The sequence below is a fragment of the Streptomyces sp. NPDC015661 genome (assembly GCF_043077765.1).
In the GTDB taxonomy this organism is placed as follows: Bacteria; Actinomycetota; Actinomycetes; order Streptomycetales; family Streptomycetaceae; genus Streptomyces.
This window is the reverse complement of record NZ_JBIBST010000001.1, coordinates 55758-170212: the sequence shown is the minus strand read 5'-3', so window position 1 is coordinate 170212 and position 114455 is coordinate 55758. Positions and strand designations below refer to the sequence as shown.

Annotated in this window: 103 protein-coding genes, 1 tRNA gene and 3 pseudogenes (2 of these 107 cut by a window edge); 73 read left to right on the top strand and 34 right to left on the bottom strand. The window is 72.4% G+C overall.

What is annotated here, in order from left to right; translation table 11 throughout:
* On the top strand, positions 1–445 hold the final stretch of the coding sequence (locus ACF07V_RS00805) for a SpoIIE family protein phosphatase (protein ID WP_392150743.1). The gene continues 2126 nt to the left of window position 1, outside the view; the window shows 445 of its 2571 coding nt (coding positions 2127–2571); its start codon lies off the left edge, out of view; its stop codon occupies positions 443–445.
* Between the two features lie 48 nt (positions 446–493).
* Here the strand turns inward: ACF07V_RS00805 and ACF07V_RS00800 are convergent, their stop codons facing one another.
* Both ACF07V_RS00800 and ACF07V_RS00795 read right to left on the bottom strand, forming a co-directional pair.
* Entirely contained in the window at positions 494–1201 is a 708-nt protein-coding gene (locus ACF07V_RS00800) for a PspA/IM30 family protein (RefSeq protein WP_392150742.1), read from the bottom strand.
* 29 nt (positions 1202–1230) lie between these two features.
* Positions 1231–3333, bottom strand: a complete 2103-nt coding sequence (locus ACF07V_RS00795) for a TPM domain-containing protein (RefSeq protein WP_392150741.1) — start codon at positions 3331–3333, stop codon at positions 1231–1233.
* A gap of 139 nt (positions 3334–3472) precedes the next feature.
* Here ACF07V_RS00795 and ACF07V_RS00790 point away from each other — a divergent pair, with 139 nt between their 5' ends.
* Both ACF07V_RS00790 and ACF07V_RS00785 read left to right on the top strand, forming a co-directional pair.
* Positions 3473–4498: a hypothetical protein gene (locus ACF07V_RS00790; protein ID WP_392150740.1), complete on the top strand. Its 1026-nt coding sequence runs from the start codon at positions 3473–3475 to the stop codon at positions 4496–4498.
* A gap of 60 nt (positions 4499–4558) precedes the next feature.
* Positions 4559–5314, top strand: a complete 756-nt coding sequence (locus ACF07V_RS00785; protein WP_392150739.1) for a transglutaminase domain-containing protein — start codon at positions 4559–4561, stop codon at positions 5312–5314.
* 63 nt (positions 5315–5377) lie between these two features.
* Here ACF07V_RS00785 and ACF07V_RS00780 read toward each other — a convergent pair whose 3' ends face one another.
* The 4 genes from ACF07V_RS00780 to ACF07V_RS00765 are packed head-to-tail and all read right to left on the bottom strand — an operon-like array spanning position 5378 to position 9107.
* Positions 5378–6148: a succinate dehydrogenase/fumarate reductase iron-sulfur subunit gene (locus ACF07V_RS00780; RefSeq protein ID WP_392150738.1), complete on the bottom strand. Its 771-nt coding sequence runs from the start codon at positions 6146–6148 to the stop codon at positions 5378–5380.
* Complete coding sequence (locus tag ACF07V_RS00775; protein ID WP_392151349.1) at positions 6145–8022, bottom strand: fumarate reductase/succinate dehydrogenase flavoprotein subunit; 1878 nt, start codon at positions 8020–8022, stop codon at positions 6145–6147. Before ACF07V_RS00775 ends, ACF07V_RS00780 begins: the two co-directional genes overlap by 4 nt.
* A 10-nt stretch (positions 8023–8032) precedes the next feature.
* Positions 8033–8863: a hypothetical protein gene (locus ACF07V_RS00770; protein WP_392150737.1), complete on the bottom strand. Its 831-nt coding sequence runs from the start codon at positions 8861–8863 to the stop codon at positions 8033–8035.
* 16 nt (positions 8864–8879) lie between these two features.
* The gene (locus ACF07V_RS00765; RefSeq protein WP_392150736.1) at positions 8880–9107 is read right to left on the bottom strand and encodes a hypothetical protein; all 228 of its coding nucleotides are present in this window, start codon (positions 9105–9107) and stop codon (positions 8880–8882) included.
* Positions 9108–9307: 200 nt separating this feature from the next.
* Here ACF07V_RS00765 and ACF07V_RS00760 point away from each other — a divergent pair, with 200 nt between their 5' ends.
* The 16 genes and pseudogenes from ACF07V_RS00760 (at position 9308) to ACF07V_RS00685 (ending at position 27209) form a co-directional block, all read left to right on the top strand.
* A complete protein-coding gene (locus ACF07V_RS00760) occupies positions 9308–11722 on the top strand; it encodes an ABC transporter family substrate-binding protein (RefSeq protein ID WP_392150735.1) in 2415 nt (804 codons plus the stop codon).
* A gap of 262 nt (positions 11723–11984) precedes the next feature.
* Positions 11985–13886 carry a translational GTPase TypA gene (gene typA, locus ACF07V_RS00755; RefSeq protein WP_392150734.1) on the top strand — a complete coding sequence of 634 codons (1902 nt, stop codon included), beginning with the start codon at positions 11985–11987 and terminating at the stop codon, positions 13884–13886.
* Between the two features lie 482 nt (positions 13887–14368).
* Positions 14369–16012: an ABC transporter substrate-binding protein gene (locus ACF07V_RS00750; protein WP_392150733.1), complete on the top strand. Its 1644-nt coding sequence runs from the start codon at positions 14369–14371 to the stop codon at positions 16010–16012.
* Between the two features lie 170 nt (positions 16013–16182).
* Positions 16183–17115, top strand: a complete 933-nt coding sequence (locus ACF07V_RS00745; RefSeq protein ID WP_392151348.1) for an ABC transporter permease — start codon at positions 16183–16185, stop codon at positions 17113–17115.
* A complete protein-coding gene (locus ACF07V_RS00740) occupies positions 17108–18061 on the top strand; it encodes an ABC transporter permease (RefSeq protein WP_392150732.1) in 954 nt (317 codons plus the stop codon). Before ACF07V_RS00745 ends, ACF07V_RS00740 begins: the two co-directional genes overlap by 8 nt.
* 14 nt (positions 18062–18075) lie before the next feature.
* Positions 18076–19134 (top strand): ABC transporter ATP-binding protein, encoded by a 1059-nt coding sequence (locus tag ACF07V_RS00735; RefSeq protein ID WP_392150731.1) that lies wholly within the window; start codon positions 18076–18078, stop codon positions 19132–19134.
* A complete protein-coding gene (locus tag ACF07V_RS00730) occupies positions 19127–20206 on the top strand; it encodes an ABC transporter ATP-binding protein (RefSeq protein WP_392150730.1) in 1080 nt (359 codons plus the stop codon). The genes ACF07V_RS00735 and ACF07V_RS00730 overlap by 8 nt, the downstream gene beginning before the upstream one ends.
* 363 nt (positions 20207–20569) lie before the next feature.
* Positions 20570–20989 carry a DUF2690 domain-containing protein gene (locus ACF07V_RS00725; protein ID WP_392150729.1) on the top strand — a complete coding sequence of 140 codons (420 nt, stop codon included), beginning with the start codon at positions 20570–20572 and terminating at the stop codon, positions 20987–20989.
* Between the two features lie 94 nt (positions 20990–21083).
* A complete protein-coding gene (locus ACF07V_RS00720) occupies positions 21084–21494 on the top strand; it encodes a DUF2690 domain-containing protein (protein ID WP_392150727.1) in 411 nt (136 codons plus the stop codon).
* 23 nt (positions 21495–21517) lie between these two features.
* Positions 21518–21949, top strand: coding sequence for a DUF2690 domain-containing protein (locus ACF07V_RS00715; protein WP_392150726.1), 432 nt, complete (start codon positions 21518–21520; stop codon positions 21947–21949).
* Positions 21931–22236, top strand: a pseudogene (locus ACF07V_RS00710) (DUF2690 domain-containing protein); the annotation flags it as partial. The gene ACF07V_RS00715 and the pseudogene ACF07V_RS00710, both read left to right, overlap by 19 nt.
* A 174-nt stretch (positions 22237–22410) precedes the next feature.
* Complete coding sequence (locus ACF07V_RS00705) at positions 22411–23484, top strand: N-acetylmuramoyl-L-alanine amidase (RefSeq protein WP_392151347.1); 1074 nt, start codon at positions 22411–22413, stop codon at positions 23482–23484.
* A 35-nt stretch (positions 23485–23519) separates the two neighbouring features.
* Positions 23520–24524 (top strand): penicillin-insensitive murein endopeptidase, encoded by a 1005-nt coding sequence (locus tag ACF07V_RS00700; RefSeq protein WP_392150725.1) that lies wholly within the window; start codon positions 23520–23522, stop codon positions 24522–24524.
* Between the two features lie 23 nt (positions 24525–24547).
* A pseudogene (locus ACF07V_RS00695) lies at positions 24548–24835 on the top strand (peptidoglycan-binding protein); the annotation flags it as partial.
* Positions 24836–24883: 48 nt separating this feature from the next.
* Positions 24884–25471 (top strand): peptidoglycan-binding protein, encoded by a 588-nt coding sequence (locus ACF07V_RS00690; RefSeq protein ID WP_392151346.1) that lies wholly within the window; start codon positions 24884–24886, stop codon positions 25469–25471.
* 109 nt (positions 25472–25580) lie between these two features.
* Complete coding sequence (locus ACF07V_RS00685) at positions 25581–27209, top strand: ABC transporter substrate-binding protein (RefSeq protein WP_392150724.1); 1629 nt, start codon at positions 25581–25583, stop codon at positions 27207–27209.
* Positions 27210–27317: 108 nt separating this feature from the next.
* On the opposite strand, the gene ACF07V_RS00680 is transcribed toward ACF07V_RS00685, so the two are convergent.
* Both ACF07V_RS00680 and ACF07V_RS00675 read right to left on the bottom strand, forming a co-directional pair.
* Positions 27318–27875 (bottom strand): hypothetical protein, encoded by a 558-nt coding sequence (locus ACF07V_RS00680; protein WP_392150723.1) that lies wholly within the window; start codon positions 27873–27875, stop codon positions 27318–27320.
* A gap of 29 nt (positions 27876–27904) precedes the next feature.
* Positions 27905–28360, bottom strand: coding sequence for a hypothetical protein (locus ACF07V_RS00675; RefSeq protein WP_392150722.1), 456 nt, complete (start codon positions 28358–28360; stop codon positions 27905–27907).
* A gap of 140 nt (positions 28361–28500) precedes the next feature.
* Here ACF07V_RS00675 and ACF07V_RS00670 point away from each other — a divergent pair, with 140 nt between their 5' ends.
* The 5 genes from ACF07V_RS00670 to ACF07V_RS00650 all read left to right on the top strand — a co-directional run bounded on the left by ACF07V_RS00670 (position 28501) and on the right by ACF07V_RS00650 (position 33580).
* A complete protein-coding gene (locus tag ACF07V_RS00670) occupies positions 28501–29424 on the top strand; it encodes an ABC transporter permease (RefSeq protein ID WP_392150721.1) in 924 nt (307 codons plus the stop codon).
* The gene (locus tag ACF07V_RS00665; protein ID WP_392150720.1) at positions 29417–30427 is read left to right on the top strand and encodes an ABC transporter permease; all 1011 of its coding nucleotides are present in this window, start codon (positions 29417–29419) and stop codon (positions 30425–30427) included. Before ACF07V_RS00670 ends, ACF07V_RS00665 begins: the two co-directional genes overlap by 8 nt.
* A gap of 6 nt (positions 30428–30433) precedes the next feature.
* Positions 30434–31417, top strand: a complete 984-nt coding sequence (locus ACF07V_RS00660; protein ID WP_392150719.1) for an ABC transporter ATP-binding protein — start codon at positions 30434–30436, stop codon at positions 31415–31417.
* Positions 31410–32465 carry an ABC transporter ATP-binding protein gene (locus tag ACF07V_RS00655; RefSeq protein WP_392150718.1) on the top strand — a complete coding sequence of 352 codons (1056 nt, stop codon included), beginning with the start codon at positions 31410–31412 and terminating at the stop codon, positions 32463–32465. The genes ACF07V_RS00660 and ACF07V_RS00655 overlap by 8 nt, the downstream gene beginning before the upstream one ends.
* A 176-nt stretch (positions 32466–32641) precedes the next feature.
* A complete protein-coding gene (locus ACF07V_RS00650) occupies positions 32642–33580 on the top strand; it encodes a hypothetical protein (protein ID WP_392150717.1) in 939 nt (312 codons plus the stop codon).
* A gap of 46 nt (positions 33581–33626) precedes the next feature.
* Here the strand turns inward: ACF07V_RS00650 and ACF07V_RS00645 are convergent, their stop codons facing one another.
* Complete coding sequence (locus ACF07V_RS00645) at positions 33627–35795, bottom strand: prolyl oligopeptidase family serine peptidase (RefSeq protein ID WP_392150716.1); 2169 nt, start codon at positions 35793–35795, stop codon at positions 33627–33629.
* Positions 35796–35972: 177 nt separating this feature from the next.
* On the opposite strand from ACF07V_RS00645, the gene ACF07V_RS00640 reads away from it, so the two are divergent.
* The 6 genes from ACF07V_RS00640 (at position 35973) to ACF07V_RS00615 (ending at position 40291) form a co-directional block, all read left to right on the top strand.
* Positions 35973–36167, top strand: a complete 195-nt coding sequence (locus tag ACF07V_RS00640) for a hypothetical protein (RefSeq protein WP_015035959.1) — start codon at positions 35973–35975, stop codon at positions 36165–36167.
* A 26-nt stretch (positions 36168–36193) separates the two neighbouring features.
* Positions 36194–37084, top strand: a complete 891-nt coding sequence (gene mshB / locus ACF07V_RS00635; protein WP_392150715.1) for an N-acetyl-1-D-myo-inositol-2-amino-2-deoxy-alpha-D-glucopyranoside deacetylase — start codon at positions 36194–36196, stop codon at positions 37082–37084.
* Positions 37081–37446: a DUF6113 family protein gene (locus ACF07V_RS00630; protein WP_392150714.1), complete on the top strand. Its 366-nt coding sequence runs from the start codon at positions 37081–37083 to the stop codon at positions 37444–37446. The genes mshB and ACF07V_RS00630 overlap by 4 nt, the downstream gene beginning before the upstream one ends.
* Before the next feature lie 176 nt (positions 37447–37622).
* Positions 37623–39782 (top strand): hypothetical protein, encoded by a 2160-nt coding sequence (locus ACF07V_RS00625; RefSeq protein WP_392150713.1) that lies wholly within the window; start codon positions 37623–37625, stop codon positions 39780–39782.
* Positions 39783–39869: 87 nt separating this feature from the next.
* Positions 39870–40202: a hypothetical protein gene (locus ACF07V_RS00620; RefSeq protein WP_392150712.1), complete on the top strand. Its 333-nt coding sequence runs from the start codon at positions 39870–39872 to the stop codon at positions 40200–40202.
* Between the two features lie 14 nt (positions 40203–40216).
* Positions 40217–40291, top strand: a tRNA-Pro gene (locus ACF07V_RS00615).
* Positions 40292–40302: 11 nt separating this feature from the next.
* Here ACF07V_RS00615 and ACF07V_RS00610 read toward each other — a convergent pair.
* Both ACF07V_RS00610 and ACF07V_RS00605 read right to left on the bottom strand, forming a co-directional pair.
* A complete protein-coding gene (locus ACF07V_RS00610) occupies positions 40303–41160 on the bottom strand; it encodes a tetratricopeptide repeat protein (protein ID WP_392150711.1) in 858 nt (285 codons plus the stop codon).
* Positions 41145–42155: a GNAT family N-acetyltransferase gene (locus ACF07V_RS00605; protein WP_392150710.1), complete on the bottom strand. Its 1011-nt coding sequence runs from the start codon at positions 42153–42155 to the stop codon at positions 41145–41147. The genes ACF07V_RS00610 and ACF07V_RS00605 overlap by 16 nt, the downstream gene beginning before the upstream one ends.
* A 112-nt stretch (positions 42156–42267) precedes the next feature.
* On the opposite strand from ACF07V_RS00605, the gene fdxA reads away from it, so the two are divergent.
* Entirely contained in the window at positions 42268–42588 is a 321-nt protein-coding gene (gene fdxA, locus ACF07V_RS00600; RefSeq protein ID WP_015035968.1) for a ferredoxin, read from the top strand.
* A gap of 82 nt (positions 42589–42670) precedes the next feature.
* Positions 42671–43768, top strand: a complete 1098-nt coding sequence (locus ACF07V_RS00595) for a bifunctional succinyldiaminopimelate transaminase/glutamate-prephenate aminotransferase (protein ID WP_392150709.1) — start codon at positions 42671–42673, stop codon at positions 43766–43768.
* Positions 43769–43832: 64 nt separating this feature from the next.
* Here the strand turns inward: ACF07V_RS00595 and ACF07V_RS00590 are convergent, their stop codons facing one another.
* Positions 43833–44294, bottom strand: a complete 462-nt coding sequence (locus ACF07V_RS00590) for an ATP-binding protein (RefSeq protein ID WP_392150708.1) — start codon at positions 44292–44294, stop codon at positions 43833–43835.
* Positions 44295–44587: 293 nt separating this feature from the next.
* Entirely contained in the window at positions 44588–45535 is a 948-nt protein-coding gene (locus tag ACF07V_RS00585) for a hypothetical protein (protein WP_392150707.1), read from the bottom strand.
* A 29-nt stretch (positions 45536–45564) separates the two neighbouring features.
* On the opposite strand from ACF07V_RS00585, the gene dapE reads away from it, so the two are divergent.
* Both dapE and ACF07V_RS00575 read left to right on the top strand, forming a co-directional pair.
* A complete protein-coding gene (dapE, locus tag ACF07V_RS00580) occupies positions 45565–46668 on the top strand; it encodes a succinyl-diaminopimelate desuccinylase (protein WP_392150706.1) in 1104 nt (367 codons plus the stop codon).
* Positions 46669–46743: 75 nt separating this feature from the next.
* Entirely contained in the window at positions 46744–47493 is a 750-nt protein-coding gene (locus ACF07V_RS00575; protein ID WP_392150705.1) for a TIGR00730 family Rossman fold protein, read from the top strand.
* Positions 47494–47518: 25 nt separating this feature from the next.
* On the opposite strand, the gene folP is transcribed toward ACF07V_RS00575, so the two are convergent.
* Positions 47519–48379, bottom strand: coding sequence for a dihydropteroate synthase (gene folP, locus ACF07V_RS00570; protein ID WP_392150704.1), 861 nt, complete (start codon positions 48377–48379; stop codon positions 47519–47521).
* A 54-nt stretch (positions 48380–48433) separates the two neighbouring features.
* Here folP and ACF07V_RS00565 point away from each other — a divergent pair.
* Together ACF07V_RS00565 and ACF07V_RS00560 are read left to right on the top strand one after the other, a co-directional pair.
* Positions 48434–48799: pseudogene (locus tag ACF07V_RS00565) on the top strand (cell division protein DivIVA); the annotation flags it as partial.
* A 17-nt stretch (positions 48800–48816) separates the two neighbouring features.
* Positions 48817–49401 carry a DNA-3-methyladenine glycosylase I gene (locus ACF07V_RS00560; RefSeq protein ID WP_392150703.1) on the top strand — a complete coding sequence of 195 codons (585 nt, stop codon included), beginning with the start codon at positions 48817–48819 and terminating at the stop codon, positions 49399–49401.
* Between the two features lie 22 nt (positions 49402–49423).
* Here the strand turns inward: ACF07V_RS00560 and ACF07V_RS00555 are convergent, their stop codons facing one another.
* The 3 genes from ACF07V_RS00555 to ACF07V_RS00545 form a co-directional block, all read right to left on the bottom strand.
* Positions 49424–50653 carry an FG-GAP-like repeat-containing protein gene (locus tag ACF07V_RS00555; RefSeq protein WP_392150702.1) on the bottom strand — a complete coding sequence of 410 codons (1230 nt, stop codon included), beginning with the start codon at positions 50651–50653 and terminating at the stop codon, positions 49424–49426.
* A gap of 26 nt (positions 50654–50679) precedes the next feature.
* Positions 50680–51855, bottom strand: a complete 1176-nt coding sequence (locus ACF07V_RS00550) for an FG-GAP-like repeat-containing protein (RefSeq protein WP_392151345.1) — start codon at positions 51853–51855, stop codon at positions 50680–50682.
* Between the two features lie 135 nt (positions 51856–51990).
* A complete protein-coding gene (locus tag ACF07V_RS00545; protein WP_392150701.1) occupies positions 51991–52794 on the bottom strand; it encodes an enoyl-CoA hydratase/isomerase family protein in 804 nt (267 codons plus the stop codon).
* Positions 52795–53107: 313 nt separating this feature from the next.
* On the opposite strand from ACF07V_RS00545, the gene ACF07V_RS00540 reads away from it, so the two are divergent.
* Entirely contained in the window at positions 53108–53275 is a 168-nt protein-coding gene (locus ACF07V_RS00540) for a DUF3117 domain-containing protein (RefSeq protein ID WP_009997451.1), read from the top strand.
* Between the two features lie 96 nt (positions 53276–53371).
* On the opposite strand, the gene ACF07V_RS00535 is transcribed toward ACF07V_RS00540, so the two are convergent.
* Positions 53372–54037, bottom strand: a complete 666-nt coding sequence (locus ACF07V_RS00535) for an O-methyltransferase (RefSeq protein WP_392150700.1) — start codon at positions 54035–54037, stop codon at positions 53372–53374.
* A 141-nt stretch (positions 54038–54178) separates the two neighbouring features.
* On the opposite strand from ACF07V_RS00535, the gene sigE reads away from it, so the two are divergent.
* The 5 genes from sigE to ACF07V_RS00510 all read left to right on the top strand — a co-directional run bounded on the left by sigE (position 54179) and on the right by ACF07V_RS00510 (position 59023).
* Complete coding sequence (gene sigE, locus ACF07V_RS00530) at positions 54179–54937, top strand: RNA polymerase sigma factor SigE (protein ID WP_078908486.1); 759 nt, start codon at positions 54179–54181, stop codon at positions 54935–54937.
* Positions 54934–55866: an anti-sigma factor family protein gene (locus tag ACF07V_RS00525; RefSeq protein WP_392150699.1), complete on the top strand. Its 933-nt coding sequence runs from the start codon at positions 54934–54936 to the stop codon at positions 55864–55866. Before sigE ends, ACF07V_RS00525 begins: the two co-directional genes overlap by 4 nt.
* A gap of 76 nt (positions 55867–55942) precedes the next feature.
* Positions 55943–57811 (top strand): trypsin-like peptidase domain-containing protein, encoded by a 1869-nt coding sequence (locus tag ACF07V_RS00520; protein WP_392150698.1) that lies wholly within the window; start codon positions 55943–55945, stop codon positions 57809–57811.
* A gap of 91 nt (positions 57812–57902) precedes the next feature.
* Positions 57903–58343 (top strand): sec-independent translocase, encoded by a 441-nt coding sequence (locus ACF07V_RS00515; protein WP_392150697.1) that lies wholly within the window; start codon positions 57903–57905, stop codon positions 58341–58343.
* A 74-nt stretch (positions 58344–58417) separates the two neighbouring features.
* On the top strand, positions 58418–59023 hold the full coding sequence (locus ACF07V_RS00510) for a hypothetical protein (protein WP_392150696.1): 606 nt from the start codon (positions 58418–58420) through the stop codon (positions 59021–59023).
* Positions 59024–59088: 65 nt separating this feature from the next.
* Here the strand turns inward: ACF07V_RS00510 and ACF07V_RS00505 are convergent, their stop codons facing one another.
* The 3 genes from ACF07V_RS00505 to ACF07V_RS00495 are packed head-to-tail and all read right to left on the bottom strand — an operon-like array spanning position 59089 to position 62085.
* Positions 59089–60222: an Mrp/NBP35 family ATP-binding protein gene (locus ACF07V_RS00505; RefSeq protein WP_392150695.1), complete on the bottom strand. Its 1134-nt coding sequence runs from the start codon at positions 60220–60222 to the stop codon at positions 59089–59091.
* Between the two features lie 44 nt (positions 60223–60266).
* Positions 60267–60824, bottom strand: coding sequence for a DUF1003 domain-containing protein (locus ACF07V_RS00500; protein WP_392150694.1), 558 nt, complete (start codon positions 60822–60824; stop codon positions 60267–60269).
* Positions 60814–62085, bottom strand: coding sequence for a magnesium transporter MgtE N-terminal domain-containing protein (locus ACF07V_RS00495; protein ID WP_392150693.1), 1272 nt, complete (start codon positions 62083–62085; stop codon positions 60814–60816). Before ACF07V_RS00495 ends, ACF07V_RS00500 begins: the two co-directional genes overlap by 11 nt.
* Positions 62086–62418: 333 nt before the next feature.
* Between ACF07V_RS00495 and ACF07V_RS00490 the strand changes: the two genes are divergently transcribed.
* Complete coding sequence (locus tag ACF07V_RS00490; RefSeq protein ID WP_392150692.1) at positions 62419–63177, top strand: hypothetical protein; 759 nt, start codon at positions 62419–62421, stop codon at positions 63175–63177.
* Positions 63178–63181: 4 nt separating this feature from the next.
* On the opposite strand, the gene ACF07V_RS00485 is transcribed toward ACF07V_RS00490, so the two are convergent.
* Positions 63182–63691, bottom strand: a complete 510-nt coding sequence (locus ACF07V_RS00485; protein ID WP_392150691.1) for a hypothetical protein — start codon at positions 63689–63691, stop codon at positions 63182–63184.
* A gap of 25 nt (positions 63692–63716) precedes the next feature.
* Complete coding sequence (locus ACF07V_RS00480) at positions 63717–64844, bottom strand: magnesium and cobalt transport protein CorA (protein ID WP_392150690.1); 1128 nt, start codon at positions 64842–64844, stop codon at positions 63717–63719.
* A gap of 420 nt (positions 64845–65264) precedes the next feature.
* On the opposite strand from ACF07V_RS00480, the gene ACF07V_RS00475 reads away from it, so the two are divergent.
* Entirely contained in the window at positions 65265–65849 is a 585-nt protein-coding gene (locus tag ACF07V_RS00475) for a suppressor of fused domain protein (RefSeq protein ID WP_392150689.1), read from the top strand.
* A 39-nt stretch (positions 65850–65888) separates the two neighbouring features.
* Here ACF07V_RS00475 and ACF07V_RS00470 read toward each other — a convergent pair whose 3' ends face one another.
* Positions 65889–67118 carry an MFS transporter gene (locus tag ACF07V_RS00470; RefSeq protein ID WP_392151344.1) on the bottom strand — a complete coding sequence of 410 codons (1230 nt, stop codon included), beginning with the start codon at positions 67116–67118 and terminating at the stop codon, positions 65889–65891.
* Between ACF07V_RS00470 and ACF07V_RS00465 the strand changes: the two genes are divergently transcribed.
* The 3 genes from ACF07V_RS00465 (at position 67003) to ACF07V_RS00455 (ending at position 69559) form a co-directional block, all read left to right on the top strand.
* Positions 67003–67641, top strand: a complete 639-nt coding sequence (locus ACF07V_RS00465; RefSeq protein WP_392150688.1) for a DUF6758 family protein — start codon at positions 67003–67005, stop codon at positions 67639–67641. The two genes, ACF07V_RS00470 and ACF07V_RS00465, sit on opposite strands and share 116 nt — an antisense overlap.
* Before the next feature lie 128 nt (positions 67642–67769).
* Positions 67770–68633: a PHP domain-containing protein gene (locus ACF07V_RS00460; RefSeq protein WP_392150687.1), complete on the top strand. Its 864-nt coding sequence runs from the start codon at positions 67770–67772 to the stop codon at positions 68631–68633.
* A gap of 320 nt (positions 68634–68953) precedes the next feature.
* Complete coding sequence (locus ACF07V_RS00455) at positions 68954–69559, top strand: MarC family protein (protein WP_351192827.1); 606 nt, start codon at positions 68954–68956, stop codon at positions 69557–69559.
* 88 nt (positions 69560–69647) lie between these two features.
* On the opposite strand, the gene ACF07V_RS00450 is transcribed toward ACF07V_RS00455, so the two are convergent.
* Positions 69648–69800, bottom strand: coding sequence for a hypothetical protein (locus ACF07V_RS00450; protein ID WP_099054331.1), 153 nt, complete (start codon positions 69798–69800; stop codon positions 69648–69650).
* Positions 69801–69976: 176 nt separating this feature from the next.
* Here ACF07V_RS00450 and ACF07V_RS00445 point away from each other — a divergent pair, with 176 nt between their 5' ends.
* On the top strand, positions 69977–70915 hold the full coding sequence (locus tag ACF07V_RS00445) for an NYN domain-containing protein (RefSeq protein ID WP_392150686.1): 939 nt from the start codon (positions 69977–69979) through the stop codon (positions 70913–70915).
* On the opposite strand, the gene ACF07V_RS00440 is transcribed toward ACF07V_RS00445, so the two are convergent.
* Together ACF07V_RS00440 and ACF07V_RS00435 are read right to left on the bottom strand one after the other, a co-directional pair.
* On the bottom strand, positions 70899–71780 hold the full coding sequence (locus ACF07V_RS00440) for an alpha/beta fold hydrolase (RefSeq protein WP_392150685.1): 882 nt from the start codon (positions 71778–71780) through the stop codon (positions 70899–70901). The genes ACF07V_RS00445 and ACF07V_RS00440 overlap by 17 nt on opposite strands.
* A gap of 88 nt (positions 71781–71868) precedes the next feature.
* A complete protein-coding gene (locus tag ACF07V_RS00435) occupies positions 71869–74451 on the bottom strand; it encodes a DEAD/DEAH box helicase (protein WP_392150684.1) in 2583 nt (860 codons plus the stop codon).
* 485 nt (positions 74452–74936) lie between these two features.
* On the opposite strand from ACF07V_RS00435, the gene ACF07V_RS00430 reads away from it, so the two are divergent.
* Entirely contained in the window at positions 74937–75659 is a 723-nt protein-coding gene (locus ACF07V_RS00430; RefSeq protein ID WP_351192584.1) for a ferritin-like fold-containing protein, read from the top strand.
* A gap of 160 nt (positions 75660–75819) precedes the next feature.
* Here the strand turns inward: ACF07V_RS00430 and ACF07V_RS00425 are convergent, their stop codons facing one another.
* The 4 genes from ACF07V_RS00425 to ACF07V_RS00410 all read right to left on the bottom strand — a co-directional run bounded on the left by ACF07V_RS00425 (position 75820) and on the right by ACF07V_RS00410 (position 77652).
* Complete coding sequence (locus tag ACF07V_RS00425) at positions 75820–76089, bottom strand: hypothetical protein (RefSeq protein WP_392150683.1); 270 nt, start codon at positions 76087–76089, stop codon at positions 75820–75822.
* Between the two features lie 167 nt (positions 76090–76256).
* Complete coding sequence (locus ACF07V_RS00420) at positions 76257–76484, bottom strand: DUF3107 domain-containing protein (protein WP_041131116.1); 228 nt, start codon at positions 76482–76484, stop codon at positions 76257–76259.
* Between the two features lie 127 nt (positions 76485–76611).
* Positions 76612–77271, bottom strand: coding sequence for a TetR/AcrR family transcriptional regulator (locus ACF07V_RS00415; RefSeq protein WP_389231652.1), 660 nt, complete (start codon positions 77269–77271; stop codon positions 76612–76614).
* A 165-nt stretch (positions 77272–77436) separates the two neighbouring features.
* A complete protein-coding gene (locus ACF07V_RS00410; RefSeq protein WP_351192590.1) occupies positions 77437–77652 on the bottom strand; it encodes a hypothetical protein in 216 nt (71 codons plus the stop codon).
* Positions 77653–77792: 140 nt separating this feature from the next.
* On the opposite strand from ACF07V_RS00410, the gene ACF07V_RS00405 reads away from it, so the two are divergent.
* From ACF07V_RS00405 to moeZ, 11 genes are all read left to right on the top strand, one after another.
* Positions 77793–78758 (top strand): alpha/beta fold hydrolase, encoded by a 966-nt coding sequence (locus ACF07V_RS00405; protein ID WP_392150681.1) that lies wholly within the window; start codon positions 77793–77795, stop codon positions 78756–78758.
* An 851-nt stretch (positions 78759–79609) separates the two neighbouring features.
* Positions 79610–80602 carry a DUF3152 domain-containing protein gene (locus ACF07V_RS00400; RefSeq protein ID WP_392150680.1) on the top strand — a complete coding sequence of 331 codons (993 nt, stop codon included), beginning with the start codon at positions 79610–79612 and terminating at the stop codon, positions 80600–80602.
* A 361-nt stretch (positions 80603–80963) separates the two neighbouring features.
* Positions 80964–82691 (top strand): ABC transporter substrate-binding protein, encoded by a 1728-nt coding sequence (locus ACF07V_RS00395; protein ID WP_392150679.1) that lies wholly within the window; start codon positions 80964–80966, stop codon positions 82689–82691.
* Positions 82688–83665, top strand: a complete 978-nt coding sequence (locus ACF07V_RS00390; protein ID WP_392150678.1) for an ABC transporter permease — start codon at positions 82688–82690, stop codon at positions 83663–83665. The genes ACF07V_RS00395 and ACF07V_RS00390 overlap by 4 nt, the downstream gene beginning before the upstream one ends.
* Entirely contained in the window at positions 83662–84651 is a 990-nt protein-coding gene (locus tag ACF07V_RS00385) for an ABC transporter permease (RefSeq protein ID WP_392150677.1), read from the top strand. The genes ACF07V_RS00390 and ACF07V_RS00385 overlap by 4 nt, the downstream gene beginning before the upstream one ends.
* Positions 84648–86438 carry a dipeptide ABC transporter ATP-binding protein gene (locus tag ACF07V_RS00380; RefSeq protein WP_392150676.1) on the top strand — a complete coding sequence of 597 codons (1791 nt, stop codon included), beginning with the start codon at positions 84648–84650 and terminating at the stop codon, positions 86436–86438. The genes ACF07V_RS00385 and ACF07V_RS00380 overlap by 4 nt, the downstream gene beginning before the upstream one ends.
* A 190-nt stretch (positions 86439–86628) precedes the next feature.
* Positions 86629–88251 carry a DUF3492 domain-containing protein gene (locus ACF07V_RS00375; RefSeq protein WP_392150675.1) on the top strand — a complete coding sequence of 541 codons (1623 nt, stop codon included), beginning with the start codon at positions 86629–86631 and terminating at the stop codon, positions 88249–88251.
* 13 nt (positions 88252–88264) lie between these two features.
* Positions 88265–89770, top strand: a complete 1506-nt coding sequence (locus ACF07V_RS00370; protein WP_392150674.1) for a hypothetical protein — start codon at positions 88265–88267, stop codon at positions 89768–89770.
* A 201-nt stretch (positions 89771–89971) separates the two neighbouring features.
* A complete protein-coding gene (locus tag ACF07V_RS00365) occupies positions 89972–90943 on the top strand; it encodes an NAD-dependent epimerase/dehydratase family protein (protein ID WP_392150673.1) in 972 nt (323 codons plus the stop codon).
* Positions 90931–91677 (top strand): spherulation-specific family 4 protein, encoded by a 747-nt coding sequence (locus ACF07V_RS00360; protein WP_392150672.1) that lies wholly within the window; start codon positions 90931–90933, stop codon positions 91675–91677. Before ACF07V_RS00365 ends, ACF07V_RS00360 begins: the two co-directional genes overlap by 13 nt.
* A gap of 63 nt (positions 91678–91740) precedes the next feature.
* On the top strand, positions 91741–92919 hold the full coding sequence (moeZ, locus tag ACF07V_RS00355; RefSeq protein WP_392150671.1) for an adenylyltransferase/sulfurtransferase MoeZ: 1179 nt from the start codon (positions 91741–91743) through the stop codon (positions 92917–92919).
* Positions 92920–92980: 61 nt separating this feature from the next.
* Here moeZ and ACF07V_RS00350 read toward each other — a convergent pair whose 3' ends face one another.
* Entirely contained in the window at positions 92981–94555 is a 1575-nt protein-coding gene (locus ACF07V_RS00350; protein WP_392150670.1) for an alpha/beta hydrolase, read from the bottom strand.
* Positions 94556–94617: 62 nt separating this feature from the next.
* Positions 94618–97260 (bottom strand): lysylphosphatidylglycerol synthase domain-containing protein, encoded by a 2643-nt coding sequence (locus ACF07V_RS00345; RefSeq protein WP_392150668.1) that lies wholly within the window; start codon positions 97258–97260, stop codon positions 94618–94620.
* Between the two features lie 162 nt (positions 97261–97422).
* Between ACF07V_RS00345 and ACF07V_RS00340 the strand changes: the two genes are divergently transcribed.
* The 8 genes from ACF07V_RS00340 to ACF07V_RS00305 all read left to right on the top strand — a co-directional run bounded on the left by ACF07V_RS00340 (position 97423) and on the right by ACF07V_RS00305 (position 110068).
* Positions 97423–97827: an MGMT family protein gene (locus ACF07V_RS00340; protein ID WP_392150667.1), complete on the top strand. Its 405-nt coding sequence runs from the start codon at positions 97423–97425 to the stop codon at positions 97825–97827.
* Positions 97828–98003: 176 nt separating this feature from the next.
* Positions 98004–101486: an ATP-dependent helicase gene (locus tag ACF07V_RS00335; RefSeq protein ID WP_392150666.1), complete on the top strand. Its 3483-nt coding sequence runs from the start codon at positions 98004–98006 to the stop codon at positions 101484–101486.
* A gap of 131 nt (positions 101487–101617) precedes the next feature.
* A complete protein-coding gene (locus ACF07V_RS00330) occupies positions 101618–102376 on the top strand; it encodes a hypothetical protein (protein ID WP_392150665.1) in 759 nt (252 codons plus the stop codon).
* A 91-nt stretch (positions 102377–102467) separates the two neighbouring features.
* A complete protein-coding gene (locus ACF07V_RS00325) occupies positions 102468–103283 on the top strand; it encodes a hypothetical protein (RefSeq protein ID WP_392150664.1) in 816 nt (271 codons plus the stop codon).
* Between the two features lie 60 nt (positions 103284–103343).
* The gene (locus tag ACF07V_RS00320; RefSeq protein WP_392150663.1) at positions 103344–106775 is read left to right on the top strand and encodes a UvrD-helicase domain-containing protein; all 3432 of its coding nucleotides are present in this window, start codon (positions 103344–103346) and stop codon (positions 106773–106775) included.
* A 9-nt stretch (positions 106776–106784) separates the two neighbouring features.
* Positions 106785–108203 (top strand): dipeptidase, encoded by a 1419-nt coding sequence (locus ACF07V_RS00315; protein ID WP_392150662.1) that lies wholly within the window; start codon positions 106785–106787, stop codon positions 108201–108203.
* A 35-nt stretch (positions 108204–108238) separates the two neighbouring features.
* A complete protein-coding gene (gene nudC, locus ACF07V_RS00310; RefSeq protein WP_392150661.1) occupies positions 108239–109207 on the top strand; it encodes an NAD(+) diphosphatase in 969 nt (322 codons plus the stop codon).
* Positions 109208–109270: 63 nt separating this feature from the next.
* A complete protein-coding gene (locus ACF07V_RS00305; RefSeq protein WP_392150660.1) occupies positions 109271–110068 on the top strand; it encodes a hypothetical protein in 798 nt (265 codons plus the stop codon).
* 122 nt (positions 110069–110190) lie between these two features.
* Here ACF07V_RS00305 and ACF07V_RS00300 read toward each other — a convergent pair whose 3' ends face one another.
* Positions 110191–110448 carry a mycoredoxin gene (locus tag ACF07V_RS00300; RefSeq protein WP_351192650.1) on the bottom strand — a complete coding sequence of 86 codons (258 nt, stop codon included), beginning with the start codon at positions 110446–110448 and terminating at the stop codon, positions 110191–110193.
* A 169-nt stretch (positions 110449–110617) separates the two neighbouring features.
* On the opposite strand from ACF07V_RS00300, the gene ACF07V_RS00295 reads away from it, so the two are divergent.
* From ACF07V_RS00295 to ACF07V_RS00275, 5 genes are all read left to right on the top strand, one after another.
* Positions 110618–112798 carry an ATP-dependent DNA helicase UvrD2 gene (locus ACF07V_RS00295; protein WP_392150659.1) on the top strand — a complete coding sequence of 727 codons (2181 nt, stop codon included), beginning with the start codon at positions 110618–110620 and terminating at the stop codon, positions 112796–112798.
* A gap of 243 nt (positions 112799–113041) precedes the next feature.
* Positions 113042–113335 (top strand): hypothetical protein, encoded by a 294-nt coding sequence (locus tag ACF07V_RS00290; RefSeq protein ID WP_051844542.1) that lies wholly within the window; start codon positions 113042–113044, stop codon positions 113333–113335.
* 173 nt (positions 113336–113508) lie between these two features.
* The gene (locus ACF07V_RS00285; RefSeq protein ID WP_351192658.1) at positions 113509–113877 is read left to right on the top strand and encodes a WhiB family transcriptional regulator; all 369 of its coding nucleotides are present in this window, start codon (positions 113509–113511) and stop codon (positions 113875–113877) included.
* On the top strand, positions 113874–114197 hold the full coding sequence (locus ACF07V_RS00280; protein WP_392150658.1) for a hypothetical protein: 324 nt from the start codon (positions 113874–113876) through the stop codon (positions 114195–114197). The genes ACF07V_RS00285 and ACF07V_RS00280 overlap by 4 nt, the downstream gene beginning before the upstream one ends.
* A 99-nt stretch (positions 114198–114296) precedes the next feature.
* Positions 114297–114455 carry the 5' portion of a hypothetical protein gene (locus tag ACF07V_RS00275; protein WP_392150657.1) on the top strand. 24 nt of this gene lie beyond the right edge of the window, so only the first 159 of its 183 coding nucleotides appear in the window; its start codon is at positions 114297–114299; its stop codon lies beyond the right edge, outside the window.

Below are 114455 nucleotides of genomic sequence, written 5' to 3'. Positions count from 1 at the left end.
GGCCAGGATCCAGGGGCTGCCCAGCGAGGCGGTCGGCGACTGGCGGCTCCCCAGGGAACCCCGCTCGGTCGGCCGGGCCCGTGAACTCGCCCGCGCCCAGCTCGCGGCCTGGGACCTCGAACCGCTCGTCGACACCGTGGAACTCCTCGTCAGCGAGCTCGTCACCAACGCCCTGCGCTACGGGGAGGGGGAGATCCGGCTCCGCCTGCTCCGCGACCGCACCCTCGTCTGCGAGGTCTGGGACGCCGGGCTTGTCCAGCCGCGCCGCCGCAGGGCCCGGGACACCGACGAGGGCGGCCGTGGTCTCCAGCTCGTCGGACTGCTCTCCTCCTCCTGGGGCTCCCGCCGCACTCCACGCGGCAAGACCGTCTGGTTCGAACTGGCCCTGCCGGACGGCGAGGGAGCAGCGGAGCCCACGGTGGAACAGCTCCTGAGCATGTTCTGACCACCAGGCGCCTGTGCAGTTCCGACCGCCGCCGGAGGAGGCGCCGGTTCAGCTCTTGAGCGCGGCCAGCCGGGCCTCGATCTCGGCGCTGTCGCCGAGCGCGTCCAGCTGCTCGAACTGGGCGTCGAGCGAGGAGGCGGCGAGCTCCTGCTTGCCCAGCGCCCGGGCCTCCTCCCGGCGCACCTTGTCCTCGAAGCGGCTCAGCTCGCTCGTCGGGTCGAGCACGTCGATGCTCTGCACGGCGTCCATCATCCGGTTCTGGGCGTCGGCCGACTTCGACCGGGCGACCAGCTCGTCGCGCTTCGCCTTCAGCTCGCCCAGCTTGGTCCCCATCCGGTCGAGGCCGGTCCTGAGCTTCGCCACCACGTCGGTCTGCGCGGCGATCGTCGGCTCCGCCGTCCGCGCCTCCTTCTCCGACTGCAGCTGGCGGCCCAGCGCCACCTTCGCCAGGTTGTCGAAGCGGTCCGCCTCCGCCGTCTGCCCGCCCGCCCGCAGCTCGTCCGCCTTGCGGCTGGCGGCCAGCGCCTTCTCGCCCCACTCCTTCGCCGCGTCCACGTCCTCCTGATGGTCCTGCTCCATCAGCCGGAGGTTGCCGATGGTCGCCGCCACCGCCTCCTCCGCCTCCGCGATGTTGTTCGCGTAGTCGCGGATGAGCTGGTCCAGCATCTTCTGCGGATCCTCCGCCTGGTCGAGGAGGGCGTTGATGTTCGCCTTCGCCAGCTGGGTGACCCGGCCGAGAATGGTCTGCTTGCTCATGGAACTGCTCCTTGGGGATCCGGTGGAACTCAGAAACGGCCTCCGCCGCCCAGCCGGCCGCGCGTGCCGCCGCCACCGAAGCTGCCGGGCCCGCCGCCGAAACCTCCGCCCCCGAAACCGCCCCCTCCTCCACTGCCGGACCCCCCGCCTCTGCCGCCCCCGCCGAACAGTCCGCCGAGGATGATGCCGCCGAGCACCGCACCGCCGAGCCCCCCGCCACCGCTTCCACCCACCCCTGTTACACCGCCCAGGCCGTTCGGGTTCCCATACGTGCGGACGTCCTGCTCGGCGAGGTCCTGGGCGCGCCGCGCCAGCGCGTCCGCCTGCTGTGCCTCCACCAGGGCCGTCTGCGGGTCGTCCGCCGCCGCGAGCGTCCTCGCCTTCTCCCAGCGGCGCCGGGCCTCGGCGAGGCGCGTACGGGCCTCACTGCCGACCGCGCCCCGGTGCGTGGTGATGTAGTCGGAGGCCGCCCCGATCGCCGAACGGGCCGTCAGCATCACCTGATCGAGGAGCGCGCGGGCCCGGCGCGCACCCGACTCGCGCTCCCGCGCGCCTTCCAGCGTCTCGTCGAGCGCCGCGTCGGCCTCCTCGACCCGGCGCAGGGCGTCGATCGGGTCGTACCGCCCGGCGTCCACGTGCCGCCGTACCTCGGCGGCCACCGACTCGGCGCGGGCGATCCGGCCCTGGAGATCGGCCGTGGACACCCCCTCGGCGGTCCCCTTCAGCAGTCCACGGGCCTCCGCCAGGTCCGCGTCCGTCTCCGCGAGCGCGCCCGTCAGTTTCCCCACGGCCTCGGCCAGCTCGCGCGCCCGCCGGTCCACCGCCTCGATCAGCCGGGCCGCCTGGTCCACCGCGCCTTCGGCGGCCCGGATGTGCAGGGCGGCCCCGCCGTTGTCACCGGCGTCGATCCGCTGGTGGGCCTGGTTGACGTGGGCCGTCGCGAAGACCAGGCGGTCCTTCGCCTGTTCCGCGGCGCCGGCGACCGGTGCGGCCGCCGACTCGGCGTACCGCTCGCGCATCGCGGTGAGCGCCGCCTCGGCGGTCCCGATCCGTCCGGTCTGCTCCCGGAAGGCCGCCTCCACGGTGGCCAGCGCCTCCGGGGCGGTGCGCTCCAGGGCCCGGAGCCGGTCGAAGTCCTCCGTCTCGGCGTCGAGACGCGCGTTCGCCTCGGCACAGCGGCGGAGGATCTCGTCCAGCATGCTCCGGCGGGTGGAGTCGTCCTCGGGGAAGGAGTCGTCGAGCTTCTGCCGCAGCCGGAACGAGGCCGTCAGCTGTTCCTCGGCGAAGTCGACGGCCTCGGTGAAGGGGCGCACCGCCTCCTCGCCGAACTGGGCGGATGCGAAGCCGAGTTCCTCCTGGCTGGTGCGGACGGCGTCGTCGGTGGCGACCAGGGTCCGGCGGGCCTCCCCGTCGAGTTCGGCCAGGGAGGGTGGCGCGGACTCCTTCGGAGGGCCCCAACCCTGCCCGCCGCCCGGCGTGGTGCGGGTCTCGGTGCGCCGCCGCCGTTTGGTGTACGCGTAGGCCGCCACGGCCCCCGCGCCGCCGACGAGCACCAGGGGCAGGACGAGGTCGGCCGCCGAGGTGCCGTCGTCGGCCGGGGCGCCGGGATCGGCGGGGCCGGGGGTGATCGCCGGGGTGGGGACGGGCTGTCCCGCGAGGACGGCGTCGTAGCCGTTCGCCGCGCCGATGGCGGCGCCGGCCCAGTCGTTCTGGCGGAGGGCCGGTTCGATCGCGGTCCTGGCGACCTCGTCGAGCTGGGCCTGGGTGAGGCGCGAGCCGGGGTCGGCCGAGTAGCCGTACTGCCGGTCGTGGGTGGCGACGGCGAGCAGCACGTCGTCGAGGCCGAGCGCGTTGCGTTCCGCGGTGGCGTCGGCCCAGTCCTGGCCCGAGCGCCCGGAGAAGTCCCGTACGTAGACGACGAAGAGCTGGACGCGACGGTCGTCGTAGAGCCGGTCGAGGGCCTGGACCACGGTGGCGCGGCGGTCCCCGAGGGCGTCCACCCGGTCGGTGATCTGCCCGTCCCGGGACAGGGCGACGGGGTCGTCGGCGTGGGCACCGTGTACGGCGGGCACGAGGAGCCACCACGCCGCCACCAGCACCGCGAGGAGGGCTCGGGTGGCTATTCGCGTCACAAAGGGGAGGTTATGTCCGCATATGTTCGCCCGCGACCGGACCTGTACGGGCTGAAACCGTTCCCCTGCCCTGAGCGTCACTGTCGGTAGCCACCGCTACGGTGGTCCCCACTGACACGACGGCTCTTGGGGGGCTCGGGTGGACGGACGGCTGAGGCGTGTGTGGCGGCGGGGGCGCTGGTGGGTCCTGGGCCTCGTCCTGCTGCTCGTGGTGCCCCCGCTCTTCGGCGCCCTGGCCCTGCGCGTCAGCTACACGGGGGACCTCAGGGACGACGCGAGGACCCGTGGCAAGGACGCCTTCTGGATCGGGCACGCCTGGGTCGACGGACGGAAGAAGGACGCCGACCTCGCGGCCCTCGCCGCACGTCTGAAGGACAGCGGCATACGCGACCTGTACGTGCACGCCGGGCCCCTGGAGCACGACGGCACCCTGCCGGCCGCCAAGTACCCCCGCGCCAGGTGGCTGATCGACGGGGTGCACCGGACGATGCCCGGGATCCGGGTGCAGGCCTGGCTCGGGGACGTCCTCGCCACCGAGGGGCCCGTGGGACTGCGCCTGGAGGACGCCGGGTCACGCCGGGCCGTGGTCGGTTCGGCCCGGCAGATCCTCGACGCCGGCTTCGACGGGGTCCACTTCGACCTGGAGCCGCTGCACTCCGACGACCGGGACTACCTCACCCTCCTCGACGGCCTCGGGGAACTGACCCGGGCCCGCAAGGTCCCGCTCTCGGTCGCCGCCCACCAGATCGACCCGCTGCCCGGCGCCCACACGGTGCTCGGCACGGTCAGCTCCAACGGCAGCGAGAAGTGGTGGTCGCAGGAGTTCTTCGGCGAGGTCGCCCGGCGCGTCGACCAGATCGCCGTCATGTCGTACGACACCTGGATGCCGCTGGAGAGCCTGTACGGCGGGTACGTGGCCCAGCAGACGGCCCTCGCCCTCGAAGTGACGCCCGAGACCACGGACCTGCTGATGGGCCTGCCGTTCTTCCACGAGGACGACCTCGGCCACCACGAGAACGCGGAGACGGTCGCCGCGGCCGTCGAGGGCGCGCGCCTCGGCCTCGGCCGCACCGACCCCGGCCGCAAGCGGTTCGGCCTCGCGCTGTACGTCGACTTCGCGGCCGAGGAGGGGGACTGGGCGGCCTACCGCGCGGGCTGGCTCTGAGCTGGTGCAGGATGAGGCCTGACGGCCGGACCAGGCCGTCACCAAGGGGGGAAGTACGCCATGACCAGCCGTCTGCTGATGCCGGTCCGCACGCGTGATCTCGACGCGCCCGCACGGGAGGTGGCCGGGTCCACCCGGGCCACTCCGATCCTGGACCTGGAGCACCCGCTCGTGACCGGGCTCACCGCCCGGGTGCTGCGTGAGGCCGGGGCGCGGGGGGCGGTCACCGACCGCGCCCGGCTCCAGGCGGCGCACGGCATCCTCGTCACCGCCGTGCGGCCCGTGTACTCGGTCGGGGACCGGCGCCGGGTGTCGCGCACGCTGCGGCTCGGCCGCGGCTCGTGCAGCCAGCGGATGGCGGTCCTGGAGGCGGTGGCCCGGTCCCTCGGCGTGGCGACCCGGGTGCGTGGTCTGCTCGTCGACGGCACCTTCTGGTACCCGAGGTTCCCGAAGCTGCGCGCGTTCGTCCCGGAGGAGGTGCTGCTGGCCTGGCCGGAGTTCCTGCTCGACGGCGCCTGGGTCCCGATCGCCGAGCTGTTCACCGGTCTCGGCCCCGCCGAGCACGGCGGCGGTTTCACCAACTCCGGTGCGGAGACGCTCTTCGAGGCCGTCGCCCGGACCACCGTCGACTGGGACGCGCCCGCCGCGTGTGCCGGCTCGGCCCCCTGCGACCTGTCCGCCCACCTCCGGACGGACCTCGGCCGCTTCTCCTCGCGCGACGAGCTGTTCGAACTCCACGGGCAGACCCTGTGCCGAACCGCCCGCACCCTCGCCGAGCCGGTCCTCGGCCGCTGGAGCGCGGGCGCGGCGGCCTGAGGCCCGGTCCGGCGCGGGCGCGGCGGCCTGAGGCGGCTCTGACGAGGGGTGCGGCGTCCGGCGTCAGGTCTTCCGCCGCCGGATCGTCTTCCCGAGCCAGACGAGCGGGTCGTACTTCCGGTCCACGACCCGCTCCTTCAGGGGGATCAGGGCGTTGTCGGTGATCCGGATGGACTCCGGGCAGACCTCGGTGCAGCACTTGGTGATGTTGCAGTAGCCGAGGCCGTGCTCCTCCTGCGCGGTCCGCCGCCGGTCGAGTCCGGCCTCCTCGGCCGCGTCCAGGGGATGCATGTCGAGCTCCGCGACCCGCATGAGGAAGCGGGGCCCGGCGAAGGCCTGCTTGTTCTCCTCGTGGTCGCGCACCACATGGCAGGTGTCCTGGCACAGGAAGCACTCGATGCACTTCCTGAACTCCTGCGAGCGGTCCACGTCCTCCTGTTTCATCCGGTACTCGCCGGGGCCGAGCCCGGCGGGCGGGACGAACGCCGGGATCTCCCGGGCCTTCGTGTAGTTGAAGGAGACGTCCGTGACCAGGTCGCGGACGACGGGAAAGGCCCGCATGGGCGTCACCGTGACGACCTCGTCCCGCGCGAAGACCGACATCCGGGTCATGCACATCAGCCGGGGCCGGCCGTTGATCTCGGCCGAGCACGACCCGCACTTGCCCGCCTTGCAGTTCCAGCGCACGGCCAGGTCGGGGGTCTGGGTGGCCTGGAGCCGGTGGACGATGTCGAGGACCACCTCGCCGTCGTGCACCTCGACGGTGTAGTCGGTCAGTTGCCCGCCGTCGGCGTCGCCCCGCCAGATCCGGAAGTGGGCCTGATACGTGCTCATGCGTCCAGCTCCTCCTCCGCCAGGTACTTCGCCAGCTCCTCCTTGTCGAAGAGGGCGAGCAGATCGGGCCTGATGGGCTCGGTCCGCACCCGCTCCAGCTCGATCCCGCCCCCTCCGGAGGCCCGGCACAGCAGGTTCACGGGGCGCCACGACCGCTCCATCACCGGACGGTCCTCGCGGGTGTGCCCGCCCCGGGACTCGGTGCGCTCCAGGGCGGCCCGGGCCACGCACTCGCTGACCAGGAGCATGTTCCGCAGGTCGAGGGCGAGGTGCCAGCCGGGGTTGAACTGCCGGTGCCCCTCGACCGAGATCCGCCCGGCCCGCTCCCGGAGGGCGGCGATCCGCTCCAGGGCCTCGGCCATCTCGCCCTCCCGCCGGATGATCCCGACGAGGTCGTTCATCGTCTGCTGGAGCTCCTGGTGGAGGGTGTACGGGTTCTCCGCGGTACCGTCCCGGAACGGGGCCAGCGCCTCCGTCCGGGCCGCCGCCACCGCCTCCTCGCCGACCTCGTCGGCCGTGGCCCCGGCCGCGTACTCCGCCGCGTGCAGACCGGCCCGGCGCCCGAAGACGAGGAGGTCGGAGAGGGAGTTCCCGCCGAGCCGGTTGGAGCCGTGCATGCCGCCCGCGACCTCGCCGGCCGCGAAGAGCCCGGGCACCCCGACGGTGGCCGCCGTCTCCGAGTCGACGGCGACACCGCCCATCACGTAGTGACAGGTCGGCCCGACCTCCATCGCCTCGGCCGTGATGTCGACGTCCGCCAGCTCCTTGAACTGGTGGTACATCGAGGGCAGCCGCCGCTTGATGGTCTCCGCCGGCATCCGGGTCGACACGTCCAGGAACACCCCGCCGTGCGGGGAGCCGCGCCCCTCCTTCACCTCGGCGTTGATGGCCCGGGCCACCTCGTCGCGCGGCAGCAGTTCGGGCGGGCGCCGGTTGTGCTCGGGGTCCTCGTACCAGCGGTCGCCCTCCTCCTCCGACTCGGCGTACTTCTCCTTGAAGACGTCGGGGACGTAGTCGAACATGAAGCGCCGGCCCTCGGAGTTCCGCAGCACCCCGCCGTCGCCGCGTACGGACTCGGTGACGAGGATCCCCTTCACGGACGGCGGCCAGACCATGCCCGTCGGGTGGAACTGCACGAACTCCATGTTGACCAGGGGCGCCCCGGCGAGCAGGGCGAGGGCGTGGCCGTCGCCCGTGTACTCCCAGGAGTTCGAGGTCACCTTGAAGGACTTGCCGATCCCGCCGGTCGCCAGGACGACCGCGGGCGCCTCCAGCACGAGGAAGCGCCCGCTCTCCCGCTCGTAACAGAAGACCCCGGCGACCCTCCCCTGACCGTCCTTGAGGATCCGGGTGACGGTGAACTCCTGGAAGACCTTCAGGCGCGCCTCGTGGTCGCCGGTCTCGCGGTGGTCCTCCTGTTGGAGCCCGACCACCTTCTGCTGGAGGGTCCGCAGGAGTTCGAGCCCGGTGCGGTCGCCGACGTGCGCGAGCCGCGGGTACTCGTGGCCGCCGAAGTTGCGCTGGGAGATCCGGCCGTCCGCCGTGCGGTCGAAGAGCGCGCCCCAGGTCTCCAGCTCCCAGACCCGCTCGGGCGCCTCCTGGGCGTGCAGCTCGGCCATCCGCCACTGGTTGAGGAACTTCCCGCCGCGCATGGTGTCCCGGAAGTGCGTCTTCCAGTCGTCGTGCTCGTTGGCGTTCGCCATGGAGGCGGCGATGCCGCCCTCGGCCATCACCGTGTGCGCCTTGCCGAAGAGGGACTTGCAGATGACGGCGGTGCGCGCGCCGGCCCGGCGCGCCTCGATCGCGGCCCGCAGCCCGGCGCCGCCCGCGCCGACCACGACCACGTCCCACCGCTGCCGTTCCACGGAGCTCACAGGACTCATGTCAGAAGAACCTCGGGTCGTCGAAGGCGCCGGTGGCGAGCAGGTACACGTACAGGTCGCAGACGGCGACGCTGATCAGCGACGCCCAGGCGAGTTGCATGTGACGCCGGTTCAGGCGCCCCACCCACGTCCACAGCCGGTAGCGGACGGGATGCTTCGAGAAGTGCCTCAGACGGCCGCCGACGATGTGCCGGCAGGAGTGGCAGGAGAGGGTGTACGCCCAGATGAGGACGATGTTGACGAGGAAGATCAGCGTCCCGAGCCCGGCGTGGCCCCACGCGTAGTCGGCGTTCCGGAAGGTCAGCGCGGTGTCGTACGTGAGGATCCCGGCGACCGGCACCGCCGCGTAGAAGAAGTACCGGTGGAGGTTCTGCAGGAGCAGTGGGAAACGGGTCTCGCCGGTGTACGTGCGATGGGGTTCGGCCACCGCGCAGGCCGGGGGAGCCGCCCAGAACCCCCGGTAGTACGCCTTGCGGTAGTAGTAGCAGGTCAGCCGGAAGCCCAGCGGGAAGACCAGGATCAGCAGGGCGGGGGAGAGCCCCCACCAGCTGCCGAAGAGCGCCCAGTTCGGCCCGCCCCGCATGGGGACGCAGTTCTCCGCGAGGCAGGGCGAGTAGAAGGGGGAGACGTAGGGGGCCGCGTAGTAGTCGGCGTTCGCGAAGGCCCGCCAGGTCGAGTACGCGACGAAGGCGAGCAGTCCGGCCGCGGTGGCGGCGGGGGAGAGCCACCAGCGGTCGGTCCGCAGATGGCGGGCGGCGATGGCGGCGCGCCCCGGGGAGCGCACCCCCGTCGCCGCTCCATGACTCGTCGGGGGTTGAGTACCTGTGGCCAACAGGGCCTCCTCGGCTCTACGGCGCGTGGCGGTCGCGTGCTCCCAGGCCCTCGTCGTCGACGTCGGTCCACTTCCCGGCGTCGTACGGGGCGTCGGGGATGGTCACCATGCTGTCCGCACGGCCGGAGGTCGGCGCGGGAGGCGCGCCCCGCTCCGCCCCGACGCGGCGTTCCAGCTCGTCGACCGTGTGTTCCAGGTCCTGCAAGCGGCGCTTGACGGCCGCCAGGTCGTCCTGAACGGACATGGTTGCCCTCACCTTCGTGAGTGTCGCGCGTCACATCCCGCTTGGGAAGTCGTGTGCACGGGCGGTTGGGCCGCACGAGTGGGCTTTGCCGTTCGTGCCGTCGTGTCGCCGTGGCCGGATCCGCTCCGTCCTTTTCAGTGTATGAGCAATAGGTCTGATCATCTCCAAATGGCATAAATCTGGACGAAGGGGTACAAGTCATGTCCCAGATCGGCGCCCCTCGCGGGAGGACATGCTCCAGGAGCCCCCGCTCCCGCACGCTCCGCTCCGTCGCCACCCTCACCAGCGCGGTCCTCGCGGTCACCGTCCTGGCCGGCTGCAGCTCCGGCGACGAGGCCGACGAGACCCCGGCGGCGGCCCAGGACAACGCGCCCGCGCCACGCGACCGGGTCGCCGACGGGGGCACCCTCCGCTGGGCCGTCGACGCGCTGCCCACCACGCTCAACGCCTTCCAGGCCGACGCCGACGGCACCACCGCGCGCATCGCCGGAGCCGTGCTCCCCTCCCTCTACACGATCGACGAGCGGGGCCGGCCCGAGCTGAACCCCGACTACCTGGAGTCCGCGCAGGTCGTCGAGACCGAGCCCAAGCAGGTCGTCCTCTACAAGCTCAACCAGCAGGCGGTCTGGAGCGACGGGCGCGAGATCGGGGCCGCCGACTTCGTGGCCCAGTGGCGCGCCCTGAGCGGCCGCGACACCGCGTACTGGACCGCCCGCAACTCGGGCTACGAGCGGATCGAGAAGATCGAGCGAGGCAAGAACGACCTGGAGGTCCGGGTCACCTTCGCCAAGCCCTACGCCGACTGGCAGTCCCTCTTCACGCCCCTCTACCCCAAGCAGGTGATGGGCTCCCCGAACTCCTTCAACGACGGGGCGCGCACCACCCTCAAGGCCACTGCAGGACCGTTCCTGCTGAAGGCGGTCGACCGGAAGGGCGGAGACGTCACCCTCGCCCGCAACCCCCGCTGGTGGGGACAGCAGGCCAAGCTCGACAGCGTCGTCCTCAAGGCCGTCCCCCGGGCCGACCGGGCCGCCGCCCTCTCCGCCGGCGACCTCGACCTGGCCGAGATCGACCGGTCCGTGGCCGAGCGGATCTCCCTCGCCGTCCGCGACGCCCGCGCCGGCCGGAACGGCGCCCAGGCCGCCCTCGCCCACGGCCCCGGCTCCACGATCACCCCCTCCAAGGCCCTGAAGTCCTGGGCGCTGGCCCACGGCTCCGACGACGAGAAGGCGGCCGAGGTCAAGGCCGCCCGCAAGGAGAACCAGGAGGCGACCGCCCGGTACGCGAGCGCCCAGGACACCCTCGCGAAGTACGTGGTCCGCAAGTCCCTGGAGCCCGCCTACACCCAGCTCTCGCTGAACGGCGAGTCCGGCCCCCTGGCCGACGAGCGGGTACGGCGCGCGGTGGCCCGCGCCATCGACCGCCAGGAGCTCGCCGAATCCGTCCTCAAGCCGCTGGGCCTCCCCGCGAAGCCCCCCGGCAGCCACCTCGCCCTCGCCGGCCAGGCGGCGTACGCGGACAGCAGCGACGCGCTCGGCGGCCAGGACACCAAGGAGGCCCAGGCGCTCCTCGCCGACGCCGGCTGGGTCCCCGGCGGCGCGCTCCGCAAGCCCGCCGGCACCAAGGCGGGCAGCGAGGCGGAGAAGAAGGAGGCGGAGAAGAAGGAGGCGGAGAAGAAGGAGGCGGAGAAGAAGGCCGCGGAGAAGGCCAAGAAGGGCGAGGGCTCCACCGACGCCAAGAAGCAGGCGAGCGACACCGCCTCCGACGAGGGCCTCTACATCGTCGGCGACGACAAGCCCGGCGACCGCCGAGCGGCCCCCGCCCTCGGCGCGAGCGGCCCCGGGAACGGCACCGACATCCTCGCTCCGGCCCCCGCCGCCGCCCGCCAGAGCGCCGCGCTCCTCGCCCGCGCCGAGGCCCTCGACACCGGCTCCGGCGCCGCCCGCACCGCCCAGTCGGCCCCCAAGCCCGACCAGGGGATGGCCGGGGCCTACGCCCCGCGCGGCACCGCCGCCCCGGTCACGGCCCCCGACGCCGCCCAGGCCAAGGCCCTCGGCAAGGACGGCAAGGCGCTCAGCCTCCGCTTCGTCCTGCCGTCCGGGCCGGGCTCCGAGTCGCTGCGGGCGGTCGGGGACCGCATCGTCCGGATGCTCGACGCGGTCGGGATCCGCACCGAGGTCGTCAAGGTCTCCGACGACAGCTTCTTCAAGGACCACGTGGCCTCCGGCGACTACGACCTGGCCCTCTACTCCTGGCCGGCCTCCGCCTTCCCGGCGACCGACGCCCGGCCGATCTTCGCCAAGCCCGAGCCCGCCTCCGACGGCTCGCTCCTGGTCGAGCAGAACTACTCCCGGGTCGGCACCGACCGCATCGACCAGCTCTTCGACCAGGCGGCCGGGACGCTCGACGAGGAGGAGGCCCGCGAGCTCGTGCGCCAGGCCGACGCCAGGATCTGGGCCGCGGCCGGCTCCATCCCCCTCTACCAGCGCCCGCAGCTCGTCGCCGCCCGCGCCGATCTCGTGAACGCCGGCGCCTGGGGTCTCGCCGCTCCCCGCTACCAGGACATCGGGTTCAAGAAGCCCGAAACGACCAAGGGTACCCAGAGAAACCACTGAATGCGCAGGTCACAACCTCAGAAGCAGCTCAAGTTCCTTGCCCGCCGGAGACCCCGGCGGGCAGGATCGCGTCGGCCCCTTGACCCGGACCGCATGACTTTCCCCACACCCTGAAACCTCCCAGTAGACCCTCTCGGATCCAGCCGGGGAAGCCCCTTGCACGGCAGCCCCGTACCATAGGACATAGCCGTGGCGCGTCCGCCCGGCGGGCGTACGAGGAACTGACGCCGCATCCCACGATCCGAGAGAAGCGCAAGCACCCATGCCCACGCGCCACGACATCCGTAACGTCGCCATCGTCGCCCACGTCGACCATGGCAAGACGACCATCGTCGACGCCATGCTCAAGCAGGCCGGTGCCTTCGCCGCCCACCAGCAGCTCGACGACCGCATGATGGACTCGAACGACCTGGAGCGTGAGAAGGGCATCACGATCCTCGCCAAGAACACGGCGGTGAAGTATCACCCCAAGGACGGCGGGGCCCCGATCACGATCAACATCATCGACACCCCCGGTCACGCCGACTTCGGTGGCGAGGTCGAGCGTGGTCTCTCGATGGTGGACGCGGTCGTCCTCCTCGTCGACGCCTCCGAGGGCCCGCTCCCGCAGACCCGTTTCGTGCTGCGCAAGGCCCTCCAGCAGCGCAAGCCCGTCATCCTCTGCATCAACAAGACGGACCGCCCGGACTCCCGGATCGACGAGGTCGTCAACGAGACCTACGACCTCTTCCTCGACCTGGACGCGGACGAGGACCAGATCGAGTTCCCGATCGTCTACGCCTGCGGCCGCGACGGCATCGCCTCGCTGACCAAGCCGGAGGACGGCACGGTCCCGCAGGACTCCGAGAACCTGGAGCCGTTCTTCTCCACCATCCTGGAGCACGTCCCGGCCCCGGCGTACGACGAGGAGGCCCCCCTCCAGGCGCACGTCACCAACCTGGACGCCGACAACTTCCTCGGCCGCATCGCGCTGCTCCGCGTCGAGCAGGGCGAGCTGCGCAAGGGCCAGACGGTCGCGTGGATCAAGCGGGACGGCACGATCTCCAACGTCCGCATCACCGAGCTGATGATGACCGAGGCGCTCACCCGCAAGCCGGCCGAGGTCGCCGGCCCCGGTGACATCTGCGCCGTCGCCGGTATCCCGGACATCATGATCGGCGAGACCCTGGCCGACCCGGAGAACCCGATCGCGCTTCCGCTGATCACGGTCGACCAGCCGGCCATCTCCATGACCATCGGCACCAACACCTCGCCGCTCGTCGGCCGCGGTGGCACCGGCAAGGGCGCGGACGCCAAGGCCGCCGTCAAGGACCGCAAGGTCACCGCCCGCCAGGTCAAGGACCGCCTGGACCGCGAGTTGATCGGTAACGTCTCGCTCCGCGTCCTCGACACCGAGCGCCCGGACGCCTGGGAGGTCCAGGGCCGTGGTGAGCTCGCGCTCGCCATCCTGGTCGAGCAGATGCGCCGCGAGGGCTTCGAGCTCACCATCGGCAAGCCGCAGGTCGTCACCAAGGAGGTCGACGGCAAGATCCACGAGCCCGTCGAGCGCCTCACGGTCGACGTCCCCGAGGAGCACATGGGCGCGGTCACGCAGCTCATGGGTGTCCGCAAGGGCCGCATGGACAACATGTCGAACCACGGCTCCGGCTGGGTCCGCATGGAGTTCGTCGTTCCGTCCCGTGGCCTCATCGGCTTCCGTACGGAGTTCCTCACCAACACCCGCGGTACGGGTATCGCCCACTCGATCCACGAGGGCCACGAGCCGTGGTTCGGCCAGCTGACGACCCGTAACAACGGCTCGCTGGTCGCCGACCGCGCGGGTGCGGTCACCGCCTTCGCGATGACCAACCTCCAGGAGCGCGGCGTCCTGTTCACCGACCCCGGCACCGAGGTGTACGAGGGCATGATCGTCGGCGAGAACTCCCGCTCCGACGACATGGACGTGAACATCACCAAGGAGAAGAAGCTCACCAACATGCGCTCCTCCTCCGCCGACTCCTTCGAGGCGATCGTCCCGCCGCGGAAGCTCTCCCTGGAGCAGTCCCTGGAGTTCTGCCGCGACGACGAGTGCGTCGAGGTCACCCCGGAGGCCGTGCGCATCCGCAAGGTCGTCCTGGACCAGAAGGAGCGCGGTCGTTCCGCTTCCCGCGCCAAGAACGGCTGAGTAGGGTCGCATACTGCCGAGCGGGGCGGGGTAGATCACGGTCGCCTGTGATCTTCGCCGCTCGCGGCTGACGCGACGTCAGCAACGGAGCCCGGACCCCCACAGATCACTGTGGGGGTCCGGGCTTTTCGTCAAGTTCCGTCAACTCCATTTCGGGGGCGGGGTGTCCGTATATCGGCGATCGCTCTCCGGTACGTGTGTTAACGGTCCGTTTCGGGCGTGTCTGTCTGTGCTCAGTTTGTCCGGATTTCGGTCTTCACGGCCTTGGCGATGTTGTCAAAACGAGACCACTTAAGTGTGGTTTACAGCCCGGACGTACTTAATAGTTGGCTCCATTGAGCTCGGGTCAATGGGTCACGCACTGTGGGGAGTGCCGACTCACGAGCACACTCGGGGCACTTGAGTCCAAAGCCGTCAGGGGTGTCGGCGAAACTCGGAGTGCCCCTCTTGTAGTGACAAAGTGGACTCATGAGGAGGAACCCATGCGCGGTGCCAAGAGCGCCAAGTGGGTAACGGGCGCGATCATCGTTGCCCTTGCTGCGACCGCCTGTGGCGGAGGTAAGAGCGGTTCCGGCACGGATGCCAAGGGCGCTGTTGACCCGAATGGTGTCTTCTCCGTCGAGCTGGGCGAGCCGGAGAAGCCCCTGCTCACCGGTGACACGATGGAGTCCAACGGCTCCGCCGTCATGGCCGGCGTGTTCTCGACCCTGGTCGACTACAAGGCCGACGGCTCCCTGGAGATGATCAACGCCGAGTCGGTCACCACGACGGACTCGAAGACGTGGACCGTCAAGCTCAAGCCGGGCTGGACCTTCCACGACGGCACCCCGGTCACCTCCAAGTCCTTCGTGGACGCGTGGAACTGGAACGCCAGCCTGAAGAACGCCCAGGGCCTCGCTTCCTGGTTCGCGGACATCAAGGGCTACGACAAGGTCCACCCGGACGCCGAGGGCGCCAAGCAGACCGCCGACAAGCTCGAGGGTCTGAAGGTCGTCGACGAGAACACCTTCACGATCGAGCTCTCGAAGGCCGTCCCGTACTTCGCGCACAAGCTCGCGTACATCGTCTTCGCGCCGCTGCCGGAGTCCTTCTACAAGCTCGACGAGAAGGCCCGCGGTGCGGCCCCCGTCGGCAACGGTCCCTACAAGTTCAAGAGCTGGGACCACAAGAAGAAGATCGAGATCACCCGCTACGACGGCTACAAGGGCCCGAACAAGGCGAAGAACGGTGGTGTGATCTTCAAGAACTACACCACCCTCGAGGCCGCGTACGAGGACCTGAAGTCCGGCAACGTCGACGTCCTGCGTCAGATCGCGCCGAAGGACCTCCCGGTCTACCGCCAGGACCTCGGCGACCGCGCCGTGGACCAGCCGTACTCCGCGATCCAGACCATCGCCGTCGCCTTCTACTCCGACCAGTGGAAGAAGCCGAAGCAGGTCGACCCGCGCGTCATCCAGGGTCTGTCCATGGCGATCGACCGTGCCACCATCACCAAGACGGTGCTGAACGGCACGCGTGAGCCCGCGACCGGCTGGGTCGCCAAGGGCGTCCTGGGCTTCCAGGCCGACGGTGGCGCCGGTGTCACCACGTACGACCCGGCCAAGGCCAAGGAGCTCATCAAGGCCGGCGGCGGCGTCCCCGGCGGCAAGATCTCCATCCAGTACAACGCCGACGGTGGCCACAAGGAGTGGGTGGACGCTGTCTGCAACTCCATCCAGCAGGCCACCGACGTCCAGTGCGTCGGCGACGGCAAGCCGGACTTCCAGGCCGACCTGACCGCTCGTAAGACCAAGCAGGTCAAGTCGCTCTACCGCTCCGGCTGGGTGCTCGACTACCCGGTGAACGCCAACTTCATCTCGGACCTGTTCCGCACGGGTGCGGGCGGCAACCAGGGCGACTTCTCCAACAAGGAGCTGGACGCCAAGATCGCGAAGGCCGACTCGGCCGCCACCCTTGACGAGTCCGTCAAGGCCTACCAGGCGATCGAGAAGGACCTCAAGAACTACATGCCGTCCATCCCGCTCTGGTACTACAAGGTCAACGCCGGCTTCTCCGAGAAGGTTTCGGGTGTCGCCTACGGCCAGGACGGCGACCCGATCCTGACCGGCGTCGAGGTCAAGAAGTAATCACCCGAGCGTAGTCCGCACACCGTCACGGGACTGACGGATCGTCAGTCCCGTCTCGGTGCCTTACGCAGCGGCTGGGGGGCCCTTCCACGACATCAGCATGCCCGGATCCGGGCATGCTGTCGGGGGAGGGCCCGTCGGTTGCGCTGACACATCTCAACGGAGGCATGATGGGGCGTTATGTCGCACGACGACTGCTCCAGATGATCCCGGTTTTCCTCGGGACAACCCTGCTGATCTTCCTCATGGTGCACAGCCTGCCCGGCGATCCCGTGCTTGCCATGTTCGGCGACAAGGGCGCCGACCCGGCGACGCTCGCCGCGAAGCGCCATGAGCTGGGTCTCGACAGGTCCTTGCCGGTGCAGTACTTCACGTACATGCGGGACATGGTCCTGCACCTGGACTTCGGCACCCAGATCCGCAACGGACTGCCGGTCACCGAAGTGCTGGGTGACGCGTTCCCCATCACTCTCCAGCTTGCCGCCCTGGCGTTCGCCATCGAGCTGGTCTTCGGCATCGGCCTCGGCATCATCGGTGGCCTGCGCGCCGGCCGCCTGGCCGACAACCTGATCCTGATCTTCACCCTGCTGATCATCTCGATCCCGGTCTTCGTCCTCGGCTACATCATCAAGATGGTGTTCGCCTTCAACCTGGGCTGGATCGCGCCGAACGTCAGCACCGAGCCGGTCCTGAGCGAGATGATCGCTCCGGCCATTGTGCTCGGCGGTCTCTCCCTCGCCTATGTGGCACGGCTCACCCGTACGTCCATGGCGGAGAACCTGCGCGCCGACTACATGCGCACGGCCGTCGCCAAGGGCCTGCCGCGGCGCCGCGTCATCGGTGTCCACCTGATGCGCAACTCGATGATCCCCGTGGTCACCTTCCTCGGCACCGACATCGGCGCCCTCATGGGCGGCGCGGTCGTCACCGAGGCGATCTTCAACATCCACGGAGTCGGCGGCGTCATCGCCGAGTCGATCTCCCGGCGCGAAGGTTCGACCCTGGTGGGCCTCGTCACCATCCTGGTGATCGTCTACCTCGTCACCAGCCTGCTCATCGACCTGCTGTACGCGGTCCTGGACCCGAGGATCCGGTATGCCTGACGTGACCAAGACCGCAGCCGCCGTCGAGGATGCCGTCGCGCCCCCCTCCGTGGACGCGTCCGCGCCGGTGGCCAAGGCGGAGAAGGCCCGTAGCCTCTGGGGCGACGCCTGGGCCGACCTGCGCCGCAACCCGTACTTCATCATCTCGTCGGTCCTGATCGCGCTGCTGCTGCTGATCTCGGCGTGGCCGACGCTCTTCACCAGCGCGTCCCCGACCGCCGGTGACCTGGTCCACCACTTCCTGGGCAAGCCCGAGCTGGGCAAGGTCGGTTCGGCCGAGTGGCTGGGCTACGACCAGCAGGGCCGCTCCGTCTACGCCCGCCTGATCCACGGCACCCGTGCCTCGATCATCGTCGGCATCGCGGTCACCGCGATCGTCACGATCGTCGGCGGCATCATGGGCATGATCTCCGGCTACTTCGGCGGCTGGGTCGACGCGCTGCTCTCCCGGCTCACCGACGTCTTCTTCGGCATCCCCTTCCTGCTCGGCGCCATGGTCGTCCTGCAGGCCTTCGTCGAGCGGACCGTCTGGGTCGTCGTCTTCGCCCTCGCGTTCCTCGGCTGGACCCAGATCACCCGCGTCATGCGCGGTGCCGTGATCACGGTCAAGCAGGCCGACTACGTCCACGCGGCCAAGGCCCTCGGCGCCGGCACCACCCGGATCCTGTTCAAGCACATCCTGCCGAACGCCATGGCCCCCGTGATCGTCGTCGCGACCATCGCGCTCGGCGGCTACATCTCGGCCGAGGCGACCCTGTCCTTCCTCGGACTCGGCCTCGCCGCCCCGACCGTCTCGTGGGGTGTCGACATCTCCGCCGGTGTCGCCCAGATCCGTATCGCGCCGCACGTGCTGCTGTGGCCGTCGATCATGCTGAGCCTCACCGTCCTGGCGTTCATCATGCTCGGCGAAGCCGTCCGCAACGCCCTCGACCCCAAGCTGCGCTGAGGAGGGCGTACCAGATGAGCATCATCGACAAGACCGCGGCCGTCCCCGCGCCGCGCGGCGGCTCCGACCACACGGGTCCGCTGCTCGAAGTCAAGGACCTGCACGTCGAGTTCCACACCCGTGACGGTGTGGCCAAGGCGGTCAACGGCGTCAACTACTCGGTGAACGCCGGCGAGACCCTCGCCGTCCTCGGCGAGTCCGGCTCCGGCAAGTCCGTCACCGCCCAGGCCATCATGGGCATCCTCGACATGCCTCCCGGCAAGATCCCGCAGGGCGAGATCCTGTTCCGCGGCGAGGACATGCTGAAGATGTCCGAGGAGGACCGCCGGAAGATCCGCGGCCGGAAGATCGCGATGATCTTCCAGGACGCGCTGTCCTCCCTCAACCCGGTCCTCACCGTCGGCTACCAGCTCGGCGAGATGTTCCGGGTGCACCACGGCATGTCCAAGAAGGACGCCACGGTCAAGGCCGTCGAGCTGATGGACAAGGTCAAGATTCCCGCCGCCAAGGCCCGGGTCTCCGACTACCCCCACCAGTTCTCCGGCGGTATGCGCCAGCGCATCATGATCGCCATGGCGCTCGCCCTGGAGCCGGACCTGATCATCGCCGACGAGCCCACCACGGCTCTCGACGTGACCGTCCAGGCCCAGGTCATGGACCTCCTCGCGGAGCTCCAGCAGGAATACAACATGGGCCTGATCCTGATCACCCACGACCTCGGCGTCGTCGCCGACGTCGCGGACAAGATCGCCGTGATGTACGCGGGCCGGATCGTCGAGCAGGCGCCGGTGCACGAGCTGTACAAGCGCCCGGCCCACCCGTACACCCGGGGGCTCCTCGACTCGATCCCGCGCCTGGACCAGAAGGGCCAGGAGCTCTACGCGATCAAGGGCCTGCCGCCCAACCTGCTCAAGGTGCCCACCGGCTGCGCCTTCAACCCGCGCTGCCCCAAGGCCGACGACATCTGCCGCACGGAGATCCCGGCCCTCGTGCCGGTCACCGAGCAGAACGGCGCGGATCTTCCGGGCCGCAAGAGCGCCTGCCACTTCTGGAAGGAGACGATCCATGGCTGACCTGAACGACGAGGCCGTGGCCGCCGCCCTCGACGCCCCTGTGGGCCGCGGCGAGCCGATCCTCCAGGTGCGCAACCTGAAGAAGCACTTCCCGCTGACGCAGGGCATCCTCTTCAAGAAGCAGGTCGGCGCGGTCAAGGCCGTGGACGGGGTCTCCTTCGACCTCTACCAGGGCGAGACCCTCGGCATCGTGGGCGAGTCCGGCTGTGGCAAGTCCACGGTCGCCAAGCTCCTGATGAACCTGGAGCGGGCCACCGCCGGCGAGGTCTTCTACAAGGGCCAGGACATCACCAAGCTGTCCGGGCGCGCGCTGAAGGCCGTCCGCCGCAACATCCAGATGGTGTTCCAGGACCCGTACACCTCGCTGAACCCGCGCATGACGGTCGGCGACATCATCGGCGAGCCCTTCGACATCCACCCCGAGGTGGCCCCGAAGGGCGACCGGCGCCGCAAGGTGCAGGAGCTGCTCGACGTCGTCGGTCTGAACCCGGAGTACATCAACCGGTACCCGCACCAGTTCTCCGGCGGTCAGCGCCAGCGCATCGGCATCGCCCGAGGCCTCGCGCTCAACCCGGAGATCATCATCTGCGACGAGCCGGTCTCGGCCCTGGACGTCTCCGTCCAGGCGCAGGTCATCAACCTGATGGGGAAGCTGCAGGACGAGTTCAACCTCTCCTACATCTTCATCGCGCACGACCTGTCGATCGTCCGGCACATCTCGGACCGCGTCGGCGTCATGTACCTCGGCAAGATGGCCGAGATCGGTACGGACGAGCAGATCTACGAGCACCCGACGCACCCGTACACCCAGGCGCTGCTCTCCGCCGTGCCGGTGCCGGACCCGGAGGCCCGCGCGCACCGCGAGCGGATCATCCTCACCGGTGACGTCCCCTCGCCGGCCAACCCGCCGTCGGGCTGCAGCTTCCGCACCCGCTGCTGGAAGGCGCAGGAGAAGTGCTCGCAGGAGGTGCCGGTCCTCGCGATCCCGCAGCGCTTCCAGGGCGCGGACACCCCGGCCGCCCACTTCTCGGCGTGCCACTTCGCCGAGGAGAAGCAGGTCCTCTCCGTCTGACCCGACGGTCTGACCCATTCCGTCTGATCCGATCCTTCTGATCAGCCCGGAGCCGCGAGGCCCCCGGACACCCGCAAGGGTGCCGGGGGCCTTTCGCGTTGCCGCGGGACGTCCCACGGGACGGGCGTACGGGTGTCCCGTTCCCGTCCCGCGTCCCCCGGCCCGTCCCGCGACCCCGACGGGACGCCCCCTCCCGTCCGTCCCCCTGCCTCGACCGTCGACGGCGCACCGTCCCGCCGGGCCCGCGCACGGGACGGACCCGGTCCACCGGGACGGCCCGGACAGCGGGCGGGACTGGCAGCGTGTGCCGAGGAGCAGCCCAACTGCTGCGCACCGCCCACGACTTGAGGACCAGGGGTCATCGTGAACGCACTCACCCGCAAGCTCGCCACCATCGGTTCGGCCCTCGCGATGGCGGGGACGAGCCTCCTGCTCGCCTCGTCGCCCGCGTCGGCCGCGACGTCCTGCTACTCGACGAGCTGCCACGGCCTCGACCCGGCGTACACGATCTGCCAGAACGACGCGCGGACCGTCCTCACCAGCGACACCGGCGTCGAGCTGCGCTACAGCGCCACCTGCCGCGCGGTGTGGGCCCGCAAGACCTCGGCGGTGGCCTGGCACAAGTACATCGTCCAGAACGACCGGCGCGAGACGCAGTTCGTGGTGCCCACCAGCTCGGGCGGCACGGTCTGGACGACCATGGTCGACGACAAGGACATCTACGCCTACGCCGCCGACTACCGCCCCGACGGAACCATGGCGTCGAGCACCCTCTGGTGGTGATCCGTCCCGGGCCGGCCCACAGGACCGGCCCAGGGCGCGGAGTGCCGCGGACCCGCGGTCACTCGACACGAGTCCCCAGAAGGAGTCCTTCCTCATGAAACCGCTCACCCGCAAGCTCGCCGGCGTCGGTTCGGCCCTCGCGACGGCCGGGGCGAGCCTCCTGCTCGCCTCGTCGCCGGCGTCGGCCGCGACGTCCTGCTACGGGCCGGACTGCACGGGCCTGAACCCGGCCACGACCATCTGCCAGAACGACGCGCGCACCGTCGCGACGAACAGCATCGGCACCGAGCTGCGCTACAGCCCCACGTGTCGGGCCGCGTGGGCGCGGCAGAGCAGCAACACCGCGATGACGATCTGGGTGGAGAGCAACACCGGGCTCGCCGAGAACGCGTACTACACCGGCAGCGGCACCGTATGGACCGCGATGGTCGACGACAGGGGGATCATCGCCCGGGCCTGCGGCTACATCATGGGCTTCGGTTCGTCCTGCTCGTCCTGGTACTAGAACACCGGAAGGACTTCCTCTTCGTGAACACGCTCACCCGCAAGCTCGCGACCGCCGGCTCGGCGCTCGCGCTCGCCGCGTCCGGCCTGCTCTTCGCGTCCTCACCGGCGTCCGCCGCGACGAGTTGCTACGCGAGCAGCTGCCAGGGCCTGGACCCGGCGACGACCATCTGCCAGAACGACGCACGCACCGTCGGCACGACCTCGTTCTACGACGTCGAGCTGCGCTACAGCCCCACCTGCCGTGCGGCCTGGGCGCGCTACCCCACGTTCACGCCGAACCGGCTGATCATCTTCGTGCAGCGCCAGGACGGGAACGGGACCTACTCGGTGCACACCAGCGGCAGTTACGCCGTCTGGACCTCGATGGTGAACGACAAGGACCTCCTGTCCCGGGCCTGCGGCTACGTGGACTACAACTCCCCGTCCACCGCCGAATGCACCTCCTGGTACTAGCCGTGACGACCTTCACCCGCAAGCTCGCCACCGCCTCGTCGGCCCTCGCGCTCGCCGCCTCCGGTCTGCTCCTCTCGTCCGGACCGGCCGCCGCGGCCACCTCCTGCTACGGGTCCTCCTGCACCGGACTCGACCCCGCCACCAGCATCTGCCAGAGCGACGCCCGCACCGTGCGGACCAGCGACTGGGGCGTGGAGCTGCGCTACAGCCCCACGTGCCGGGCCGCCTGGGCCCGTAAGACCTCCGGGGCGTCCGCCGACACCGTGTCATCCGGGTCTCCAACTCCGACGGGGACTCCCGGAGCGTCTACTACGGCGGCTACGGAACCGTGTACACCGCGATGGTCGACGACAAGGACATCTACGCCTGGGCGTGCGAGACGCGTGCCCTCGCGACCCTCGAAACCCACTGCACCGGCTCGTACTGAGCCACCGAGTCGCCGAGTTGAGGAACCCCCCATCATGACCTCGGTCAACCAACCGATCCCCAGCCGCCGTTCCCTGCTCACCGGCGGGCTCGCGCTCGGCGCCGCGACCGTGCTGCCCCTGTGGGCGCCCGGCCGGGCGCAGGCCGCGAGCGGGCCCTCCATCGCGGACACCACCGCGTGGGGCGCCCGCCCGTCGAGCAGCCCGGTGCGGGTCCTGTCGACCCCGCCGCAGAAGATCATCGTGCACCACACGGACACGCCCAACACGACCGACTACTCGCAGGCCCAGGCATTCGGGCTCGCCCGCTCCATGCAGAACTGGGCGATGGACGAGCGCCACTGGATCGACACGGGCCAGCACTTCACCGTCTCCCGCGGCGCGTACGTCCTGGAGGGCCGGCACAGCAGCCTGGCCGCGCTCCAGGGCGGCACCCAGACCGTGGAGTCGGCACACTGCACCGGGCAGAACACCGTCGCCATCGGCATCGAGAACGAGGGCACGTACATCACGGTCGACCCGCGCAGCGAGCAGTACGCGAAGCTGGTCGAGCTGTGCGCGTACATCTGCCGCCAGTACGGGCTGCGCGCCTACCAGATCTACGGGCACCGGGACTTCAACGCCACCGAGTGCCCCGGCGACCGCCTGTACGCGATGCTCCCGCAGCTGCGGCGGGACGTCGCCGCCCGCATCGGCGGGGACCCGACGGCGCCCGTGTGGCCGCTGCTGCACAACGGCGACACCGGCGACCGGGTCCGCGCGCTCCAGCACCTGCTCGTCCGGCGCGGCGCCGCGATCACCGTGGACGGCAGCTTCGGCCCGGCCACCGAGCAGGCCGTACGGGACTTCCAGACCCTCGTCACCGCGACCTCCGACGGCTACGCGGGCAACCAGACCTGGCACCAGCTGGTCGTGCCCGTACGGCAGGGCGACACCGGCGAGGCCGTCAAGGCCGTCCAGCTCCTGCTCGCCGCCAAGGGCGTCCCTACCGGCGTCGACGGCGTCTTCGGCCCCGGCACCCTGGCCTCGGTCACCTCCTTCCAGAACGCCGCCGGGCTGCCCGCCGACGGCCTCGCCGACGCGCGCACCTTCAGCCGCCTCCTCGCCTGAAGCCCCCTCCCCCGACCAAGGAGAAACCCGCCATCATGTCGTCGACCATCCGGTCGTTCCGCCCCGTGCGCGGGGCGGTCCCGCTCGCGGCCCTCGCCGCCCTCGCCGCGCTGCTCGTGCTCATCGGCCTGGGCACGCCCGCGCACGCCTTCTCGGGCGCGTTCGTCCCCAGCCAGAGCAAGGGCAACCGGGGCTCGGACGTCACCGCCCTCCAGTACCTGCTCAACGGGCAGGGCGCGCAGCTCACCGCCGACGGCGTCTTCGGCGCCGGCACCGACACCGCCGTCCGCTCCTTCCAGTCCTCCCACGGCCTCGGCGCGGACGGCATCGTCGGCCCCAACACCTGGCGGGCGCTGACCCCGACCGTCCGCGAGGGCAGCCAGGGCGAGGCCGTCAAGGCCGTCCAGTACCTGCTCAACGCCAAGCGCGGCGCGGGCCTGAGCGTGGACGGCGCCTTCGGGCCCGGCACCGCCTCGGCCGTCCGCACCTTCCAGAGCCACGCCGGCCTCGGCGCGGACGGCATCGTCGGCCCGGACACCTGGACCAACCTGCTCTGGCACTACGAGTACGCCGACTACAACGCCGGCACCCTGTGCAACCAGAACCCCGACGGCAACTCCTCCGCCGACTGGGGAACCGCCGCCGCCATCGGCCAGCTGGAGGCCGGCGCCCGCACCTTCGCCGCCCTCGGCCGCGGCAAGGTCCCGGTCGGCGACATCGCCTTCGAGCACGGCGGCACCATCTCCGGCCACGCCACCCACCAGGTCGGCCTGGACGTCGACTTCTGGCCCGTGCGCACCGACTCGGCGCAGTGCACCGGCTCCCGGATCACCTGGGACTCCGCCTCCTACGACCGGGGCGCGACCCGCGAGCTGGTCAAGGCCCTGCGCGCGGCCGCGCCCGGGCACGTGAAGCTCATCTTCTTCAACGACCCGCAGCTGATCGCGGAGGGGCTGACCGTCCAGTACCCCAACCACGACAACCACCTCCACATCCGCTACTGCGAGCCGGTGCACCCGGACGCCAACTACCAGTGCTGACCCGAGAGTTCGAGGAACCCGCCATGACGCACGTGAGAAGACTGCCCGGCCTCGCGGCCGCGCTGCTCGCCGCCCTCGTCACCGCCCTGGTGGCGGGCGTGCTCCAGGCCGCCCCCGCGTTCGCCGCCGACTGGCCGCTGGTCAAGAACGGCAACAGCGGCGTCCAGGTGACCACCGTCCAGCACCTGCTGACCGCCCGCGGCTACGCCACCACCGCCGACGGCGTCTTCGGCTCCGGCACCGAGTCCAAGGTCCGCAGCTTCCAGAGCGCCAACAGCCTGTCCGCGGACGGCGTCGTCGGCGCCGACACCTGGTCCAAGCTGATCGTCACCGTCCGCAAGGGCGACAACGGCTCCGCGGTGAAGGCCGCCCAGACGCAGCTCAACCGGTACGGGGCCGGGCTCGCCGTCGACGGCGCCTTCGGCGACGGCACCGACGCCAAGGTCCGTTCCTTCCAGTCCTCCCACAGCCTCGACGCGGACGGCATCGTCGGCCCGGACACCTGGCGCGCCCTGGTCACCGGCTCCGCCGGCGGCAGCGGCGGCAGCAGCGGCCTGCTGACCCACTCCCAGGCGGCCGCCATCTTCACCGCGGCCGGCATCACCTGGAGCTCCTCGGGCAACTGCTCCGACCGCAACAGCAGCAGCTGCACCTCCTTCGACGGCCTGCGCCAGGCCTCCGCCGACGGCGCCGTCGCCCTGCGCCGGGCGAGCGGCTGCGCCATGAACATCACGGGCGGCACGGAGACGGGCCACGCCAGCGGCACGTACAGCCACTGGAACGGCTACAAGCTCGACTTTGCGATGTCGAGCTGCCTGACCGGCTACATCACCGGGACCTTCCCGTACTCCGGCCAGCGGGGTGACGGCGCGGCCCTCTACACCGCTCCCTCGGGCAACATCTACGCCAACGAGGGCAACCACTGGGACGTGACCTTCCTGAACTGACCCGAAACCGATCCGGCGCAACCCGGACAGCGGTCGCCGAGATGCGGCCCTGTCCGGGTTGCGGTGATATGGGGGCCTAAGTCTCGGCAAGACTATCGGGAGGCACTCCATGCGCGGAGCCACGCACGCCAAGTGGGCCGCACTGGCCACCGCCGTCGCCCTCGCGGCGACGGCCTGTGGTGGCGGCGACAGCGGCGGTGGCGGGGGAGGGGCCGAAGGCATCGTGAGTTCCTCGTGGGGCGACCCGCAGAACCCGCTGGAGCCCGCCAACACCAACGAGGTCCAGGGCGGCAAGGTCCTGTCCATGATCTTCCGGGGGCTCAAGCAGTACGACCCGAAGACCGGCGAGGCCAAGAACATGCTCGCCGAGAAGATCGATACCACCGACTCGCAGAACTTCACCATCACCGTCAAGTCCGGCTGGACCTTCTCCAACGGCGAGAAGGTCACCGCGAAGTCCTTCGTCGACGCCTGGAACTACGCCGCCCAGCTGAAGAACAACCAGAAGAACGCCTCCTTCTTCGGCCAGATCGAGGGCTACGACCAGGTCCACCCCGAGAAGGGCGAGGCCACGGCCGAGACCATGTCCGGTCTCAAGGTCACCGGTGACCAGACCTTCACCGTGAAGCTCACCCAGAAGTTCTCGACCTGGCCGGACACCCTCGGCTATGCCGCTTTCTCCCCGCTGCCCCAGGCCTTCTTCGACGACCACGCCGCCTGGCTCTCCAAGCCCGTCGGCAACGGTCCGTACACCATCGACTCCTACTCCAAGGGCTCGCAGATGGCCCTGAAGAAGTGGGACGCCTACCCGGGCCCCGACAAGGCGCAGAACGGCGGCATCACCCTCAAGGTCTACACCGACAACAACACCGCCTACACGGACCTGACGGCCGGCAACCTCGACCTCGTCGACGACGTGCCGGCCTCGCAGCTCAAGAACGTCCAGGCGGACCTCGGCGGCCGGTACATCAACGTCCCCGCCGGCATCATCCAGACCCTCTCCTTCCCGTTCTACGACCCCGCGTGGAACAAGCCGGGCCAGGAGAAGCTCCGCCAGGGCCTCTCCATGGCGATCAACCGCCAGCAGATCACCGAGACGATCTTCCAGAAGACCCGCACCCCCGCCGTCGACTGGACCTCCCCGGTGCTCGGCGAGGAGGGCGGCTACAAGGACATCTGCGGCGACTTCTGCAAGTACGACGCGGAGCAGGCCAAGAAGCTCGTCGCCGAGGGCGGCGGCATCCCCGGCGGCACGATGACGATCTCGTACAACGCCGACACCGGCTCCCACAAGGAGTGGGTGGACGCCGTGTGCAACTCCATCAACAACGCGCTCGGCAACAACAAGGCCTGCGTCGGCAACCCGATCGGCACCTTCGCCGACTTCCGCAGCCAGGTCAGCACGCAGAAGATGAAGGGCCCGTTCCGTGCCGGCTGGCAGATGGACTACCCGCTCATCCAGAACTTCCTCCAGCCGCTGTACTACACCAACGCCTCCTCCAACGACGGCAAGTACTCCGACCCGGAGTTCGACAAGCTGGTCAACCAGGCCAACGCCGAGTCCGACACCGCCAAGGCCGTCGGACTCTTCCAGCAGGCCGAGGGAGTCCTCCGCGACGACATGGGAGCCATCCCCCTCTGGTACCAGAACGGCAGCGCCGGCTACTCGGACAAGATCGAGAACGTGACCCTGAACCCCTTCAGCGTCCCGGTCTACGACCAGATCAAGGTCAAGTGAACCCTCCCGTCCCTGAACGGGGACGGGATTCCGGCTCGGTCCGCCTCCTGGAGCAGTGCTCCAGGAGGCCTTCCGTCATCGGCGCCGAGGTACCCGATTCCGTAGCCGTCACGTGCAGCGCAGCTCCACCGCCAGGCGGGCGGGCTCGCTGTCGGGGTTCCGGTCCCGCGGGCCGTCGCAATCCACCAGACCGACGGTGAGGGAGGCTTTGTCCCAGGTCAGGACACGGCCGCCGCTCCGGACGTCCTGGTCGCCGGCGCAGTGATAGCGGAACGCGGCGGTCACGAAGCGGAGCGCCGCGTAGGACACGGGCCGTGCGGCGTCCTCGAAGCGGATGTCCGCATGCCGGGCCACCTCGGTCGTCCGCCGCCCCGGCGCGGCGAGCGGCGCTCCCACCTCCGAGCCGAGTGCGTCCATCACGGCGCCGGCGGTGGGCCCTCCGCCACCGGCCGGAAGGGTGACGGTGGCGGTGCGGGGGTGGTACGGCGTCATCCCGGCGCGCACCACGCCGCCCGGCGCGACCGAGACGGGTCCGTCCAGGACGGCGAGGTCCCAGCGGCTGTCCGTCTCCCAGGCGAAGAGGGGATCGCAGGAAGACGGTGGGCCCCCGGCCCCCTGGGGCCGCGGGCCGGGACCCAGGCATCCGGCCGCGGCGCCGGCCAGCACGCAGGTGAGGGCGACCAGATGGCGCCTGCTCAGGTGACGCCACCGTTGTCGACGCAGCCGCCCTTCGAGGGCTGCCAGAGGGTCACATCCAGTTGCACCTTCTGTCCGCGCGGCTGGTCGAAGCGGTACGTGTAGTCGGCCATCCCCTGTTCCAGGTTCCAGTGCCACGTCAGGACGACTCTGTTCCCGGAGTAGAAGCGGCCGTAGTAGTCCGCGGTGTCGTCACTGCGGTTCCACTGCTTGATGCGCTGGTCGGAGGCGGTGAAGTTCATCCCCACCGCATCGCCGTTGTCCGGGTCCGTGTGGGTGACGTACGAGTCGCGGCTGCCGTGGCCGCGGGAGCTGGGGCTGCTTCCGTGGCTGCATCGCCACAGGTCGCCGTCGTCGGCGCGGCCTGTGACGGCAGGGGCCGCGGCCCCCAGCAGGGGCATCACCGCCAGTGCGGCGAGACACCATGCCGTCCTTCGGCGCTTCGGAACCGTCATGTCGGGATCCTCTCGTGCAAGGGAGGCGGCGAACATATCGGCTCTTGGCGTCGATTCACCTGAAACAGCCTCTAAAAGTGCAGCATTGGCCTAAATACGCTCTATTGGGACAAGGTGAATCGTCCAGGGATGGAGGAGATGTGGGCCGGTATGTGATCCGGCGGCTGCTGCAGATGATCCCGGTCTTCTTCGGCGCCACGCTGTTGATCTTCCTGATGGTGAACGTGATGGGCGACCCCATCGCCGGACTCTGCGGCGACCGCGCCTGCGACCCGGCGACCGCCGCCCAGCTGGAGAAGGAGTACGGCCTCGACAAGCCGGTCTGGCAGCAATACCTGACCTACATGGGCAACGTCTTCACCGGGGACTTCGGCACCGCCTTCAACGGCCAGCCCGTCACCGAGCTGATGGCCGACGCCTTCCCGGTCACCATCCGGCTCACCATCGTCGCGATCATCTTCGAGATCGTCATCGGCATCAGCCTCGGGGTCATCACCGGGCTCAAGCGCGGCCGCCCCGTGGACACCAGCGTCCTGCTGCTGACCCTGGTCGTCCTCTCCGTCCCGACCTTCGTCACCGGCCTGCTCATCCAGTGGCTCCTGGGCGTCGAATGGGGCTGGATCGAGCCGGCCGTCTCGCCCGACGCGCCCTTCGGCGAGCTGATCGTCCCCGGCCTCGTCCTCGCCTCGGTCTCGCTCGCGTACGTCACCCGGCTCACCCGGACCTCGATCGCCGAGAACAAGAGCGCCGACTACGTCCGTACCGCCGTCGCCAAGGGTCTGCCCCGCCGCCGGGTCATCAGCCGTCACCTGCTGCGGAACAGCCTCATCCCGGTGGTCACCTTCATCGGCGCCGACGTCGGGGCGCTCATGGGCGGAGCCATCGTCACCGAACGGATCTTCAACATCCACGGAGTCGGCTTCCAGCTCTACAACGGCATCGTGCGCCAGAGCACCCAGACCGTGGTCGGCTTCGTGACCATCCTCGTGCTGGTGTTCCTGTTCGCCAACCTCCTGGTCGACCTCCTGTACGCCGTCCTTGACCCGAGGATCCGCTATGCCTGAGCCCCATGAGCCGCTGGAGTCGTACGGTGAGGAAGGGCGAGCGATCGCCTCGACCGGCGCCGGAGGCGCGGCCGACTTCGGCACCGACGACGCCGAGACGCTGGAGAAGAACCTCGAGAACGGCCCCGACACCGCCCCCGACTCCGGCCCCGACAAGAAGCCCCGCTCCCTCTGGTCCGACGCCTGGCACGACCTGCGCCGCAACCCGATCTTCATCATCTCCGCGCTCGTCATCCTCTTCCTGGTCGTCATCTCCATCTGGCCCTCGCTGATCGCCTCCGGAGACCCGCTCGCCTGCGATCTGTCCAAGGCACAGGAGGGCTCCCAGCCCGGCCACCCCTTCGGCTTCAACGGCCAGGGCTGCGACGTCTACACCCGCACCGTCTACGGCGCCCGGACGTCCGTGACCGTCGGCGTCCTCGCCACCCTCGGCGTCGCCGTCCTCGGCAGCATCCTCGGCGGCTTCGCCGGCTTCTACGGCGGCGCGTGGGACGGCATCCTCTCCCGCCTCACCGACGTCTTCTTCGCCATCCCCGTCGTCCTCGGCGGCCTCGTGCTCCTGTCCGTGGTCACCAGTGCCACCGTCTGGCCCGTCATCGGCTTCATGGTGCTCCTGGGCTGGCCGCAGATCTCCCGCATCGCCCGCGGCTCGGTCATCACCGCCAAACAGAACGACTACGTCCAGGCCGCCCGCGCGCTCGGTGCCTCCAACTCCCGGATGATGCTCCGGCACATCACGCCGAACGCCGTCGCCCCCGTGATCGTCGTCGCCACCATCGCCCTCGGCACGTACATCGCCCTGGAGGCGACCCTGTCGTACCTCGGCGTCGGGCTGAAGCCGCCGACCGTCTCCTGGGGCATCGACATCTCCTCGGCGTCGCTGTACATCCGCAACGCGCCCCACATGCTGCTCTGGCCGGCCGGTGCGCTCGCGATCACGGTGCTCGCCTTCATCATGCTCGGCGACGCGGTGCGCGACGCCCTCGACCCGAAGCTGAGGTAGGGACCCATGCTGCTCGAAGTGCGCGACCTGCACGTGGAGTTCCACACCCGGGACGGGGTGGCCAAGGCCGTCAACGGCGTCAACTACTCCGTCGACGCGGGGGAGACCCTCGCCGTCCTCGGCGAGTCCGGCTCCGGCAAGTCCGTCACCGCCCAGGCCGTCATGGGCATCCTCGACATCCCGCCCGGGAAGATCAGCGGCGGCGAGATCCTCTTCCAGGGCCAGGACCTCCTGAAGCTCAAGGAGGAGGAGCGGCGCAAGGTCCGCGGCGCCAAGATGGCGATGATCTTCCAGGACGCGCTGTCCTCCCTCAACCCCGTCATCAGCGTCGGTGACCAGCTCGGCGAGATGTTCCAGGTCCACCAGGGGATGTCGCGCAAGGACTCCAGGGCCAAGGCCATCGAACTGATGGACAGGGTCCGCATCCCCGCCGCCAGGGAACGCGTCGGCCAGTACCCCCACCAGTTCTCCGGCGGCATGCGCCAGCGCATCATGATCGCGATGGCGCTCGCCCTCGAACCCGAGCTGATCATCGCCGACGAGCCCACCACCGCCCTCGACGTCACCGTCCAGGCCCAGGTCATGGACCTCCTCGCCGAGCTCCAGCGCGAGCTCAACATGGGCCTCATCCTCATCACCCACGACCTCGGCGTCGTCGCCGACGTCGCCGACAAGATCGCCGTCATGTACGCGGGCCGGATCGTCGAACAGGCCCCCGTCCACGAGATCTACAAGGCCCCCGCCCACCCCTACACCCGGGGCCTGCTCGACTCCATCCCGCGCCTGGACCAGAAGGGCCAGGAGCTCTACGCGATCAAGGGCCTCCCGCCCAACCTCCTCGCCATCCCGCCCGGCTGCGCCTTCAACCCGCGCTGCCCCATGGCCCAGGACGTCTGCCGGACCGACGAGCCCCCGCTGTACGACGTGACCGAGTCCCCGGTGCCGCGCGCCAGCGCCTGCCACTTCTGGAAGGAGTGCCTCCATGGCTGAGGCGATTCTCGAAGTCCGGGACCTCCACAAGCACTACCCGCTGACCCAGGGCATCGTCTTCAAGAAGCAGGTCGGCGCCGTCCGGGCCGTCGACGGGGTCGACTTCGACCTCGCCGCCGGGGAGACCCTCGGCATCGTCGGCGAATCCGGCTGCGGCAAGTCCACGGTCGCGAAGATGCTGGTCAACCTGGAACGGCCGACCTCCGGCACCATCCGCTACAAGGGCGAGGACATCACCAAGCTCTCCCCGCGCGCCCTGAAGTCCGTCCGCCGCAACATCCAGATGGTCTTCCAGGACCCGTACACCTCGCTCAACCCGCGCATGACCGTCGGCGACATCATCGGCGAGCCGTACGAGATCCACCCCGAGGTCGCGCCCAAGGGCGACCGGCGCCGCAAGGTCCAGGACCTCCTGGACGTCGTCGGCCTCAACCCCGAGTACATCAACCGCTATCCGCACCAGTTCTCCGGCGGCCAGCGCCAGCGCATCGGCATCGCCCGCGGCCTCGCCCTCCAGCCCGAGGTCATCGTCGCGGACGAGCCGGTCTCCGCGCTCGACGTCTCCGTCCAGGCGCAGGTCGTCAACCTCCTCGACCGCCTCCAGGCGGAGTTCTCCCTGTCGTACGTCTTCATCGCCCACGACCTCTCGATCGTCCGGCACATCTCCGACCGCGTCGGCGTCATGTACCTCGGCCGGATCGTCGAGATCGGCACCGACGCCCAGATCTACGACCACCCCACCCACCCCTACACACAGGCGCTGCTCTCCGCCGTCCCCGTGCCCGACCCCGAGGCGCGCGCCCACCGCGAGCGGATCCTCCTGGCCGGCGACGTCCCCTCCCCGGCCAACATCCCCTCCGGCTGCCGCTTCCGCACCCGCTGCTGGAAGGCCCAGGAGCGCTGCACCCTCGAAGTCCCGCTCCTCGCCGTCCCCGCCGTCTTCCGCCTCACGGACAGCCCCGCGAAACACGACTCGGCCTGCCACTTCGCGGAGGAGAAGCGGGTGGTGCCGCCGGAGAACGGCGAGGAGGAGCCCAAGTCCCTTTAACGTGCGGGCAACCCGGCGGAATCGGATCCGATATACGGACATTGGATATTGGCTCCGTACGGCCGTGCGGGTGCCGTGAGCCGGCCGGGGCGCGCCATGTCGCCCCGGCCGGCTGCCATGTGACGTTCATGCGGAACCGCTTGTTTCGCTCGGTCGCGACCGTGAGTATCGGGGCCGTGACTGTGACACGACCGGCACGTCTCACCGGCGCCGCGCTCTGCGCCGCGCTCGCCCTCATCGCCGCCGTGTGGATCCTCAAGGACCTCGCCGCGCTCGGGTCGCCCGCCGACCTCGCCTGGTACTGGGCCGGGGACCACCACTTCCTGATCCGGGGGCGGTCCACCACCTCCCTGATCGACCCCGTCCTCCTCGCCGTCTACGCCGCCTGCGCCGTCGCCGCGCTCCGCTCACGGCACGCGGCCTCCGCCCTCGCCGCCGCCGGCGCGACCACCCTCGCCCTGCGCCTCCCCGGGCTCTGGGCGCCCGGGAGCGGCGCCCTCGTCACCGCCCTCCTCGAACTGGCCCTCGGTGCCGGACTGGTCCTCACCGCAGCCGTGGGCCGCCGCCCGGCGGACGCCCCGTACGAGCAGGAACCCACCCGCCCCCGCACCGGCCCCGCCGTCACGGCCGGGATCCTCCTCGCGCTCGCCGCGCTCTTCACGACCCTGTGGGAGCTGTACTGGGCCGGCGAACTGCCCCTGGAGATCACCGTCGACCGGTTCACCGGCGGCCGCTCCATCGTGAAACCGGCCCTCGCGCCCCCGCCCGGCTGGCTGTCGGCGATCGCCCTCGGCCTGTACGGCACCGCCGCCGTCTCCTGCTTCGCACGCGCCCGCCACAGCCGGGCCTTCGGGCTCCTCGCCGCCGTCCTCCTGACGGCGGGCGGGCTCGGCGGGGTCGCCCGCGCCGTCCGGTACGAGACCCTCGTCCGGCTCGACGACCTCACCACCCTCGACGCGACGGGCGTCCTCACCTCCGTCTTCGAACTGCTCGCCGGCCTCGTGGTGCTCGTGCTCCTGGCCGGGCGCGGCGCCCCCGCCGCCGCACCCGGTCCGTACCCCGTGGCCGGGGCCCGCCCCCCGGCCCCGCCCCACCCGACACCGCCCGGCTGGTGAACCGGGGCCCGTCCTCCGGGTCATGCCGGGACCCGGAGGACAGGCCCTACCGCGCGAGGCCGAGCGACCGCCTCAGGAAGTCCACCTGGAGCAGCAGCAGGTTCTCCGCCACCTGCTCCTGCGGCGTCATGTGCGTCACCCCGGACAGCGGCAGCACCTCGTGCGGCCGGCCCGCCGCGAGCAGCGCCGACGAGAGCCGCAGCGCGTGCCCCACCACCACGTTGTCGTCCGCGAGACCGTGCACGACCATCATCGGCCGGGCCGGCTCCTCCGGCGCGGACAGACCGTCGTCGGTGAGCAGCGACTGCGCCGCGTACACCTCGGGGTCGTCCTGCGGGGTGCCGAGGTACCGCTCCGTGTAGTGCGTGTCGTACAGCCGCCAGTCCGTCACCGGCGCCCCGACCACCGCCGCGTGGAAGACGTCGGGCCGCCGGAGCACCGCACGCGCCGCCAGATAGCCGCCGTACGACCAGCCGCGGATCGCCACCCGGTCCAGATCGAGCGGGAAACGCCCGGCCAGTGCCCCCAGCGCCTCCACCTGGTCGTCCAGGGTCGGCGAGAGGTCCCGCAGGATCGCCTTCTCCCAGGCGGGGGAGCGGCCCGGCATGCCCCGCCCGTCCGCCACGACCACCGCGAAGCCCTGGTCGGCGAACCACTGCGAGGTCAGGTGCGGGTTGTGCGCGGCGAGCACCCGCTGCCCGTGCGGACCGCCGTACGGATCCATCAGGACCGGCAGCGGCCCGTCCCCCTCCTCGTACCCCGAGGGCAGCAGCACCGCGCACGGGATCCGCCGCGCCCCCGCCTCCGTGAGCCGCACCCGCGCGGAGATCACCGGCCGCTGGGCGTACGAGCCCACCACCGCGGCCCGCTCGCCGTCCCGCAGCACCCGCGCCACGCTCCCCGGCTCCTCCGGCCGCGCCGACACCAGGACCGTCACCGCGCCCGAGCGCACCGCGCCGTGAACCCCGGGACCCTCCGACAGCCGCGTCAGCCGCTCCGCGCCCCGCCCGGTCACCCGGTACACATGGATCTCGCCGGTCTCCGGCTCCGCCGCCGCCTCACCCGCCGAGGCCGACACCAGGACGTCGTCCGCCCCGACGTCCAGGACCGCCCGGACGTGCAGTTCCGGACCCGTCCACGTCTGCTCCCCGACGGCGAGGGCCCGCGCCCCGCCCTCGTCCGTGATCCGTACGAGCCCGCCGCCCGGCCCCCACGCCGGCACCCCGTGGTGCAGCTCCAGCCAGGCCGGGTCCGCCTCCGACCGTACGGTCGCGGTCCTCCCCGACTCCGGGTCCACCGTCAGGAACAGCTGCTCCCGCTGGTCCCGCGTCTGCACCAGGAGCAGCGGCGCCCCGGCCGCCGACCAGTGCACCCGCGCCAGGTACGGATACCGCTCCCGGTCCCACACCACCTCGGTGCGGGACCCGTCGAGGCCGAGGAAGAAGAGCCGCACCTCCGCGTTGGCCGTGCCCGCCGCCGGGTACCCCACCCGCTGCGGCTCCCGCTCCGGGTGCGCCGGGTCCGCGATCCACCAGCGCCGCACCGCCCGGTCGTCCGCGCGCGCCACGAGCAGCCGGTCCGAGTCGGGCGACCACCAGGATCCGCGCTCCCGGCCCATCTCCTCCGAGGCGATGAATTCGGCCAATCCGTAGGAGACGTGATCGTCCTCCGGAACGGCCAGCGCGCGGTCGCCCGAACCGTCCGCGCCGACCACCCGCAGGGCGCCCTCCGCCACGTACGCCACGAACCGCCCGTCCGGCGAGGGACGGGGGTCGATCACCGGCCCCGGCACCGGAAGCTCCCGCGCCGTCCCCGCCCGCAGCTCCGCCGTGAACAGCCGCCCCGACAGCGCGAACGCCGCCAACTCCACGGCCCCGTCCACCGCGTACGCCACGATCCCCGCCGAGCCCTCCCGGCTCCGCTCCCGGCGCGCCCGCTCCTGCGGCGACAACTCCTCCTCCGCGCCCGCGAGCAGCGCCGCCGGGTCCGCGGCCGTCCGCTCCCCGGGCTCGCCGTCCCGGGGCAGGTCCAGCACCCAGAGCCGGTGCGAACGGTCCGTCCCCGAACCGGATCTGACGAACACCACGCGCTCCCCGTCCGGGGAGACCGAGAAACCACGCGGGACCCCCAGGGTGAACCGCTGGGTCCGCGCGTGCTGACGGGGGAAGGACAGCCCGGCCGAGGGTGTGGACGGCTGCTGCGAAGACAAGGTCATGCGGCTGAAACTAGCGCTGTGCGCCCCCCTCGTGCCTCCGTCCGCCGATCGATGCGGCGGCACGGATAGTTATGATCCGTAGCGCTAGGTGGGTATGCATCGGACTGGCATGCCCTCTGGCACATGCTGATCGACCGAACCGCTCGAATATCCGACCGAAGGTGGAGGTGAACCGCCGTGGCACTCTCGATCTCCGTGGTGGTGCTGCTGGCGATCGTCGTCTTCCTGCTGATCCGGAAATCCGGGCTGAAGGCTGGACATGCGGCGGTCTGCGCGCTCCTGGGCTTCTACCTGGCGAGCTCCTCCATCGCCCCGTCCATCAGTACCCTCACGACGAACGTGGCGGGCATGATCGGCGGCCTCAAGTTCTGACCGGCCCGACCTCGTAGGGTGGGGGCATGTCCGATCTCCCCGCCCGCCGTCTGCTGCTCGTGCACGCGCACCCGGACGACGAGTCGATCAACAACGGCGCCACCATGGCCAGGTACGCGGCCGAGGGTGCCCTCGTCACCCTGGTCACCTGCACGCTCGGCGAGGAGGGCGAGGTCATCCCGCCCGACCTCGCCCACCTGGCCCCCGACCGGGAGGACCGGCTCGGCCCGCACCGCGTCGGCGAACTCGCCGCCGCGATGACCGAGCTCGGCGTCACCGACCACCGCTTCCTCGGCGGCCCCGGGCGCTTCCGCGACTCCGGAATGATGGGCGCCGAGCAGAACAAGCGCGCGAACGCCTTCTGGAACACCGACGTCGACACCGCCGCGCCGCACCTCGTCGAGGTGATCCGCGAGACCCGCCCGCAGGTCCTGATCACCTACGACCCCGACGGCGGCTACGGCCACCCCGACCACATCCAGGCCCACCGGGTCGCCACCCGCGCCGCCGAACTCGCGGCGGACGCCTCGTACCGCCCCGACCTCGGCCCGGCCCACACGATCGCCAAGATCTACTGGAACCGCGTCCCGCGCCCCGTCGCCGAGGCCGGATTCGCCCGGCTCCGCGCCGAGGGCTCCGTCTTCCCCGCGATCGCCGACGTCGACGACGTCCCGGGCGTCGTCGGCGAGGACCGGATCACCGCCGAGATCGCCGCCGACCCCGCGTACACGGCCCGCAAGAGCGCCGCGATGGCCGCCCACGCCACCCAAGTCGCCGTCGACGGTCCCTTCTTCGCCCTCTCCAACGACCTAGGCCAGCCGATCTTCACCACCGAGTACTACGAACTCGTCCAGGGCACCTCCGGCGCCCCTGCGGGCGAGCGCGAGACGGACCTCTTCGCGGGAGTGACGGCGTGAGCGACTCTCCGGTCTCCCCGGGCGTCCGGTACGTCTCGTACGCCGTCCTGTTCGTCCTCGGCGCCCTCGTCGGCATCGCCGGAAGCCTCGTCCAAGCCGCCTGGTTCCCCCTCGGCTTGCTCCTCGCGCTCCTGGCCGCCGCCGCCCTCTTCTACGGAGGGCTCCGCGCCACCGGCACCCAGGCCGGCGTCGCCTCCGCCGGCGGCGGCTGGATCGTCGCCGTCATCCTGCTCAGCCTCGGACGGCCCGAGGGCGACGGGGTGTTCGGCGGAGGCGGCGGCGAGCTGCTCTTCCTCTTCGGGGGCATGGCGCTCGCTGTGATGTGCGCCACGTTGCCCCGGCTGTCACGACCGACCCCGTGAACAGGACGACTTGAGACCGGGGACGTCCTGACTTCGGCCGGATTGCCCGTCGTACGTCACCCAGGGGTCGGGTATGAGTCGGCGGCGTTCAGTATGGTGGTGCGCGCCGCCGAACCGCCCGGGTCAACACGAGCATCAGCAAGAGCGGGCGGTGGAGCCAACCGGGAGATCCTGCTTTGAGTCGTGAAACTGGTCGAGAGACTGACAGTTCGTCCTCCGGCGCCCAGGGGCGCGGTGGAGCCGCCTACCCCTCGGGTACCCCGCCGTACGGATCCCGCCAGTATCCGTCGCTCCACCCCACGCAGGACGCGCCGGAGGAGCCCCCCGCCGCGTCCGCGCCGACGGAGGAGCCCAAGACCGAGACGACGCTGACGACCCGGATCCGGATCAACATCCCGGGTTCGCGTCCGATTCCGCCGGTCGTGGTCCGCAAGACGGTCAACGAGGCGTCCGCCCCGGACCCCGAGCCGGAGCCCGCTCCCGCCGCGGAGCCGGAGCCCGAGCCCGTGGCCGCGCCGGAGCCGCCGCGGGCGGCCGAGGAGCCCCCGCAGGCTCCGAAGGCGAAGGAGACGAGCGACTGGTTCGCCCCGCGCAAGGCCGCGGCCCCCGCGCCCGCTCCGGCACCCGCCCCGGCCCCGGCGCCCGCCGCCAAGCCGTCCCCGGCGCCCACCGGACCGGACGCGCAGGGCACGGGCTTCGCGGGCTCGGCGACCTCGGGCGTCCCGACGGTCGGCACCACCCCGTCGAGCCGCCCGGTCACGGCGACCGCGCAGACCCCGCAGGGCAACCCGCTGTACGAGAGCGGGACGCCGGCGGCCGGCACCCCGATGTACGAGGGGACGCCCGCGGGCGGTACGCCGATGTACGAGGGGACGCCCGCCGCGGGCACCCCGATGTACGACGGCACGCCCGCCGCCGGCACCCCGATGTACGACGGCACCCCGGCGGCCGGTACGCCCGCGTACCCCGGTCCCGGCGGCCCGGGTGCTCAGGGCGGCCCGGCGGCGCCGACCGGCCCCACCACGGGCCCGGTCACCGGCACCGCCACCTTCGGCGGCGCGAAGACCGCCCCCCGGCACCCCTTCGGCGGCGGCCCGGGCGCGGCGGGTTCCCCGTTCGCCTCCGCCGGCGGCGCGCCCCGCATGTCGGACGACACCGCCGTCCTGACGCCGCAGCAGCCGGCCCCGGCGCCGCACTCCGGTCCGGGCACGGCGGCCGACGGCGGCGCGCACATCTCCGGGGACACGCTCACCAGTGGCATCCCCGTGGTCCCGCCGACGGCGGCGCGCCCGAACCTGACGCCGCGCATCGAGGAGCACGCGACCCCCGCTCCCGCGCCCGCGCCCGCGCCGCGCCAGGCCCCGGCGGCGAACCGGGCCCCGGCGAAGAAGGGCCGCTCCAAGCTGGTCCTCGTCGCGGTCGGAGTCGTCGGCCTCGCGGGTGTGGCGTACGGCGCCGGACTGCTCCTCAACCACTCCGACGTCCCGAAGGGCACCACGGTGCTCGGCGTGGACATCGGCGGCGGTACGAAGGAGGAGGCCGTCAACAAGCTGGACGCGGCGCTCGGCAAGCGGGCCACGGCCCCGCTCCAGCTGAGCGTCGGCGGCAAGAAGGTCCAGCTGGCCCCGGACAAGGCGGGCCTGGCGCTCGACAGCCAGGAGACGGTCCGCGCGGCGGCGGGCAGCGACTACAACCCGGTCTCGGTGATCGGCTCCCTCTTCGGCGGCGAGCGGGTCGCGAAGCCGGTCTTCCCGGTCGACGAGGAGAAGCTCGCGGTCGCGCTGACCGACCTGGCCGGCTCGTCCGCGTCGGCGACGGAGGGCACGATCCTCTTCGCCCCGAACAAGGTGACCCCGGTCGAGGGCAAGCCCGGCCAGGGCCTGGACGTCCAGCGTTCGATGATCTCGGTACGGGACGCCTTCCGGGCCCAGGTCGAGACGGGCCGGAACACGCTGGTCGAGCTGCCGGTCACCACCCGCGAACCGACGATCACGAAGGCCGAGCTGGACCGGGCGATGAAGGAGTTCGCGACGCCCGCGATGTCCGGCCTGATCAGGATCCAGGCGGGCGGCAAGCACATCGACTTCGGTCCGGCGCGGTCGCTGCCGCAGATCCTGTCGATGAAGGCGGTCGACGGCCGGCTGGTCGAGGTCTACGACAAGAAGGCGATCGACCGGCTCCTCGACGGCGCCTTCGACGGCGTCATGATCACCAAGGGCGACGGCAGCAAGCACCAGGTCTCGGCCGACGACGTGGCCTTCGTGATGCGCGACGCCCTGAAGGGCAAGACCCTCGCGGAACGCACGAAGACGATCAACCTCACGGGCGAGGGCTGACAGTCCCCGCCCCGGCCGCGTGAGCCCCCGCCCCACCGGGGCCGGGGGCTCACGCGCGCGCGTGGGCACGAGACGGAGGAGCCGGAAGTGAGAGGGCACAAGGAGAAGAAGCGCCAGCCGCCCTTCCCGCTGCCCCACGCGCTCGTCCTGCTGTCGACTCCCGACGGCTGGCGTCAGAGCCTCATCGACGTGCGGGGCGGGATGACCTGCGGGGCTCTGCCCGACGTGCCCGCCGACGCCGATCCGCGCGAGGCGCGGGCCGCCGCGGCCCGGATGGTGCGGGAGCTGACCCGGACGTTCCACGAGACCGACGTCGAGGTGGTCTGGGAGCCGGTCCACGGCGACCGTTCGTGGACCGCGCAGGTCCGCGTGCCGGGGGACGCAGAAAAGGCGTCGCGGCCCTGGGCTGTGGCCCCGTAAGGTCTCTCGTAAGGGCGGGGTCGTAGCACAGAGGTAGTGCGCCGCGACGGCATCTCGGAGGACGCCGGTTCGAATCCGGTCGCCCCGCCCCCTCTTCTTCCTAGTTCAGCAGCGCCCTCGCCGCCTGCGCACGGCGGCGGATCGTCGTCGCCGACTCCGGGTCCACCGCGTCCATCACCTGCGCGTACGCCTCCATCTCCACCGCTCCCGTGAGGAAGTCCCCGCGCTGGACGAGCAGCTCCGCCCGTTCGTAGCGGAGTCTCGCCGGGTGGGAGGGGAGCAGCAGGGCGAGTTCCACCGCCCACAGGGCGACGTCGGAGCGTTCGGGGCGGGGGGCCGCCCAGGCGCGGATGTTGTTGAGGATCCGCAGGACGATCGCGCCCGGCTCCGCGGGGCGGAGCATCGAGCGGTCGAGCGCCTCGCCCGTCGCGCTCGCCACCAGGAGCTCGGCGTCCGTGCCCGTCATCGCCCGCCCGCCCGCGAACGGGTCGGCGAGGTTCAGGTCGGCGGGGTCGCCGAAGCCGACGACGAAGTGGCCGGGCAGCCCGAGCCCGTACACGGGGGCGCCGGCCCGCCGGGCGACCTCCATCCAGACGACGGACAGCAGGATGGGCAGGCCCCGGCGGCGCCGCAGCACCTCGTGCAGGAGCGAGGACTCCAGGCGCTGGTAGTCGGACGCCACCCCTTCGAAGCCCTCGTGGACGCCGAGGAGCGCCGCCAGCTCGGTGGCCCAGTCGCCGGTGATCCGGGTCGCGTAGGGGACTAGCCCGGCGAGCCGGTCGAGTTCGATCTCGGCCTCGTCGATCTCGCGCCGGGTGACGGACGGGTCGGCCACCGCGCCGATCAGCAGGCAGAGCCGGGCCAGGTCGGGACGCTCGGCGCGCGCCTCCTCGGCGAACTCCTGCCGCCAGTCGGTGGCGTCGACCGGTGGTTCGTCCTCGCTCACGCCTCCGCCCATCGGTAGTGGTGGTAGTGGTGGTGGGCGGCGAAGCCCATGCCGTCGTACAGCGCCCGCGCGCCGTCGTTGTCCGCCTCCACCTGGAGCCAGGCCGCCGACGCGCCCTCGTCGAGCGCCTGCCGGGCGAGCGCCGTCATGACGGACGTCGCCAGGCCCCGGCGCCGCTGCTCGGGGTCGACCTCGACCGCCATGAAGCCGGCCCAGCGGCCGTCGACCACACAGCGTCCGATCGCCGCCGGTACCCCTCCCGTGCCCGCGACGGACGCGAACCACACACTCGGGCCGGACACGAGGACGGACCGGACGACCGCGCTCGCCTCCTCGTCGCCGGAGAAGCGCTGGTAGCGGCGCAGCCACGGCTCGTCGACCGTCCGGGAGAGGCGCACGGCGGAGACGTCGGCGTCCAGGTCGCCGAGGGGGGCGAGCGCCGCGATCCGTACCTCGGCGGAGACCTCGCGCCGCCAGCCGTGCCGGTCGAGGGCGGCGCACAGCAGCTCCTGGGTGCCCTCGGCGCCGGTGGCGGCCTGGACGTACGCGGGCAGCTTCCGGGCCGCGTACCACGCGCGCACGTGCGTGAGGGCCTCGGCGACGGGCAGTCCGGGATCACCGAGCGGCAGGGCGGAGTTGGCGCGGCGGGTGAATCCGTCGGCCGCCCGGAGGGTCCACTCGCCCAGGGGCTCGCTCTCGACCGGCTGCCACGCGCGCGCGGTGGCGCGGGCGAGCTCGGGGAAGGTGGCCGAGGGGCCCCGGCGGCGGGCCGGGGCGGCGGGGACGACCTTGCCCGCGGCCAGCGCGGATTCCGCGATCCGGACGCTCTCGCCGCTCTTTCGTGTGATCAGCAGCACACCGGCGTCCCATGATGTGAGAACCCCGACCGCGTCGGTGAACCTCTGGCCTGCTTCCGCCGAGTCCGTCACGTACCGAACGGAGACACGTTTTCCCACGTCAGCGCTGGTAATTCGCACTTCAAGGCGCCCTCCGCCGGTGATTTCCACAGCTTCTCCGCCCCTCCTGTTCGGATCGCCCCCAAGAACGGAGATACTAGGTGCGGGCATCGACGACGCCGCGCTCCCGCGCAGACCAGCCCTATCGAGGAGGAACGACAGCGTGACCTACGTCATCGCGCAGCCTTGTGTCGACGTCAAGGACAAGGCGTGCATCGAGGAGTGCCCCGTCGACTGCATCTACGAGGGCAAGCGGTCCTTGTACATCCACCCGGACGAATGCGTCGACTGTGGGGCCTGTGAGCCGGTCTGCCCGGTCGAGGCGATCTTCTACGAGGACGACACCCCGGAGGAGTGGAAGGACTACTACAAGGCGAACGTCGAGTTCTTCGACGAGCTCGGCTCGCCCGGTGGTGCCTCCAAGCTCGGCGAGATCGAGCGCGACCACCCCTTCATCGCCGCCCTGCCGCCGCAGAACGGCTGATTCATTCGCCCTCGGTCCCGTACGGCCTCGCCGCTGTACGGGGCCGAAGCGTTTCCGTACGTACGAGGAAGTGAGCCAACCCGTGAGCGCAGTCTCTTCGCGCCTTCCCGTCTTCCCCTGGGACAAGCTGGAGCCGTACAAGAAGACGGCCGTGGCGCACCCGGACGGAATCGTGGACCTGTCCGTCGGCACGCCCGTGGACCCGGTCCCCGCGCTGATCCAGGAGGCGCTGGTCGCGGCCGCGGACTCGCCGGGCTATCCCACGGTGTGGGGGACGAGGGAACTGCGGGACGCGCTCACCGGCTGGTGCGAGCGGCGCCTGGGCGCGGTGGACCTCGCCCACGAGAACGTGCTGCCGGTGGTCGGCTCCAAGGAGCTGGTGGCCTGGCTGCCGACGCAGCTGGGGCTCGGCGCCGGTGACGCGGTGGCCTACCCGCGGCTGGCGTACCCGACGTACGAGGTGGGGGCGCGGCTCTGCGGCGCGGAGCCCGTCGTCTACGACGACCCGGTCGCCGACCTCGACCCCGCCGCGGTCAAGCTGCTGTGGCTCAACTCCCCGTCCAACCCGACCGGCAAGGTCCTCGCGAAGGACGAGCTGACCCGGATCGTGGCCTGGGCGCGGGAGCACGGGATCCTCGTCTTCTCCGACGAGTGCTACCTGGAGCTGGGCTGGGAGGCCGACCCGGTCTCGGTCCTGCACCCGGACGTCTGCGGGGGCTCGTACGAGGGGATCGTCGCGGTCCACTCGCTGTCCAAGCGCTCCAACCTGGCCGGCTACCGGGCGGCCTTCGTCGCGGGCGACGCGGCCGTCCTGGGCGAGCTGCTCCAGATCCGCAAGCACGGCGGCATGATGACGGCGGCGCCGGTGCAGGCGGCGACGGTCGCGGCGCTGGGCGACGACGCGCACGTGGCCGAGCAGCGGGAGCGGTACGCGGCCCGCCGGGCGGCGCTGCGGGCGGCCCTGGAGGCGCACGGCTTCCGGATCGAGCACAGCGAGGCGAGCCTGTACCTGTGGGCGACGCGGGACGAGCCGTGCTGGGAGACGGTGGCCTACCTGGCGGAGAAGGGCATCCTGGTGGCGCCCGGCGACTTCTACGGCGAGGCCGGGGAGCGGTTCGTGCGGGTGGCCTTCACGGCGACGGACGAGCGGGTCGAGGCCGCGGTCAAGCGCCTGGGCTGAGCCTGTGACGCCGGAGGGCCCGGGGAGCGTGTGCTCCCCGGGCCCTCCGTGCGTCGTGTGCGGGTCAGCCGCCGATGGGCAGGCCGCCCAGGGTCTGGCCGGTCGGCAGGCCGCCCAGGCCGCCGCCCAGGGCCCCGCCGGTGGGGGCCTCGGTGCTCTCGGCGGCGGCGCCGGCGGTCTGACCGACGACCTCGCCCGTGCTGCCGGCCGTCTTGCCGACGACCTGCTGCGCGGCGGGGGTGGCGGTCTTGCCGGCCGTGCCGACGGTCTTGCCGGCGGCCGGGACGGCCGTGCCGACGGCCTTGCTGCCGGTCTCGCCGACCACTCCGGTCGCGGTCTGGGAGGCGGCGTCGACGGCGCTCCCCGCGCCGGCGGCGTCCAGGGCGGTCACGCCGCCGAGGGCCCCGGTCGGCGCGAGGCCCTGGTCCAGGGCGCTCGCGGAGCCGGCCGCACCGACCACGGGGGCTGCTCCGGCCGCGACGATGAGGGCGGCACGGGCGATCCGGCGGGTCAGGGAGAGGGACATGGTGCTCCTTCGGCGGAGAGGACGATTACGCGGTGACAACCGGCCCTGGGGCGGGGGAGGTTGCGGCGGCCGAAGGCAAAGAGTTGGCAATGCGTCGTATTGTCGGGTGGGGAGGAAAACGGACGAACGTGTCATTGTGAGAAGCCCTGCCGAACCGTCACTTCCCTTGTGCCGCAAGGGAAACGAGGGGGAGGGGTGACGCCTGGGAAAAGCGGCGCCGGGGCCACGCGAATTTCCTCCGCCACGAACCCGACCCATGCCACGCCCGAGTGAACGACCGCACGGGTGAACGGCTACTGGGCGAGGCGCACCCGAACGGATTCCGCGCCGGCCGAGGCCGCTCCCGAGGTCTTCGACCAGCCGCCGCCGGCCTCGCCCGCGCGCCAGACCCGGCCGCCGAACGACACCTCCGTGATGCGCAGCTCGTCCGCCCGCGCCACCGCCCACTGCGCCAGCTCCCAGCCGCGCCGCTCGTCCGAACCGGCCCCCGGCGCGCTCCCCGCGCCCGTCGCCGCCCGGACCGGCACCACGAGCACCGGCGGCTCCGCAGCCGAACGGCCCGCGCTCGGACCGCCCGTCACCACCTCGGGCGCCGCCTTCTCGCCGAAGGCCCGCACCAGCTCCCGGCGCACCTGCTCCGGGTCGCCCGGTCGGCCCTTCACCTCGCTCGCCGTACAGGTCAGCGCCGCCGGCGAGCGGCCCGTCAGCGCCGCCGACAGCAGCGTCGCGTCCGGCTCGTGCTTCGCGTACGCCTGCGGGAAACCGCTCCGCTGCACCTTCTGCGCCGCCACCGTCAGCGGCATCCGCGAGTACCCCGGGACCTTCTCCAGGCCCTCGTAGAACTTCCCCGCCGAGTAGACCGGGTCCATGATCTGCGCCGCCGTCCCCCAGCCCTGGGAGGGCCGCTGCTGGAAGAGGCCCAGCGAGTCCCGGTCGCCGTGCTCGATGTTCCGCAGCGCCGACTCCTGCAGCGAGGTCGCGAGCGCGATCGTCACCGCCCGCTCCGGCAGCCCCCGCGTGGTGCCCACCGCCGAGATCGTCGCCGCGTTGGACGCCTGCTCCGGAGTGAACTCGTAGCGGTTGTCCCCACTGCCCACACTGCACCGGGGTGCACCCGTGCTCCCCGTCAGCTGGTGGACGGCCACGTACGAGGCGAGGCCGAGGAGCGCGGCGAAGGCGGCCGCGGAACGGGCGAGGCGGCCGCGACGGCGGGGGCGGGTGGGCTCGGACACGGGGCCCACCGTACTGGAGGCCGCGTTAGGGTCGGCACATGGCAGACATCACCCCGCTCGACGGCCCCCTCGACCTCTCCCTGGACGGGGCCGCGCTCACCGCCGCGCTCGTCGACTTCCCGTCCGTCAGCGGGACCGAGCAGCCGCTCGCCGACGCGATCGAGGCGGCCCTGCGCGCCCTGCCGCACCTCACCGTCGACCGCTTCGGCAACAACGTCGTCGCCCGCACGAACCTCGGCCGCGGCGAGCGGGTCGTCCTCGCCGGCCACATCGACACCGTGCCGATCGCCGACAACGTGCCCTCGCGCCTCGACGAGGACGGCATCCTCTGGGGCTGCGGCACCTCCGACATGAAGTCCGGGGTCGCCGTCCAGCTGCGGATCGCCGCCACCGTCCCCGAGCCCAACCGCGACCTCACCTTCGTCTTCTACGACAACGAGGAGGTCGCCGCCCACCTCAACGGCCTCGGCAAGATCGTCGACGCCCACCCGGAGTGGCTCGCCGGAGACTTCGCCGTCCTCCTGGAGCCCTCCGACGGCCAGGTCGAGGGCGGCTGCCAGGGCACCCTGCGCGTCATCCTGCACACCGCGGGCGAGCGCGCCCACTCCGCGCGCGCGTGGATGGGCTCCAACGCCATCCACACCGCCGCCCCGATCCTCGACCGCCTCGCCGCCTACGAGCCCCGCAAGCCGGTCATCGACGGCCTCCAGTACCACGAGGGCCTCAACGCCGTACGGATCGAGGGCGGCGTCGCCACCAACGTCATCCCCGACGCCTGCGCCGTCACCGTCAACTACCGGTACGCCCCCGACCGCTCCCCGGCCGAGGCCCTGGCGTACGTCCGCGCCTTCTTCGAGGGCATCGACATCGCCGAGTTCGTCGTCGACGACGAGAGCCCCGGCGCCCTGCCCGGCCTCTCCCACCCCGCGGCCGAGGCCTTCATGAAGGCCGTCGGCGGCAGCGCGCAGCCCAAGTTCGGCTGGACCGACGTCGCCCGCTTCAGCGCCCTCGGCGTGCCCGCGGTCAACTACGGCCCCGGTGACGCGCTGTACGCGCACAAGCGCGACGAGCACATCCACGTCGACAAGATCCACCACTGCGAGGCGCGGCTCCGCGACTGGCTGACCGCCCGTCTCCCGTAATTTCGGATTTCGTCACCTCTGTGGACCTACCCTGACCCCACCAGAAGATCGTCGGTTCGACGGAGGGAGCAGGCCATGGGTATCCCCGAAGGGGAGACGAAGCCGGAGGAGCAGCGGCTGGGACCGGTGCTCAGGCGCAGGGACCAGGTCCAGCCGGGCACCACGGACCAGAGGCTGCTCGACACCGAGGGCGACTCGGAGTGGGTGCACACCGACCCCTGGCGGGTCATGCGCATCCAGTCCGAGTTCGTCGAGGGCTTCGGCGCCCTCGCCGAACTGCCGAGCGCCATCAGCGTCTTCGGCTCGGCCCGCACCAAGCCGGACTCGCCGGAGTACGAGGCGGGCGTACGGATCGGCCGGGCGCTCGTCGAGGCCGGCTTCGCGGTCATCACGGGCGGCGGCCCGGGCGCCATGGAGGCGGCCAACAAGGGGGCCAGGGAGGCCAGGGGCGTCTCGGTGGGCCTCGGCATCGAGCTCCCCTTCGAGCAGGGGCTCAACCCGCACGTCGACATCGGCGTGAACTTCCGCTACTTCTTCGTCCGCAAGACGATGTTCGTGAAGTACGCGCAGGGCTTCGTCGTCCTGCCCGGCGGTCTCGGCACCCTCGACGAGCTCTTCGAGGCCCTGACCCTGGTCCAGACCCGCAAGGTCACCCGCTTCCCGATCGTGCTCTTCGGCACCGAGTACTGGAAGGGCCTCGTCGACTGGCTCCGCGACTCGGTCGTCGCGGGCGGCAAGGCGAGCGAACGCGACCTCCTCCTCTTCCACGTCACGGACGACGTGGAGGAGGCGGTCGCGCTCGTCACCAAGGAAGTGGGCCGCTAGCCGCGCCGGGTCGGCGGTCGCCCGGCTACGCCAGCCCGCGCCGGGCGACCGCCGGCGGACGGTATCCCGCGATGGACGCCACCATGTCCAGCACCTGGCGGGTCTCCGCCACCTCGTGCACGCGATACACCTGGGCCCCCAGCCACGCCGACACCGCCGTCGTGGCCAGGGTCCCGAGGACCCGCTCCTTGACCGGCCGGTCGAGCGTCTCGCCCACGAAGTCCTTGTTGGACAGGGACACCAGCACCGGCCACCCCGTCGCCGCCATCTCCCCGAGCCGCCGCGTCGCCTCCAGGCTGTGCCGCGTGTTCTTCCCGAAGTCGTGACCGGGGTCGATCATGATCCCGTCCCGCCGCACGCCGAGCGAGACCGCGCGCTCCGCGAGCCCCACCGTGACCCGCAGGATGTCGGCCATCACGTCCTCGTACTCCACCCGGTGCGGCCGCGTCCGCGGCTCCGCGCCGCCCGCGTGCGTACAGACGAGGCCCGCGCCGTACTTCGCGGCGACCTCCGCGAGCCGCGGGTCGACCCCGCCCCACGCGTCGTTCAGGACGTCCGCCCCGGCCTCGCAGACCGCCTCGCCGACGTCCGCCCGCCAGGTGTCGACGCTGATCACCACGTCGGGATGGCGCCTGCGGACCTCGGCGACGAATCCGACCGTGCGGCGCGCCTCCTCCTCGGCCGTCACCTCCTCGCCGGGGCCCGCCTTCACCCCGCCGATGTCGATGATCGCCGCCCCCTCCGCCACGGCCTGCTCGACCCGGGCGAGCGCGGGCTCGTCCCGGAAGGTCGCGCCCTGGTCGTAGAAGGAATCCGGGGTCCGGTTCACGATCGCCATGATCACCGGCTCGTGCGGCCCGAATTCACGCCGTCCCAAGCGCAGCATCCCTTTTGTCCTCCCTCGCGTCCGTTCGCCTGCGACCCTAACCGTCGGTGGCGCATGGCACGATCGGCACGGGACGTTTTCCACTCCGGGGAGAGGCGCGCAGTGTTCTGGTTTCTGCTCATCACGATGGTCGTGGTCGTGGCCGCGGTGACCCTCGCCGTGGTCGGCGGCGGCGACAGCGAGGTGCTGCCCGAGGTGGCGCCCGAGCAGCTCGTCGACCCGCTTCCGGTCGCGCGGCCGGTGGACCGCGCCGACGTCGAGGCGCTCCGCCTCCCCGTCGCCGCCCGCGGCTACCGCATGGCCGACGTGGACGACGTCCTCGTCCGGCTGGGCGCCGAGCTCGCGGAGCGCGACGCCCGGATCGCCGAGCTGGAGGAGGCGCTCGCGGGCGCCGCCCCGGCCGGCGACGCCGGCACGGAGGGCGGGGGCGGCGAGAAGTGACGGGAGAGGTGATCCCCGGGCCCGACGGCCGGCTGCGCTGCCCCTGGGGCCTGTCGGCCGAGGACTACGTCGCGTACCACGACGAGGAGTGGGGCCGCCCCGTCCACGGCGACGACGCGCTGTTCGAGCGGCTCTGCCTGGAGGCCTTCCAGTCGGGCCTGTCGTGGATCACGATCCTGCGCCGCCGGGAGGGCTTCCGGAAGGCGTTCTCCGGCTTCCGGATCGCCGACGTGGCCCGCTTCACCGACGCAGACCGCGAGCGGCTCCTCGCCGACGAGGGCATCATCCGCAACCGCGCCAAGGTGGACGCGACCCTGGCGAACGCGAAGCTGCTCGCCGACTGGTCCCCGGGCGAGCTCGACGCGCTGATCTGGTCCCACGCCCCGGACCCGGCGACCCGCCCGGCCCCGCGCACGCTCGCCGAGGTCCCGGCGGTCACCGACGAGTCGACGGCGCTCTCCAAAGCCCTCAAGAAGCGCGGCCTGCGCTTCATCGGGCCCACCACGGCCTACGCGCTGATGCAGGCCTGCGGCCTGGTCGACGACCATCTGGCGGGGTGCGTGGCCCGGGGCGGGAACTGACCCCGGGCCGTCGCGGACCGGCTCAGAAGAGGTGCACGTAGCCGGAGGTGTCGTAACTCGTCTCGAACTCCGGGGCCCTCAGACCGCCCGAGGCGTTGTTCGCGTAGACGTACAGCGACGAGTACTCGATGGTGCGCATGACGTCGCCGAGGCCGTCGCCGGTCACGTCGCCGGTGGCGATGAGGGGCGTGTCCGACGGCCAGGCGTAGGGGAGCCTGACGCGGGCGCCGAACCAGCCGCGGCCGTTGCCGGGGTAGAGCCAGAGCGTGCGGGAGCCGTCGCGGGCGATCAGGTCGGACCTGCCGTCCCGGTTCAGGTCGCCGGGCGCCGCGAGCGCGTTCATGCCGTTCCAGCCCGCGCCGACCTTCGCGCGGGTGCCGAACCAGCCGCGGCCGTTGCCCGGGTAGGTCCAGAGGACACCGGCCGTGTCCCGGGCGACCAGGTCGCGGCGGCCGTCGCCGGTGAGGTCGCCGACCGCCTCGATCTCCTTCATGGTGTTCCAGCCGGCACCGATCTTCAGGCGGGGCTTGAACCAGCCGTAGCCGTTGCCGGGGTAGAACCAGAGCACGCCGGACCGGTCGCGGGCGAAGACGTCCTCGTTGCCGTCGCCGTTGTAGTCGCCGTGCCGGACGAGCGTGGTCATGGCGTTCCAGCCGCCGCCGACGAGCGCGCCCTTGGTCTTCCAGTCGGCGTCCTTCCTGCCGTTGAGGAACCAGAGCCGGCCGTCCGCGCCGCGTTCGAGCAGGTCGGCGATGCCGTCGTTGTTCAGGTCGCCGAACCGGGACTGGGCCGGGAGCCCGCTCGGGCGCGGGGTGTCGTCGGTGATCCAGTCGATCCATGCCTGACCGGTCTCGACCTCCCACTGGGTGCCGCCCACCCGGATCGAACTGATCGAGTTGTCGAGCTCGGACCAGGAGTCCCAGCTGAGGTCGGAACCGGCGGGCTGGCGGGGGTCGATGGTCAGGCTGTTGCTGCCCCCGTAGCCGGCGTCCTGGTACGCGACGGCCCACTTGTCGCTGCGGTTGATGTACGACGAGATCTTGTTGTTCCAGGTGCCCAGGGTGGACTGGCTGGACGAGATGACCTTCATCTCGCCGCCGTAGTTCGGGTACTGGAAGACGCAGAAACTGCCGGCGGGGCAGCGGAACTCGTCGGCCGACGCGGTGGGCGCGGAGGTCAGCAGCGTGGCGAGGGACGCCGCGGTGGTCACGGCGGCCGCCAGGGCACGCCGGACTCCGGAAGTGCGCTTCATGGCGCGGGATCCGTTCTCGAGGAAGGTCAGAAGACGAACGTGCTGGGGCGGAGCTGGGCGAGCTCCAGCGGGGCGCGGAGACGTCCGTCGCCGGTGCCGGGGTAGACCCGCAGGTACGGGTGGCCCTCCCAGTCGAAGGTGCCCTTGGCGTGGGCGACCAGGTCCGGGCGCCCGTCGCCGGTGACGTCGCCGAGGCCCGAGAGTTCCTTGTGGCCGTTCCAGCCGCCGGTCCCGATGAGCGTGCGGGCGGAGAACCAGCCGCGGCCGTTGCCCGGGTAGAGCCAGAGCTTGCCCGCCGTGTCGCGGGCGATCAGGTCGGCCTTCCTGTCGGAGTTCATGTCCCCGGCGCCGACGAGCTCGTTCATGACGTTCCAGCCGCCGCCGACCTTCTTGCGGGCGCCGAACCAGCCCTTGCCGTTGCCGGGGTACGTCCACAGGACGCCGTCGTTGTCGGAGGCGAGGAGGTCGCCCTCGCCGTCGCCGGTCAGGTCCCCGGCGGCCGCCAGGTCCTTCATGGTGTTCCAGCCGGCGCCGACCTTCAGACGGGGCTTGAACCAGCCCTTGCCGTTGCCCGGGTAGAACCAGAGCACGCCGGCCTTGTCACGGGCGTAGACGTCCTCGTTGCCGTCGCCGTCGTAGTCCCCGTGCCGGGCCAGCTTGGTCATGGCGCCCCAGCCGCCGCCGACGAGCACGGCGGTGCGGCCGGTGCTCCACAACTGGCCGAACGCGTTGCGGCCGAGGACGTCGGCGGTCCCGTCGCGGTCGATGTCGCCGAAGGCGCCGGTCGCGGGCAGCGGCACCGGCCGGGGCCCCACGTGGTCGTGGACGATCGGGTAGCGGCTCTCGTAGCCGCAGTAGTCGTCGGCCTCGGGGCCGACGTCGACCGAGCTCACCGTCCGGTCCAGGGCGGGGTACTGGCTCTCGTCGAAGGACACCGAGTTGTAGAGGTGCAGGGAGCCCTCGGGTGCGAAGCCGGACTCCGGGTAGAAGCACACCCCGTCCGCGCCGGACTGGTTGTTGACGAAGGAGCGCATGCGGTTGTCCCAGGCCCCGAGCGACAGCATCGGTGCCTTGATGACCAGCATGTCGCCCTGGTAGAGCGGCTGGCTGAACGCGCAGACGGCACCCTGCGGACAACGGTCCGCGCCCTCGGCGGCCCGCGCTGGCGAGGAAAGGGCGGTGGCGGACAGGCCGAGGGCCACACCCGCCGTGAGCGCGCCGCGAAGAAGGCGCGCGGAAGGAGAAGGACGCACGGAACCCCCCAGGTATGTGCGTACAAGTGATGGGCGGATCCTATAGACCCGCCCACCCCTCGTACGAGCGGGTTCCGCGCCTGATCAGCGGCCCAGGTACCGCGGCTTCTCCTTCGCGATGAAGGCGCGGACCGAGATCGTGTGGTCCTCGGAGGCGCCCGCCAGGGTCTGGAGCTCCTCCTCCTTGTCGAGGGCCTCGGTGAGGGAGTGGTCGGCGCCGTAGGCCAGGGACTCCTTCAGGGCCGCGTACGCCACCGTCGGGCCCGCCGCGAGCCTGCGGGCCACCTTCTCCGCCTCGGCGGCCAGGTCCGCGGCCGGGACCAGGCGGTTCACGATGCCGAGCTCGTACGCCTCCTGGGCGCCGATCGAGCGCGGGAAGAGCAGCAGGTCGGAGGCCCGGCTCGCGCCGATCAGCCGGGGCAGCGTCCACGACACGCCCGAGTCGGCGGTGAGCGCGACCCCCGCGAAGGCGGTGTTGAAGGAGGCGGTGTCCGCGACCACCCGGTAGTCCGCCGCGAGCGCGAAGCCGAAGCCGGCCCCGGCGGCGACGCCGTTCACGCCCGCGACGACCGGCTTGCGCATGCCGGTGAGCGCGCGCACGATCGGGTTGTAGTGGTCACGGACCGTGTTCATGGTCTCGCTCGTGCCGGACTCCCGGTCCGCGGTGAGCAGCCCGACGTGCTCCTTCAGGTCCTGGCCCACGCAGAACGCCCGGTCGCCGGCCGCCGTGAGCAGCACCGCCCGTACGGCGGGGTCGGCGGCGGCCGTCTCCGCGGCGTCCCGGAGGGCGACCTTCGCCGCCACGTTCATCGCGTTCATGGCCTCGGGCCGGTTGAGCGTGATGGTGGCGAGCCCGTCGCTCACCTCGTACAGCACCGTGTCGGCCATCGGGTTCCCTTCGCCTCATTGCGTCGTTGACCAGCCCAGCATGGCGGAGATCACCCGTGTCGCCCATGTGAGCTGCGTCAAAGATTTGGAGGTGGTCCTTCCGACGTCGAGCGGCGAAGTATCGCAGGCCGATCGCCGAAATGTGGGGTTTTGCGGGAGCGCGTTGCGCAAGCGATGCAGATCGATGTTGGTCATCGGGTCCTGCCATGCGGGATAATGACCTGGAAGCAATGTGTTCGAAGCCGGTGACGCGTGCTCCACATCAAGGAGCTGCCCGGCTGACAATGAGCTGGTTTCAGGAAGGGGAACAAGCATGGCGGCCATGAAGCCGCGGACGGGTGACGGCCCGCTCGAGGTGACCAAGGAGGGGCGGGGCATCGTCATGCGCGTTCCGCTCGAAGGCGGCGGTCGGCTTGTCGTCGAGCTGACCCCGGACGAGGCCGAGGCGCTGGGCGACGCCCTCAAGAAGGTCGTCGGCTGACCCTCTTCTCCACGATTTCCCACCCTGCCCCGGTACGGTCCGCCGTGCCGGGGCAGCGGTGTCTCCGGGGCCCGCGTGCCCCGGTCGGCCGAGCGGTCAGCCCCGGCGTACCGCGCAGAGCAGGCCGTCGCCCACCGGCAGCAGCGAGGGGACGAGCTCCTGGCTCTCCCGCACCGCGCGCAGCAGCTCACGGACCCGCTGGACCTCCGCCGGCTGGGCGCCCGAATCGACCGTGCGGCCGTCCGCGAAGACCCCCTCGAAGCAGACCAGACCCCCCGGTCGCAGCAGGCGCAACGATTCAGCGAGGTAGTCCAGGTACTCCAGCCGGTCGCCGTCGCAGAACACGAGGTCGTATCCGCCGTCCGCGAGCCGGGGCAGCACGTCCAGGGCCCGGCCCGGGATGAAACGGGCCCGGTTGCCCGCGAAGCCCGCGGCCCGGAACGCCGTCTTGGCGAGCTGCTGCCGCTCCGGCTGGAGGTCCACCGTCGTCAGGACGCCGTCCGGCCGCATCCCGAGCAGCAGATAGATGCCCGACACGCCCGTGCCGGTGCCGATCTCCGCCACCGCCTTGGCGTCCGCCGTCGCGGCGAGCAGGCGCAGCGCCCCACCGGTGCCCGGCGACACCGAGGGCAGCCCTGCCTCCCGGGCCCGCTCACGGGCCCAGCGCAGAGCTTCGTCCTCGGCGACGTAGGCGTCGGCGAACGACCAGCCCGTCTGCCGGTTGGCGGTAATGGCCCTCTCCTGTCCCCGTAGTTGACGCAACGGTGACTGTATCCGCTGTCAGTGGGAACCCGCAGATGGGACCGGGCGTTCACCAGGGGAAGGACGCGACGGAGGCAGCCGGGCGAGCCGGTCCCAAATTCGCGTAAAGATTCTTATCCGGAGCTAACGGGCGAGGTGGCTATGGTAGGGGCTCCACTGGACACCACCAGAGCCGACAGGGGAGGTGCGGCTGCGCCTGTGGATCGGGGAGGAGTGCTTCGGCGTCTTCTCAGGTCGGCGGGTGAGCCGAAATCCGTGACCGACACAGCTGACCGTTTCCGCACCACCGACTCCGCTCCCACCACCGCGACCTTCGCATCGGATGCGGAATCGCAGGCGTGGACCCCTCCCACCTGGGAGGAGATCGTCAGCACGCACAGTGGCCGGGTCTACCGCCTCGCCTACCGCCTGACGGGCAACCAGCACGACGCCGAGGACCTGACGCAGGAGGTCTTCGTCCGCGTCTTCCGCTCGCTGTCGACGTACACCCCGGGCACCTTCGAGGGCTGGCTGCACCGCATCACCACCAACCTCTTCCTCGACATGGTCCGCCGCAAGCAGCGCATCCGGTTCGACGCGCTCGCCGACGACGCGGCCGAGCGGCTCCCCAGCCGCGAGCCCTCGCCGCAGCAGGCGTTCAACGACACGCACTTCGACGCCGACGTGCAGCAGGCCCTCGACACCCTCGCGCCCGAGTTCCGCGCGGCCGTCGTCCTCTGCGACATCGAAGGCCTCTCGTACGAGGAGATCGCCGCGACCCTCGGTGTGAAGCTCGGCACCGTCCGCAGCCGCATCCACCGCGGCCGCTCCCACCTGCGCAAGGCGCTCAAGCACCGCTCGCCCGAGGCCCGGGCGGAGCGTGCCCTCGCCTCCGTCGGATGGGAGGCAGGGACAGCGTGACCGGCACTCGTCCCACGTCACCGACCCCCGCGGAGCACCACCTCGGGGACCGGCTGGCCGCGCTCGTCGACGGCGAACTCGGCCACGACGCCCGCGAGCGGGTCCTCGCCCACCTCGCGACCTGCGCCCGCTGCAAGGCCGAGGCCGACGCCCAGCGCACGCTGAAGAGCGTCTTCGCCTCGGCGGCTCCGCCACCGCCCTCCGAGGGCTTCCTCGCGCGTCTCCAGGGCCTCCCCGGGGGACCCGGTGAGCCGGGAGCGCCCGGCGGACCGCGCGGGCCCCTCGAAGAGCTCCTGGGCGCGGGCGGCGTGAAGTCCGACGGCTTCGCCACCGCCGCCGTCGTCACCCCGCACCCCGGCACCCCCGGGGCCGGTTTCCGCATCCACGAGGTCGGTTACCGCCGCTCCGGAACCTCCGGGCGGGGCCGGCGCTTCGCCTTCGCGGCGGCCGGCGCCGTCTCGTTCGCGGCGATCGCCCTCGGCGGCACCCTGCCCCTGGAAACCTCGGTGAGCGCGAGCGCGCGCGGCGGCCAGGGCACCGGCAGCGCCGTGACCCCGCTGCGCGCCACCGCGACCGGCGGCGGCACGGGCACGGCGGTCGGCCGGGGCACGCGCTCCGGAGAGCGTTCGGGCGCCCAGTCCGTCGACGCCGCCGAGCCGCTCGCCGCGGTGACCCCGGCCGCGGTCCCGCAGGGGCCGGTCGTGGCCGCGGGCCAGGGCACGGTCCCGTCGGGCGCGGTCCCGCCGGACGCGGTGCGCTCGGCCGCCACGCCGGTGGTGGCCGTACGGCTCCGGAACCCTGCCCCGCAGTCGCTCCTCGCGCTCTCGCCGTTCATACGACCGACGGCTCCGGCCCTCCAGCTGGCCTTCGCCCCCGGGCCGAGCCCGCTGGCCGGTCCGACGCCCGGACCGCTCGGCTCCCACCGCTGACCCGCGACCTGGTTGAATCCAGGGGGCAGGGCGCCCGACCCAGGGGCGCGGACGGGTCAGCGGTTGCGGGGAGAGCATGAACAACGGGAAGCCGAACTGGTGGAGCCGGCCTTCGACGTCTCCGGAGGCGGCGCGGATACCCACGCCGCCGCCGACGGACGAAGGCGACGGCGACTTCCCCCTGCCCGCACCTCAGCCGGCCCCGGGCCAGGATCCGACGCCGCCGGCGACGGCCGACCTGACGAAGCCGGCCCCGACGGCCCCGCCCGCGCCTACGGGCGAGCCCGCGACCGCTCCGCCCGCGCCGGCCGCCGAGCCCCACGCGCCGGAGCCCGTGCCCGCGCCCGCCGTCGAGCTGACGAAGTCCGCACCCGCGGAGCCCGTGCTCGCGCCGGAGCCCGCGCCTGTCCCGGAGCCCGCCCCGGCCGCCGAGCCCCACGCGCCGGAGCCCGTGCTCGCGCCCGCCGTCGAGCTGACGAAGTCCGCACCCGCGGAGCCCGCGCCCGCGCCGGAGCCCGTGCCCGCGCCGGAGGGCATTGCCGAGCCCGCCCCCGTGCCCCCGGTCGAGCCGGCTCCCGTGCCCCCGGTCGAGCCGGCTCCCGTGCTCCCGGCCGAGTCCGCACCCCGGCAGCCTCTGCACGTGCCCGACGAGTACCGGACGCCGCCCTACGGCGAGCCGGGGCCGTGGGCGCCCGCGCCGCCCGTGCAGCGGCCGCCCGCCTCCGTACCGCCGCAGGTGCATCACCAGGCCCCGCCCCAGCCGACCCCCTGGGTGCAGTACGACCCCTGGGGCGCCACCGGGGCCGCCGCCCCGCCGCCGCCCGCCAAGAAGTCCCGCAAGGGTCTCGCGGTCGCCGGCGCGCTCGTCTTCGCCCTCGTCACCGGAGTCATCGGCGGCGGCATCGGCGCGTACGTCGAGCGGAACGGCGGGCTCACCACCGTCGAACTCCCGCAGGCCGAGGCCGGGGACACCGGCCGCGCCCCCGACAGCGTCGCCGGGATCGCCGCCAGCGCCCTGCCCGGCGTGGTCACCCTGCACGTCACGGGCAACGGATCCTCCGGCACGGGCACCGGATTCGTCCTCGACACCAAGGGCCACATCCTCACCAACAACCACGTCGTCGACGGCGCCGGTTCCTCCGGCGACATCTCCGTGACGTTCTCCAGCGGCGAGACGGCACGCGCCAAGCTCATCGGCAAGGACACCGGCTACGACCTGGCCGTCGTCCAGGTCACCGGCGTCTCCGGCCTCAAGGCGCTGCCGCTCGGCAACTCGGACAACGTCCGCGTCGGCGACCCCGTGGTCGCCATCGGCGCCCCCTTCGACCTCTCCAACACCGTCACCTCCGGCATCATCAGCGCCAAGGAACGCCCGATCACCGCCGGCGGCGAGAAGGGCGACGGCAGCGACATCAGCTACGTCGACGCGCTCCAGACCGACGCCCCCATCAACCCCGGCAACTCCGGCGGCCCGCTGCTCGACTCCAAGGCGCGGGTCATCGGCATCAACAGCGCGATCCGCGCCGCCGGCGGCTCCGGCGAGGGCGAGGGCGGCGCGAGCCAGCCCGGCTCCATCGGTCTCGGCTTCGCCATACCGATCAACCAGGGCAAGCGCGTCGCCGAGGAGCTCATCAACACCGGCAAGGCCACCCACCCCGTCATCGGTGTGAGCCTCGACATGCAGTACCAGGGCGACGGCGCCCGCGTCGGCGAGAAGGGCAAGGACGGCTCCGCCTCCGTCACCGCCGGCGGCCCGGCCGCCAAGGCGGGGCTCCGGCCCGGGGACGTCATCACCAAGGTCGACGGCCAGCGCGTGCACAACGGCGAGGAGCTCATCGTGAAGATCCGCGCCCACCGCCCCGGCGACAAGCTGGAGCTCACCCTGACCCGGAACGGCAAAGAGCTGACAAAGACGTTGACGCTCGGATCCTCCCAGGGCACCTGAGCGCCATGTGGCGGACGCCGCGAGGTACCCGTCGGACAGTTTCGGCGGGTACCGTGGACCGGGCCCTGGACCGGCGTGAAGGAGCTACTAGGTGTTCAGCGACATAGGCGCACTCGAGCTGGTGACGCTCGTGGTCCTCGCCGTGCTCGTCTTCGGGCCGGACAAGCTCCCGAAGGTGATCCAGGACGTCTCGCGCTTCATCCGGAAGGTCCGCGAGTTCTCCGACAGCGCGAAGCAGGACATCCGCAGCGAGCTGGGGCCGGAGTTCAAGGACTTCGAGTTCGAGGACCTGAACCCCAAGACGTTCCTCCGCAAGCAGCTGGAGAGCAACGAGGACCTCAAGGAGCTCAAGGAGCTGCGCGGCACGTTCGACCTCAAGAAGGAGATGAACGAGGTCGCCGACGCCGTCCACGGCCGGGAGACCGCGCCCGCGCCCGCCCCGGCGGCGGTCAACGGCTCCCCGGACCTGCTGAAGAAGCAGGACAAGCCGGACACCGGAGAGCGTCCTCCGTACGACTCCGACGCCACCTGACGACGGCCTGTCACCGACCCACTGCTCAGCGGTGGCTATCCTCCCTCTGTTGACGCAACGAGGAGGCGGCCGGAATGAAGACGACGAGTCGGGTGGAAGCCGATGGCTTTCTGCGCGCACCCTTCGCCTGGTACGGGCTCGACGAGGCGTTCACCGGCCCGCGCCGGCTGATGCAGATCGGCACGGCGGCGGACGGCACCGTCCAGCACGGCTCGATGGGCCACGGTGACGAGCCGTCGATAAAGTCCGAGGCCGGCGGCGCGGAGAAGGAGCGCTTCGCCGTCGTCGTGACGGTCGCGGCGAACCCCGTGCGCCGCACCGGGGACGGCACCGGCGTCCTCGACGCCACCACGGTCTCGTCCGCCGCCTGGCTGGCCGGCTCCGGGCTCCTGGCCCACACCTGGCCCGCCTCGCTCGACCACGCGCTGCGGGACCACTGGCTCGACCAGCAGACGGAGACGGCCTTCGAGCTCGCCGACGACCTGGACGGGCCGGCGTGGTCGACGCTGTCGCTGCCGGTGGACGGGGTTCCGGTGCCGTTCCACTACCGGGAGACCGAGTTCGGCTGGGTCCTCGCGGGCTCCGCGGGGGACGTGCACATCGGGGCCTACGGGCGGGGGATGAGCGCGTACGGTCTGGGCTTCGCCCAGGTGAAGGACTTCGGCGCGTACGGCGCCTAGACACGGCGCGCAGCGCCTGGACATGACGAAGGGCGCCCCCACCCGGGGGCGCCCTTCGTCATGTCTCAGAACTTGTTGCGCGGCGTGATGCCCAGGCTCATGCCCGACAGGCCGCGCTGGCGGCCGCCGAGCTTGCCGGCGATGGCGCGGAGCGCCGCGCCCGCCGGGGAGTCGGGGTCGGAGAGGACGACCGGCTTGCCGTCGTCGCCGCCCTCGCGGAGCCGCACGTCGATCGGGATCGAGCCGAGGACCGGGACCGTGGCGCCCGTGGTCTGCGTCAGGCCGTCCGCGACCTTCTGGCCGCCGCCCGTGCCGAACACGTCGACCATCTCGTCGCAGTGCGGACACGGCAGGCCCGCCATGTTCTCGACGACGCCGACGATCTTCTGGTGCGTCTGGACGGCGATCGAGCCGGCCCGCTCGGCGACCTCGGCCGCCGCCTGCTGCGGGGTGGTGACGACGAGGATCTCCGCGTTCGGGACGAGCTGCGCGACCGAGATCGCGATGTCGCCGGTGCCCGGGGGCAGGTCGAGCAGGAGGACGTCCAGGTCGCCCCAGTACACGTCCGCGAGGAACTGCTGGAGCGCGCGGTGCAGCATCGGGCCGCGCCACACCACCGGGGCGTTGCCCGGGGTGAACATGCCGATGGAGATGACCTTCACGCCGTTCGCGGACGGCGGCATGATCATGTTCTCGACCTGGGTCGGACGGCCGTCCGCGCCCAGCATCCGCGGCACGCTGTGGCCGTAGATGTCGGCGTCGACGACACCGACCTTCAGACCGTCGGCGGCCATCGCCGCCGCGAGGTTCACGGTCACGGAGGACTTGCCGACGCCGCCCTTGCCGGACGCCACCGCGTACACCCGGGTCAGCGAGCCCGGCTTCGCGAAGGGCACCTCGCGCTCGGCGCTCGTGCCGCGCAGCGCCGCCGCCAGCTCCTTGCGCTGCTCGTCGCTCATCACGTCCAGCGAGACGTCGACGGAGGTGACGCCCTCGACCCGGGAGACGGCCTCGGTCACGCGCTGCGTGATGGTCTCGCGCATCGGGCAGCCGGAGACCGTCAGGTAGACCGTGACGGCGACCTTGCCGTCCGGTTCGATCTCCACCGACTTGACCATGCCGAGCTCAGTGATCGGCTTGTTGATCTCAGGGTCGTTCACCGTCGCCAGTGCTTCGAGCACCGCGTCTTCCGTAGCCATACCGACGATGGTACGGCGCCGACCACGGGCCGGTGAAAGGGCTGTCAACGGTCGGGTACGTCACTTCCCCGGTCCTCGCCGGACGGGAATAGATCCCGGCGCTCCTCCAGCTCCTTGATCAGGTCCTGGAGCTCCGAGCGGATCCAGTCGCGGGTCGCGACCTCGCCGAGGCCCATCCGCAGCGCCGCGATCTCCCGGGTCAGGTACTCGGTGTCCGCGATCGACCGCTCGTTCTGCTTCCGGTCCTGTTCGAGGTTGACCCGGTCCCGGTCGTCCTGCCGGTTCTGCGCGAGCAGGATCAGCGGAGCCGCGTACGAGGCCTGCAGGGACAGCGCGAGCGTCAGGAAGATGAAGGGGTACTCGTCGAACCTCAGGGACGACGGCGCGAAGATGTTCCACCCGATCCAGACGACGACCGTCAGGGTCATCCAGACCAGGAACCTGCCCGTGCCCAGGAACCGGGCGATCCGCTCCGACAGCCGCCCGAAGGCCTCGGGGTCGTACTCCGGCAGCAGCCGGGACCGCCGCTCGCGCGGCAGGTCGAGCCGGATGCGGGGCACGGACCGCTCCCGGTCCCGGTCCTGGGTGCGCTCAGCCGCCATGTCCGGACCCCTCCTCGTGGAACTCGGTCTCCCGCCAGTCCTCCGGCAGCAGGTGGTCGAGCACGTCGTCGACGGTGACCGCGCCGAGCAGCGAGCCGCTCTCGTCGACCACGGGCGCGGCCACCATGTTGTACGCGGCGAGGTAGCTGGTCACGGCCGGCAGCGGGGTGTCCGGGCCGAGCGGCGGCAGATCGCTGTCCACGAGCGAGCTGACCAGGGTGAACGGCGGGTCGCGGAGGAGCCGCTGGAAGTGCACCGTGCCCAGGTACTTGCCGGTCGGAGTCTCGTCCGGCGGCCGGCACACGTACACCTGCGCGGCGAGCGCCGGCGACAGGTCCTGCTGGCGGACCCGGGCCAGGGCGTCCGCGACGGTGGCGTCCGGGCGCAGCACGATCGGCTCGGTCGTCATCAGACCGCCCGCCGTGCGCTCCTCGTACGCCAGGAGCCGGCGCACGTCGGCCGCGTCGTCCGGCTGCATCAGGGTGAGGAGCCGCTCCTGGTCCTCCTCGGGCAGCTCGGACAGCAGGTCGGCGGCGTCGTCCGGGTCCATCGCCTCCAGGACGTCGGCGGCCCGCTCCTCCTTCAGCTTGCCGAGGATCTCGATCTGGTCGTCCTCCGGCAGCTCCTCCAGGACGTCGGCGAGCCGGTCGTCGTCGAGGGCCGCGGCGACCTCGGCGCGCCGTTTGGGGGAGAGGTGGTGCAGGGCGTTGGCGAGGTCGGCGGGGCGGAGCTTCTCGAAGGTGGCCAGCAGGTTCTCGGCGCCCTGTCCGTGCTCCTCCAGGGAGAAGCCGGTGACGGCCGACCACTCGACGGTCAGCGTCTCGCCCTTGCGGCTCAGGACGCCGCCCTTGCCCTTGCGGACGAAGACCTTGTCGATCTCCCAGTCGCGGCGGGCCGGCAGCTGCTGGATGGAGACGTCGAGGACGGTGACCTCCTCGCCCGACTCCACCAGCGTGACCCGCCGGTCGAGGAGCTCGCCGAGGACGAGCCGCTCGGTGGGGCGCCGCTCGAAGCGGCGCATGTTGACGACGCCGGTGGTGATGACCTGGCCGGAGGCGACGCCGGTGATCCGGGTCATGGGGACGAAGACCCGGCGGCGGCTGAGCACCTCCACGACCATGCCGAGCAGCCGGGGCGGCCGGCGGCCGACGCGGAGCATGGCGACGAGGTCGCTGACGCGGCCCACCTGGTCGCCGACGGGGTCGAAGACGGGGACTCCGGCGAGATGGGAGACGAAGATCCTGGGGGCGCCTGCCACCATGCCACGCGCCTCCTCGGTGCCGCACGATTCGAGTGGTCGATGCGGGTCGTCGATACGAGCCGTCGATACGAGTTGTTGTGGAGCTTTGCCGGTGTTTGCAGAGCTTTGCCGGGTTCAGGCTAGCCCGTGCCGTTCCGCCCCGCCCCGGCAGAGACTCCGTACGGCTGCCTGCGGGGCCCGTCACCTGTCCCGGGTACGCTGCGGTCTGCCGTTCCCCCCCCATCGGCCCCGGCACCGGACCCGGCTCTTCCGTCCGGCCGGATCGCGGCCGTCGCGGCAACCCGTACGGGCCGTGCCCGTCACCCCCCCCACACGACACGAGAGGCAGCGCAGATGACCGTTCGTACCCCGTCATCGCGTATCCGCAGGGCCGTCACGCCCCTGGCGCTCTGCGCCGGACTGACGGTGGGACTCACGGCCTGCGCCGCCGATCCGGACGAGGGGACGAACGGGGTGGGGAGACTCTCCGCCCCCGAGATCGAGCAGAAGGCGCAGTCGGCGGCGGACTCGGCGAAGGCGGTGCGTCTCTCCGGCACCCTGGTCAGCAAGGGCGGCGCCTTCAAGCTGAACATGCGCCTCAAGCAGAACGGCGCGAGCGGCTCGGTGACGACGAAGAACAGCACCTTCGAGCTGCTGCGGGTCGGCGACGCGCTCTATCTGAAGGCCGACGCGGGGTTCTGGGACCACGACGACAAGGCGACCCACGGGACCTCGGAGGCGGGCTCGGAGGCCGCCGACACCCTCGACGACAAATACGTGAAGGTCCCGCAGGGCGACCCCTCGTACAAGCAGCTGCGCGGCTTCACCGAGATGGGCCCGCTCCTCGACGGGCTCATCGGCCTGCACGGCGAGAAGGTCAAGGGCGACCGGGACCAGATCGGCGGGGTCCGCACGGTCAAGGTCAAGGGCGGGGCCGACGGCGAGGGCGGCACGCTCGACGTGTCCCTGGACGGCCTGCCGTACCCCGTGCAGTTCGCGCGCGGCGGGGGAGCGGGGGTCGTGGTGCTCTCCGAGTGGAACAAGGACTTCCCGCTCGCGGAGCCGTCCAAGGAGGAGACCCTCGACTACGGCAAGCAGCTGCCCCGAACCTGACGACCTAGGGGCGCTTCTTCTTCCGGAACAGCAGCTTCGGCAGACCCGCCGGGATCGGCCGGCGGGTGTTCGCCGCCGTCGGCAGCGGTACGGCGGCCAGGGAGCCGTCCGGGTGCTCCGTGGTCGAGGAGCGCGGGTCGAGCCGTACGACCCGGCACTCGCGCGCCCAGCGCCCCGGCATGGCCTCGCCGTCGGGGGCGTTGAGCCGCTTGCCCTTCAGCTCGGCGACCGCCGCCTCCCACTCCTCCGTGCCGGGGGAGAGCTCGCGGACGGTGGCGGTCCAGGCGACGAGCCGGCCGCCCTTGTCCTTGCTGCGGACGGTCACCTCGGCCGTACCGCCGTCGACCAGGCCCGGCAGCGGCTGCTCACCGGGGCCGTCGCCGACGACGTGCGCGGCACCGTCGTGCCAGACGTGCCAGAGCGCGCGGGCGGGTCCGGTGCCGCGCACCCACACGAGGCCGGACTTCTTGGTGGCCTCCTCGACGAGGGCGGACCCGAGCTGCTCTTCTGTCATGGCGCGAAGCCTATCGGGCGGGTTTCTACAGCCAGCCGTTGCGCTTGAGGGTGCGGTGGATGGTGAAGCAGATCGCGATGATGCCGGTGAGCACCATCGGGTAGCCGTACTTCCAGTGCAGCTCCGGCATGTGGTCGAAGTTCATCCCGTACACGCCGCAGACCGCCGTGGGGACGGCGACGATCGCCGCCCACGAGGTGATCTTGCGCATGTCCTCGTTCTGCGCGACGGTCGCCTGCGCCAGGTTGGCCTGGAGGATCGAGTTGAGGAGCTCGTCGAAGCCGACGACCTGCTCCTGGACGCGGGCGAGGTGGTCGGCGACGTCCCGGAAGTACTTCTGGATGTCCGGGTCGACGAGCCGCATCGGCCGCTCGGAGAGCAGCTGCATCGGGCGGAGCAGCGGCGTGACGGCCCGCTTGAACTCCAGTACCTCGCGCTTGAGCTGGTAGATCCGGCCGGTGTCCGTGCCGCGCGTGGAGCCCTTCGCGGCCGGCGAGAAGACGTCGATCTCCAGCTGGTCGATGTCCAGCTCGACGGCGTCGGCGACCGCGATGTAGCCGTCGACGACGTGGTCGGCGATGGCGTGCAGCACGGCCGAGGGGCCCTTGGCGAGGAGCTCCGGCTCGCCCTGGAGGCGGTGGCGGAGGTTGCGCAGGGAGCCCTGGCCGCCGTGCCGGACGGTGATGACGAAGTCGGGGCCGGTGAAGACCATCACCTCGCCGGTCTCCACGACCTCGCTGGTGGCGGTGAGTTCGGCGTGCTCGACGTAGTGGATGGTCTTGAAGACGGTGAAGAGGGTGTCGTCGTACCGCTCCAGCTTGGGCCGCTGGTGGGCGTGGACGGCGTCCTCGACGGCGAGCGGGTGCAGCCCGAACTCGGCGGCGATCCCGGCGAATTCGGCCTCGGTCGGCTCGTGGAGGCCGATCCAGGCGAAGCCGCCGCTCTCCCGCACCTGGCGCATCGCGCCGCGCGGGGTGAGGCAGGCGCGGTCGTCGATCCGGCGCCCGTCGCGGTAGACGGCGCAGTCGACCACGGCGCTGGAGGCCGAGTGGTCGCGGGTGGGGTCGTACGAGGTGTACGTGGTGGGCGTCTTGCGCAGGCTGTGCCGCAGGCTCGGGCGGACGGCGGCGGTGAGGTCACGGATCATCGACATGGGCGTGCTCCTTCACGGATCGGCCGTCGGCGCGGAGCATGGCACAGCCCGGAATGGGGACGGAGAGGTACGTCGTCCACAAAGCGGGCGGCACCGAAGGGGCGCGGAGACGGCGGTCGCTACAGACAGGGAAAGGCGAAAATTGCTCTTCCGTCGTGCGAGATGCCGGAGGGGCGGGTCCGTGCCGGACCCGGACGTCACCGGGAGGAGCGCACCGGGCTGGGGTGCGGAGCGGCGGAAGAGCGGCTGGTACTGCCCGATCGACTTCGGTCCATCGCAGTCCCACCTCCTCCGGCCGGTCCCCTGTCGGGGATGACGTGTGACGAGCAGTCGGGTATCCCGACCAGTGGCCAACACTATCAGCCGACAGAGGGTCAATCCCTTCCTTTGCCCGTTCCATACGCGATCTATGCTCCCCGCATGGGAGAAGTTCTTGCACTGGTCGAGGCCCGGCTGCGGACGGCGCTCGGCGAACCGGACGCGCGCGCCGCGGTGACCTTCCTCGGCACGGACCGGATCGAGGTGCTGCGCTTCGTCGACGGCGACCTCGTGCGGTACGCGACCCTCGGGATGTCCGCACAGCCGATGGCCGATCCGACCTCCGCGCTCGCCGACCCGGTGAAGGGCCCGCGCGCGGAGCTCGTCCTGACGGTACGGGGCGGGCTCGCCGACACCGACAAGGTGCTGCGCCCGCTCGCGGTCCTCGCCGCCACCCCGCAGGTCGAGGGCGTGGTCGTGGCCCCGGGCGCCTCGCTCGACGTCGGCGACGCGCTCTGGCCCGGCGCCCCCTTCAGCTCGGTGCTCGTCGCCGAGTCGGGCGGCCTGGTGGAGGACCTGGAGCTCGACGCGCCGATGGACCCGGTCCGCTTCCTGCCCCTCCTCCCGATGACCTCGAACGAGGCCGCGTGGAAGCGGGTGCACGGGGCGCAGGCCCTGGAGGAGCGCTGGCTGGCACAGGGGACGGACCTGCGCGATCCGCTGCGCAGGTCCGTGGGTCTGGACTGAGGCCGGGCCTGTCCCAGGGCCTGTCCGGCGGATCAGGGCCTAGGAAAGGCCCTGGTTGGCGAAGGCCCCGACGCCGTCCTCCGTGGCGTGCTTCGGGGCCAGTACGCGCGCCTCGTGCGTGAGGGCGGTGCGGCGGACCCGGACGATCACGGCGCCGATGACGGCGGCCGCGCCGGCCACCACGAAGGGCGTGTGGACGTCGCTCCACTCCTCGATCTTCGGGGCGAGGTACGGGGCGGCCGCCGCGGCGAACCAGCGGACGAAGTTGTAGCCCGCGCTCGCGACCGGGCGCGGGGCGTCCGAGACGCCGAGGGCCAGCTCGGTGAAGACGGTGTTGTTGACGCCGATGAACGCGCCCGACAGGACCGTGCAGACGATCGCGGTCGTGTGGCTCCCGTACCCGAGCACCACGACGTCCGCCGCGAGCAGGACGAGCGAGCCGCCGAGCACCGTGAGCGAGCCGAAGCGCCGCTGGAGGCGGGGTGCGACGAGCACCGAGAAGACGGCGAGCAGCACGCCCCAGGCGAAGAACACCGCGCCGGACCTGTACGGCGTCATGTTCGGCACGAACGGGGTGAAGGCGAGCACGGTGAAGAACGCGTGGTTGTAGAAGAACGCCGCCGCCGCGGCCGAGGCGAGGCCGCCGTGACCGAGTGCCCGGATCGGGTCGAGGAGCGAGACCTTGCGGACCGGCCTCGGCTGTTCCCTGAGGAAGGCCGTGATGCAGAGGGAGCCGATCGCCGTCAGGGCGGCCGTGCCGAAGAAGGGGTAGCGCCAGCTCGCGTTGCCGAGGGCGGCGCCGAGGAGCGGCCCGCAGGCCATGCCGAGGCCGAGCGCCGACTCGTACAGCAGGATCGCCGCCGCGCTGCCGCCGGCCGCCGCGCCGACGATGACGGCGAGCGAGGTCGAGACGAAGAGCGCGTTGCCCAGGCCCCAGCCGGCCCGGAAGCCGACGAGCTGACCGACCGTGTCCGAGGTGCCGGCGAGGGCGGCGAAGACGACGACGGGCGCGAGACCGGCGAGCAGGGTCCTGCGGCCGCCGATGCGGCTGGAGACGAAGCCGGTGGGTCCGGGGTGAACGCTCCGGGCCGGACGGGTGATCGTGTGTGGTCGTCCTTGACGCGGAGCGGAAGAGCTAGGACCGTTGAGCCCTATGAGGGGCGAACCCAGTTGTCCGAAGTGCGGTGGCCGGGTCAGGGCGCCCGGTCTCTTCGCCGACTCCTGGCAGTGTGATGTGCACGGCTCGGTGCACCCGCTCCAGCCCGTGATCCCGCCCAGCGTCGAGGGCCTCGGGGTCGTGGTGAACAGGTCCCACGTCCCGGTGTGGATGCCGTGGCCCCTGCCCGTCGGCTGGCTCTTCACCGGGGTCGCGTACGCCGGGGACGACCGCAGCGGCGGACGCGCCACGGCCGTCGCCTGTTCGGGCCCCGGCCCGCTCGGCGGGATCGGCGAGCTGCTCCTGGTCGCCGAGGAGCTCGGCGTCGGACTCGGTGCGCGGTACGCCGGCATCGACGGCCTCGACCCCGGCTCCGGCATGGCCATCGACAAACCTCCCCAGGCGAAGGTGCTCGCCGCCGGGCGGCCCACCCCGCTCTGGCACGTCACCGGCGCCCCGCAGGACCGCGCGGTCTTCGCGGGCGAGGCGCGCGGACTGTGGCTGTGGGCGATCGTCTGGCCCGAGCAGTCCGGCCTCCTGATGTACGACGAGCTGGTCCTCACGGACCTGCGCGACGCGGGCGCCGAGGTCGACCTGCTGCCCTGCGGCGCGCTCACCCCGAGGCTGCTCGGCTAGGGCCTGTCCGGCGGATCATCGCCGGGTCCGCGGCGGGTGCGGCCCGTGACGTTCCGTACGGACGTGTTCGATTCGCCCGTTATGCTGGAGCGTCCCTCCGTCCGTGCCGAGCCCTGGAGTCCAGCGTCGTGCGCATCGATCTGCACACCCACTCCACGGCCTCCGACGGTACGGACTCCCCGGCCGAGCTCGTCAGGAACGCGGCCGCGGCCGGACTCGACGTCGTCGCGCTGACGGACCACGACACCACCCGCGGCCACGCCGAGGCGATCGCCGCCCTGCCCGAGGGACTGACCCTCGTCACCGGGGCCGAGCTCTCCTGCCGGATGGACGGCATCGGGCTGCACATGCTCGCGTACCTCTTCGACCCCGAGGAGCCGGCGCTCCTCGCCGAGCGCGAACTCGTCCGCGACGACCGGGTGCCGCGCGCCCGCGGCATGGTCGGCAAGCTCCAGGAGCTCGGCGTCCCCGTCACCTGGGAGCAGGTCGCCCGGATCGCCGGCGACGGCTCCGTCGGCCGCCCGCACGTCGCGGAGGCGCTCGTCGAGCTCGGAGTCGTACCGGACGTGTCCGGGGCGTTCACGCCCGAGTGGCTCGCCGACGGCGGCCGGGCGTACGTCGAGAAGCACGAGCTGGACCCGGTCGACGCGATCCGCCTCGTCAGGGCGGCCGGTGGCGTCACCGTCTTCGCGCACCCGCTCGCCGTCAAGCGGGGCGAGGTGCTGCCGGAGGCCTCGATAGCCCGGCTCGCCGAGGCCGGACTCGACGGCATCGAGGTCGACCACATGGACCACGACGAGGCGACCCGCGCCCGGCTGCGGGGACTCGCGAAGGAGCTCGGTCTGCTGACCACGGGCTCCAGCGACTACCACGGCAGCCGCAAGACCTGTCGCCTCGGCGAGTACACCACCGACCCCGAGATCTACGGCGAGATCACCCGCCGCGCCGCGGGCGCCTTCCCGGTCCCCGGCGCCGGCGGACCCGCCGCCTGAGGCCACTCCGGCGGGCCGGGGCCGTGCGGCCCCGCCCCCGGACCCGAGCGGCCGGCCCGCCCGCCCACGGACTCCGTCGGCCGGGGAGCCCGCTCCCCGGCCGGTCCGTGCCCGTGCCGCGTCCGTGCCGTGTCAGGTTCGCCGACACGCGTGCGTCGCCGGCCCGGCTCCGCTCCCAGGCCTTCCTCTTCCTGGCCCGCCCCCGTACGGCTCCGTGCCGTGCGCGGGGTCGCGCTTCCCCTGCCCTGTCGCCGGAATCCTGCATTCCGCCCCGTAGGGGTACACCCCACCGTTCCACCTCTCCCGCAAGGCACCCCACCGTGTTCGACGTCGCCGTCTTCGGCTCGCTGTTCCTCACCCTCTTCGTGATCATGGATCCCCCCGGGATCACCCCGATCTTCCTCGCCCTCACCTCCGGCCGTCCGGCCAAGGTGCAGCGCCGGATGGCCTGGCAGGCCGTCGCCGTCGCCTTCGGCGTCATCACCGTCTTCGGTCTCCTGGGCCAGCAGATCCTGGACTACCTGCACGTCTCCGTCCCCGCGCTGATGATCGCGGGCGGTCTCCTGCTGCTGCTCATCGCGCTCGACCTGCTCACCGGCAAGACCGACGAGCCCAAGCAGACCAAGGACGTGAACGTCGCCCTCGTCCCGCTCGGCATGCCGCTGCTCGCCGGTCCCGGTGCGATCGTCTCCGTCATCCTCGCCGTGCAGAACGCCGACAGCGTCGCCTCGCAGGTCTCCGTCTGGACCGCCATCGCCGCCATGCACGTGGTGCTCTGGCTGACCATGCGGTACTCGCTGCTGATCATCCGCGTCATCAAGGACGGCGGCGTCGTCCTGGTGACCCGGCTCGCCGGCATGATGCTCTCCGCCATCGCGGTGCAGCAGATCATCAACGGCATCACCCAGGTGATCCAGAACGCCTGAGGCCCCCCGGAAACCACTGCGCCCCCGTACGGATTCCGCTCTTGCGGAGTCCGTGCGGGGGCGCGGTGCGTGGTGTGGACCCGGCCTGTTACGAGGCCGAGGTCTCGGCGGGGCGGATCCAGATGCGCTGGCCGATCGCGGCGGCCTGCTGCACGATCCGATTGACGGAGGCGGCGTCCACGACGGTCGAGTCGACAGGCGTGCCGTCGATGTCGTCGAGTCGCAGGATTTCGAAGCGCACGGGCTTCTCCCTTCGTCTGAGTTGATCCTCCTGGGCGGAGAACTGCGTTACACAGGGGTCCAACGACATGCATCCTGCAAACATTCCCTACGCTAAGGAAAATTTTCGGATGTCTAACTACCTCCTGGTGGGAGGGTGTGGCGGCCGGGCCGGGAGCGGCGGAGAATGAGCCCCGTATGAACGACGCAGACACCACCGACCAGGTCCCCGAGACCGCGACCGAAGCCCGCCTGCACGCCTTGGACGCCCGCCTGGAGCGCACCAATGAGCTCCTGCAGCGGATGCTGGCCGAGGTCGCCAAGACCCCGTCCACCCACGCCATCTTCGTCGACGCAGGTTACGTCCATGCTGCGGCCGGGTTGCTGGTGGCGGGCACCGAGGACCGGCGCTCCTTCGACCTCGACGCCGAGGGCCTGATCGAGGCCTTCATCGACAAGGCCCGCACGATCTTCGCGGACAGCCGACTCCTCCGCGTCTACTGGTACGACGGGGCCCGCCGCCGGATCCACACCCCCGAGCAGCAGGCCATCGCCGAGCTCCCCGACGTCAAGGTCCGCCTCGGCAACCTCAACGCCAACAACCAGCAGAAGGGCGTCGACTCCCTCATCCGCAGCGACCTGGAGTCCCTCGCCCGCCACCGCGCCATCAGCGACGCCGCCCTCGTCGGCGGCGACGAGGACCTCGTCTCGGCCGTCGAGGCCGCGCAGGGCTACGGGGCCCGCGTCCACCTCTGGGGCATCGAGGCCGCCGAGGGACGCAACCAGGCCGAGGCGCTGCTCTGGGAGGTCGACAGCCTGCGCACCTTCGAGCTCGACTTCTGCCGCCCGTACGTCACGCGCCGCCCCGTCACGACGTACGAGAACGAGGGCGAGCCGCCGCCCTCCCGCGACGAGGTGCGCTTCGTCGGCGCCCAGATCGCCGCCGCCTGGCTCGCCGGGCAGGGCCGGGACCGGCTCGCCGAGCTCCTGCCGGGCGCGCCCTTCCTCCCGGGACCGGTCGACCAGGAACTGCTCGTCGAGGCGGAGCGCCTGCTCAGTCGCTCACTGCGCGGCCATGCCGCACTGCGGCGGGCGCTGCGCGACGGCTTCTGGCAGCACCTCAAGGCGCAGTACTGACCTTGCTGTTCGCCCGCTCCCAGAAGCCGGTGAGGCCGTCCGTCAGCTCCCGGGGGTGCGAGACGTTGGGGGAGTGGCCGGCGCCCGCCACGACCGTGCGGTGGGCGCCGGTACGGGCGGCGGCGGCCGCGAGGTCCGCCGGCGCCCAGACCATCTCGTCCGTCCCGTACGCGAAGTGCAGCGGCACGCGCAGGGCGGCCAGCTCCTCCGTACCGTCCTGACGGGCAAGCAGCAGCCGCCCGGCGCCCGCGAGTTGGGCGATGCGGGTACGCATCCAGCGGCGCCGCAGGAAGCCCGCGAGCGCCGGTGTGTCGCCCGTCTCCGGCTCCTCGCCGCGGCTGTCCAGCCAGCACATGGCCTGCCACACCCGCTCCTTCGGCAGCACCGCGAGCGCGGCGCGCAGCACCCGCACCCGGATCCGCTGCGGCCGTGCGACACGGCCGGGACCCGAGGACAGTAGCGTGAGCGACATGAAGGCGCCCGGCGCGAGGGCGGCCGCCGCGCGGGCCACCAGACCCCCGAACGAGTGGCCGACCAGGTGCACGGGGCCGTCCCCGAGGGCCGCGGCCTGCGCCACCGCGTCCAGCGCGAGCGCCTTGCGACGGTAGGCGGCCCGGCCCCGGGGGCCCGGCGTCTCGTTCTGGCCGCGCCCGTCCACGGCCACCGCCCGGTACCCGGCCTCGCTCAGCGGCCCGAGCAGCTCGATGAAGTCCTCCTTGCTGCCGGTGTACCCGGGCAGCAGCAGCACCGTGCCCCGCCGCGCCCCCACGGCCTCCGCGTCGAGCACGGCGAACGGTCCACGCACGGTCTCCAGCCGGTGGGCCCGGGTGCGGGGCGGCAGGACGAGGGAACGGGGCTTGCTCATAGGGGGACTGTAACGGCGCGCGGGGGAGACGGCCGAGCGGCCCGGTCCCTGGGGAGGGACCGGGCCGCTCGGATGCCGCGGGGCGGGGTCAGCCTTCCGGCTGGGCCGTCGCCTTCTTCGTGGTGCGGCGGCGCGGAGCGGCCTTCTTCGGGGCCTCCTCCGTCGCCGGTGCCTCGACCTCGGCGGCCGCGGCCTTCTTGGTCGTACGGCGGCGGGCCGGAGCCTTCGGCTCGGTCTTCGGCGCGGAGGCCTCGGGGGCCTCGGCGGCGACCGCCTTCTTCGTGGTGCGGCGGCGCGGGGCGGCCTTCTTGGGGGCCTCCTCGGTAGCCGGTGCCTCGACGGTCTCGGCGACCGGCTCGGCCACGGCCTTCTTCGCCGTCCGGCGGCGCGGGGCGGCCTTCTTCGGGGCCTCCTCCACGACCGGCTCGGCGACCGGCTCCGCGACCGGCGCGGCGACCGGTGCGGCCACGATGATGACCTCACCGGCGGACTCCGCGGCCACCGGCGAACCGGCGGGCCGGCGGGCCGCACGGCGACGGCGCGGCGCGGGCTCCTCCGCGACCGGCTCGGCGACCGGCTCGACGACCGGGGCCTCGGCCACCGGCGCCTCGGCGGTCACCGGAGAACCGGCGGGCCGACGGGCCGTGCGGCGACGGCGCGGCGCGGGGACCTCGGCGACGACCGGGGCCTCGGCGACGGGCGCGGAGACGACCGGCTCGGCGACCGGGGCGGCGACGGGCTCGACGACGACCGGCTCGGCCACGGGAGCGGCGACGGCCTCGGTCACCGGCTCCGCCACGGCCTTCTTCGCCGTCCGGCGACGCGGGGCCTTCTTCGGCTCCTCGACCACCACCGGAGCGGCCTCGACGGCCGGCTCCTCGGCACGCTTCGCCATCAGAGCGACAGCGGCGCTCTCGGGCGTCTGGAACGACACGGTCTCCTCGACCGGCCGCGCCACCCGGGGACGGCGGCGGCGCGGGGCCGGAGCCGGCTCCGGGGCCGCGGCGACGGCCACGGGCTCCGGGCGGGCGGCGGCACGGGTACGGCGACGGGGAGCCTTCGGCTCCTCGACGACCTGGGCCGGGGCGGCCGGGGCCTCGACGACGACCGGCGCCTGGACGACCGGGGCCTCGAAGACGGGCGCCTTGACGACGGGCGCCTTGACCTCGGGCTCCTTGACGGCGACCGGGGCCTCGGCGGCCGGGGCCGCCACGGGGATCTGGGCCGCCATCGGCGCGGCGCCCGGCGCTCCGACGCGGGTGCGACGGCGACGGCGCGGGGTGCGCGGGGCGGACTCGGTGCGGGCCTCGTCCGCCGGCGTCTCGACGGCCGGGGTCTCGGCGGCCGGGGCCGTCGTCGCCGGGACGCCGTCGAGCTCGCTGCCGCCGCGGGTGCGGCGACGCTGGCGCGGGGTCCGCGTACGGGCCGGGCGCTCCTCGGTCTTCTCGGCGGCCTTCGGGCCGCGGCCACGGCGGCCGCCGGGCTCGCCCAGGTCCTCCAGCTCCTCCGCGCCGAGACCCGCACGGGTCCGCTCGGAGCGGGGCAGGATGCCCTTGGTGCCCGCCGGGATGTCCAGCTCCTCGTAGAGGTGCGGCGACGAGGAGTACGTCTCGACCGGGTCGTGGAAGTCGAGGCCGAGCGCCTTGTTGATGAGCTGCCAGCGCGGAATGTCGTCCCAGTCGACCAGCGTCACCGCCGTACCCTTCGCCCCCGCGCGGCCGGTGCGGCCGACGCGGTGGAGGAAGGTCTTCTCGTCCTCCGGCGACTGGTAGTTGATGACGTGGGTGACGCCCTCGACGTCGATGCCGCGCGCGGCGACGTCGGTGCAGACGAGCACGTCGACCTTGCCGTTGCGGAAGGCGCGCAGCGCCTGCTCGCGGGCGCCCTGGCCGAGGTCGCCGTGGACGGCGCCGGAGGCGAAGCCGCGCCGCTCCAGCTGCTCGGCGATGTCGGCCGCCGTGCGCTTCGTGCGGCAGAAGATCATCGCGAGCCCGCGGCCGTCGGCCTGCAGGATGCGGGAGACCATCTCCGGCTTGTCCATGTTGTGCGCACGGTAGACGTGCTGCTTGATGTTGGCGACGGTCGCGCCCTCACCGTCGGGCGAGGTGGCCCGGATGTGGGTGGGCTGCGACATGTAGCGGCGGGCGAGACCGATGACCGCGCCCGGCATGGTCGCCGAGAACAGCATGGTCTGGCGCTTCGCCGGAAGCATGTTCATGATCTTCTCGACGTCGGGCAGGAAGCCCAGGTCGAGCATCTCGTCGGCCTCGTCGAGGACGAGGACCTTCACGTGCGAGAGGTCGAGCTTGCGCTGGCCGGCCAGGTCGAGGAGACGGCCGGGGGTGCCGACGACGACGTCGACGCCCTTCTGGAGCGCCTCGACCTGCGGCTCGTACGCCCGGCCGCCGTAGATGGCGAGCACGCGGACGTTGCGCACCTTGCCGGCCGTCAGCAGGTCGTTGGTGACCTGCTGGCACAGCTCGCGGGTGGGGACGACGACGAGCGCCTGCGGGGCGTCGGTCAGCTGCTCGGGCTTGGCCCGGCCGGCCTCGACGTCCGTCGGGACGGTGACGCGCTCCAGGATGGGGAGGCCGAAACCGAGGGTCTTGCCCGTGCCGGTCTTGGCCTGGCCGATGACGTCGGTGCCGGTGAGGGCGACCGGAAGCGTCATCTCCTGGATGGGGAAGGGGGTGACGATGCCGACGGCCTCCAGGGCCTCGGCCGTCTCAGGGAGGATTCCGAGTTCTCGGAAAGTCGTAGTCAGGGTGCTGCCTCTTCTGTGAGACGCGGCGCGAGGCGAACGAAGGGGGTCGTACCGTGCCGGGATCCTCCGGGGGGATCAGGGAGATCACCGCCGGGTGGCACGGGACCACTGCCGTCGCTCGAGCGTCGTACCGCTGAGGGTGACCCTTCCGCGGGTCCGCCGGAAGGGCTGTCGGGCCGGAGCCGATCGGGCCACCGACCGGGCATCCTCATTCATGAGTCGGCCCACCGAATACGTCCGAACGTGCGAAAGCATGTCCGCATACTCAGCAGGCGCCTTATCACTGTACCCCGGAATCGCGCATGTGTGTTGGGAGAAATCGTGATGAGGGCACGGTCACACTGACTGACCAGGACCTTCCCGGGCCGCGCGAGCGGGCTATTGTGCGCTCCATGGAGACGCCTGACAACGCCACACCCACCGGGATCGCCGCCAAGGACTGGGCGGAGGCCTCGGCCGAGCCGCAGTACCGCGCCGCCGTGATCGACCTCCTCGGAGCCCTGGCCTACGGAGAGCTCGCGGCCTTCGAGCGGCTCGCCGAGGACGCCAAGCTGGCGCCGACCCTCGCGGACAAGGCGGAGCTGGCGAAGATGGCCTCCGCCGAGTTCCACCACTTCGAGCGGCTGCGGGACCGCCTCGCGGCCGTCGACGCCGAGCCGACCTCGGCCATGGAGCCCTTCGCGAAGGCGCTCGACGACTTCCACCGTCTGACCGCGCCGTCGGACTGGCTGGAGGGCCTGGTCAAGGCCTACGTGGGCGACTCGATCGCCAGTGACTTCTACCGGGAGGTCGCGGCCCGGCTCGACTCCGACACGCGCGGGCTCGTCCTCGCGGTGCTCGACGACACCGGCCACGGCAACTTCGCGGTGGAGAAGGTCCGCGCGGCCATCGAGGCAGACCCGCGCGTCGGCGGCCGGCTCGCGCTCTGGGCGCGCCGCCTGATGGGCGAGGCGCTCTCCCAGGCCCAGCGCGTGGTCGCCGAGCGCGACGCGCTCTCGACGATGCTGGTCGGCGGCGTGGCGGACGGCTTCGACCTCGCGGAGGTCGGCCGGATGTTCTCCCGGATCACCGAGGCGCACACCAAGCGCATGGCCGCGCTGGGCCTGGCGGCCTGAGGCAGGCGAGAGCGCGCACCGGGCCTCGCGGCCTGAGGTGAGCGAGTGACCGCGCCCGTGGCGCGGCCTGAGGTGAGCGAGGGGCCGCGCTGCTGCCGCGGTCTCACCCGCCGCGCCCTCACGGGCCTCGGACGGATGGGGCCTCGGACGGATGCGTCGGTCAGGCCGCGGCTGATCGGCGCAGTCTGCGCGAGGCCGGGCGGATCAGCAGCGAGAGCAGCACCGCCGCCACCGCCACCGCGCCGATCAGGGTGGCCAGGAAGTGGCCGGGGCCGAGCGCCCCATGGGTCACGAGCGCACCGAAGACGCCGCCGAGCGCGCCGGTGGCGAGGACTCTTCCCCGGACGGGAAGGCGGTCGGCCAGCCGCTGGACGGCGGCCCAGGCCAGGGCGAAACCGAGCAGCGCGGAGCCGAGGGCTTCCAGGAACACGGCGGATCACCTCGCGAGGGGTGCGGGGCGGGTGGTGCGGTCACAGCCGTCCTACCCCCGACGCCCGGAACGCAATCCTCCCGTACCCCCTGACGTGGCCAAACGGGTAGACGAAAGGCCCGGTGGACCGAAGCGGTCCACCGGGCCTTCCCCGTCCGATCCCGGGCTCAGAGCGCGCCGAAACCCACGCGGCGCACGGCGGGCTCGCCGAGCTCCACGTACGCGATCTTCTCGGCCGGAACGAGGACCTTGCGGCCCTTCTCGTCCGAGAGGCTGAGCAGCTGCGCCTTGCCGGCCAGCGCGTCGGCCACCAGGCGCTCGACCTCCTCGGCGGACTGCCCGCTCTCCAGAACGATCTCCCGGGGTGCGTGCTGCACGCCGATCTTGACCTCCACGGCTATGTCCCTCCGAACGGTCGCCTTCGCGCGGACACCCGCGCCGTACGCTGCACACATTAGCCCGGTGAGGGGACCCGCACGGGTCAGCCGCCGCACGCCAGGAGCGAACAGCCTCCGGGAATGTTCAGTGACCCTCGGCGCTGAGCTGACCTTCGACCGGGTGCAGCGGGAAGCCCGCGATGCCGCGCCAGGCGAGCGAGGTGAGCAGCCCGACCGCCTTGTCGCGGGGAATGCCGGACCCGCTCGACAGCCAGTAGCGGGCGACGACCTGGGAGACCCCGCCGAGACCGACGGCGAGCAGCATCGACTCGTCCTTCGACAGGCCGGTGTCCTCGGCGATCACGTCGGAGATGGCCTCGGCGCACTGCAGGCTGACCCGGTCCACGCGCTCGCGTACGGCGGGCTCGTTCGTCAGATCGGACTCGAAGACGAGACGGAACGCGCCGCCCTCGTCCTCGACGTACGCGAAGTACGCGTCCATCGTCGCCGCGACCCGGAGCTTGTTGTCCGTGGTGGAGGCCAGCGCCGTGCGCACGGCGAGCAGCAGGGACTCGCAGTGCTGGTCGAGCAGGGCGAGGTACAGCTCCAGCTTCCCGGGGAAGTGCTGGTACAACACCGGCTTGCTGACACCGGCCCGCTCGGCGATGTCGTCCATGGCGGCCGAGTGGTACCCCTGGGCGACGAAGACCTCCTGGGCCGCGCCGAGCAGCTGGTTCCGTCGGGCACGTCGCGGCAGGCGCGTGCCCCGAGGGCGTGCTGCCTCTGTCTGCTCGATGGCGCTCACGCGGCCTCCCAAAAATTGATCCATGCGCGCTGTCGCGCCGCGCCGCCATCGTACTTTTGGGTAACCCGGCTGTGCGCGGTGCGAACGCAGAATTTCACGGACCGGACGCCCGGGTCGACAGTCGATTCAAGATTAAACCGAACAAATCAGCGGGGAGTCGTCCGCTCAGCGGTAGTCGTCCTCGTCCAGCGCGACGACACGCGCCTGTTCGGACGCGTCGGCCTCGTTCGCCGAGTCGCGCTCGAGATGGGTGGGCTGCTCGTCCTCGCGCTGCTGGAGTTCGGTGTGCTGCTCGGCAGCGTCGGCCTCCGGGATTTCCTGGTCCAGCACGTCGACCTCTTCCTCGGTGAATGTGTCCGGCTCGCTCGGATCGGCAGTCATGCGGTTCCTTCCGGGGGTGCGGGTCGCGGTGCTCCCGATGGCCCTCTCTTCGAGCCTAGGAGCGAACGCGCCCCGCCGCACACGCACCTGTGACCCCACCCACACACGTCGGCGCGTGATCGTCTCGTAATATTGCGGCCATGTCCTCGACCGAGCTGCCGGAAACCCGGACCGCCGCCGCACCGACCGCGTCGCGGGTCCGCGCCGTACGGGTCGCCGACGGCGAGGAGCTCCGCTCCGTCGCGCTGCCCGGACTCAGCCTCACCGTGCGCGCCCGGCCGGGGAACCGGACCGGCCTGCCGCCCGCGCTGTACGTCCACGGCCTCGGCGGTTCCTCGCAGAACTGGTCCGCCCTGATGCCGCTGCTCGCGGACCACGTCGACGGCGAGGCGGTCGACCTGCCCGGCTTCGGCGACTCCCCGCCGCCCGACGACGGCAACTACTCGGTCACCGGACACGCCCGCGCCGTCATCCGCCTCCTCGACGCCGCCGGACGCGGACCGGTCCACCTCTTCGGCAACTCGATGGGCGGCGCCGTCGCCACCCGCGTCGCCGCCGTCCGGCCCGATCTGGTCCGCACCCTCACCCTCGTCTCCCCGGCCCTGCCCGAGCTGCGCGCCCAGCGCACCGCCTGGCCCACCGCGCTGCTCGCGGTGCCCGGCGTCGCCTCGTTCTTCGCGAAGCTCACCAAGGACTGGACGGCCGAGCAGCGCGTCAAGGGCGTCCTCTCCCTCTGTTACGGGGACCCCGGCCAGGTCACGGAGGAGGGCTTCCGGCACGCCGTCGAGGAGATGGAGCGGCGCCTGGAGCTCCCGTACTTCTGGGACGCCATGGCCCGCTCCTCGCGCGGCATCGTCGACGCGTACACCCTCGGCGGGCAGCACGGACTGTGGCGGCAGGCCGAGCGGGTCCTCGCCCCGACGCTGCTCGTCTACGGCGGGCGGGACCGGCTCGTCTCGTACCGGATGGCCCGGAAGGCGGCCGCCGCCTTCCGCGGCTCGCGCCTGCTGACCCTCCCCGAGGCGGGGCACGTGGCGATGATGGAGTACCCGGAGACGGTCGCCCAGGCCGTCCGGGACCTGATCGCCGATGACGGCGGGAGCTGATCCGGGGCGTGGGACGACATAGTCGCAAGGGCTCCGCGCCCTCGGTGCCCGAGACCGGGCCGCAGGCGGGAGCCGGGACGGGGACGGGGGCGGGGCCGGGGGCTTCTCCGGCGGGGTCGCCCGCCGGGACGGGCCGCCGCCGCAGGACCGCGGGCGGTCCCGGCCAGGACGCCACGACGCAGGGGTACGGGACGCAGGGGTACGGCACCCCGGCGCAGGGCACCCCTATGTACGGAACGCCGGCACACGGGACTCCCCAGTACGGGACCCCCGGTCAAGGGACCCCGGCGCACGGCACTCCCCAGTACGGGACCCCCGCGCGCGGGACCACGCCGTACGGGAACCCCGGGCAGGGAGCTCCGCAGTACCGGACGCCTGCCCCCGGGACCCCGGCGCACGGGACCCCGCAGTACCGGACGCCTGCCCCCGGGACCCCGGCGCACGGGACCCCGCAGTACCGGGCGCCTGCCCCCGGGACCCCGGCGCACGGGACCCCGCAGTACCGGGCGCCTGCCCCCGGGACCCCGGCGCACGGGACCCCGCAGTATCGGACGCCCGCTCCCGGGACCCCGGCGCACGGGACTCCGCAGTTCCGGGCGCCTGCCCCCGGGACCCCGGCGCACGGGACTCCGCAGTTCCGGGCGCCTGCCCCCGGGACCCCGGCGCACGGGACCCCGCAGTATCGGACGCCCGCTCCCGGGACCCCGGCGCACGGGACCCCGCAGTACCGGACACCCGCTCCCGGGACCCCCGCGCACGGCACTCCCGCCTACCTCGGCGGAGGCTCCGGTGTCCCGGCGCACGCCACGCCCGGTACCCCCGCGCACGGCGTCCCCGTTCTCGGGGGTTCCGTGCGGGGTGGGCACCCGCAGCACGACGAGGCTTTCGGGCCGCGGCCCGCGCCGGTCGGGCCCCGGCACGGTGCTGCCCGGACCGTCGCGCCCGAACAGGACGATTCCCAGGCGCCGTTCATCCCCGGGCCCCGTCGGGAGAGCGAGAGCGACGAGCCCGAGACCGCCGTCGGGCGGGGCGGGCTCGGGCGCGCGCTCACCGGGGTCGCGGCCGCCGCCGTCGCCACCGTGCTCGCCGTCGTCGTCGCCGGTCAGGTCGCCGACCGGGACGAGGAGCCGCCCGTCACCCGCGCCGCCGGGGAGCCGGCCGAGCGGCCCTCGGACGACACCTCCGCCTCCCGCTCCGACGACCGGACCGTCCCGTCGAAGCCGGCGCCCGCCGTCACCCCGCCGACGTACGAGCAGCTGATGACCCGCCAGTTCCCGATCGACCCGAAGCTGAAGGGCTCCGGGGATTTCGAGGCCGTGCCGGGCCTGGCGAAGGCGCCCGGAAAGGGGCGGCTGATCCGCTACCGGGTCGACGTCGAGAAGGGGATCGGTCTCGATCCGAAGCTCTTCGCCGACGCCGTGCAGAAGACCCTCAACGACAAGCGCAGCTGGGCCGGCCAGGGCGAGATGACCTTCGAGCGCATTTCCAGCGGCGAGCCGGAGTTCGTGATCACCCTCGCCAGCCCGGGTACCACCGGCGAGTGGTGCAAGAAGTCCGGGCTCGACACCACCGTCGACAACGTCTCCTGCGACTCCGCCTCCACCCAGCGCGTGATGATCAATGCGTTCCGCTGGGCGCAGGGCTCGGTGACCTTCGGTCCGAAGGCGATGTACGCCTATCGCCAGATGCTCATCAATCACGAGGTCGGACACCGGCTCGGGCACGGTCACGTGAGCTGCCGTACGCCGGGCGCGCTCGCTCCCGTGATGCAGCAGCAGACGAAGTCCCTGGACATCGACGGGATCAAGTGCCGCCCCAACCCCTGGGTGTATCCCACGAGTTGACGAGCCGTCGGATCCGTCGACGTCCACATCCCGAGACGGGTGTCTCGGGATCGCATGGATCCGCGTTGACATCGCTCACGCGTTCGTCCATATTTCTCGGCATGTCGCACCGTCACGCCGTTTCCGACAGCGCCGCTCTCGAGCTGGCGCTCTTCGGCGTGACCGGACACACGGTCGCCGACATTCTCTGTAGCTGACGCAGCCCGAGCGCTCGTCGGCTTTCTGTTTTTCTCGCCGCGCCCGGGTTCTTCATTCCCGCAGGCGCCGTCCCCCCTTTTTTTCGGGCTGTCTCGCCGTGCCTGCGGAATTCACTTTCCCTTTCCCGCAGTTCCCGCAGTTCACCCCGAGAGGTTTCTTTCCGATGCGTCATTCGTCCGTCATCTCGCGCCGCGTGGCAGCGGCCGCCGTCAGTGTCGTCCTGGCCTCGGGCGCCGCCGCCTGCGGCCCCGAGGACGCCGGCGCCAAGGGCGGTACTTCCGGGAAGGCCGCGGGCGCCCCGCAGAAGGGCGGCACGCTCACCGTCCTGAACGCCGAGGCGCAGAGCGACTTCGACCCGGCCCGCCTCTACACCTCCGGCGGCGGCAACGTCCCCTCCCTCGTCTTCCGCACGCTCACCACCCGCAACCGCGAGGCGGGCGTTGCCGGCACCCAGGTCGTCCCCGACCTCGCCACCGACACCGGCCGCCCCAACAAGGACGCCACCGAGTGGACGTACACGCTGAAGGAGGGCCTGAAGTTCGAGGACGGCACGGCCATCACCAGCGCCGACATCAAGTACGGCATCGAGCGCTCCTTCGCGGCCGAACTCTCCGGCGGAGCCCCCTACCTGCGGGACTGGCTCATCGGCGGCGACACCTACCAGGGCCCGTACAAGGACAAGAACGGCCTCGCCTCCATCGTCACCCCCGACGCCCGCACCATCGTCTTCAAGCTGAAGAAGCCCGAGGGCGAGTTCCCCTTCGTCGCCACCCAGACCCAGTTCGCACCCGTCCCGAAGGGCAAGGACACCGGCGCGAAGTACGAGGAGCACCCCGTCTCCTCCGGCCCGTACAAGGTCGTCAAGAACGAGAACGACGGCGAGCACCTCGTCCTGGAGCGCAACGAGCACTGGGACCCGAAGACCGACGAGGAGCGCAAGGCCTACCCGGACACGATCGACGTCAAGTCCGGGCTCGACGAGGCCGTCATCAACCAGCGCCTCGCCACCTCCTCCGGCGCCGACTCCGCCGCCGTCACCACCGACACCAACCTCGGCCCCGCCGAACTCGCCCAGGTGGGCTCCGACAAGGCGCTCGCCGCGCGCGTCGGCACCGGCCACTTCGGCTTCACCAACTACCTCGCCTTCAACCCGAAGGTGAAGCCCTTCGACAACCCGAAGGTCCGCCAGGCGATCTCGTACGCCGTCAACCGCACCAGCGTCGTCAACGCCGCCGGCGGCTCCGCCCTCGCCGAGCCCGCCACCACCTTCCTGCCCGAGCAGAAGGCCTTCGGCTTCACGGCGTACGACCACTTCCCCGCCGGGAAGACGGGCGACCCGGAGAAGGCCAGGCAGCTGCTCAAGGAGGCCGGCTACCCGAACGGCCTCACCGTCACCCTGCTGCACTCCACCGCCCAGAACCGCGCCACCAGCCCCGAGATCGCCACCGCCGTCCAGGAGGCCCTCGGCAAGGCAGGCATCACCGTCAAGCTCGACGGACAGGAGCCCAACTCCTTCAACGAGAAGCGCTGGAGCGTCAAGGACGCCCCCGGACTCTTCCTCTCCCGCTGGGGTGCCGACTGGCCGGCCGGCGGCCCGTTCCTCGCGCCGATCTTCGACGGGCGCCAGATCGTCACCAACGGCTCCAACTACAACCACGCCCAGCTGAACGACCCGGCGGTCAACAAGGAGATCGACGAGATCAACAAGCTGACCGACCTCAAGGCCGCCGCCGCCCGCTGGGGCGCCCTCGACAAGAAGATCGGCGAGCAGGCCCTCGACGTGCCGCTCTTCCACCCGGTCTACAAGCGGCTCGTCGGCAAGGACATCAAGAACGTCGTCATCAGCGACTGGACCGGCGTCCTCGACATCTCGCAGGTCGCGGTCAAGTGACAACCCTGACCGACACGACGGCGCCCGTGGCGGGCCTCCCCGCCACGGGTGCCGCCCGGCAGGTGTGGCGACGGCTCCGCACCCGCCCGGCCGCCCTCGCCTCCGGCGCCGTCCTCCTCCTGCTCGTCCTCCTCGCCCTCGCCGCGCCGCTGCTCGCCGCGCTGGAGGGCCAGGACCCGCACTCGTACCACGACGACCTCGTCGACTCCGCCCGCGGCGGCGTCCCGTACGGCGCCTTCGGCGGGGCGAGCGCCGACCACTGGCTCGGCGTCGAACCGGGCACGGGCCGCGACCTGTTCGTCCGTCTCCTGTACGGCGCCCGGATCTCGCTCCTCGTCGCCCTCGGCGCCACCGCCGTCCAGGTCCTCATCGGAGTCCTCGTGGGCCTCGCCGCAGGGCTCGGCAGCCGCTGGGTCGACGGCGTGCTCGGCCGGATCACCGACGTCTTCCTCGCCCTGCCGTTCCTCGTCCTCGCCATCGCGCTCACCGCCGTCGTCCCCCGTGACTTCCCGCGCCCGCTGCTGCTCATCCTGGTCATCGGGCTGCTCGGCTGGGCCGGCACCTCCCGGATCGTGCGCGCCCAGACCCTCACCCTCAAGGGCCTCGACTTCGTCGCCGCCTCACGGCTCGCCGGCTCGGGGCGGTGGCGGACCGCCCGGCGCGAGCTGCTGCCCTCGCTCGCGGCACCCGTCATCACGTACGCGGCGATCCTCGTCCCCACCAACATCGTGGTCGAGGCCTCGCTCTCCTTCCTCGGCGTGGGCGTCACCCCGCCCACCCCGTCCTGGGGGCAGATGCTGTCCACCGCGCAGACCTGGTTCCGGGCCGACCCGGCGTACGTGCTGCTCCCGGCCGGACTGCTCTTCGTGACCGTGCTCGCCTTCACCGTGCTCGGCGACGCCCTCCGCACCGCCCTCGACCCGCGCGAGGCCGGCCGGCTCGGCGTAGGCACACGAAAGGAGACCTCGCGATGACCCGCTACGTCCTGAAGCGGCTCGCGGGCGCCGCGCTCGTCCTCCTCGCGCTGTCTGTCCTCGTCTACGCGCTGTTCTACGTCGCACCCGGCGACCCCGCCCGGCTCGCCTGCGGCGAACGCTGCAACCCGCAGCAGATCGCCCAGGTCCGCGCACAACTCGGCCTGAACGAGAGCGTGTTCGCTCAGTACTTCCACTTCCTCCAGGGCGTCTTCGCCGGCCGCGACTACTCCACCGGCACCGGCGTCCTGCACTGCGACGCGCCCTGCCTCGGCCTGTCGTACCAGACCGACCAGCAGGTGACCGTGCTCATCCTGGACCGGCTGCCCGCCACCGCCTCGCTCGCCCTCGGCGCCATGGTGATCTGGCTCGTCGTCGGCATCGGCGCCGGGCTTCTCTCCGCGCTCCGGCGGGGCGGCGTCACCGAGCGCCTCCTGACCGTGCTCACCCTCGCCGGGACCGGCACGCCCGTCTTCATCCTCGGGCTGCTGCTCCTCATGGCCGTCTGCGCCTACCTCCAGTGGCTGCCCTTCCCCTCGTACGTGCCGCTCGGCGAGGACCCCGAGCAGTGGGCGTGGAACATGCTGCTTCCCTGGCTCGCCCTGGGCTTCTTCGAATCCGCCAAGTACGCGCGGCTCACCCGGAGTTCCACCCTGGAGACGCTCGCCGAGGACCACATCCGCACCTTCCGCGCGTACGGGGTGGGGGAGGGGTCCGTCGTCGCCCGCCACGCGCTGCGCGGCGCCGTGCCACCAGTCATCGCGCTCAGCGCCATCGACCTCGGCACGATGTTCGGCGGGGCCGTGCTGACGGAGTCGCTCTTCGGCATCCCCGGGCTCGGCAAGACCCTCATCGACGGCGTCCGCACCATCGACCTGCCGGTCGTCGTGGGCATCGTGCTCCTCACCGGGGTCGCCGTGGTCCTCGCGAACGTCGTCGCCGACCTCCTCTACGCCCTCGCCGACCGAAGGGTCGCCCTGACATGACGCTCCCCACCCCCACCCCGCTCGTGGAAGTCGACCGCCTCACCGTCGAGTTCGACGGCGGCGCCCGGGCCGTCGACGGCCTCTCCTTCACCCTGGAGGCCGGCCGCGCCCTCGCCCTCGTCGGCGAGTCCGGCAGCGGCAAGTCCACCGTCGCCGGCGCCCTCCTCGGCCTCCACCGGGGCACGGGAGCGAAGGTCGGCGGCACCGTGCGCGTCGGCGGCATCGACGTCGGCGCCGCCGGAACCGGCGAACTGCGGAGGCTGCGCGGCGGTGTCGCCGCCATGGTCTTCCAGGACCCGCTGTCGGCGCTGGATCCGTACTACTCGGTGGGCGACCAGATCGCGGAGGTGTATCGGATCCATCATCCGGGATCCAAGATCCATGACTCTGGATCCAGGATTCAGTCTCCGGGCTCTCCGGGATCCGGAATTCAGCCTCCTGGATCCAAGATCCATGCTGCTGGATCCAGGATCCAGCCTCCTGGATCCAGGATCCAGCCTTCTGGATCCAGGAAGGCCGCCCGGGCCCGCGCCATCGAGGTCCTCGACCGGGTCGGCATCCCCGACGCGGCCCGCCGTTCCCGCTCCCGCCCGCACGAGTTCAGCGGCGGCATGCGGCAGCGCGCCCTCCTCGCGATGGCCCTCGCCTGCGAGCCGCAGCTGCTCGTCGCCGACGAACCCACCACCGCCCTCGACGTCACCGTGCAGGCCCAGATCCTCGACCTGCTGCACGAGCTGCGGCGCGAGACCGGCACCGCGCTGCTCCTCGTCACCCACGACGTGGGCGTGGCCGCCGAGAGCGTCGACGAGGTGCTCGTCATGCGCGACGGGCGCGAGGTCGAGCGCGGACCCGTCGCCGGGGTGCTCGGCGCGCCTGCGGCGCCGTACACCCGCGCGCTGCTCTCCGCCGTGCCCCGGCTCGACGGACCGGCCCGCCCCGACCGAGCGGCCGGCGCCTCCGTCCGGGAGGGGGAGACGCTGCTCGAAGCCGTCGGCCTGCGGCGGGAGTTCGGCCGGGGCAAGGCCGCCGTGACCGCCGTCGACGGGGTCTCCCTCACCCTCCGCGCCGGCGAGACCCTCGGCGTCGTCGGCGAGTCCGGCAGCGGCAAGACCACCCTCGGCCGGATGCTCGTCCGCCTCCTCGACCCGACCGGCGGCGAACTCCGCTACCGGGGCGAGGAGATCGGCGGGCTGTCCGACAAGCGGCTGCTCCCGTACCGCCGCGAGCTCCAGATGGTCTTCCAGGACCCGGTCTCCTCCCTCAACCCGCGCCGCTCCGTGGGCGAGTCGATCGCCGACCCGCTGCGCGTGGCGGGGGAGCGGGACGAGACCAGGATCCGGGGCCGGGTGCGGGAGCTGCTCGACCGGGTGGGGCTCGACCCCGACCGGTACGAGGCCTATCCGCACGAGTTCAGCGGCGGACAGCGCCAGCGCGTCGGCATCGCCCGCGCGCTCGCCGCCGAACCCCGCCTCGTCGTCTGCGACGAACCCGTCTCCGCGCTGGACGTCACCACCCAGGCCCAGGTGACCGCGCTGCTCGCCGAGCTCCAGGCCGAACTCGGCCTCGGGCTCGTCTTCATCGCCCACGACCTCGCGGTCGTCCGGCAGGTCAGCGACCGGGTCGCCGTCATGCGCGGGGGCCGGATCGTCGAACAGGGCACGGTCGCGGAGGTGTACGGCGCTCCGCAGGACCCGTACACGCGGCAGCTGCTCGCCGCCGTCCCCTCGCTCGACCCGGTCCTCGCGGCGGAGCGCAGGGAGAGGCGCCGGGAGCCGGCCGCGGCCTGACCCTCCGTGACCTTTCCGCCGCGTAGCGCGACAGAACGCGACCGCGGTGGGAAAGTTACGTGCATTCACCCCTTCCGGTGGTGCGACGGACAACCGTCCGTCGCACCACCGGTGTCTCCGCTTACGTTCTTCCCGCTGTGAGTCACCGGGCCGACGGTGACCGCCGTCAAGGGAGATCGGGGGTGCACGCGTGCGGATCGGACTGCTCACGGAGGGTGGCTACCCGTACGCCACCGGTGAGTCCGGACGGTGGTGCGAACGGCTCGTACGCGGGCTCGGACAGCACCGCTTCGACCTCTACGCCCTCGGCCGGACCGGCACCCCGCCGCCGCCCCTGCCGCCGAACGCCCGTGTCGCCCGCACCGCCGACCTCGGCGGCCCCGACACCGCCCCGGCGGCCGGCGGGCACCGAGCCTCCCGCCGGGCCTACGGACGACACGAGCGGCGCCGCTTCACCGAGGCCTACCACCGGCTCGCCACCGGACTCTGCGCCGAGGACGACGCGAGCTCCTTCGCCGAAGGGCTCTACGCCCTCGCCGAACTCGCCCGCGAGCGCGGCGGACTGCCCGGGGCGCTCCGCTCCGACGACGCCGTCCGCGCCCTGGAGGCCGCCTGCCGCGCGCCCGGCGCACGCCGGGGCACGGCCGCCGCCGGGCTCCGCGACCACCTCGCCTTCGCCGAGCACCTGGAGCGGGCCCTGCGCCCCCTCTCCCTCGACTGGTACGGGGAGGACGCGCTCGGCGCGGCCGACCTCTGCCACGCCGCCGCCGGAGGCACCACGGCCCTCCCCGGGCTGGTGGCCAAACGCTTCTTCGGCACCCCGCTGCTCGTCACCGAGTACGGCGTACCGCTGCGCGCCCACTACCTCGCTGCGGCCGGCGCCGACCGCTCCGCACCGCTCCGCGCGCTGCTCGCCGCCCTGCACGGCCGGCTCGCCGGCGAGATCTACCGGCAGGCCGCCCTCCTCACCCCCGGCAACGCCCACGCCCGCCGCTGGCAGGAGAAGTGCGGCGCCGACCGGGCCCGCATCCGCACCGTCCACCCCGGCATGGCCGCCGAACGCTTCGCCGAGGTCGGCGAGGACGAGGAGAGCGGCGACCCGGCCACCCTCGTCTGGGTCGGCCGCGTCGAACCCGCCAAGGACCTCATCGGCCTGCTCCACGCCTTCGCCGAGATCCGGGCCCGGCAGCCCGACGCCCGGCTGCGGATCGTCGCCGTGCCCGTCCGCGAACCGGGCGGCGCCGGCTACCTCACGTACTGCAAGGGGCTCGCGGCCCAGCTCTTCCCCGACGAGGCCCCCGGGGCGCACGCCGTCGGCGAGAACCCCGTCACCTTCGAGGAGCTCGGCGGCCCGGAGGCGCCCACCCTGGAGGACACGTACGCCTCGGGCGCGCTCGTCGTCATGTCGAGCCTCGTGGAGGGCTTCCCCGCGAGCCTCGTCGAGGCGATGTTCTGCGCACGGGCCACCGTCTCCACCGACGTCGGCGCCGTCGTCGAGATCATCGGCGGCACCGGCCTCGTCGTCCCCCCGCGCAACCCCCGGGCGCTCGCCGACGCGTGCCTCGCGCTGCTCCGCGACCCCGAGCGCCGCTTCCGGCTCGGCGCGGCCGCCCGCGCCCGCGCGCTCGAACTGTTCACGGTCGACCAGAACCTCGCCGCGTTCCGCGGCATCTACCTCGAACTCCTCTCCCACGCGCCGGTGCGCCACCGGGCCGGGGACGGCGTCCCCTTCGCCCACCCGGCCGAGGCCCATGTGCCGGGCAGCTGGGCGCACAAGGCCGTGACCGCGGGGACAGGAGCCCCCGATGCCTGAAGGAGGCACCCCCATGCGCGGCTCCGCCGCCCCGACGAGCCCCGGAGCCTGGGACGCCCGCTCCGAAGCCCTCCTCGGCACCCCGGCCCTCACGGCCGCCGGCACCCTCGACCTGCGCGCGCCCGCCCCCGAGGACGATGCCGCACCCTCCGGGATAGCACCGGCCCCGGGGGAGGCCACGCCCACGTCCCCACGAGCGGGCACGGCCTGGGCCCCGTACCCGACGCCGGAGCCCCCGCGCGCCTCGGACCCGGCGCCCGAGGCCTCGGACCCGGCGCCGGCCCCGACGGAGCCGCACCCCGTGCAGGCCCCGGCCGACCCGGCGGAGGCCGACGTCACGCACCGCCCGGCCCCGGCCGACCCGGCGGAGGCCGACGTCACGCACCGCCCGGCCCCGGCCGACCCGGCGGAGGCCGACGTCACGCACCGCCCGGCGCCGGCCGCTCCCGGCGCGGACGCCGGGGGCGGGGCCGCACGGCCCCGCTCCCGGCGCGGGAACGCCGACCCCGTGAAGGTGCTCATGCACCGGCACCGGGAGCTCTGCGAGCAGGCCGTCGACCCCCTGGAGATCGCCGCGGGCCTCGAAGCGCAGGGATTCACCGACCGGACCGCCGCGCGCTTCCGGCACCGGGACGTGTTCTCGCTCGCCGAGGAGCTGTACGCGCGCGTGCCCCGCGGCCAGGAGCGGCCCGCGCCCCTCGCGGAGCCGGAGCCCGCCCGGGCGCCCTGGGCGCTCGCCACCCTCGCCCCCGGCGGGGTCGCCGGGCTCACCGGAATCGGGCTCGCCCTCACGTACGGGCCCGTGCGGCTCGCCGTCGGGGCCGCCGGGGCACTCGCCCTCGGCGCGGCCCTGCTGCTCGCCGTCCGCCGGGGACCGTTCCGCGCGCCCGACGGAGGGACCGTGCCCGCCGCCCGGCTCTGGACCCTCTGGCTCCTGGCGTACGCGGCCGGCGGCGACGGACTCCTGGAGGAGGTCCTCAGCGGCGGCCCCGACGGGCCCTGGGCGCTCGCCCCCGCGCCGCTCCTGGGCCTCGCCCTCGCCGTCGCCCCCGCCGCCTGGGGCGCCCACCTGTTCGCCCGCCGGGCCCGCCGCCGGATCGCCGACAGCCACGGCCTCGCCGACTTCGCCGCCACCGTCCGGCCGCTGCTCCTCGGCACCGTGACCGTCCAGCTGCTCGCCCTCACCGCCCTGCTCGCCCTCACCGGGTTCAGCCCCGGAGCCCTCGCCCTCGGGGCGCTCCTGCTGCTCGCCCGGCTCCTCACCGTCCACGGCTTCCCCGAGACGGCCGCCGCCGCGCTCGCCGCCGCCTGTGCCGCCGAGGCCCTCGCCCTCGCGAGCGTCCTCGCCGCCCGCGTCCCCGTCCCCGGCTTCGACGCGCTCGCCACCCCGGTGCGCGCCCTCGTCGAGGCCTGGGGCCCCGGGGCCGTACCCACCGTCGTCTGCGGCGCCGCCGCGCTCGGCCTGCTGGCCCGCGCGACCGCCGACCTCACCCGGGCATCGGCCCACGCCACCCCGTGAAAACCGGCCGCACTTCCCGCCGGAGGTCCGGCGACCACAGCGACCACCACCCCGCCGGGCCTCCCGCCGAGAAACCTTTCGCACCCGCGGAGCCGACGCCGCGGGCGTGTCCCGTCACCTCTCTCATCACCCCGCAAGGAGAACGAAGACCATGACCCCTCAACCCCAAGCACCGGCCAGTCGGCACACAGGGGCCGCACGATGAGGGTGCTACTGCTCGGAGCCAACGGCTTCATCGGCCGTTTCGTCGCCGACCGGCTGCTCGCCGACCCGGCCGTCCACCTCACCGCGCTCGGCCGGGGCGACGACGCCGACGTGCGCTTCGACCTCGCCTCCGGCAGCCCCGGCGCGCTCACCCGCTTCCTGGACGCCGTCCACCCCGGGGTCGTCGTCAACTGCGCCGGCGCCACCCGCGGCGGCGCCCGCGAGCTGACCCGGCACAACACCGTCGCCGTCGCCACCGTCTGCGAGGCCCTGCGCCGCAGCGGCTGCGGGGCCCGGCTCGTCCAGGTCGGCTGCGCCTCGGAGTACGGGCCCAGCCAGCCCGGCTCCTCCACGGCCGAGGACGCGATCCCGCGCCCCGGCGGCCCGTACGGGGTGTCCAAGCTCGCCGCGACCGAACTCGTCCTCGGCTCCGGGCTCGACGCCGTCGTCCTGCGGGTCTTCTCCCCGGTCGGCCCCGGCACGCCCGCCGGCTCCCCGCTGGGCCGCCTCGCCGAGGCGATGCGCCGCGCGATGCAGGCCGGGGACGGCGAGCTCAAGCTCAGCGGTCTCGGTGTGCAGCGGGACTTCGTCGACGTACGGGACGTGGCGCGGGCCGTCCACGCGGCCTCCCTCTCCGCGGCCCAGGGCGTCGTCAACATCGGCACCGGGCGCGCCGTCCGGCTCCGGGACGCCGCCGCCGTCCTCGCCCGGGTCGCGGGCTACGCCGGCAACCTGCACGAGCTGGACGGACCGCACGGCATCCCGCAGCGCCCGATGATCGGCGCCCCCCGCACCGAGGGGACCATCGCCGACCAGCTGGGCGCCGCCCCGTACCCGTACCCCGACGGCTGCGGGCCCTGGCAGCAGGCCGATGTCCGCACCGCCCGCGACCGGCTCGGCTGGCGGCCCCGGATCAACCTGGAGGAGTCCCTGGCCGACATCTGGATGGAGGCGGCGTGTCGCATCTGACGACGACCACGGCCACCGGGGCCGTCCAGGCGCTCGGCTTCGGTGTCCCCGGCTACGCCCATCCGCTGCTCGCGCCCGTCGAGTGGGGCGAGCTGACCCGTCCCGGGACCCCGCTGCACTGGGCCGTGCTCAATGTGGCGGAGGGCCCGGGGACCCGTCCCGACCCGCACTGTCTGGAGGCGGCCGGGAAGCTGCGGAACGCCGGGGTCAGGGTCCTCGGGTACCTGGACCTGGCGTACGGCTCCCGGCCCTTCGGGGAGCTCGTCTCGGACGCCCACCGCTTCCTCGACTGGTACAAGGTCGGCGGTTTCTACCTGGACCGCGCCCCCGCCGACCGGGCCGACCTGGCGGGGACGCGGCGGCTCACCGCGACCCTGGAGGCCGTGCTCGGCGGCGAGGCCCACCTCGTCCTCGGCCACGGCACCCACCCCCACCCGGGGTACGCCGAGGCCGCCGACCAGCTGGTGACCTTCGCCGGCTCCTGGGTGGACTACCGCTGGTCGCAGGTGGCGGAGTGGACGGCCGAGTACACGGAGGCCAAGTTCGTCCACCTCGTCCACGGCGTCCCGCGCACCCACCTCGACGAGGCCCTGCGGATCGCGCGCTGGCAGGGGGCGGGGACGATCTTCTTCACCGACCGCGCCGGCCGTCCGGGACAAAGCGACCAATTCCACACCCTGCCCGGCTACTGGGACGAAATCGTCTCGCGGATCGGAACGGGTGTCTCGGAATGAGAAGGGGCGTGGCAGTGTTACGGGGAGAACAACCGTACTGACATACCGACCATCGGAGACTCCGTGTCGCTGCCACCCCTGGTCGAGCCGGCTTCCGAGCTCACCGTAGACGAGGTCCGCAGGTACTCCCGCCACCTGATCATCCCGGACGTCGGGATGGACGGGCAGAAGCGGCTCAAGAACGCCAAGGTGCTCTGTGTGGGCGCCGGCGGTCTCGGCTCGCCGGCCCTGATGTACCTGGCGGCGGCCGGCGTGGGCACGCTCGGCATCGTGGAGTTCGACGAGGTCGACGAGTCGAACCTCCAGCGCCAGATCATCCACAGCCAGGCCGACATCGGCCGCTCCAAGGCGGAGTCCGCGAAGGACTCGGTCCTCGGCATCAACCCGTACGTGAACGTGATCCTTCACGAGGAGCGGCTGGAAGCCGACAACGTGATGGAGATCTTCGGCCAGTACGACCTGATCGTCGACGGCACGGACAACTTCGCCACCCGCTACCTGGTGAACGACGCCTGCGTGCTGCTCAACAAGCCGTACGTCTGGGGCTCGATCTACCGTTTCGACGGCCAGGCCTCGGTGTTCTGGTCCGAGTACGGCCCCTGCTACCGCTGCCTCTACCCGGAGCCCCCGCCGCCGGGCATGGTCCCGTCCTGCGCCGAGGGCGGCGTCCTGGGCGTGCTCTGCGCGTCCATCGGCTCCATCCAGGTCACCGAGGCCATCAAGGTCCTGGCCGGCGTGGGCGACCCGCTGGTCGGCCGCCTGATGATCTACGACGCCCTGGAGATGCAGTACCGCCAGGTCAAGGTCCGCAAGGACCCGAACTGCGCGGTCTGCGGCGAGAACCCGACCGTCACCGAGCTCATCGACTACGAGGCCTTCTGCGGCGTCGTGTCCGAGGAGGCCCAGGAGGCGGCGCTCGGCTCGACGATCACTCCCAAGCAGCTCAAGGAGTGGATCGACGGGGACGAGAAGATCGACATCATCGACGTCCGCGAGCCGAACGAGTACGAGATCGTCTCGATCCCGGGCGCGCGTCTGATCCCGAAGAACGAGTTCCTGATGGGCAACGCCCTCCAGGACCTCCCGCAGGACAAGCGGATCGTCCTGCACTGCAAGACGGGTGTCCGCAGTGCGGAGGTCCTCGCGGTGCTCAAGTCCGCGGGCTTCGCGGACGCCGTCCACGTCGGCGGCGGCGTGATCGGCTGGGTCCACCAGATCGAGCCCGAGAAGCCGGTCTACTAGAAGCGGTGCACGGAAGGCCCCGGACCTCAGGTCCGGGGCCTTCCGCGTGCCTAAGGGCCGGCTACTTGCAGACCGTGCCCGAGGTCGGGACCTTGCCTTCGAGCAGGTACTGGTCCACCGCCTTCTTCACGCACTTGTTGCCGCTGTTGTAGGCGCCGTGGCCCTCTCCCTCGTACGTCAGCTCCACGCCGACGCCCTCGCCGAGCGCGTTCACCATCGCCCGGGCGCCCTCGTACGGCGTGGCCGGGTCGCCGGTGTTCCCGACGACGAGGATCGGCGCCGAGCCCGGCGCCGAGACGTCCGGGTGCTCCCAGACCCCGGGCACCGGCCACTGCGAGCAGCTCGCCAGCGCCCAGCCCATGAAGTCGCCGAAGACGGGGGAGGCCTCGCGGAACTGGGGGAGCCGCTCCTTCGCCTGCCCGAGGGTGTAGCGCTCCTTGAAGTCCACGCAGTTGATGGCGGCGTTCGCGGCCTGGATGTTGCTGTACGAGCCGTTCTCGCCGCGCCCGTTCATCGAGTCGGACAGGGAGAGGAGCAGTGCCCCGTCGCCGCCGTCGGCCGCGTCGAGCCCCTGCTCCAGATACGGCCAGAACTCCTTCGAGTACAGGGCCTGCGCGATCCCGTTGGTGGCCTGCGTCTGGGTCAGCTTGCGGGAGCCGATGCCGGGGATCGGCTCCTTGTCCAGGGCCGCGAGGAGGTCGGTGATCCCCGCCTCGATCTCGGCGACGCTGCTGCCGGGCAGGGTGCACTCGTCGGCGCGGTCCACACAGTCCTGGGCGAAGTTGTCCAGGGCCAGCTGGAAGCCCTTCGCCTGGCCGAGGGCGCCGTCCTCGACGCCCGCGTCCGGGTCGACGACGGCGTCGAAGACGGCCCGGCCGACGTTCTTGGGGAACATGTGGGCGTAGACGCCGCCGAGTTCGGTGCCGTACGAGATGCCGAAGTAGTGCAGCTTCTCGTCGCCGAGGACCTGGCGCATCAGGTCCATGTCCCGGGCGGCGTTCTCGGTGCCTACGTGCGGCAGGGCCGCGCCCGCGTCCCGCTCGCAGCCCTGCGCGTACCGCTTCTGCGCGTCGGACAGCGTCCGCTCCTCGGCGGTGTCGTCGGGCGTGAAGTCCAGGGCGTAGTAGGCGTCGAGCTCCTTGTCGGTGGCGCACTCGACCGGATCGCTCCGGCCGACCCCGCGGGGGTCGAAGGAGACCAGGTCGTAGCGGCCGCGCAGGGCCTCGTAGTCGGTGGCGAAGCCGGGCAGGGCGGTGACGCCGGAGCCGCCGGGCCCGCCGAAGTTGAAGACGAGCGAACCGATCCGCCGGGCGCTGTCCCGGGCCTTGGCGCGGATGAGGGCCAGCTCGATGGTCTCGCCCTCCGGCACCGCCCAGTCGAGCGGGACCTGGAGGAAGGAGCACTCCCAGGAGGCGCCGCCGGGCAGCGGGGAGGGCGGGGGCCCGCCGCCCTCGGCGGCGGAGGGCGCCGGACACGGGGCCCAGGACAACTTCTGCGCCGTCAGCGCCGAGAGCCCGGACGTGCCGCTCGGCTTCACCGGCCCCGCCGCTTCGTCTCCCCCGTCCGAGCAGCCGGCGGCGAGCAGCACGGTGGTGGCGGTCAGCAGAGCGGCGCGCTGGGCGGCGGAGATCGGCATAGGCCCATCGTGGGCCGCCGCCCGGGCCCCCGCGCGGGACGGGGGTCCAAGCGGGTGGCGGCCTACAGGGCTTCCCGCTTGGTCAGCCAGTTGAAGCAGATCCACCCCGGCAGCACCGGGATCCACAGCGTGAGCAGGCGGTACAGGAGCACCGCCGGGGTCGCGACCTCGATCGGCAGACCCACCGCCACCAGGCCGAGGGTGAGCGCGCCCTCGACCGCGCCGACGCCGCCCGGTGTCGGCGCCGCCGAACCGAGCGCGTTGCCCGCGAGGAAGACGACGGCCACGCTCGCGTAGCTGAGCGTCGTGTGGCCGTGCCCGAAGGCCCGGATCGAGGCGTCCAGGCAGAGCACGAACACACCGGTGAGGAGCAGCATCCCGCCGATGCCCGTCGCCAGCTTCATGGGCCGCTGGAGCACGTCCAGCATGCGGGGCACCACACCGGCGAAGAGCGAGCGCAGCCGCGTCGACACGAACTTGCGCATGAACGGGATCGCCGTCACCACCAGGACGAGCACCGCGACCGTCAGGAGCCCGGCGATCACCGTCCTCGACGGGGTGAAGGACTGCGACTTCTCCGTGCCCGTCAGATAGCCGAAGGAGAGCAGCAGCATGATGTGCGCGCCGAGCTGGAAGAGCTGCGAGGCGCCGACGCTCGCCACCGCGAGTCCCGGGCGCACTCCCGAGCGCTGCAGGAAGCGGGTGTTCAGCGCGACGCCGCCGACCGCCGCGGGGGCGACGATCTTCACGAAGGAGCCGGCGACCTGCGCGGCCACCGTCCGCCAGAACCCGACCCGCTCGGGTACGAAGCCGAGCAGGGCCATCGCCGCCGCCACGTAGCTGAGCGCCGAGAACAGCACGGCGGCCGCCACCCAGCGCCAGTCCGCCTCGCTGACCGTCGACAGCGGCGTACGGGCGATCTGCGAGAGCAGGAAGTACGCGGCGACCGCGCCCGCGATCATGCTGACGAGGGTCCGCGGCTTGATCCGCTCCAGACGGACGGGCTCCACCGGGGCCTGCGGGCGGATCAGCAGCACCTGCTGCCGGATCTGCGCGAGCAGGTCCTCCTCGCGGGCCTCGTCGAGGGCGGTGTCGAGGGCCCGCTTCTCGGCCTTCTTGTCCGCCTTCTTCTCGGCCTTCGTCTCCGCCCGTACGGCCTTCTTGTCCGCGGCCGCCTCGGCCTTCGCGAGCTCCCGCTCGTGCTTGGCCGCCTCCGAGGCCGCGAGCACGGCCTCCCGCTCCCGCGCGGACCGCTCCCGGGCCTGCTTCCGCAGCGTCGCGCGCGTGGAGCGGCTCAGCGCGATCGGCTGGAGCAGCGGCAGACAGTCGGCCACGGCGTCCGGGCCGAGGACCTCGACGGCCGCGGCGACCACGCGCTCCGCCCCCACCCGCAGACCGAGGGTGGTGAGCAGCTGGGCGACGTCCATCCGCAGGACCAGGTCGCCGGCGGCGATCTCGCCGCCGCGCAGATCGGTGAGGATCACCCTGCCGGAACGATCCACCAGGATCGCGTCCCCCGTGAGCCGGCGGTGCGCGATCCGGCGCGACTGCAGCGCCCGGACCTGCCGCCAGGCGCTGAGGACCAGCTCGTCGGTGATCTCGGTGTCGTCGAGCGAGTCCAGGCTCCGGCCCCCGATGTGCTCGTACACGAGCATCACGGCGTCCGGGCCGAGCTCCGAGGTGGCGATCAGCTTCGGCGCGTTCGCCCCGGCGGCGATCGCCGCGTACGCGAGGAGCGCCTCCTGCTCCAGGGCCTGGCGCAGCGAGACGATCGAGCGGCGGGTGGTGATCGTCCGCAGGGTGATCCGCCGCCACGCGCGGTAGAAGAAGCCGTGCGCCTGCTGCTCCCGGTCGACGACGGTGACGTCGAGCGGCGGCCCGTCCTCCAGGGTCACGATGTACCGGCGGCCCCGGTCCCCGCTGTCCGCCGCGTCGGGCACGCCCTCGGCGCGCAGGGCGGTCACCGGCCGGAAGCCGACCCGGCGCAGGCCGGCGAGGAGGTTCTGCCCGGTGGGCCGGACGTTCGGGGAGCCGACGGCGTACAGCGTGCCGTACGCGACCGTCCAGCCGATCAGTACGGTCAGGATGATCGAGAGGGCCGTGGTGTAGCCGGCCACCAGCATCGTGAACGCGTCGAGCAGCAGCACCGCCCAGAGCGACACCCGCCAGCGGGGCCTGCGGGCCATGCCGACGGCGGTCATGTACGCGATGACCGGGGCGAGGTAGTTGTGCACCGGGTCCGTGAGACCGCCGCCGGACTGCGGCTGGGTCAGCGCGTCCTGGATCGTGCCGGGCGCGGCCTGGGCGACCCAGAGGTCGGTGGCGAGGGTGACGCCGTGCGCCAGGACGGCGGCGAGGACGCCGTCCGCGATGCGCAGCCCGTCGCGTTTGATCAGCCGCTCGATGGCGAAGGCGACCGGCACGAGCAGGACGGCGATGGAGGAGACGAGGCCGGCGATCTTGACGAAGACGTCCGGGGCGCCGACCGCGCCCTTGTTGATGTCCTCCTCCAGACCGGAGGTCGTGGCGTGGGCGAACGCCGCGACGGCGATGACGAGCCCGATGGCGAGCAGGCCGACGAGCAGCCGCATCAGATCGGAGGGCCGGTGGACGCGGGCGGCGAGCAGCGGCTCGTCGCCGGAGACCTTTTCGGGCACGTCGGGCTGAGCCCCCTCAGGAGGCTTCGTGTCCTGGCCCATCACCATGTCCGTCTCTGCATGTGCGTCTTGTCGATCTTGCTTCTGTGCTCGTTCTTGTTCTTGTACTTGTCGCTCTTGATCTCGTATCACCAGTCACCGCCCGGACGATGGTGGCACGAAGAGCCGCCGCGCGGAGGCATCAGGGCCATGTCGGTGCGGTGAGGCAGGATGGGGCGGATGAGCATGGAGGAACCCGTGGGGGAGCCCGGAGAACTGCCCGAATACGCGGAGCGGGTGCTCGACGTCGCCGACGCGATCCCTCCCGGCCGCGTGATGACGTACGGCGACGTCGCCGAGTGGCTGGGCGAGGGCGGACCCCGCCAGGTCGGCCGTGTGATGGCACTGTACGGCGGATCGGCCCCGTGGTGGCGGGTCGTCCGCGCCGACGGCACGCTGCTGCCCGGCCACGAGCTCCGGGCCCTCGGCCACTACCGCGAGGAGGGCACCCCGCTGCGCGCGGCGGGCCCGGCGGCCGAGGGGCACGTACCGAGGATCGACATGCGGCGGGCCCGCTGGGACGGCGCTCCGGGGGAGGAGGGGACCGCGTCCGGGGGTGCCCGAACTCACACCTGAGCGAGCCGCCCCGGTGGGCGGGGCCGGGACGGGTCCGCGGGGGTGGACGCGGTACGGAGTACGGCTCGTCGACGGCCCGCTTCGCGTAACGTCGACGTTCGCGTCTCCCGAGGCGGCGGCCACGGCACACGGCGGCCTCACCCGCACCACCACACCCACCAGGACCGGCGAACCACGTGAGCTCCTCCTCCACCACCCGGCGTACGCCGCCGCACCAGGGACAGCCGTACCCCGGTCAGGGACGGCAGCGGATCCCGGGCGCGTACCGACTGGTGCGCACCACGCCGGCCCCGCTGGATCCCCCTCAGCTGGACGCAGTCCAGCGGGCCGTGGTTGACCACACCGGCGGACCTCTCCTCGTCCTCGCCGGACCCGGTACCGGAAAGACGACCACCCTGGTCGAGGCCGTCGCCGCCCGCATGGAGAACGGCGCCGACCCCGAACGCCTCCTCGTCCTCACCTTCAGCCGCAAGGCCGCCGTCGAACTCCGCGACCGCATGGCCGGCCGGCTCGGCGGCCGCCGCCCGCCGCAGGCCACGACCTTCCACTCCTACTGCTACGCCCTCATCCGCGCCCACCAGGACGCCGAACTCTTCGCCGAACCGCTCCGGCTGCTCTCCGGACCCGAGCAGGACCTCGCCGTCCGCGAACTGCTCGCCGGCCAGATCGACCTGGAGAAGACGGGCCTCGGACACGTCCGCTGGCCCGACGAACTCCGCGCCTGCCTCACCACCCGCGGCTTCGCCGACGAGGTACGGGCCGTCCTCGCGCGCTCCCGCGAGCTGGGCCTCGGACCGGACGCCCTGGCCCGCTTCGCCGACCGGGTCGGCCGCCCGGACTGGAAGGCGGCGGCCGGCTTCCTCGCCGAGTACCTCGACGTCCTCGACCTCCAGGGCGTCCTCGACTACGCGGAGCTCGTCCACCGGGCCGTACCGCTCGCCCGGGACGCCCGCCTGCCCGCGTACGACGCGATCTACGTCGACGAGTACCAGGACACCGACCCGGCCCAGGTCCGGCTCCTCCACGCGCTTGCGGGCGGCGGCCGCAGCACGGTCGTCGCCTTCGGCGACCCGGACCAGTCCATCTACGCCTTCCGCGGCGCCGACGTGAACGGCATCCTCGACTTCCCGTCCACGTTCGGCGGCGCGGCCGTCAAGGTCCTGCGCACCTCCCGCCGCTCGGGCGCCGAGCTGCTCGGGGCGACCCGGCTGCTCGCCCAGCGGATGGCGATGCCCCGGCTCCCCGCCGACAAGGTCCGCGCCCACCGCGAACTCGCCCCGACGCGGGACGGCGGCCGGGCGGAGGCGTACACCTACCCCACGGCCTCGGCGGAGGCCGAGAACATCGCCGACCTGCTGCGGCGCGCCCACCTGGAGGACGGCGTGCCCTGGCAGGACATGGCCGTCCTCACCCGCGCCGCCGCCTCCCTCCCGTCCCTCCGCCGCGCCCTCACCTCGGCGGGGGTCCCGGTGGAGACGGACGCGGCGGACACCCCGCTCCGCCACGAACCGGCGGTGACGCCGCTGCTGCTGGCACTGAGGGCGGTGGCCTCCGTGGGGGGCAGGCGTTCCGCAGGGCCGGAACGGGTCGGCACAACCCACGACGGCGCCGCACCGGTCCCGGACAGCGCGCCCCAGGACACCGCACCCGCCGAGCCGGCCGCACCCGCGGAGCCGGAGCCCGCCGAGCCGGCCGCGCCCGTCGAGCCCGAGCCCGCCGAGCCGGCCGCACCCGCCGTGCCCGAGCCTGCCGAGCCGGCCGCACCCGCCGTGCCCGAGCCCGCCGGCTGGCTCACGGTGGAGACCGCGCTGGAACTCCTCGCCTCCCCCCTCGCAGGCGTCGACCCCGCCGACCTCCGAAGGCTCGGCCGCGCCCTCCGCGACGAGGAGCGCGCCGCCGGCAACAAGGTCCCGGCGCCCTCCGACGTCCTCCTCGCCCAGGCACTCGCCGAGCCGGAGCGCCTCGTCGCCCACGACCCCGCCTACGCCCGCGGCGCCCAGCGCCTGGGACAGCTCCTCCAGGAGACCCGCGCGCTGCTCGACGCCGGCGGCACCGCCGAGGAGGCCCTCTGGGTGCTCTGGAAGGGCACCCCCTGGCCCGGCCGCCTGGAGCGCGCCGCCCTGCGCGGCGGCCCCGCCGGCCGCAATGCCGACCGTGACCTCGACGCCGTCTGCGCGCTCTTCGAGACCGCCGCCCGCGCCGAGGAGCGCGTCGGCGGCCGAGGCGTCCTCAACTTCCTCGAAGAGCTCGACGCCCAGGACATCGCCGCCGACACCCTCACCCGCCGGCACACCCGCCCGGACGCCGTCCGCCTGATGACCGCCCACCGTTCCAAGGGCCTGGAGTGGAGCTTCGTCGTCGTCGCCGGCATGCAGGAGGGCCTCTGGCCGGACCTCCGCCGCCGGGGCTCCCTCCTCGAAGCCGACCGCATCGGCCACGACGGCCTCGCCGAACCCCTCACCCCCGGCGCCCTCCTCGCCGAGGAGCGCCGCCTCTTCTACGTCGCCGCCACCCGCGCGCGTGACCGGCTCGTCGTCACCGCCGTGAAGGCCGCCGCGGAAGACGGGGACCAGCCGTCCCGCTTCCTCACCGAGCTCGGCGCCGAGCCGAAGGACGTCCCCGGCCGCCCGCGCCGCCCGCTCGCCGTGTCCGCGCTGGTCGCCGAGCTGCGCGCCACCACCGTCGACCCGGAGGCCTCGCCCGAGCTCCGGGAGGCGGCGGCCGACCGGCTCGCCCGGCTGGCCGCGCTCACCGACGAGGACGGCCAGCCGCTGGTCCCGGCCGCGCACCCGGACCGCTGGTGGGGCCTGTTCGAACCGACGCGCAGCGCGACGCCGCTGCGCGACCGCGACCGGCCCGTGGCGCTTTCGCCCAGCGCGCTGGAGAACCTCGTCTCCACCTGCTCGCTCCAGTGGTTCCTGGGCCGCGAGGTCAAGGCGTCGGCCCCCGCCACCGCCGCCCAGGGCTTCGGGAACGTCGTCCACGTCCTCGCCGACGAGGTCGCCTCCGGGCGCACCCCGGCCGACCTCGACGTGCTGATGGCCCGGCTCGACTCCGTCTGGGACGCGCTCGCCTTCGACGCGCCCTGGAAGTCGGCGCAGGAGAAGCAGCACGCGCGCGTGGCCCTCGAACGCTTCCTGAGCTGGCACGTCATGGACCGCGGCGGCCGTACCCCCGCCGCCTCCGAGCACGGCTTCGACGTGACCCTGGAAGCGGGGGAGTACGAGGTCCGGATCCGGGGCTCCATGGACCGCGTCGAGACCGACGAGCACGGGCGCGCGTACGTCGTCGACTTCAAGACCGGCAAGTCCGCCCCCACCAAGGACGAGGTCGCCCACCACCCGCAGCTCGCCGTCTACCAGCTCGCGGTGCGCGAAGGCGCCCTCGACGAGGTCTTCGGCGGCGACCGCCCGGAGCCGGGCGGCGCCGAGCTCGTACAGCTGCGACAGGCCGCCCCGAAGAAGGAGGGCGGCGACGCCCTGCCCAAGGTCCAGGCGCAGGAGCCGCTGACCGGGGAGTGGGTCGGCGAACTGCTCGCCAACGCGGCGGGCCGGGTCCTCGACGAGCGGTTCACCCCGAGCACCGGCCAGCACTGCACGACCTGCGCCTTCCGGGCCTCGTGCAGCGCCCAGCCGGAGGGCCGCCAGGTCGTCGACTGACCCGGGGCCGTGTGCGGAGCGTCACGTAGCCCTCCGTACATCCCTCACCCGGTCTCACGGGTCACTCTTTGCGCGCCCGTCCAAAGGCGCGGTGAAGAGAAGCTGTGAAAGACGCTGTGAGGAGTACGCGCATGAGGGCCAACCGGAAGCTCTGGGCGGCGGCGACGGTCTGTGTGGCCGTGGTCGCGGGTGTCACGGGCTGTTCCACGGGCGACGACAAGGCCGCCGACCCCTTCGCGGGACTCACGGCCGACGCCATCGCCGACAAGGCCGTCGACACGACGAAGGCGGCCACCGCCTTCCGCATGAACGGCGCCGGCAAGACCGACGGCGAGGAGATGACCGTCGACTTCGCCGTCGACGACAAGGGCAACTGCAAGGGCACGATGCAGGCCCCCAAGGGCGGCAAGGCCGAGATGCTCGCCACCGGCGGCAACAGCTACATGAAGGGCGACGACGCCTTCTGGAAGTCCTCCGGCGGCGAGGAGGGCGCCTCCTCGGACGAGTCCGACTCCATGTCCGCGCTGCTCAAGGGCCGCTGGATGAAGATGCCCGCCGGCGCCGGCGAGGACGAGGACAACTTCTGCGACCTCAAGAAGATCGTCAAGGACATGGACGAGGAGACGCCGCGCAAGGGCCTGACCCGCGAGGCCGACGCCGACGTCGACGGCAAGCCGGCCGCCGTCCTCACCAAGAAGGACAAGGGCGAGTCCACGACCTTCTACGTGGCCAAGGACTCCGCGAAGCCGTACATACTCCGTGTCGTGACGACCGGCGGCGACGACCCGGGCACGGTCACCCTCAGCGAGTTCGACAAGCCGGTCACCGTCACCGCCCCGCCGAAGGGCGACGTCGTCGACATGGAAGAGCTGATGAAGGGCGCTTCCTGACCCACGCCGGGCCCTGAGGCCCAGAAGTCGCGGGCACGCGCGCGCGGGGCGACCCTGGTGGGAGCCTCGGGGAAACCGCGAGGAGGCTCGCATGGCGTCCCACTCCCACCGAAAGCTCCGCTCCGCGGCCGTCGTCTGCGCCGCCGTCGTCGTCGCGGGACCCGTGACGGCGACGGCCCACGCGGCGGCCCCCGCGGCACCGGCAGCCCCCGGGGTGTCCGTCGCCCCCTCCCCGGACCCGTTCGCGGGCCTCACCGCCGACCAGATCGGCGAGCGGGCCGTGACCGCCACCCAGTCCGCGACCTCCCTGCACATGAAGGGCAAGGTCATCAGCGGAGGACAGCCGCTCGGCATCGACTTCGCCGTCAACGACAAGGGCGAGTGCACCGGCCTGATCAAGATCAAGGACGGCACCGCCGAACTGCGCCGGCTCGACCACGTCACCTACATGAAGGGCGACGAGGCGTTCTGGCGGACCTCCATGGCCTCCCAGGGCCTGCCGGAGCCACAGATCACGGTCACCCTCGAACTCATCAAGGGCCGCTGGCTGAAGATCGCCCCGGGGCAGCCGGGCAGCCAGGACCTCGGCAGCGTCTGCGACCTGAAGTCGCTCCTCTCCGACCTGGACAAGGACAAGGAGCAGCGCAGGGGACTGACCCGGGGACCGGACGGCACGGTCGACGGGACGCCCGTCACGACCCTGGTGAAGAAGAAGGCGGGCGGCGAGACGACCACCGTGTCCGTCTCCGAGCGGGGCAAGCCGTACATCCTGAAGATGGTCAGGACGGGCGGCGACGAACCCGGCACGATCATGCTCTCCGACTACGACAAGCCGGTCGTGGTGAAGGCCCCGCCGGCCGACGAGACGGTGGACCTCTCCAAGCTGGTCAGCGGCACGTCCGCGTGACACCCCAGGTCACAGGCGTACGGGACCGGAGTGTCAGTCGGCCCCGTTAGCCTCTTTGAGGTGACCGCACACCTCACCGACCCCGAGCAGCTCAAGGAGCTCCTCGGCATCCCGTTCACCCCGGAGCAGACGGCCTGCATCACCGCGCCGCTCGCCCCGCAGGTCGTCGTGGCCGGAGCCGGCTCCGGCAAGACGACGGTGATGGCGGCCCGCGTGGTCTGGCTGGTCGGCACGGGCCAGGTCGCCCCCGAGCAGGTCCTCGGTCTCACCTTCACCAACAAGGCGGCGGGCGAGCTCGCCGAGCGCGTCCGCACCGCCCTCGTCCGCGCCGGCGTCACCGACCCCGACGTCATCGACCCGGAGAACCCCCCGGGCGAACCCCGCATCTCCACGTACCACGCCTTCGCCGGGCAGCTCCTGACGGACCACGGCCTCCGCATCGGCCTGGAGCCCACCTCCCGGCTCCTCGCCGACGCCACCCGCTACCAGCTCGCCGCGCGCGTCCTGCGCGAGGCCCCCGGCCCGTACCCGGCGCTCACCCGCTCCTTCCCGACCCTCATCACCGACCTGCTCGCCCTGGACGCCGAGCTCGCCGAGCACCTCGTGCCGCCCGAGCGGCTCCTCGCCTACGACTCCGAGCTCCTCGACGCCCTCGCCGACGCCCGGCTCAGCAACGCCGAGCTGCGCAAGATCCCCGAGGCCTCCGCCGCCCGCCGCGAGCTCCTCGACCTCGTCGTCCGCTACCGCGCCGCCAAGCGCTCCCGCGACCTGCTCGACTTCGGCGACCAGATCGCCCGCTCCGCCGAGCTCGCCACCACCCGGCCCGAGGTCGGCGCGATCCTCCGCGAGGAGTTCCGGGTCGTCCTGCTCGACGAGTACCAGGACACCTCCGTCGCCCAGCGGCTGCTGCTCTCCGGACTCTTCGGCCAGGGCCCGACCGGCCGGAGCACCGGACACGCCGTGACCGCCGTCGGTGACCCCTGCCAGGCCATCTACGGCTGGCGCGGCGCCTCCGTCGCCAACCTGGACGACTTCCCCGAGCACTTCCCGCACGCGGACGGCAGCCCCGCGAGCCGCTACTCCCTCTCCGAGAACCGGCGCAGCGGCGGCCGCCTCCTGGACCTCGCCAACGGCCTCGCCGCACCCCTGCGCGCCATGCACGCGGGCGTGGAGGCGCTGCGCCCCGCGCCCGGCGCCGAGCACGACGGCACCGTCCGCATCGCGCTCCTCCCCACCCACGCGGAGGAGATCGACTGGCTCGCCGACTCCCTCGCCCACCTCGTACGGACCGGCCGCGAGCCCGGCGACATCGCCGTCCTGTGCCGCACCGCCACCGACTTCCCCGCCATCCACGCGGCCCTCGTCGCCCGTGACGTGCCCGTCGAGGTCGTCGGCCTCTCCGGCCTCCTCCACCTGCCCGAGATCGCCGACCTCGTCGCCGTCTGCGAGGTCCTCCAGGACCCGGGGGCCAACGCCGCCCTGGTCCGCCTCCTCACCGGCCCCCGCTGGCGCATCGGCGCCCGCGACCTCGCCCTCCTCGGCCGCCGCGCCCGCCTCCTGGTCCACCGGGGCGGCGACGAACCGGACCCCGACCAGCGGCTCGCCGCCGCCGTCGAGGGCGTCGACCCGGCCGAGGTCGTCTCCCTCGCCGACGCGCTCGACACCTTCCTCGACTCCGGCGGCGCCGACGACGACGGCCTGGCCTTCTCCACCGAGGCCCGGGTCCGCTTCGCGCGCCTCGCCACCGAACTGCGCGCCCTGCGCTCCTCGCTCGCCGACCCCCTCATGGACGTGCTGCACCGGGTCCTCGCCGCGACCGGCCTGGAGGTCGAGCTCTCCGCCTCCCCGCACGCGCTCGCCGCCCGCCGCCGCGAGACCCTCGGCCACTTCCTCGACATCGCCGCCGGCTTCGCCTCCCTCGACGGCGAGGCCAGCCTCCTCGCCTTCCTCGGCTTCCTGCGCACGGCCGTCCAGTTCGAGAAGGGCCTCGACAACGCGCTGCCCGGCGGCGAGAACACCGTGAAGGTCCTCACCGCCCACAAGTCCAAGGGCCTGGAGTGGGACGTCGTCGCCGTCCCCGGCCTGGTCACCGGCCAGTTCCCGAGCGCCCGCGCCCGCGAGTCGTGGACCTCGCAGCCCCAGGTGCTCCCGCACGCCCTGCGCGGCGACGCGGCCACCCTGCCGGGCATCGACACCTGGGACGCCAAGTCCCTCACGTCCTTCAAGAACGCGATGCGGGACCACCAGCACACCGAGGAGCTCCGCCTCGGCTACGTCACCTTCACCCGCCCCCGCTCCCTGCTCCTCGGCTCCGCCCACTGGTGGGGCCCGGCCCAGAAGAAGCCCCGGGGCCCCTCGGACTTCCTCCAGGCGCTGTACGACCACTGCGCGGCGGGCCACGGAGAGATCGAGACGTGGGCGGAGGAACCGGAAAAGGACGCGGAGAACCCGTCCCTGACGGAACGGGGCGAAGACCAGACCTGGCCACTCCCGCTGGACGCGGAGGCGTACGCCCGCCGCAGGCAGGCGGCGGACATGGTGCAGGCCCGGCTGTGGGCAATGGTTCCGCAGAGCGATGGGGGCACCCCCGGACGGAGTCCGGGGGACGGTGGGCACAACCCCCCGAGCACGGCGCCCGACCTCCAGGACCCCGACCTCCAGGACCCCGACCCCGAGGACCTCTGGCCCGACGAGGAGGAGCCCGTCTGGGACGAGGAGACCCTCCCGGAGGACCTCCACAAGGACGCGGTCCCGGCCCCCAGGGACGAGCCCCGGCCGCTCACCCCCGAGGACACGAGAACCATCGCCTCCTGGGACCGGGACCTCACCGCCCTCACCACCGAGCTCCGCCGCGCCCGCGCGACCACCCGTGACGTCCTGCTGCCCGCGTACCTCTCCGCCTCCCAGGTGCTGCGCCTCGCCGCCGACCCCGACGGCTTCGCCCAGGAGCTGGCCCGGCCCATGCCCAAGGCGCCGCAGCCCGCGGCCCGCCGGGGCACCCGATTCCACGCGTGGGTGGAGTCCCGGTTCGAGGAGCTCCCGCTGCCGTTCCTCGGCCCGGAGGAGCTGCCGGGCGGCGAGGACTTCGCGGGCGAGCCCGAGATCCTCGACGAGCGGGACCTCGACGAGCTCAAGGAGGCCTTCGCCCGCACCCCGTACGCCCACCGCACCCCGTACCGCGTCGAGGTCCCCGTGCACCTCTCCCTCGCGGGCCGGGTCGTGCGGGGCAGGATCGACGCCGTCTACCGGGACCCGGACTCCGGGGCGTACGAGATCGTCGACTGGAAGACCAGCCGGGACCGCTCGGCCGACCCGCTCCAGCTCGCGATCTACCGGCTCGCCTGGGCCGAGCAGCACGGCCTCGAGCCCGAGGACGTGGCCGCCGCTTTCGTGTACGTCCGAACGGGCGAGGTCGCCCGTCCCGCCCGCCTGCCCGGCCGGGCCGAGCTGGAGGCCATCCTGCTGGGAGGGGCACCCCCGGACGCCGGATAGGCTCGGGGCATGAGCGAGACCCCGGACAGCGCCGTCCGCACCGTACGTACGTACGTCGAGCAGCACCGTGCCGCCTTCCTCGGCGACCTGGCCGAGTGGCTGCGCATCCCTTCCGTGTCGGCCCAGCCGGACCGGGCCGGAGACGTACGGCGCAGCGCCGAGTGGCTCGCCGCCAAGCTCACGGAGACCGGCTTCACCACGGTCGAGGTCTGGGAGACGGACGGCGCTCCCGCCGTCTTCGCCGAGTGGCCCTCCGGTGACCCGGACGCCCCGACCGTCCTCGTCTACGGCCACCACGACGTGCAGCCCGCGGCCCGTGAGGACGGCTGGCACACGGACCCGTTCGAGCCGACGGTGGTCGACGGCCGGATGTACGCGCGCGGGGCGGCCGACGACAAGGGGCAGGTGTTCTTCCACACCCTCGGCGTCCGCGCGCACCTGGCCGCCACCGGCCGCACCGCGCCCGCCGTCAACCTCAAGCTGATCGTCGAGGGCGAGGAGGAGTCCGGCTCCCCGCACTTCCGCGCGCTGGTCGAGGAGCACGCCGAGCGGCTCGCCGCCGACGCCGTGATCGTCTCCGACACCGGCATGTGGTCCGAGACGACTCCGACCGTCTGCACCGGCATGCGCGGGGTCGCCGACTGCGAGATCGAGCTGTACGGCCCCGACCAGGACATCCACTCCGGCTCCTTCGGCGGCGCCGTGCCGAACCCGGCGACCGTCGCGGGGCGGATCGTCGCGGCCCTGCACGACGAGCACGAGCACGTGGCGATCCCCGGTTTCTACGAGGGGGTGACGGAGCTCACGGAGGCCGAGCGGGCCCTCGTCGCCGAGCTGCCCTTCGACGAGGCGGCCTGGCTCCGGACCGCCAAGTCCCACGGCACCCTCGGCGAGGCCGGCTTCTCGACCCTGGAGCGGGTGTGGGCCCGGCCCACCGCCGAGGTCAACGGCATCGGCGGCGGCTACCAGGGCCCCGGCGGCAAGACGATCGTCCCCGCCTCGGCCCAGCTGAAGCTGTCGTTCCGTCTGGTCGCGGGCCAGGACCCGGCCAAGATCGAGCTCGCGGTACGGGACTGGCTGGCCGGACTCGTCCCCGCCGGCATCCGGTACGAGATCGTCTTCGGCGCCCCGACCCGCCCCTGCCTCACCCCTCTCGACCACCCCGCCCTCAAGGCGGTGGCCGGGGCCATGAGCAGGGCCTTCGACGGCGCCAAGGTCCGCTACACCCGCGAGGGCGGCTCGGGACCGGCCGCCGACCTCCAGGACGTCCTGGGGGCGCCCGTCCTGTTCCTCGGCATCTCCGTCCCGTCCGACGGCTGGCACGCCCCCAACGAGAAGATCGAACTCGACCTCCTCATGAAGGGCGTCGAGACGACCGCGCACCTGTGGGCCGACCTGCCCGCCGCCCTGGCCCACGCCGCGCGCTGAACCCACACACCGATCCGGGGGAGTTGGAAGCACCTGTGAGCACCCTGAAGAACGCGTCGAGCAGCCCGAACCAGGCTCATGCGGACCGCCCGATCTCGCTCACCGCCCCGAGCGGCATCGACCGCGCCGCCCACCACCGTCTCGACGAGGCGTGGCTGGCGGCGGCGTGGAGCCACCCCACGACCCGGGTCTTCGTGGTCTCGGGGGGCCAGGTGCTGATCGACGACCGCCCCGACGGAACCACCGAGCTCGTGATGACCCCGGCGTTCGAGGCCCCGGTCACCGAGACCCACCGCTACTTCCTGGGCACGGACGCCGAGGGCGTCTCGTACTTCGCGCTCCAGAAGGACTCCCTGCCCGGCCGCATGGACCAGTCGGCGCGCCCGGCCGGGCTGCGCGAGGCCGGTCTGCTGCTCTCCGACCGCGACGCGGGCCTGATGGTGCACGCGGTGGCCCTGGAGAACTGGCAGCGCCTCCACCGCTTCTGCTCGCGGTGCGGCGAGCGGACGGTCGTCGCGGCCGCCGGTCACGTCCGCCGCTGCCAGGCCTGCGGCGCCGAGCACTACCCGCGCACCGACCCCGCGGTGATCATGCTGGTCACGGACGAGCAGGACCGGGCGCTGCTCGGCCGCCAGGTGCACTGGCCGGAGGGCCGCTTCTCGACCCTCGCCGGTTTCGTGGAGCCGGGGGAGTCCATCGAGGCGTCGGTGGCCCGCGAGGTCTTCGAGGAGGCCGGAGTCACGGTCGGCGAGGTCGAGTACATCGCCAGCCAGCCCTGGCCGTTCCCCTCCAGCCTGATGCTGGGCTTCTTCGCCAAGGCGACCTCCTCGGAGATAAACGTGGACGGCGAGGAGATCCACGAGGCCCGCTGGTTCTCCCGCGAGGACCTGGCCGCGGCCTTCGAGTCCGGCGAGGTCCTGCCCCCCTACGGCATCTCGATCGCCTCCCGCCTCATCGAGCGCTGGTACGGCAAGCCCCTCCCGAAGCCGGGCGACGTGGTCTGAGCGACAGGGCCCCCGGCCTCCGGGCCGGGGGCCCTGTCGGACCCGCCTGCAACACTGCCGGGCATGTCACTCGCTGATCTCACCCTCGACCAGTGGCGGTCCTTCGACCTGCCCGCCGCACGCCGCTTCGCCGAGGAGGCCGCGGGCCGGGTGGACGGCCGGGTGACCCTCGTCGAGACCACGGAGCACCTCGGTGCCCCGCTGCACCGCGTCCGGATCGAGCGGGAGGGGCAGCAGTTCGCCCTGATACCCGGCGGGCCGGTGACCCTCGGCTTCGACCCGGACGGCTGGCGGCCTACCCCCTGGCAGACCGCCGATTACGCCCGGAGCCTGGCCCAGGGCTTCGCCGACGGGCCCGACCTGCGGGCCCATCTCGCACGGGTGCTCAGCCCCCGCCGGAGCGCCGTCCTCGCCACGGTGCTCATGGCCGTGGAGGACGAGGACCTGACCGAGGAGCCCGCCGACATGCCGGCCGTGCTCGCGGAGCGCGGGCTGCGGATGCCGAGCTCCGACGAGTGGGAGCACGCGTGCGGGGCCGGGGCGGAGACCCTGTTCCGATGGGGGGACGACTGCCCCCTGGACGGCCTGCCCTACGGGGCCGGCCCGGGCCCGCGGAACGAGCCGAGCGCCTTCGGCCTGCGCATCGCCTACGACACCTACCGGTCGGAGCTGACGAGCGACGTCACCGCGGTCCACGGCGGGGACGGCGGCGAGTCGGTGTGCGGCGGCTACGGTCACCTGCTGGCCTGGCTGCCCCTGGCCACCGCCCACCGCAACCCGTCCATGGCCGAGTTCGTGTACGGCCCGGACGGTGGGGGCCTCTGCGAGGACTCCTCCACGCGGCCCGTCCTCGCGCTCTGACCCCGCGGCCGCACCGCCGCCGCACGCGAAACCCCCGACGGCCGGTCCCGGCCGCCGGGGGTTTCGTGGTGTCGCGTTCGCGCGGTGTCGCGTTCGCGTGGTGTCGCGTCGCGTGGCTCGGGTCAGGCGACGAGGGCCTGCTTGACCTGGGCCAGGCTCGGGTTGGTCATGACGACCTCGTCGCCACCGGCCGTCGGGACGACCCGGACGGTGGGAACGGTCTGGTTGCCGCCGTTGGCCTTCTCGACGAACGCGGCCGAGTCCGGGTCCTGCTCGATGTTGATCTCCGTGTACGCGATGCCCTCGCGGTCCAGCTGGCTCTTCAGCCGGCGGCAGTAGCCGCACCACGTCGTGCTGTACATCGTCACAGTGCCCTGCATGGCCTGGCGCTCCTCTGGTCGGTGTCGGCGTCCGTGTCGGTGCCGGTATCGGTGCCGAGAGGAAGAACGTACGCCCCGGCCGGGCCATTCCCGGAATTCGTATGACCGGCGGCACGTGCCTGTGGACAAGCTTCGACGGCACGCTCGCCCGACCTGGCAGCATTGGGGGGTGACATCAGCAACGCACTCCACTCTCTTCCCGCAGGTCCCGGAGACGGCCGACGCGGTGCTCGACGGGCTCGACCCCGAGCAGCGCGAGGTCGCCCTTGCCCTGAACGGGCCGGTGTGCGTGCTCGCGGGGGCCGGCACGGGCAAGACGCGGGCCATCACCCACCGGATCGCGTACGGGGTGCGGGCGGGCGTCCTGCAGCCCGCCAGCGTGCTGGCCGTCACGTTCACCAACCGGGCCGCCGGCGAGATGCGCGGCCGGCTCCGGCAGCTCGGCGCGGGCGGCGTCCAGGCCCGCACCTTCCACTCCGCGGCCCTCCGCCAGCTCCAGTTCTTCTGGCCGAAAGCAGTCGGTGGCGAGCTGCCCCGGCTCCTGGAGCGGAAGATCCAGCTGGTCGCCGACGCCGCGGCCCGCTGCCGGATCCGCCTCGACCGGAACGAGCTCAGGGACGTGACCGGCGAGATCGAGTGGGCCAAGGTCACCCAGACCGTCCCCGCCGACTATCCGGCCGTCGTCGCCAAGTCCGTCAGGGACGCCCCCCGCGACCCGGCCGAGATCGGCCAGATCTATGCCATGTACGAGCAGCTGAAGCGCGACCGCTCGGTGATCGACTTCGAGGACGTGCTGCTGCTCACCGTCGGCATCCTCCAGGACCGGCACGACATCGCCGACCAGATCCGCCGCCAGTACCAGCACTTCGTCGTGGACGAGTACCAGGACGTCTCCCCGCTCCAGCAGCGGCTGCTCGACCTGTGGCTCGGCGACCGCGACAACCTCTGCGTCGTCGGCGACGCCAGCCAGACGATCTACTCCTTCACCGGCGCCACCCCCGACCACCTGCTGAACTTCCGCACCCGGCACCCGGGCGCCACCGTCGTCAAGCTGGTCCGCGACTACCGGTCCACCCCGCAGGTCGTCCACCTGGCGAACGGGCTGCTCAGCCAGGCCCGCGGCCGGGCCGCCGAGCACCGCCTGGAGCTGATCTCGCAGCGCGACCCGGGCCCCGAGCCGGTCTACACGGAGTACGCCGACGAGCCCACCGAGGCCGAGGGCACCGCGCGCCGCATCCGCGACCTCATCGCCGTCGGCGTCCCCGCGGGCGAGATCGCCGTCCTCTACCGGATCAACGCCCAGTCCGAGGTCTACGAGCAGGCCCTCGCCGACGCCGGAGTGCCCTACCAGCTCCGCGGCGCCGAGCGCTTCTTCGAGCGCCAGGAGGTGCGGGAGGCCGGCATCGCCCTGCGCGGCGCCGCCCGCGCCGGGGGCAACGACTCGCTCCTCGACGACGCCGAGGACCTTCCCTCGCAGGTCAGGGCCGTCCTCTCCACCAAGGGCTGGACCAGCACCCCGCCCGCCGGCTCCGGCGCCGTCCGTGACCGCTGGGAGTCCCTCGCCGCCCTCGTCCGGCTCGCCGAGGACTTCGCCCGCGCCAAGCCCGGAGCCACCCTCTCCGACCTGGTCGCCGAGCTCGACGAGCGGGCCGCCGCCCAGCACGCCCCGACCGTGCAGGGCGTCACCCTCGCCTCCCTGCACGCCGCCAAGGGCCTCGAATGGGACGCCGTCTTCCTGGTCGGCCTCACCGAGGGCATGATGCCCATCACGTACGCCAAGACCGACGAGCAGGTCGAGGAGGAGCGGCGCCTGCTGTACGTCGGCGTCACCCGGGCCCGGGTCCACCTCACGCTCTCCTGGGCGCTCTCCCGCTCCCCGGGCGGCCGCGCCAACCGGCGCCCCAGCCACTTCCTCAAGGGGCTGCGCCCCGGCTCCGGCTCCCTCGGCACCATCGGCTCCGGCGGCGGCGCCGGAGCCGTCGAGCGGGGGAGCGGCCCCGTCCGGCGCAAGGCGCGCGGCCCCGTCCTGTGCCGGGTCTGCGGTGCCACGCTCACCGAGGCGGGCGCGATGAAGCTGATGCGCTGCGAGGACTGCCCGTCCGACATGGACGAGGCGCTGTACGAGCGGCTGCGGGACTGGCGATCGGAACAGGCCAGGGAGCTCGGCCAGCCGGCGTATTGCGTGTTCACCGACAAGACGCTCATGGCGATCGCCGAGCGTGTCCCCACCACCGACGGAGAGCTCTCCTCGATCGCCGGCGTCGGCGTCCGCAAGCTCGACCGCTTCGGAGCCGAGGTCCTGGCCATCTGCGCAGGTGAGGAGGGTGGGACGGGCGAGGACGAGGTCTGAGGAAAACTCGTCGGAAAAATAGTTTGCGCCCGCCCCGTCAAGCCCCATAGGTTCTTAACCACGGAAACAGCGCTTCTTCGAAGCCCTGTCTTCGTGCTGTACTTGTCCAAATAAACATGAGGGTCCGGCTCGCACCCGAGCCCTCCGAGACGCCGAGAGGAGGCGATTCCAGTGATCAGCACCGTCATTCAGTCCCGCACCGCCAGCTCCATCAGCACCGTCAGCATCGTCGGCACGGCCAAAATGACCGATCGCTCGGTCGTCTCCGCCTGCTCGCTCGGCCTCTCCGCCTCGGCCCTCATTGGCACCGGTCTGCCCGTCGCCGGCCTGCCCGTCACCGGTCTCTCCGGTCTCGGTGCGGCCGCCGTGGCTCCGCGCAATGAGCGACCGACCAAGGCACTGGAAGCAGGAGTAGCAGGCAAGGCCACGGCCTATGGCTTTGCGGCGACCGGTGCCGGAACCCAGCAGCAGACGACGACGCACCACCACATGATGTGGGCCTTCCGTGGGCTCGAACCCTGGAGTGATCCAGTCTGATCCATGATCAGACCGGCGCCTTCAGGGCCGCGGAACCCCACCCGGGATCCGCGGCCCTTCTGTTTGTCCCCGAACGGGGACGACGGCGCGAAGGGGCCTCGGGAAAGACACCGCCCGGTACCAGCCGAAACCCCGGCCAACAGGCCGGAACGACCAGACGAGGAAAGACCACCGTGCAACTCGAAGCGCACGCCCCGTCCGTACCGCATTCCGAATCGATCCCCCTGCCCGGCCTCACGGAGGACCCCGCTTTGACCCCCCTCACCGCGCTCACCGCGCTCGACGACGCCATCGAGAACCTGGGCGTACCCGTTCCCTGTCGCGCCTACGACCCGGAGGTCTTCTTCGCGGAGTCCCCGGCCGACGTCGAGTACGCGAAGTCCCTCTGCCAGACCTGCCCGCTCGTGGCGGCCTGCCTGGCCGGTGCCAAGGAGCGCCGCGAGCCCTGGGGCGTCTGGGGTGGCGAGCTCTTCGTCCAGGGCGTGGTCGTCGCCCGCAAGCGGCCCCGTGGCCGTCCGCGCAAGAACCCGGTCGCGGCATGAGCGCCACCGGAACCATCGACCGCCCCCTCACGCACGATCCCCAGAAGTTGGCCCCGATGACCTCTTCCGCGAGCGAGCCCGCCGGCTCCGTGACTCCAGTCTTCTCCCCCGCCGCCGCGCACACCGCGCGACAGAACAGGACCCGTGAAATGCAACTCGCCCCTGAAGCCCTGGCCCGTGCCCATATGCACGAGCGACAGCGTGAGGCCGACGCGGAACGCCAGGCCGTGCGCCTGGTCGCCGCCCGGCGCATGCAGCGCCGCGCCGAGCGCGTCTCGCTGCGCGCCCGCCGCGCGCTCGCCATGGCCGTCATGCACTGAGCATCGCCGTGATGCCTCCGCGGGGGCCGGTCCGAACGGACCGGCCCCCGCGGTGCGTTGTCCGGTCCGCGACGTCCCGGCCGGGCTATCGTCACGAGGGTGAACGACGCCCGTACCCCCGAGGCACCCTTCGCCTGCGCGCGCTGCGGCAAGACCACCGAGACCCTGCCGCTGACCTGGACCTGCTCGGTCGAGGACGGCCGGCGGCAGTACTTCTGCGAGGAATGCGCCCGAGCCAACATCCGCTCGATCGAGGGC

Excerpts from the sequence above, each read along its gene's own strand:
- ACF07V_RS00380 (WP_392150676.1), top strand. The coding sequence starts at position 84,648 with ATGACGCTCCCCACCCCCACCCCGCTCGTGGAAGTCGACCGCCTCACC.
- ACF07V_RS00500 (WP_392150694.1), bottom strand. The coding sequence starts at position 60,824 with ATGGCGGCTGAGCGCACCCAGGACCGGGACCGGGAGCGGTCCGTGCCC.
- folP (WP_392150704.1), bottom strand. The coding sequence starts at position 48,379 with ATGCTGCGCTTGGGACGGCGTGAATTCGGGCCGCACGAGCCGGTGATC.
- ACF07V_RS00655 (WP_392150718.1), top strand. The coding sequence starts at position 31,410 with ATGGCTGAGGCGATTCTCGAAGTCCGGGACCTCCACAAGCACTACCCG.
- ACF07V_RS00350 (WP_392150670.1), bottom strand. The coding sequence starts at position 94,555 with ATGCCGATCTCCGCCGCCCAGCGCGCCGCTCTGCTGACCGCCACCACC.
- ACF07V_RS00745 (WP_392151348.1), top strand. The coding sequence starts at position 16,183 with ATGGGGCGTTATGTCGCACGACGACTGCTCCAGATGATCCCGGTTTTC.
- ACF07V_RS00660 (WP_392150719.1), top strand. The coding sequence starts at position 30,434 with ATGCTGCTCGAAGTGCGCGACCTGCACGTGGAGTTCCACACCCGGGAC.
- dapE (WP_392150706.1), top strand. The coding sequence starts at position 45,565 with ATGGCAGACATCACCCCGCTCGACGGCCCCCTCGACCTCTCCCTGGAC.
- ACF07V_RS00385 (WP_392150677.1), top strand. The coding sequence starts at position 83,662 with ATGACCCGCTACGTCCTGAAGCGGCTCGCGGGCGCCGCGCTCGTCCTC.
- ACF07V_RS00610 (WP_392150711.1), bottom strand. The coding sequence starts at position 41,160 with ATGGGCGGAGGCGTGAGCGAGGACGAACCACCGGTCGACGCCACCGAC.
- typA (WP_392150734.1), top strand. The coding sequence starts at position 11,985 with ATGCCCACGCGCCACGACATCCGTAACGTCGCCATCGTCGCCCACGTC.
- ACF07V_RS00705 (WP_392151347.1), top strand. The coding sequence starts at position 22,411 with ATGACCTCGGTCAACCAACCGATCCCCAGCCGCCGTTCCCTGCTCACC.
- ACF07V_RS00465 (WP_392150688.1), top strand. The coding sequence starts at position 67,003 with ATGAGGGGCGAACCCAGTTGTCCGAAGTGCGGTGGCCGGGTCAGGGCG.
- ACF07V_RS00305 (WP_392150660.1), top strand. The coding sequence starts at position 109,271 with ATGTCACTCGCTGATCTCACCCTCGACCAGTGGCGGTCCTTCGACCTG.
- ACF07V_RS00325 (WP_392150664.1), top strand. The coding sequence starts at position 102,468 with ATGGCGTCCCACTCCCACCGAAAGCTCCGCTCCGCGGCCGTCGTCTGC.
- ACF07V_RS00345 (WP_392150668.1), bottom strand. The coding sequence starts at position 97,260 with ATGGTGATGGGCCAGGACACGAAGCCTCCTGAGGGGGCTCAGCCCGAC.
- ACF07V_RS00750 (WP_392150733.1), top strand. The coding sequence starts at position 14,369 with ATGCGCGGTGCCAAGAGCGCCAAGTGGGTAACGGGCGCGATCATCGTT.
- ACF07V_RS00430 (WP_351192584.1), top strand. The coding sequence starts at position 74,937 with ATGGAGACGCCTGACAACGCCACACCCACCGGGATCGCCGCCAAGGAC.
- ACF07V_RS00720 (WP_392150727.1), top strand. The coding sequence starts at position 21,084 with ATGAAACCGCTCACCCGCAAGCTCGCCGGCGTCGGTTCGGCCCTCGCG.
- ACF07V_RS00665 (WP_392150720.1), top strand. The coding sequence starts at position 29,417 with ATGCCTGAGCCCCATGAGCCGCTGGAGTCGTACGGTGAGGAAGGGCGA.
- ACF07V_RS00540 (WP_009997451.1), top strand. The coding sequence starts at position 53,108 with ATGGCGGCCATGAAGCCGCGGACGGGTGACGGCCCGCTCGAGGTGACC.
- ACF07V_RS00485 (WP_392150691.1), bottom strand. The coding sequence starts at position 63,691 with ATGACAGAAGAGCAGCTCGGGTCCGCCCTCGTCGAGGAGGCCACCAAG.
- ACF07V_RS00290 (WP_051844542.1), top strand. The coding sequence starts at position 113,042 with ATGACCGATCGCTCGGTCGTCTCCGCCTGCTCGCTCGGCCTCTCCGCC.
- ACF07V_RS00675 (WP_392150722.1), bottom strand. The coding sequence starts at position 28,360 with ATGACGGTTCCGAAGCGCCGAAGGACGGCATGGTGTCTCGCCGCACTG.
- ACF07V_RS00490 (WP_392150692.1), top strand. The coding sequence starts at position 62,419 with ATGACCGTTCGTACCCCGTCATCGCGTATCCGCAGGGCCGTCACGCCC.
- ACF07V_RS00480 (WP_392150690.1), bottom strand. The coding sequence starts at position 64,844 with ATGTCGATGATCCGTGACCTCACCGCCGCCGTCCGCCCGAGCCTGCGG.
- ACF07V_RS00545 (WP_392150701.1), bottom strand. The coding sequence starts at position 52,794 with ATGGCCGACACGGTGCTGTACGAGGTGAGCGACGGGCTCGCCACCATC.
- ACF07V_RS00340 (WP_392150667.1), top strand. The coding sequence starts at position 97,423 with ATGGGGCGGATGAGCATGGAGGAACCCGTGGGGGAGCCCGGAGAACTG.
- ACF07V_RS00405 (WP_392150681.1), top strand. The coding sequence starts at position 77,793 with ATGTCCTCGACCGAGCTGCCGGAAACCCGGACCGCCGCCGCACCGACC.
- ACF07V_RS00735 (WP_392150731.1), top strand. The coding sequence starts at position 18,076 with ATGAGCATCATCGACAAGACCGCGGCCGTCCCCGCGCCGCGCGGCGGC.
- ACF07V_RS00315 (WP_392150662.1), top strand. The coding sequence starts at position 106,785 with ATGAGCGAGACCCCGGACAGCGCCGTCCGCACCGTACGTACGTACGTC.
- ACF07V_RS00590 (WP_392150708.1), bottom strand. The coding sequence starts at position 44,294 with ATGTCCCTCTCCCTGACCCGCCGGATCGCCCGTGCCGCCCTCATCGTC.
- ACF07V_RS00475 (WP_392150689.1), top strand. The coding sequence starts at position 65,265 with ATGGGAGAAGTTCTTGCACTGGTCGAGGCCCGGCTGCGGACGGCGCTC.
- ACF07V_RS00645 (WP_392150716.1), bottom strand. The coding sequence starts at position 35,795 with ATGACCTTGTCTTCGCAGCAGCCGTCCACACCCTCGGCCGGGCTGTCC.
- ACF07V_RS00800 (WP_392150742.1), bottom strand. The coding sequence starts at position 1,201 with ATGAGCAAGCAGACCATTCTCGGCCGGGTCACCCAGCTGGCGAAGGCG.
- ACF07V_RS00700 (WP_392150725.1), top strand. The coding sequence starts at position 23,520 with ATGTCGTCGACCATCCGGTCGTTCCGCCCCGTGCGCGGGGCGGTCCCG.
- mshB (WP_392150715.1), top strand. The coding sequence starts at position 36,194 with ATGTCCGATCTCCCCGCCCGCCGTCTGCTGCTCGTGCACGCGCACCCG.
- ACF07V_RS00575 (WP_392150705.1), top strand. The coding sequence starts at position 46,744 with ATGGGTATCCCCGAAGGGGAGACGAAGCCGGAGGAGCAGCGGCTGGGA.
- ACF07V_RS00510 (WP_392150696.1), top strand. The coding sequence starts at position 58,418 with ATGAAGACGACGAGTCGGGTGGAAGCCGATGGCTTTCTGCGCGCACCC.
- ACF07V_RS00410 (WP_351192590.1), bottom strand. The coding sequence starts at position 77,652 with ATGACTGCCGATCCGAGCGAGCCGGACACATTCACCGAGGAAGAGGTC.
- ACF07V_RS00365 (WP_392150673.1), top strand. The coding sequence starts at position 89,972 with ATGAGGGTGCTACTGCTCGGAGCCAACGGCTTCATCGGCCGTTTCGTC.
- ACF07V_RS00730 (WP_392150730.1), top strand. The coding sequence starts at position 19,127 with ATGGCTGACCTGAACGACGAGGCCGTGGCCGCCGCCCTCGACGCCCCT.
- ACF07V_RS00785 (WP_392150739.1), top strand. The coding sequence starts at position 4,559 with ATGACCAGCCGTCTGCTGATGCCGGTCCGCACGCGTGATCTCGACGCG.
- ACF07V_RS00435 (WP_392150684.1), bottom strand. The coding sequence starts at position 74,451 with ATGACGCTTCCGGTCGCCCTCACCGGCACCGACGTCATCGGCCAGGCC.
- ACF07V_RS00760 (WP_392150735.1), top strand. The coding sequence starts at position 9,308 with ATGTCCCAGATCGGCGCCCCTCGCGGGAGGACATGCTCCAGGAGCCCC.
- ACF07V_RS00370 (WP_392150674.1), top strand. The coding sequence starts at position 88,265 with ATGCGCGGCTCCGCCGCCCCGACGAGCCCCGGAGCCTGGGACGCCCGC.
- ACF07V_RS00300 (WP_351192650.1), bottom strand. The coding sequence starts at position 110,448 with ATGCAGGGCACTGTGACGATGTACAGCACGACGTGGTGCGGCTACTGC.
- ACF07V_RS00280 (WP_392150658.1), top strand. The coding sequence starts at position 113,874 with ATGAGCGCCACCGGAACCATCGACCGCCCCCTCACGCACGATCCCCAG.
- ACF07V_RS00765 (WP_392150736.1), bottom strand. The coding sequence starts at position 9,107 with ATGTCCGTTCAGGACGACCTGGCGGCCGTCAAGCGCCGCTTGCAGGAC.
- ACF07V_RS00780 (WP_392150738.1), bottom strand. The coding sequence starts at position 6,148 with ATGAGCACGTATCAGGCCCACTTCCGGATCTGGCGGGGCGACGCCGAC.
- ACF07V_RS00395 (WP_392150679.1), top strand. The coding sequence starts at position 80,964 with ATGCGTCATTCGTCCGTCATCTCGCGCCGCGTGGCAGCGGCCGCCGTC.
- ACF07V_RS00685 (WP_392150724.1), top strand. The coding sequence starts at position 25,581 with ATGCGCGGAGCCACGCACGCCAAGTGGGCCGCACTGGCCACCGCCGTC.
- ACF07V_RS00495 (WP_392150693.1), bottom strand. The coding sequence starts at position 62,085 with ATGGTGGCAGGCGCCCCCAGGATCTTCGTCTCCCATCTCGCCGGAGTC.
- sigE (WP_078908486.1), top strand. The coding sequence starts at position 54,179 with ATGGTAGGGGCTCCACTGGACACCACCAGAGCCGACAGGGGAGGTGCG.
- ACF07V_RS00445 (WP_392150686.1), top strand. The coding sequence starts at position 69,977 with ATGAACGACGCAGACACCACCGACCAGGTCCCCGAGACCGCGACCGAA.
- ACF07V_RS00555 (WP_392150702.1), bottom strand. The coding sequence starts at position 50,653 with ATGAAGCGCACTTCCGGAGTCCGGCGTGCCCTGGCGGCCGCCGTGACC.
- ACF07V_RS00505 (WP_392150695.1), bottom strand. The coding sequence starts at position 60,222 with ATGGCTACGGAAGACGCGGTGCTCGAAGCACTGGCGACGGTGAACGAC.
- ACF07V_RS00740 (WP_392150732.1), top strand. The coding sequence starts at position 17,108 with ATGCCTGACGTGACCAAGACCGCAGCCGCCGTCGAGGATGCCGTCGCG.
- ACF07V_RS00520 (WP_392150698.1), top strand. The coding sequence starts at position 55,943 with ATGAACAACGGGAAGCCGAACTGGTGGAGCCGGCCTTCGACGTCTCCG.
- ACF07V_RS00330 (WP_392150665.1), top strand. The coding sequence starts at position 101,618 with ATGAGGGCCAACCGGAAGCTCTGGGCGGCGGCGACGGTCTGTGTGGCC.
- ACF07V_RS00440 (WP_392150685.1), bottom strand. The coding sequence starts at position 71,780 with ATGAGCAAGCCCCGTTCCCTCGTCCTGCCGCCCCGCACCCGGGCCCAC.